The organism is Mycobacterium sp. pR1184 (assembly GCF_041287235.1).
Lineage (GTDB): Bacteria > Actinomycetota > Actinomycetes > Mycobacteriales > Mycobacteriaceae > Mycobacterium.
The window spans coordinates 172,540-287,099 of record NZ_JBGGKR010000006.1 but is presented as its reverse complement, the minus strand read 5'-3'; the positions used below and the strand labels follow the sequence as shown (position 1 = coordinate 287,099).

At 64.8% G+C, this 114,560-nt stretch carries 111 protein-coding genes, 1 tRNA gene and 5 pseudogenes (2 of these 117 only partly in view); 72 read left to right on the top strand and 45 right to left on the bottom strand.

The genetic code is table 11. From position 1 onward, the window contains the following. The 5 genes from ACAG21_RS13390 to ACAG21_RS13370 form a co-directional block, all read left to right on the top strand. Positions 1-667, top strand: the 3' portion of a protein-coding gene (locus ACAG21_RS13390; RefSeq protein WP_370496643.1) for a YggS family pyridoxal phosphate-dependent enzyme. Its footprint begins 119 nt before the window's first position; 667 of the gene's 786 nt are visible here — the last part of the coding sequence; its start codon lies off the left edge, out of view; it ends in the stop codon at positions 665-667. A 67-nt stretch (positions 668-734) separates the two neighbouring features. Continuing rightward, positions 735-1,376, top strand: coding sequence for a cell division protein SepF (locus ACAG21_RS13385; RefSeq protein ID WP_096288561.1), 642 nt, complete (start codon positions 735-737; stop codon positions 1,374-1,376). Between the two features lie 155 nt (positions 1,377-1,531). Then, complete coding sequence (locus ACAG21_RS13380) at positions 1,532-1,822, top strand: YggT family protein (RefSeq protein WP_007170773.1); 291 nt, start codon at positions 1,532-1,534, stop codon at positions 1,820-1,822. A gap of 248 nt (positions 1,823-2,070) precedes the next feature. Continuing rightward, positions 2,071-2,877 (top strand): DivIVA domain-containing protein, encoded by an 807-nt coding sequence (locus ACAG21_RS13375; protein WP_370496559.1) that lies wholly within the window; start codon positions 2,071-2,073, stop codon positions 2,875-2,877. An 83-nt stretch (positions 2,878-2,960) separates the two neighbouring features. After that, on the top strand, positions 2,961-3,263 hold the full coding sequence (locus ACAG21_RS13370; protein ID WP_370496557.1) for a hypothetical protein: 303 nt from the start codon (positions 2,961-2,963) through the stop codon (positions 3,261-3,263). A gap of 2 nt (positions 3,264-3,265) precedes the next feature. Here the strand turns inward: ACAG21_RS13370 and ACAG21_RS13365 are convergent. Then, positions 3,266-3,952, bottom strand: a pseudogene (locus ACAG21_RS13365) (phosphoribosyltransferase); the annotation flags it as partial. An 83-nt stretch (positions 3,953-4,035) separates the two neighbouring features. On the opposite strand from ACAG21_RS13365, the gene ACAG21_RS13360 reads away from it, so the two are divergent. Further along, a complete protein-coding gene (locus ACAG21_RS13360) occupies positions 4,036-5,409 on the top strand; it encodes an FAD-dependent oxidoreductase (protein WP_370496556.1) in 1,374 nt (457 codons plus the stop codon). 205 nt (positions 5,410-5,614) lie between these two features. Here ACAG21_RS13360 and ACAG21_RS13355 read toward each other — a convergent pair whose 3' ends face one another. From ACAG21_RS13355 to ACAG21_RS13335, 5 genes and pseudogenes are all read right to left on the bottom strand, one after another. Continuing rightward, positions 5,615-6,049 carry a type II toxin-antitoxin system VapC family toxin gene (locus ACAG21_RS13355; RefSeq protein WP_012394840.1) on the bottom strand — a complete coding sequence of 145 codons (435 nt, stop codon included), beginning with the start codon at positions 6,047-6,049 and terminating at the stop codon, positions 5,615-5,617. A gap of 3 nt (positions 6,050-6,052) precedes the next feature. Then, positions 6,053-6,507: pseudogene (locus ACAG21_RS13350) on the bottom strand (type II toxin-antitoxin system Phd/YefM family antitoxin). A gap of 486 nt (positions 6,508-6,993) precedes the next feature. Continuing rightward, entirely contained in the window at positions 6,994-7,572 is a 579-nt protein-coding gene (locus ACAG21_RS13345) for a carboxymuconolactone decarboxylase family protein (RefSeq protein ID WP_012394838.1), read from the bottom strand. Next, a complete protein-coding gene (locus tag ACAG21_RS13340) occupies positions 7,535-8,707 on the bottom strand; it encodes a zinc-binding dehydrogenase (protein WP_012394837.1) in 1,173 nt (390 codons plus the stop codon). The genes ACAG21_RS13345 and ACAG21_RS13340 overlap by 38 nt, the downstream gene beginning before the upstream one ends. Next, positions 8,704-9,072: pseudogene (locus ACAG21_RS13335) on the bottom strand (hypothetical protein); the annotation flags it as partial. The gene ACAG21_RS13340 and the pseudogene ACAG21_RS13335, both read right to left, overlap by 4 nt. Positions 9,073-9,347: 275 nt before the next feature. Between ACAG21_RS13335 and ACAG21_RS13330 the strand changes: the two are divergent. From ACAG21_RS13330 to ACAG21_RS13310, 5 genes and pseudogenes are all read left to right on the top strand, one after another. Next, a complete protein-coding gene (locus ACAG21_RS13330) occupies positions 9,348-9,872 on the top strand; it encodes a TetR/AcrR family transcriptional regulator (protein ID WP_008256180.1) in 525 nt (174 codons plus the stop codon). Positions 9,873-9,925: 53 nt separating this feature from the next. Next, on the top strand, positions 9,926-10,363 hold the full coding sequence (locus ACAG21_RS13325) for a PaaI family thioesterase (RefSeq protein WP_041325313.1): 438 nt from the start codon (positions 9,926-9,928) through the stop codon (positions 10,361-10,363). After that, positions 10,363-11,274, top strand: a complete 912-nt coding sequence (locus tag ACAG21_RS13320; RefSeq protein WP_012394833.1) for an alpha/beta fold hydrolase — start codon at positions 10,363-10,365, stop codon at positions 11,272-11,274. The genes ACAG21_RS13325 and ACAG21_RS13320 overlap by 1 nt, the downstream gene beginning before the upstream one ends. A 92-nt stretch (positions 11,275-11,366) precedes the next feature. Then, positions 11,367-11,945, top strand: coding sequence for a TetR/AcrR family transcriptional regulator (locus ACAG21_RS13315; protein ID WP_172827193.1), 579 nt, complete (start codon positions 11,367-11,369; stop codon positions 11,943-11,945). Positions 11,946-12,092: 147 nt separating this feature from the next. Continuing rightward, a pseudogene (locus ACAG21_RS13310) lies at positions 12,093-12,518 on the top strand (IS1380 family transposase); the annotation flags it as partial. Between the two features lie 69 nt (positions 12,519-12,587). Here ACAG21_RS13310 and ACAG21_RS13305 read toward each other — a convergent pair. Next, on the bottom strand, positions 12,588-13,553 hold the full coding sequence (locus ACAG21_RS13305; protein ID WP_046188922.1) for a helix-turn-helix transcriptional regulator: 966 nt from the start codon (positions 13,551-13,553) through the stop codon (positions 12,588-12,590). A gap of 162 nt (positions 13,554-13,715) precedes the next feature. On the opposite strand from ACAG21_RS13305, the gene ACAG21_RS13300 reads away from it, so the two are divergent. The 7 genes from ACAG21_RS13300 to ACAG21_RS13270 all read left to right on the top strand — a co-directional run bounded on the left by ACAG21_RS13300 (position 13,716) and on the right by ACAG21_RS13270 (position 21,515). Further along, positions 13,716-14,036 carry a 2Fe-2S iron-sulfur cluster-binding protein gene (locus tag ACAG21_RS13300; RefSeq protein WP_012394830.1) on the top strand — a complete coding sequence of 107 codons (321 nt, stop codon included), beginning with the start codon at positions 13,716-13,718 and terminating at the stop codon, positions 14,034-14,036. Between the two features lie 71 nt (positions 14,037-14,107). After that, the gene (locus ACAG21_RS13295; RefSeq protein ID WP_046188902.1) at positions 14,108-15,448 is read left to right on the top strand and encodes a cytochrome P450; all 1,341 of its coding nucleotides are present in this window, start codon (positions 14,108-14,110) and stop codon (positions 15,446-15,448) included. After that, a complete protein-coding gene (locus ACAG21_RS13290) occupies positions 15,445-16,647 on the top strand; it encodes an NAD(P)/FAD-dependent oxidoreductase (protein WP_012394828.1) in 1,203 nt (400 codons plus the stop codon). The genes ACAG21_RS13295 and ACAG21_RS13290 overlap by 4 nt, the downstream gene beginning before the upstream one ends. Positions 16,648-16,908: 261 nt before the next feature. After that, on the top strand, positions 16,909-17,319 hold the full coding sequence (locus ACAG21_RS13285) for an SCP2 sterol-binding domain-containing protein (RefSeq protein WP_016889191.1): 411 nt from the start codon (positions 16,909-16,911) through the stop codon (positions 17,317-17,319). A 48-nt stretch (positions 17,320-17,367) separates the two neighbouring features. Then, positions 17,368-18,984, top strand: a complete 1,617-nt coding sequence (locus tag ACAG21_RS13280) for a fatty acid--CoA ligase (protein WP_081283115.1) — start codon at positions 17,368-17,370, stop codon at positions 18,982-18,984. A 46-nt stretch (positions 18,985-19,030) separates the two neighbouring features. Beyond that, positions 19,031-20,137, top strand: a complete 1,107-nt coding sequence (locus ACAG21_RS13275; RefSeq protein WP_012394825.1) for an NDMA-dependent alcohol dehydrogenase — start codon at positions 19,031-19,033, stop codon at positions 20,135-20,137. A 277-nt stretch (positions 20,138-20,414) separates the two neighbouring features. Beyond that, entirely contained in the window at positions 20,415-21,515 is a 1,101-nt protein-coding gene (locus ACAG21_RS13270) for a BtrH N-terminal domain-containing protein (protein ID WP_042789224.1), read from the top strand. A gap of 335 nt (positions 21,516-21,850) precedes the next feature. Here the strand turns inward: ACAG21_RS13270 and ACAG21_RS13265 are convergent, their stop codons facing one another. Further along, positions 21,851-22,135, bottom strand: a complete 285-nt coding sequence (locus ACAG21_RS13265) for a hypothetical protein (RefSeq protein ID WP_012394823.1) — start codon at positions 22,133-22,135, stop codon at positions 21,851-21,853. Here ACAG21_RS13265 and ACAG21_RS13260 point away from each other — a divergent pair. Continuing rightward, positions 22,103-22,480 carry a PaaI family thioesterase gene (locus ACAG21_RS13260; protein WP_016889187.1) on the top strand — a complete coding sequence of 126 codons (378 nt, stop codon included), beginning with the start codon at positions 22,103-22,105 and terminating at the stop codon, positions 22,478-22,480. The genes ACAG21_RS13265 and ACAG21_RS13260 overlap by 33 nt on opposite strands. A 162-nt stretch (positions 22,481-22,642) precedes the next feature. Here the strand turns inward: ACAG21_RS13260 and ACAG21_RS13255 are convergent, their stop codons facing one another. Next, the gene (locus ACAG21_RS13255; RefSeq protein WP_012394821.1) at positions 22,643-23,332 is read right to left on the bottom strand and encodes a TetR/AcrR family transcriptional regulator; all 690 of its coding nucleotides are present in this window, start codon (positions 23,330-23,332) and stop codon (positions 22,643-22,645) included. 73 nt (positions 23,333-23,405) lie between these two features. On the opposite strand from ACAG21_RS13255, the gene ACAG21_RS13250 reads away from it, so the two are divergent. Further along, positions 23,406-24,275: a metal-dependent hydrolase gene (locus ACAG21_RS13250; protein ID WP_012394820.1), complete on the top strand. Its 870-nt coding sequence runs from the start codon at positions 23,406-23,408 to the stop codon at positions 24,273-24,275. Positions 24,276-24,441: 166 nt separating this feature from the next. On the opposite strand, the gene ACAG21_RS13245 is transcribed toward ACAG21_RS13250, so the two are convergent. Then, a complete protein-coding gene (locus ACAG21_RS13245) occupies positions 24,442-25,005 on the bottom strand; it encodes a TetR/AcrR family transcriptional regulator (RefSeq protein WP_041324713.1) in 564 nt (187 codons plus the stop codon). 198 nt (positions 25,006-25,203) lie between these two features. Between ACAG21_RS13245 and ACAG21_RS13240 the strand changes: the two genes are divergently transcribed. The 10 genes from ACAG21_RS13240 to ACAG21_RS13195 all read left to right on the top strand — a co-directional run bounded on the left by ACAG21_RS13240 (position 25,204) and on the right by ACAG21_RS13195 (position 37,666). Continuing rightward, entirely contained in the window at positions 25,204-26,070 is an 867-nt protein-coding gene (locus ACAG21_RS13240; RefSeq protein ID WP_012394818.1) for an SDR family NAD(P)-dependent oxidoreductase, read from the top strand. 1 nt (position 26,071) lies between these two features. Next, a complete protein-coding gene (locus tag ACAG21_RS13235) occupies positions 26,072-26,995 on the top strand; it encodes a ferritin-like domain-containing protein (RefSeq protein ID WP_370496555.1) in 924 nt (307 codons plus the stop codon). After that, positions 26,992-28,491 (top strand): NAD(P)/FAD-dependent oxidoreductase, encoded by a 1,500-nt coding sequence (locus ACAG21_RS13230; RefSeq protein WP_012394816.1) that lies wholly within the window; start codon positions 26,992-26,994, stop codon positions 28,489-28,491. The genes ACAG21_RS13235 and ACAG21_RS13230 overlap by 4 nt, the downstream gene beginning before the upstream one ends. 47 nt (positions 28,492-28,538) lie before the next feature. Next, a complete protein-coding gene (locus ACAG21_RS13225) occupies positions 28,539-30,056 on the top strand; it encodes an NAD(P)/FAD-dependent oxidoreductase (protein WP_012394815.1) in 1,518 nt (505 codons plus the stop codon). Next, positions 30,053-31,018 carry an alpha/beta hydrolase gene (locus ACAG21_RS13220; protein WP_012394814.1) on the top strand — a complete coding sequence of 322 codons (966 nt, stop codon included), beginning with the start codon at positions 30,053-30,055 and terminating at the stop codon, positions 31,016-31,018. The genes ACAG21_RS13225 and ACAG21_RS13220 overlap by 4 nt, the downstream gene beginning before the upstream one ends. A gap of 61 nt (positions 31,019-31,079) precedes the next feature. Further along, the gene (locus ACAG21_RS13215; RefSeq protein WP_370496642.1) at positions 31,080-32,615 is read left to right on the top strand and encodes a flavin-containing monooxygenase; all 1,536 of its coding nucleotides are present in this window, start codon (positions 31,080-31,082) and stop codon (positions 32,613-32,615) included. A 115-nt stretch (positions 32,616-32,730) separates the two neighbouring features. Beyond that, complete coding sequence (locus tag ACAG21_RS13210) at positions 32,731-34,188, top strand: cytochrome P450 (RefSeq protein WP_012394812.1); 1,458 nt, start codon at positions 32,731-32,733, stop codon at positions 34,186-34,188. Then, positions 34,185-34,838: a transglutaminase-like domain-containing protein gene (locus ACAG21_RS13205; RefSeq protein ID WP_012394811.1), complete on the top strand. Its 654-nt coding sequence runs from the start codon at positions 34,185-34,187 to the stop codon at positions 34,836-34,838. Before ACAG21_RS13210 ends, ACAG21_RS13205 begins: the two co-directional genes overlap by 4 nt. Positions 34,839-34,852: 14 nt before the next feature. After that, entirely contained in the window at positions 34,853-36,478 is a 1,626-nt protein-coding gene (locus ACAG21_RS13200; RefSeq protein WP_370496554.1) for a fatty acid--CoA ligase, read from the top strand. A 66-nt stretch (positions 36,479-36,544) separates the two neighbouring features. Continuing rightward, positions 36,545-37,666: an acyl-CoA dehydrogenase family protein gene (locus tag ACAG21_RS13195; RefSeq protein ID WP_016889182.1), complete on the top strand. Its 1,122-nt coding sequence runs from the start codon at positions 36,545-36,547 to the stop codon at positions 37,664-37,666. A 136-nt stretch (positions 37,667-37,802) separates the two neighbouring features. Here ACAG21_RS13195 and ACAG21_RS13190 read toward each other — a convergent pair whose 3' ends face one another. Further along, the gene (locus tag ACAG21_RS13190; protein ID WP_231973737.1) at positions 37,803-38,117 is read right to left on the bottom strand and encodes a transposase; all 315 of its coding nucleotides are present in this window, start codon (positions 38,115-38,117) and stop codon (positions 37,803-37,805) included. A gap of 521 nt (positions 38,118-38,638) precedes the next feature. On the opposite strand from ACAG21_RS13190, the gene ACAG21_RS13185 reads away from it, so the two are divergent. Beyond that, on the top strand, positions 38,639-39,175 hold the full coding sequence (locus tag ACAG21_RS13185) for an HD domain-containing protein (RefSeq protein ID WP_012394808.1): 537 nt from the start codon (positions 38,639-38,641) through the stop codon (positions 39,173-39,175). Between the two features lie 10 nt (positions 39,176-39,185). Here ACAG21_RS13185 and ACAG21_RS13180 read toward each other — a convergent pair whose 3' ends face one another. Both ACAG21_RS13180 and ACAG21_RS13175 read right to left on the bottom strand, forming a co-directional pair. After that, positions 39,186-39,653, bottom strand: a complete 468-nt coding sequence (locus ACAG21_RS13180) for an NUDIX hydrolase (RefSeq protein ID WP_012394807.1) — start codon at positions 39,651-39,653, stop codon at positions 39,186-39,188. Positions 39,654-39,658: 5 nt separating this feature from the next. Continuing rightward, complete coding sequence (locus tag ACAG21_RS13175) at positions 39,659-40,477, bottom strand: hypothetical protein (RefSeq protein WP_012394806.1); 819 nt, start codon at positions 40,475-40,477, stop codon at positions 39,659-39,661. Between the two features lie 239 nt (positions 40,478-40,716). Here ACAG21_RS13175 and ACAG21_RS13170 point away from each other — a divergent pair, with 239 nt between their 5' ends. The 4 genes from ACAG21_RS13170 (at position 40,717) to ACAG21_RS13155 (ending at position 45,919) form a co-directional block, all read left to right on the top strand. Then, positions 40,717-41,061 (top strand): hypothetical protein, encoded by a 345-nt coding sequence (locus ACAG21_RS13170; protein WP_011893911.1) that lies wholly within the window; start codon positions 40,717-40,719, stop codon positions 41,059-41,061. 89 nt (positions 41,062-41,150) lie between these two features. Continuing rightward, a complete protein-coding gene (locus ACAG21_RS13165; RefSeq protein WP_012394805.1) occupies positions 41,151-42,584 on the top strand; it encodes an FtsK/SpoIIIE domain-containing protein in 1,434 nt (477 codons plus the stop codon). Then, on the top strand, positions 42,581-44,086 hold the full coding sequence (locus ACAG21_RS13160; RefSeq protein WP_012394804.1) for a replication initiator: 1,506 nt from the start codon (positions 42,581-42,583) through the stop codon (positions 44,084-44,086). The genes ACAG21_RS13165 and ACAG21_RS13160 overlap by 4 nt, the downstream gene beginning before the upstream one ends. Before the next feature lie 186 nt (positions 44,087-44,272). Then, positions 44,273-45,919: a recombinase family protein gene (locus ACAG21_RS13155; RefSeq protein WP_012394803.1), complete on the top strand. Its 1,647-nt coding sequence runs from the start codon at positions 44,273-44,275 to the stop codon at positions 45,917-45,919. On the opposite strand, the gene ACAG21_RS13150 is transcribed toward ACAG21_RS13155, so the two are convergent. Continuing rightward, positions 45,901-45,986: transfer RNA gene (locus tag ACAG21_RS13150), tRNA-Leu, on the bottom strand. The genes ACAG21_RS13155 and ACAG21_RS13150 overlap by 19 nt on opposite strands. A 388-nt stretch (positions 45,987-46,374) precedes the next feature. On the opposite strand from ACAG21_RS13150, the gene ACAG21_RS13145 reads away from it, so the two are divergent. From ACAG21_RS13145 to ACAG21_RS13135, 3 genes are read left to right on the top strand one after another with little or no spacing between them, the layout of a single operon-like run. After that, positions 46,375-47,721 carry a M20/M25/M40 family metallo-hydrolase gene (locus ACAG21_RS13145; RefSeq protein ID WP_370496551.1) on the top strand — a complete coding sequence of 449 codons (1,347 nt, stop codon included), beginning with the start codon at positions 46,375-46,377 and terminating at the stop codon, positions 47,719-47,721. Between the two features lie 25 nt (positions 47,722-47,746). Then, entirely contained in the window at positions 47,747-48,277 is a 531-nt protein-coding gene (locus ACAG21_RS13140; protein WP_370496550.1) for a YbhB/YbcL family Raf kinase inhibitor-like protein, read from the top strand. A gap of 18 nt (positions 48,278-48,295) precedes the next feature. Then, positions 48,296-48,856 carry a dienelactone hydrolase family protein gene (locus ACAG21_RS13135; protein WP_370496549.1) on the top strand — a complete coding sequence of 187 codons (561 nt, stop codon included), beginning with the start codon at positions 48,296-48,298 and terminating at the stop codon, positions 48,854-48,856. On the opposite strand, the gene ACAG21_RS13130 is transcribed toward ACAG21_RS13135, so the two are convergent. After that, positions 48,850-49,182 (bottom strand): hypothetical protein, encoded by a 333-nt coding sequence (locus tag ACAG21_RS13130; RefSeq protein WP_370496547.1) that lies wholly within the window; start codon positions 49,180-49,182, stop codon positions 48,850-48,852. The genes ACAG21_RS13135 and ACAG21_RS13130 overlap by 7 nt on opposite strands. Before the next feature lie 217 nt (positions 49,183-49,399). Here ACAG21_RS13130 and ACAG21_RS13125 point away from each other — a divergent pair, with 217 nt between their 5' ends. Continuing rightward, the gene (locus tag ACAG21_RS13125; protein WP_370496546.1) at positions 49,400-50,761 is read left to right on the top strand and encodes an HNH endonuclease signature motif containing protein; all 1,362 of its coding nucleotides are present in this window, start codon (positions 49,400-49,402) and stop codon (positions 50,759-50,761) included. On the opposite strand, the gene ACAG21_RS13120 is transcribed toward ACAG21_RS13125, so the two are convergent. From ACAG21_RS13120 to ACAG21_RS13110, 3 genes are read right to left on the bottom strand one after another with little or no spacing between them, the layout of a single operon-like run. Further along, positions 50,758-51,828, bottom strand: a complete 1,071-nt coding sequence (locus ACAG21_RS13120; protein WP_370496641.1) for a quinone-dependent dihydroorotate dehydrogenase — start codon at positions 51,826-51,828, stop codon at positions 50,758-50,760. The two genes, ACAG21_RS13125 and ACAG21_RS13120, sit on opposite strands and share 4 nt — an antisense overlap. A gap of 14 nt (positions 51,829-51,842) precedes the next feature. Beyond that, on the bottom strand, positions 51,843-52,097 hold the full coding sequence (locus tag ACAG21_RS13115) for a DUF5703 family protein (RefSeq protein WP_096288478.1): 255 nt from the start codon (positions 52,095-52,097) through the stop codon (positions 51,843-51,845). Beyond that, positions 52,094-53,143 carry a YncE family protein gene (locus ACAG21_RS13110; RefSeq protein WP_370496545.1) on the bottom strand — a complete coding sequence of 350 codons (1,050 nt, stop codon included), beginning with the start codon at positions 53,141-53,143 and terminating at the stop codon, positions 52,094-52,096. The genes ACAG21_RS13115 and ACAG21_RS13110 overlap by 4 nt, the downstream gene beginning before the upstream one ends. A gap of 110 nt (positions 53,144-53,253) precedes the next feature. On the opposite strand from ACAG21_RS13110, the gene ACAG21_RS13105 reads away from it, so the two are divergent. The 7 genes from ACAG21_RS13105 to ACAG21_RS13075 all read left to right on the top strand — a co-directional run bounded on the left by ACAG21_RS13105 (position 53,254) and on the right by ACAG21_RS13075 (position 58,824). Further along, the gene (locus ACAG21_RS13105; RefSeq protein ID WP_370496544.1) at positions 53,254-53,556 is read left to right on the top strand and encodes a hypothetical protein; all 303 of its coding nucleotides are present in this window, start codon (positions 53,254-53,256) and stop codon (positions 53,554-53,556) included. Between the two features lie 66 nt (positions 53,557-53,622). Continuing rightward, positions 53,623-54,363, top strand: coding sequence for a histidine phosphatase family protein (locus ACAG21_RS13100; RefSeq protein ID WP_370496543.1), 741 nt, complete (start codon positions 53,623-53,625; stop codon positions 54,361-54,363). Positions 54,364-54,426: 63 nt separating this feature from the next. After that, entirely contained in the window at positions 54,427-55,014 is a 588-nt protein-coding gene (locus ACAG21_RS13095; protein WP_342929354.1) for a DUF3090 domain-containing protein, read from the top strand. Then, the gene (locus ACAG21_RS13090) at positions 54,998-55,822 is read left to right on the top strand and encodes an SCO1664 family protein (RefSeq protein WP_370496542.1); all 825 of its coding nucleotides are present in this window, start codon (positions 54,998-55,000) and stop codon (positions 55,820-55,822) included. The genes ACAG21_RS13095 and ACAG21_RS13090 overlap by 17 nt, the downstream gene beginning before the upstream one ends. Positions 55,823-55,887: 65 nt before the next feature. Beyond that, positions 55,888-56,655, top strand: coding sequence for a 3'(2'),5'-bisphosphate nucleotidase CysQ (locus tag ACAG21_RS13085; RefSeq protein ID WP_370496640.1), 768 nt, complete (start codon positions 55,888-55,890; stop codon positions 56,653-56,655). A gap of 23 nt (positions 56,656-56,678) precedes the next feature. Further along, positions 56,679-57,926: a cysteine--1-D-myo-inosityl 2-amino-2-deoxy-alpha-D-glucopyranoside ligase gene (mshC, locus tag ACAG21_RS13080; RefSeq protein WP_370496541.1), complete on the top strand. Its 1,248-nt coding sequence runs from the start codon at positions 56,679-56,681 to the stop codon at positions 57,924-57,926. Positions 57,927-57,942: 16 nt separating this feature from the next. Then, positions 57,943-58,824 carry an SDR family oxidoreductase gene (locus tag ACAG21_RS13075; protein ID WP_370496540.1) on the top strand — a complete coding sequence of 294 codons (882 nt, stop codon included), beginning with the start codon at positions 57,943-57,945 and terminating at the stop codon, positions 58,822-58,824. Positions 58,825-58,828: 4 nt separating this feature from the next. Here the strand turns inward: ACAG21_RS13075 and ACAG21_RS13070 are convergent, their stop codons facing one another. Both ACAG21_RS13070 and ACAG21_RS13065 read right to left on the bottom strand, forming a co-directional pair. Then, complete coding sequence (locus ACAG21_RS13070) at positions 58,829-60,259, bottom strand: amino acid permease (protein ID WP_370496539.1); 1,431 nt, start codon at positions 60,257-60,259, stop codon at positions 58,829-58,831. A 135-nt stretch (positions 60,260-60,394) separates the two neighbouring features. Beyond that, positions 60,395-61,282: a PAC2 family protein gene (locus tag ACAG21_RS13065; RefSeq protein WP_096288465.1), complete on the bottom strand. Its 888-nt coding sequence runs from the start codon at positions 61,280-61,282 to the stop codon at positions 60,395-60,397. A 355-nt stretch (positions 61,283-61,637) separates the two neighbouring features. On the opposite strand from ACAG21_RS13065, the gene metH reads away from it, so the two are divergent. Together metH and ACAG21_RS13055 are read left to right on the top strand one after the other, a co-directional pair. After that, positions 61,638-65,414 (top strand): methionine synthase, encoded by a 3,777-nt coding sequence (metH, locus tag ACAG21_RS13060; RefSeq protein ID WP_370496537.1) that lies wholly within the window; start codon positions 61,638-61,640, stop codon positions 65,412-65,414. Positions 65,415-65,448: 34 nt separating this feature from the next. Next, positions 65,449-65,730 carry a hypothetical protein gene (locus ACAG21_RS13055; RefSeq protein WP_370496536.1) on the top strand — a complete coding sequence of 94 codons (282 nt, stop codon included), beginning with the start codon at positions 65,449-65,451 and terminating at the stop codon, positions 65,728-65,730. A gap of 6 nt (positions 65,731-65,736) precedes the next feature. Here ACAG21_RS13055 and malQ read toward each other — a convergent pair whose 3' ends face one another. From malQ to ACAG21_RS12995, 12 genes are all read right to left on the bottom strand, one after another. Beyond that, positions 65,737-67,701: a 4-alpha-glucanotransferase gene (malQ, locus tag ACAG21_RS13050; RefSeq protein ID WP_370496639.1), complete on the bottom strand. Its 1,965-nt coding sequence runs from the start codon at positions 67,699-67,701 to the stop codon at positions 65,737-65,739. Positions 67,702-67,738: 37 nt separating this feature from the next. Further along, positions 67,739-68,653: a class I SAM-dependent methyltransferase gene (locus ACAG21_RS13045; protein ID WP_370496535.1), complete on the bottom strand. Its 915-nt coding sequence runs from the start codon at positions 68,651-68,653 to the stop codon at positions 67,739-67,741. A 66-nt stretch (positions 68,654-68,719) separates the two neighbouring features. Further along, the gene (locus ACAG21_RS13040) at positions 68,720-69,487 is read right to left on the bottom strand and encodes a mannan-binding family protein (RefSeq protein WP_370496533.1); all 768 of its coding nucleotides are present in this window, start codon (positions 69,485-69,487) and stop codon (positions 68,720-68,722) included. A 16-nt stretch (positions 69,488-69,503) separates the two neighbouring features. Then, the gene (locus ACAG21_RS13035; RefSeq protein WP_370496532.1) at positions 69,504-70,214 is read right to left on the bottom strand and encodes a DUF3329 domain-containing protein; all 711 of its coding nucleotides are present in this window, start codon (positions 70,212-70,214) and stop codon (positions 69,504-69,506) included. A gap of 26 nt (positions 70,215-70,240) precedes the next feature. After that, a complete protein-coding gene (locus ACAG21_RS13030) occupies positions 70,241-71,491 on the bottom strand; it encodes an MCE family protein (protein WP_370496531.1) in 1,251 nt (416 codons plus the stop codon). Further along, complete coding sequence (locus tag ACAG21_RS13025) at positions 71,488-72,696, bottom strand: MCE family protein (RefSeq protein WP_370496530.1); 1,209 nt, start codon at positions 72,694-72,696, stop codon at positions 71,488-71,490. Before ACAG21_RS13025 ends, ACAG21_RS13030 begins: the two co-directional genes overlap by 4 nt. Next, a complete protein-coding gene (locus ACAG21_RS13020) occupies positions 72,693-73,811 on the bottom strand; it encodes an MCE family protein (RefSeq protein WP_370496529.1) in 1,119 nt (372 codons plus the stop codon). The genes ACAG21_RS13025 and ACAG21_RS13020 overlap by 4 nt, the downstream gene beginning before the upstream one ends. Continuing rightward, positions 73,811-74,866, bottom strand: coding sequence for an MlaD family protein (locus tag ACAG21_RS13015; protein ID WP_370496528.1), 1,056 nt, complete (start codon positions 74,864-74,866; stop codon positions 73,811-73,813). The genes ACAG21_RS13020 and ACAG21_RS13015 overlap by 1 nt, the downstream gene beginning before the upstream one ends. Further along, complete coding sequence (locus ACAG21_RS13010) at positions 74,859-75,914, bottom strand: MlaD family protein (protein ID WP_370496527.1); 1,056 nt, start codon at positions 75,912-75,914, stop codon at positions 74,859-74,861. Before ACAG21_RS13010 ends, ACAG21_RS13015 begins: the two co-directional genes overlap by 8 nt. A 7-nt stretch (positions 75,915-75,921) precedes the next feature. Then, positions 75,922-77,400 carry an MCE family protein gene (locus ACAG21_RS13005; protein ID WP_370496637.1) on the bottom strand — a complete coding sequence of 493 codons (1,479 nt, stop codon included), beginning with the start codon at positions 77,398-77,400 and terminating at the stop codon, positions 75,922-75,924. A gap of 112 nt (positions 77,401-77,512) precedes the next feature. Next, positions 77,513-78,376 carry an ABC transporter permease gene (locus tag ACAG21_RS13000; protein WP_370496526.1) on the bottom strand — a complete coding sequence of 288 codons (864 nt, stop codon included), beginning with the start codon at positions 78,374-78,376 and terminating at the stop codon, positions 77,513-77,515. 1 nt (position 78,377) lies between these two features. Then, entirely contained in the window at positions 78,378-79,217 is an 840-nt protein-coding gene (locus ACAG21_RS12995; RefSeq protein ID WP_370496525.1) for an MlaE family ABC transporter permease, read from the bottom strand. A gap of 302 nt (positions 79,218-79,519) precedes the next feature. Here ACAG21_RS12995 and ACAG21_RS12990 point away from each other — a divergent pair, with 302 nt between their 5' ends. From ACAG21_RS12990 to ACAG21_RS12970, 5 genes are all read left to right on the top strand, one after another. After that, positions 79,520-80,122, top strand: coding sequence for a TetR/AcrR family transcriptional regulator (locus ACAG21_RS12990; protein ID WP_370496524.1), 603 nt, complete (start codon positions 79,520-79,522; stop codon positions 80,120-80,122). A gap of 104 nt (positions 80,123-80,226) precedes the next feature. Next, positions 80,227-80,508 (top strand): phosphoribosyl-ATP diphosphatase, encoded by a 282-nt coding sequence (locus tag ACAG21_RS12985; protein ID WP_090603224.1) that lies wholly within the window; start codon positions 80,227-80,229, stop codon positions 80,506-80,508. Positions 80,509-80,510: 2 nt separating this feature from the next. After that, positions 80,511-81,368, top strand: coding sequence for an ATP phosphoribosyltransferase (gene hisG / locus ACAG21_RS12980; RefSeq protein ID WP_370496523.1), 858 nt, complete (start codon positions 80,511-80,513; stop codon positions 81,366-81,368). A gap of 110 nt (positions 81,369-81,478) precedes the next feature. Further along, entirely contained in the window at positions 81,479-81,991 is a 513-nt protein-coding gene (locus tag ACAG21_RS12975) for a DUF4126 domain-containing protein (RefSeq protein WP_370496522.1), read from the top strand. Further along, a complete protein-coding gene (locus tag ACAG21_RS12970) occupies positions 81,988-83,358 on the top strand; it encodes an FAD-containing oxidoreductase (RefSeq protein WP_370496521.1) in 1,371 nt (456 codons plus the stop codon). Before ACAG21_RS12975 ends, ACAG21_RS12970 begins: the two co-directional genes overlap by 4 nt. 10 nt (positions 83,359-83,368) lie before the next feature. Here the strand turns inward: ACAG21_RS12970 and ACAG21_RS12965 are convergent, their stop codons facing one another. Further along, positions 83,369-84,259, bottom strand: coding sequence for a RecB family exonuclease (locus ACAG21_RS12965; RefSeq protein WP_370496520.1), 891 nt, complete (start codon positions 84,257-84,259; stop codon positions 83,369-83,371). Between the two features lie 73 nt (positions 84,260-84,332). On the opposite strand from ACAG21_RS12965, the gene trmI reads away from it, so the two are divergent. Continuing rightward, positions 84,333-85,175, top strand: a complete 843-nt coding sequence (gene trmI, locus ACAG21_RS12960) for a tRNA (adenine(58)-N(1))-methyltransferase TrmI (protein ID WP_370496519.1) — start codon at positions 84,333-84,335, stop codon at positions 85,173-85,175. A gap of 16 nt (positions 85,176-85,191) precedes the next feature. On the opposite strand, the gene ACAG21_RS12955 is transcribed toward trmI, so the two are convergent. The 3 genes from ACAG21_RS12955 to ACAG21_RS12945 are packed head-to-tail and all read right to left on the bottom strand — an operon-like array spanning position 85,192 to position 86,355. Beyond that, positions 85,192-85,500: a DUF503 domain-containing protein gene (locus ACAG21_RS12955; protein WP_370496518.1), complete on the bottom strand. Its 309-nt coding sequence runs from the start codon at positions 85,498-85,500 to the stop codon at positions 85,192-85,194. Next, positions 85,500-86,189, bottom strand: coding sequence for a hypothetical protein (locus ACAG21_RS12950; protein ID WP_370496517.1), 690 nt, complete (start codon positions 86,187-86,189; stop codon positions 85,500-85,502). Before ACAG21_RS12950 ends, ACAG21_RS12955 begins: the two co-directional genes overlap by 1 nt. Before the next feature lie 16 nt (positions 86,190-86,205). Then, positions 86,206-86,355: a hypothetical protein gene (locus tag ACAG21_RS12945; RefSeq protein WP_370496516.1), complete on the bottom strand. Its 150-nt coding sequence runs from the start codon at positions 86,353-86,355 to the stop codon at positions 86,206-86,208. Between the two features lie 156 nt (positions 86,356-86,511). On the opposite strand from ACAG21_RS12945, the gene arc reads away from it, so the two are divergent. Continuing rightward, positions 86,512-88,341, top strand: coding sequence for a proteasome ATPase (gene arc / locus ACAG21_RS12940; protein ID WP_370496515.1), 1,830 nt, complete (start codon positions 86,512-86,514; stop codon positions 88,339-88,341). Positions 88,342-88,361: 20 nt separating this feature from the next. Here arc and ACAG21_RS12935 read toward each other — a convergent pair whose 3' ends face one another. Continuing rightward, positions 88,362-88,997: a hypothetical protein gene (locus tag ACAG21_RS12935; protein ID WP_370496636.1), complete on the bottom strand. Its 636-nt coding sequence runs from the start codon at positions 88,995-88,997 to the stop codon at positions 88,362-88,364. Next, on the bottom strand, positions 88,972-90,153 hold the full coding sequence (locus ACAG21_RS12930; protein WP_370496514.1) for a hypothetical protein: 1,182 nt from the start codon (positions 90,151-90,153) through the stop codon (positions 88,972-88,974). Before ACAG21_RS12930 ends, ACAG21_RS12935 begins: the two co-directional genes overlap by 26 nt. Positions 90,154-90,222: 69 nt before the next feature. On the opposite strand from ACAG21_RS12930, the gene dop reads away from it, so the two are divergent. The 11 genes from dop (at position 90,223) to ACAG21_RS12875 (ending at position 102,009) form a co-directional block, all read left to right on the top strand. After that, the gene (gene dop / locus ACAG21_RS12925) at positions 90,223-91,731 is read left to right on the top strand and encodes a pup deamidase/depupylase (protein WP_342929382.1); all 1,509 of its coding nucleotides are present in this window, start codon (positions 90,223-90,225) and stop codon (positions 91,729-91,731) included. Between the two features lie 102 nt (positions 91,732-91,833). Then, the gene (locus ACAG21_RS12920; RefSeq protein WP_085220395.1) at positions 91,834-92,028 is read left to right on the top strand and encodes a ubiquitin-like protein Pup; all 195 of its coding nucleotides are present in this window, start codon (positions 91,834-91,836) and stop codon (positions 92,026-92,028) included. Next, positions 92,025-92,903 (top strand): proteasome subunit beta, encoded by an 879-nt coding sequence (prcB, locus tag ACAG21_RS12915; RefSeq protein WP_370496513.1) that lies wholly within the window; start codon positions 92,025-92,027, stop codon positions 92,901-92,903. Before ACAG21_RS12920 ends, prcB begins: the two co-directional genes overlap by 4 nt. Further along, entirely contained in the window at positions 92,900-93,655 is a 756-nt protein-coding gene (prcA, locus tag ACAG21_RS12910; RefSeq protein WP_370496512.1) for a proteasome subunit alpha, read from the top strand. Before prcB ends, prcA begins: the two co-directional genes overlap by 4 nt. A gap of 54 nt (positions 93,656-93,709) precedes the next feature. Further along, a complete protein-coding gene (gene pafA / locus ACAG21_RS12905) occupies positions 93,710-95,068 on the top strand; it encodes a Pup--protein ligase (RefSeq protein ID WP_370496511.1) in 1,359 nt (452 codons plus the stop codon). A 63-nt stretch (positions 95,069-95,131) separates the two neighbouring features. Then, positions 95,132-96,118, top strand: a complete 987-nt coding sequence (locus ACAG21_RS12900) for a helix-turn-helix transcriptional regulator (protein WP_370496510.1) — start codon at positions 95,132-95,134, stop codon at positions 96,116-96,118. Continuing rightward, positions 96,115-97,086, top strand: coding sequence for a helix-turn-helix transcriptional regulator (locus ACAG21_RS12895; protein WP_370496508.1), 972 nt, complete (start codon positions 96,115-96,117; stop codon positions 97,084-97,086). Before ACAG21_RS12900 ends, ACAG21_RS12895 begins: the two co-directional genes overlap by 4 nt. A gap of 72 nt (positions 97,087-97,158) precedes the next feature. After that, positions 97,159-97,422, top strand: a complete 264-nt coding sequence (gene tatA / locus ACAG21_RS12890) for a Sec-independent protein translocase subunit TatA (protein WP_370496507.1) — start codon at positions 97,159-97,161, stop codon at positions 97,420-97,422. Between the two features lie 42 nt (positions 97,423-97,464). Then, complete coding sequence (gene tatC, locus ACAG21_RS12885) at positions 97,465-98,433, top strand: twin-arginine translocase subunit TatC (RefSeq protein ID WP_370496506.1); 969 nt, start codon at positions 97,465-97,467, stop codon at positions 98,431-98,433. A 23-nt stretch (positions 98,434-98,456) separates the two neighbouring features. Then, positions 98,457-101,213 carry a DEAD/DEAH box helicase gene (locus tag ACAG21_RS12880; protein WP_370496635.1) on the top strand — a complete coding sequence of 919 codons (2,757 nt, stop codon included), beginning with the start codon at positions 98,457-98,459 and terminating at the stop codon, positions 101,211-101,213. A 55-nt stretch (positions 101,214-101,268) separates the two neighbouring features. After that, positions 101,269-102,009 carry a DUF4333 domain-containing protein gene (locus tag ACAG21_RS12875; RefSeq protein ID WP_370496505.1) on the top strand — a complete coding sequence of 247 codons (741 nt, stop codon included), beginning with the start codon at positions 101,269-101,271 and terminating at the stop codon, positions 102,007-102,009. Position 102,010: 1 nt separating this feature from the next. Here the strand turns inward: ACAG21_RS12875 and ACAG21_RS12870 are convergent, their stop codons facing one another. Then, positions 102,011-102,967, bottom strand: coding sequence for a 5'-3' exonuclease H3TH domain-containing protein (locus ACAG21_RS12870; protein ID WP_370496503.1), 957 nt, complete (start codon positions 102,965-102,967; stop codon positions 102,011-102,013). Between the two features lie 35 nt (positions 102,968-103,002). Between ACAG21_RS12870 and ACAG21_RS12865 the strand changes: the two genes are divergently transcribed. Beyond that, a complete protein-coding gene (locus ACAG21_RS12865) occupies positions 103,003-104,130 on the top strand; it encodes a M24 family metallopeptidase (protein WP_370496502.1) in 1,128 nt (375 codons plus the stop codon). A 6-nt stretch (positions 104,131-104,136) separates the two neighbouring features. Here ACAG21_RS12865 and ACAG21_RS12860 read toward each other — a convergent pair. Then, a pseudogene (locus tag ACAG21_RS12860) lies at positions 104,137-104,320 on the bottom strand (DUF2563 family protein); the annotation flags it as partial. 9 nt (positions 104,321-104,329) lie between these two features. After that, the gene (locus tag ACAG21_RS12855; protein ID WP_370496501.1) at positions 104,330-105,121 is read right to left on the bottom strand and encodes a DUF5631 domain-containing protein; all 792 of its coding nucleotides are present in this window, start codon (positions 105,119-105,121) and stop codon (positions 104,330-104,332) included. A gap of 954 nt (positions 105,122-106,075) precedes the next feature. Between ACAG21_RS12855 and ACAG21_RS12850 the strand changes: the two genes are divergently transcribed. Next, positions 106,076-106,462 (top strand): hypothetical protein, encoded by a 387-nt coding sequence (locus ACAG21_RS12850; protein ID WP_370496500.1) that lies wholly within the window; start codon positions 106,076-106,078, stop codon positions 106,460-106,462. 23 nt (positions 106,463-106,485) lie between these two features. On the opposite strand, the gene ACAG21_RS12845 is transcribed toward ACAG21_RS12850, so the two are convergent. The 3 genes from ACAG21_RS12845 to ACAG21_RS12835 form a co-directional block, all read right to left on the bottom strand. Beyond that, positions 106,486-106,941, bottom strand: a complete 456-nt coding sequence (locus ACAG21_RS12845; protein ID WP_370496499.1) for a hypothetical protein — start codon at positions 106,939-106,941, stop codon at positions 106,486-106,488. 354 nt (positions 106,942-107,295) lie between these two features. Then, positions 107,296-107,718 (bottom strand): hypothetical protein, encoded by a 423-nt coding sequence (locus ACAG21_RS12840; RefSeq protein WP_370496498.1) that lies wholly within the window; start codon positions 107,716-107,718, stop codon positions 107,296-107,298. A 263-nt stretch (positions 107,719-107,981) separates the two neighbouring features. Then, entirely contained in the window at positions 107,982-108,911 is a 930-nt protein-coding gene (locus ACAG21_RS12835) for a hypothetical protein (protein WP_370496496.1), read from the bottom strand. 281 nt (positions 108,912-109,192) lie between these two features. Here ACAG21_RS12835 and ACAG21_RS12830 point away from each other — a divergent pair, with 281 nt between their 5' ends. Then, positions 109,193-111,700: an ADP-ribosyltransferase gene (locus ACAG21_RS12830; protein ID WP_370496495.1), complete on the top strand. Its 2,508-nt coding sequence runs from the start codon at positions 109,193-109,195 to the stop codon at positions 111,698-111,700. Between the two features lie 267 nt (positions 111,701-111,967). On the opposite strand, the gene ACAG21_RS12825 is transcribed toward ACAG21_RS12830, so the two are convergent. Further along, entirely contained in the window at positions 111,968-112,381 is a 414-nt protein-coding gene (locus ACAG21_RS12825) for a F420-dependent biliverdin reductase (RefSeq protein WP_370496494.1), read from the bottom strand. Between the two features lie 35 nt (positions 112,382-112,416). Between ACAG21_RS12825 and ACAG21_RS12820 the strand changes: the two genes are divergently transcribed. The 3 genes in view from ACAG21_RS12820 to cobM are tightly spaced (each overlapping or abutting the next) and all read left to right on the top strand, a layout consistent with a single transcriptional unit that may run on beyond the window. Beyond that, positions 112,417-113,166 carry an SDR family NAD(P)-dependent oxidoreductase gene (locus ACAG21_RS12820; protein ID WP_370496493.1) on the top strand — a complete coding sequence of 250 codons (750 nt, stop codon included), beginning with the start codon at positions 112,417-112,419 and terminating at the stop codon, positions 113,164-113,166. Beyond that, entirely contained in the window at positions 113,163-114,320 is a 1,158-nt protein-coding gene (gene cbiE, locus ACAG21_RS12815) for a precorrin-6y C5,15-methyltransferase (decarboxylating) subunit CbiE (RefSeq protein ID WP_370496634.1), read from the top strand. The genes ACAG21_RS12820 and cbiE overlap by 4 nt, the downstream gene beginning before the upstream one ends. Then, a protein-coding gene (gene cobM / locus ACAG21_RS12810) for a precorrin-4 C(11)-methyltransferase (RefSeq protein WP_370496491.1) crosses the window boundary here: on the top strand, positions 114,317-114,560 show its start. 512 nt of this gene lie beyond the right edge of the window; 244 of the gene's 756 nt are visible here — the first part of the coding sequence; its start codon is at positions 114,317-114,319; the stop codon falls past the right edge of the window. The genes cbiE and cobM overlap by 4 nt, the downstream gene beginning before the upstream one ends.

Genomic DNA, 114,560 nt, shown 5'->3' with positions numbered 1-114,560 from the left:
TGAACTTCTTCCAATTACGAAATTCTTTCCGGCAACCGATGTCGCGATTTTGTCTCGATTGGGTTGTCGATCGGTCGGCGAATCGCGGGAACAAGAAGCGGCCGCAAAGGTGGCGGAACTCACTCGCTTGGCTTGCGCATCTGCGACTCCCGGGCGGTCGGATTCGCGAGAGTTGCACTGGCACATGGTGGGACGGATTCAGCGCAAGAAGGCGCGTGCGCTGTCCCGCTGGGCGCACACCGCTCATTCGGTCGACAGCCCGCAACTGGTAACGGCGCTGGAACGGGCGGTGACGGCAACGTTGGCCGAAGGTGGCCGGCAGCACCCGCTGCGCGTCTACGTTCAGGTCAGTCTGGACGGCGACGTCTCGCGCGGCGGGATCGACATCACGACGCCGGGGCCCCTCGACGAGCTCTGTGCGCAGGTCGAGGAGTCGCAAGGCCTGGAGCTGGTCGGTCTGATGGGCATTCCGCCGCTGGGCGCCGACCCCGAGCCGGCCTTTGAGCGGCTGCAATCCGAACACCGCCGGGTGCTGGAAGCGCACCCGAATGCCGTCGGTTTGTCGGCCGGCATGTCCAGCGATTTCGAAATTGCCGTGAAACACGGTTCGACGTGTGTGCGTGTCGGTACCGCGCTATTGGGCCCACGGCGGCTACCGTCACCGTGAGTAGTCACTGTAGTCACACCTTCATCACAGACAACAGAAATCCCAGGGGCTAGAAGGGGTCGCACGCATGAGCACACTGCACAAGGTCAAGGCCTATTTCGGTATGGCCCCGATGGACGACTACGAAGACGAGTATTACGACGACCGCGCACCGTCGCGCGGATTCCCTCGTGCTCGCTTCGACGAGGATTACGGCCGCGGCTATGACCGCCCCGAATACGACGACCCGCGCGGCGAGCCCGCGGACTACGCGCCGGCCGGCTACCGCGGTGGCTACGCCGACGAGCCGCCGCCGTTCCGCGGTCGTGAGTTCGACCGCCCGGAGATGGGGCGCCCCCGATTGGGATCCTTCCTCCGCGGTGGCGGTACCCGTGGTGCCCTGGCCATGGACCCGCGCCGGATGGCGATGATGTTCGAGGACGGCCACCCGCTGTCGAAGATCACGACGCTGCGGCCCAAGGACTACAGCGAGGCCCGCACCATCGGCGAGCGCTTCCGCGACGGCACCCCGGTGATCATGGACCTGGTGTCGATGGACAACGCGGACGCCAAGCGGCTGGTCGACTTCGCGGCAGGACTGGCATTCGCCCTGCGTGGCTCGTTCGACAAGGTGGCGACCAAGGTGTTCCTGCTGTCGCCCGCCGACGTCGACGTCTCGCCGGAGGAGCGCCGCCGGATCGCCGAAACCGGCTTCTACGCTTACCAATAGCCACATCTGCCCCGCGAGAGCGCCGGGTCGGGTGGTTACCACCCGCCTGCCGATGCCGCGCATCTGAGATGTCCGCTCAGGGGTGAGTCGGTACTCTTGCGATGTCCGCGCTATCGCGCGGCGGTTGACGTCTCATCGGTAAGGTCGGGCTCTCGTTGGTGCTGTTCTTTCAGATCCTTGGGTTTGCTCTGTTCATCTTTTGGCTGCTGCTCATCGCTCGGGTCGTCGTCGAGTTCATCCGCTCGTTCAGCCGTGACTGGCATCCCACCGGCATCACCGTGGTGATCCTGGAGATCATCATGTCGATCACGGATCCGCCGGTGAAACTGCTGCGCCGACTGATCCCTCAGCTCACCATCGGAGCGGTCCGCTTCGACCTGTCCATCATGGTCCTTCTGCTGGTCGCGTTCATCGGCATGCAGCTCGCTTTCGGCGCGGCGGCGTGAGCCGCGTTAGGTGCCGGCGGCTCTGAGCGACGGTTCGGCCACGGATCGGACTCGATTTGATGCGCGCGATTTGCAAATTCTAAGGATTGGGATTTTATGACTCTTAGTGTTTGAAATTGGTTCTTATTTATTGGGCTAATCGGCAACCGCCGGGTCTGGTGTGACAGGATGGGCGGCAGTTGCACAACCGCTGCCACTCCGTTCTACACTTTCGAGAACGTTTGACGGGAACTTGAGGGGACGAAACAATGCCGCTTACACCAGCCGACGTCCACAATGTGGCGTTCAGTAAGCCGCCTATTGGCAAGCGCGGTTACAACGAGGACGAGGTCGACGCGTTCCTCGACCTGGTGGAAAACGAGCTGACGCGGCTCATCGAAGAGAACTCCGACCTGCGCCAGCGGGTCGAGGAGCTGGACCGTGAATTGGCCGCCGGTGGCGGCGCCGCTGCTGCCGCCCCTGCCGCCGCGCCCGCCCCTGTCGCCCCTGTTTTCGAACCCGAGCCCGAGCCGGAACCCGTCAAGGCGGCGCCCGCGCCGGCTGCCCCAACCGGGACCAACGAGGAGCAGGCCCTCAAGGCGGCCCGCGTGCTGAGCCTGGCCCAGGACACCGCGGACCGGCTGACCAGCACCGCGCAGGCCGAGTCGGACAAGCTGCTGTCCGACGCTCGCGCCAACGCCGACCAGATCCTGACCGAGGCGCGGCAGACCGCCGAAACCACCGTCACCGAAGCCCGTCAGCGCGCCGATGCGATGCTGGCCGATGCGCAGACTCGCTCCGAGACGCAGTTGCGTCAGGCCCAGGAGAAGGCCGACGCCCTGCAGGCCGACGCCGAACGCAAGCACTCCGAGATCATGGGCACCATCAACCAGCAGCGGACCGTGCTGGAAGGCCGTCTCGAGCAGCTCCGCACCTTCGAACGCGAGTACCGCACCCGCCTCAAGACCTACCTCGAGTCCCAGCTGGAGGAACTCGGCCAGCGCGGATCGGCGGCTCCCGTCGACTCGAGCGCCGATGCCGGTGGGTTCGACCAATTCAATCGGGGTAATAACTAGCCGGGAGTAGTGCCGGACCTCCTGTTCGGCACACTGATGTGCACTGGACCTGGCAGTTCCGCCCGTCGGCTGGAGGATGACCGATGCTGATCATTGCGCTGGTATTGGCCCTGATCGGGCTTGTCGCGCTGGTGTTCGCAGTCGTGACCAGCAACGAGCTGGTCGCGTGGGTGTGTATCGGCGCCAGCGTCCTGGGTGTCGTGCTGCTGATCGTTGACGCGCTGCGGGAACGGCAGCGCCGTGACACGGGTGACGAAGCCCACGATGAGCAACCGGCGGCGGACGAGACAGTCGACTACCCCGAGGAAGTCCCGGACGAGACCGCCGAGCAGCCGGCCGACGAGACGGTCGCGGCCGAGGCCCGCGGCGAGGACCCGGCCAAGTAGCTTCAGCGCGTCGGCGTACTCAGTAGCTGACGCACCTCATCGTCGCTGACCTGGTGGAAGTCGCCGTAGACCTGTCCTACGGCTTCGAATCCCGGTGGCATCGTTGTGCATACGACGTCGTCGGCCACCTGTGCGAGCTCGCGGCAAACCGACTGCGGCCCGACCGGGACGGCGACGACGATGGACTCCGGCCCGGTGGCCCGGATAGCCCGGACGGCGGCCAGCATGCTGGCGCCGGTGGCGATGCCGTCGTCGACCAGGATCACGGTCTTGCCCCGCGGGTCGGCGACGGGCCGGTCACCCCGATACGCGTGCTCGCGTCGTGACAGCTCGGCCGTCTCGCTCTCGATGACCTCGCGCACCTGCTCGTCGGTGATGTGCAGGCTGGAGACCACGTTGTCGTTCATCACCACGCCGCCGCCGCTGGCCAGCGCGCCCATCGCGAGCTCCGACCAGCGCGGCACCCCGAGCTTGCGAACCAGGAACACATCCAGCTCGGCGTGTAGCGCCGAGGCGATCTCCCAGGCGACCGGAAGGCCGCCGCGCGCCAGGCCGAGCACCAGCACGTCGTCCTTGGCGCGGTAAGACGTTAGCTGTTCGGCCAGCACGCGACCGGCTTCGCGGCGGTCCTTGAAGGACCGCGAGGATCGCGACGGCGTGCGGCGCAGAAAGCCGTTCGGTGGATTCATCAGGTGCACACCACCTTACCCGCGCTTTCCGGCTCAATCGAATAGCTTGTGCATCAAAGGGATTGGGCCCATACACTGCTGTCGTGACGTCACTCGAGGTAGATCTGGCGGTTGTCGGTTTCGGCAAGGGCGGCAAGACGCTCGCGGCCGCGCTGGGTAAGCGTGGCTGGCGGGTGGTGATGATCGAGCAGTCGCCGTTGATGTACGGCGGCACCTGCATCAACATCGGTTGCGTCCCTACCAAATCGATGGTGTTCCGCTCGGAGCATCTCGACGCATCCACCACCCATCCCGATGGCTACCGGGAGGCCGTCGCCGCCACCGCAGGGCTAACCGCGTCGTTGCGTGACATCAACTTCGCGACGCTGGACCGCATCGAGACGGTGACGGTGCTGACCGGGCATGCCCAATTCACCGACCCTCATACGCTGAGTGTCAAAACCATTGACGGACAAGCGGTTACAGTGACCGCGAAGTGGATCGTGGTCGGCACCGGGTCGCGGCCGGTGCAGCCGCCGGTTCCCGGGCTCGCCGACGCGCCCGGTGTGTACACCAGTACCGATCTGCTGGGCACGGCCGAACTGCCCAAGCGGCTGACCGTGCTGGGCGGCGGGTATGTCGGTCTGGAGTTTGCGGCGATGTATGCCGCCTACGGCTCGCAGGTCTCGATCCTCGACCGGGGCCCGCGGGTGCTGAGCCGCGAGGACGCCGACGTTGCCGACTGTGCCCGCGACATCCTCGTCGCCCGCGGCATCGACGTCGTCACGTCGGCATCGGTTATCTCGGTGTCCGGCAACGGTTCCGGCGGCTCGACGGTGTCCTATCGGGTCGACGGCGCCGCCCACGAGGTCGAGACCGATGCGATCCTGGTGGCGCTGGGCCGAGAGCCCGTCACCGACGGACTCGGCCTGGACGCCGCGGGTGTCGACACCACGGCCAGGGGCGCCATCGTCGTCGACGACCACCTGCGCAGCAGCCAGCCGCACATTTTCGCCGTGGGCGACGTCAACGGTGGACCGCAATTCACCTACATCTCGCTCGACGACTACCGCGTCGTGCTGGCCCAGCTGGACGGCGACGGCAAACGCAGCACCGCGACGCGGGCGGCCGTGCCCTACGCGCTGTTCATGACGCCTCCGCTGGCCCGGGTCGGCCTGACCGAGCAGGAGGCCCGGCAGACGCACGACGTCAAAGTCGCCAGCATGCGTGTCGCGGACATGGCGACGATGCCGCGTGCGCGGATCGTCGGCGAGGATGCCGGCATGATGAAGGTCGTCGTCGACTCCGGCAGCGACACGATTCTCGGTGCGGCGCTGTTGTCCTACGACTCGCACGAGGTGATCAACACGGTGGCGCTGGCGATGCGGCACGGCATCACCGCCTCGGAGCTGCGGGATTCGATCTACACCCACCCGTCGATGACCGAGGGCTTCAACAGCCTGCTGGCGGCGCTCTAGCCCATGGCTTGTAGGCACAGGACCCGCTGAAGCCCTCCGGTCTCAGCGCACCGGGGCGGCCAATGACGTTGTGTGATCGCGGCTTCGCCGCTGGAGTGTCCGAGGGGGGACTTGGCCACTTACGACACGGGTTCTGACCTGGCGAATCGGTACCTGATCGTCATCCATGCCGGGGTCGACCCACCTCTGACGTCGAGCGGTCGGATTAGGGGTCGAGTTGGGCGGGGGCGAGTCGGCACCCGGCGGCTTGGGCTCCGGCGTGCAGGCGTCGGTCCCAAACGGCGACGATCAGGCCGGGTTCGCCGACTGCCAACGCGCTGGCCAGATGGACAGCGTCGGCTTCGCGCAAGGCATGGGCGCGGGCGAGGCGGCCGGCGTGCTGTTCAACCGTGGCGGTGAGTTCGATTGGGCGGGTGGCGGCCCAGAAGTCCTCCCAGTCACGCTCGGCGTCGGCGAGCTCGGATTCGGTTAGGTCGTGATTGCGGGCTGCTGCAGCGAGTGCGGCGCGGACTTCGGGGTAGGCCAGGCGGCTGGACAATGCGGCGTCGCAGCCGTCCCACAGCGCGGATGCCAGCGAGCTTCCTGTCTCGGTGGTGAGAAGTTTAACGAAGGCGCTGGCGTCGAAGTAGACGAGCGGCACCGGTCAGCGCCGCTGGTCGCTGACCTGGTCAGACACCGGCCGCCGCGGTCGGGGCCGGGACCGTCCCGCAGCGACGGGCCGCTGCGCGGTGGCCCTGGCAATCACGCCTTCGGCCGTGAGACGCTCCAAGGTGCCTGCGCTGTCCAGCGCAGCGAGTCGCGCGACCGGAATCCCGCGGTCGGTGATGACGACCTCATCACCAGCCCGAACTCGATCGAGCCAATCGCTAAGGTGCGCGCGCAACTCGGTCACGGATACCTCCACACCGTGAACTGTACACTCGCTGAACCGTGATTTGTACATGTCACTTCTGAGTGTGGCAACGACGACCTGAGAGATTGACCCGCGCAAGCCGGAGGCGAGGTGGCAACGGGCCGGTACACCGATTCGTCCGCGGTGCTGGCGACGCCGAGACGGTCGATATTATGGTGGCTGGTGGCCTTCCGTCCAAGCTGCATCCGAAGGTGTTGCGGCGGAAGGTGTTTGCCGTCCCCGGTGGGACTTCGGCGCGGCTGGCGTTCGTGGTCAGCTGTATGAAGACGGCAGCGCCTCGGTGTCGGACGCCGGGTCTAGCTTGCAGCAGCGGGCTCTTGAATTCTCTGCGTGAGGTGCTGTGTGCGGTGACTGCCGACGATCGCCTTCATTGGCGTTCTGTTGCCAGCGACCCGATTGAACGACTCTCCCAGTAGTAACAGTTGGCCTGAGTCGCGAAGAACCTCGACATCCCTTGGATCGTATTCGTATGACGGAGCGTGCTTCAAGCTGGTGTAGGCGTCCCAGAACAGTTGGCTCCACATGTCCAGTTGGTGGCATTACCCCGAGACCGTGGCTAAGAGACCGAAATCACAACTACCCGTTTGAAATTCAATAGCCCACAACTGACTAGGAACATAAGGGGTAACCGAGCTTCAACTTGGGTGCGATTGCTGAACAACCGTTTTTACTCAATCGTCACGTCGAGGGGCTCGCCCATCGGGCGGCCAGGAGTCGGTACCCGACTCAAGCGGAATATTCAAGGATCGAAGCAGGATCGAAAAGAGCCGCCAATTGGCGATCGCTCCGACAAGTTCGACCAAAACCGCGTGATCGCCATTGAATGCCTTGTGGCACGCGGCCCAGTTTTCCTCGGCAATGACCCCGTCACGTACCACATCATCGGTCGCCGCCAGGACCGCACGCTCGGCATGGCCCAGACGATTGGAACTCTGCCAGTCACGCACCGCCAGAAGGTCATCCGAAGCCACACCGAGCAGCGTCGCGATTCGCCAATGCTGTGTCCACTCATATACCGACCCCGTTACCCAGCCGATGCGCATGATGATCAATTCGCGTAGCCGGGCGTCGAGCACACCGTTAAATAGCAGCGCCTCAAGCATTCCGTACAGGGCCACTGCGAGGCTCGGCTGGTGAAGTGCCACGCGAAATACTGACAGTTCTGCCATCTCTGCGGGCAGCCCACACTCGGCAGCCCGCAGCCGGGCCTGCTCAAGGTCGAGCATCGGTACGCGTTCCGTTCTCGTCACGTGTGACCTTCCTCTGTTGAAGCTCCGCATGCTGTGAGGGCGTGGGCACGAAGACGTTGTGCAGGGCCGCACTCGATTTGGCATTTTCATCTGCAAGCGAACTGAGCAGCGGCGCGAGACCAGCGAATCCGGTTGATTCTCTTGTGATCCGGTCGAACGGCCAGCGGCGCGTGGCCAGAATCTCGAGGGCTGCCCGGTAGGCGGGATACTCCACGCCGAGTGCACCGGCGATGTGTAATTCCTTATACACCAGCGTGTCTGGTTCAAAGCCGGGCGCGCCGCCTCCGCCGCGGGTGCCAGCAACCACGACCCTGCCGCCAGGCCTGGCAAGGGCGACGGCGTCGGCGAACGCGGAGGGTGCTTTGGCGGTGACATCGATGACCACGTCGGCAAGCTGTCCGCCTGTCTCACGCTGGAGCGCTGTCACTGCATCGTCCTGCGATACGTCGATGGGCAGGTCGACACCGAATGATCTGGCTATGGCCAGTCGCTGATCGTCGCGTGGACCGATGCCGGTCATCGCGACGAAAGCGGCTCCCGCCTCTTTCGCCGCCACCGCCGCGCAGATCCCGCGGATGCCCGGTCCCAGTATCGCTACGATACCCCCCGCCTTGGTGTCGGGAAGAGTTTTCCCCCATTGGATACCGGCCCCGAGAGGGTTGAACAACGTGGCGAGAACGGGGTCCATGTCTTCGGCAATCGGGAGTAGCATCGCGTCCCACGGAAGCTCCACATGGGTGGCGTATCCGCCCCATAACCCGGCGCCGATCTCCACGTCGACGAACCCGAACATGGTGGCGATGCCGTTCACCGCACATCGCCGGTATTCGCCGCGGCGACACTCCGGGCAGTCTCGGCAGGACCGGAACACCTCGACGGCCACGCGCTGGCCGGCCCGGACGCACCAGCGTTCGCTGGCCGCATTGCCGACATGTTCGACGATGCCGACGATTTCGTGACCTGGAACGAATGAGAAGCCGGCAGGCAGGTGTCCGGTGAATTGTTCGTGATCTGTACCGCATAGACCACATGCTTCAACTCGCAGGATCGCACCGCGGTCACCGACGTCGGGGATGGTCATCTGGCGCCGCTCCAGATTCCGCGGTCCGGTCAACACCATGGCCTCGGCGATCATGGAAGCTCGAATCCCGTGGACGACCCTGTGTTTCGGAGGCAAACCGTTCTGCCAACGTACATCTCGCCCGCCATCGCCTCGGCAATCTGCGGATCGTCGCTGCGTGCGACGACTCTTCGCCCGTCGGACAGGTGCGCGATGGTCGGTGTCCATCGAGGTCGCCCGTCTCGGTCGTATTCGACCGTGTACCCGTCCACTGTCGCGCGACCGGTCGCCTCGTCGACGCCTGCGACGGCCAGCCGCGATGAATCGATCGGAGTTTGTTCGTCTGCCGTGTCGATCAGTCGCCACCCGGTTGGTGGAGGGGTGGCCGACCACACACCGACCGAATGTTTCGTCGAATACCAACCGAGGCCGGTGACGACGTCGTCCCCGCGATGGGTGACTTCGCCTACGCCGACCGCCACCGGAGTACGCGCTTCTACCGACAATCGATCACTCGCTCAGGGCCACGGGCTGTTGTGAGACACGAATGCGATGGTGTCATATCTGCAGTCAAGCCACAATGGTGTGCGCCCGCGGCATACTGGCTGTTGTGTCGACGAAGTTGGTGCGATGGGGTGCCGCCGCGCCGTCAGATCGTGATTCCGCTCGCGACCGATTGCTAGATGCTGCCGAGCGGTGCCTAGAGAGTTGCGGCGTGGTAGGCACGACCATGGAGGACATCGGCAGAACAGCGGGTGTCTCCAGGGCAACGGTGTATCGCTACTTCCCTAATCGGGAGGCGGTGATGTCGGGCGTCATCATTCGCGCCGCCGAGCGCTATCTCGATCGCATCAACCCCCGGATCGCGGAGCACACCGATCTGGGCTCCGCTCTCGTCGATTTCGTGGAATACACAGTTGAGGCCGCGCGCCGCGAAGAGATCATCGGATTGTTGTTCGGCAGCGACGAGGAACTCGCCGGCGTTGGCCTCGCGGCGGGGACCTCGACGTCACTCTTCGAACTCGTCACCGAGTTTCTCCGTCCCATCTTCAGGAGACACTGGAGTTACGTAGAACCGGGCGTCTCCGTCGACGACGCCGCCGAGTGGGTTCTCCGCACGATACTGAGCCTGCTGACTGTTCGAGGACCGCGGGAGCGCAGTCGTGACGGGCTCCGGACATTTCTTTCAAGGTTTCTCCTTCCCGCAATCCTGGCGAGCGACCATTGTCGACCGATGTGACAGACAAGGCGTAATGTCTCAACCACAGCTGAGGTAGGAGGCCGGACATGTCTGTGCAGTTCACCGCGTTCAACCAGCAGGTCGCTGAACAACTGCAGAGCGCAGCAGAAACCACGGGCGGGCTGGCCGGTTACCTCGGCTTCCGGCACACTGAATTCACTGCTGGACGGCTCGTCGCGGAGATGGACGCACGCGACGACCTGAAGACGCCTTTCGGCAACTTGCATGGCGGCTGCTTGTCGGCCATGGTCGACCATTGCCTTGGAGTGGTGTTTTATCCCGTGATTCCGATGGGATCCTGGGTCGCGACGACGGAGTTCAAACTGAATTTGCTTCGTCCAGTCTCCAGCGGAACCTGTGTAGCCACGGCTGAGATCATCTCGCTGGGCAGAACCAGCGGTGTGGCACGTATCGACATCTGCAACGACGGCAGAGCGGTGTGTGCGGCGCAGGGCACCGTCACCGTCGTCGCACCGAAGGCCATCTCTTGATGTCTGCAAACAGAGCACATGATTCGTCCGCTCCTGTCGTCGAGCGCGTGCCCACGGTGGATGGGCTCTCGCTGGCGGTCGACTTCTACCGCTGTGACGGACCGCGGGCGGTCGTGTTGCTCCTTCACGGCGGTGGTCAGAGCCGGCACGCCTGGGATGTCACCGCCCAACGATTGCATCAGCGGGGCTACACCGTTGCCGCCTACGACGCAAGGGGACATGGTGACAGCGACTGGGATCCAGACGGACGCTATGACATCGAACGGCTGGGGTCCGACCTGTTGGCCGTGCGCGCGTACGCCGGCTCCGCCCGCCCAGTTGCCGCGATCGGGGCATCGTTGGGCGGTTTGACCATCCTCGGCACGCACTTGCTCGCCCCATCGGAGCTATGGCAGGCCGTCGTCCTGGTTGACATCACTCCGCGAATGCAGATGCACGGCGCCCGCCGAGTCCTATCGTTCATGTCGGCCCATCCCGAAGGTTTCGACAGCCTAGAGTCGGCCGCTGACGTGATCGCCGCCTACAACCCGCACCGCCCTCGCCCCGAAAACGTCGACGGCCTTCAAAAAGTCCTCCGCCGACGTGGAGACGGTCGCTGGGCCTGGCGATGGGATCCGGCGTTTGCGACGTCGAATTTTCAGTTCCTGCAGAGTGATTCAGACGACGGCGCAGAGGAGTTCGAGATGATGAGCGCATTCCTTGTCGATGGCGCGCGACAGGTGTCCGCGCCGGCGCTGCTGGTCCGCGGCCTGCTGTCGGACATAGTCTCCGAAGAGACAGTGAAGGATTTCCTCACCTTGGTTCCCCACGCGCAAACCGTTGACGTGTCGGGCGCGGGCCACATGGTTGCTGGCGACAACAACGACGCATTCTCGACGGCGGTCGTCGACTTTCTCGACCGTACCGTTTGACGCCAGTCGTCGGGCTGCGCGGGAGATCCCAGTTCGCCACCTATTCTGCTCGTATGCCAACTGATTCGGCGCGGATGTCGTTTCGCCGACATATCCGCGAGCAGGTCTTGAGGGCGACACGGGAACTCACCATTGAGAAGGGCTGGGAACAAGTCCGAGTGAGTGAGGTCGCCGAACTTGTCGGCGTCTCCCGACCGACGCTATACAAGGAGTTCGGCGATAAGCAGGGACTTGGTGACGCGCTCGTGGTGGCCGAGGGTCAGCGCTTCCTGGAGGGTATCCACGCCATCCTCGCCGAACACACCGGCGACGTTCAGGGCGGCATCACCGCAGCGGTGCGGTTCACCCTGCGTGAAGCAGAAGCCAGTCCGCTCCTGAAGTCGGTGCTGACGTCCAGCCACTCAGGGGATGATCGCGCCGGTGCGCCGACGACGGGCGTTCTTCCTCTCCTGCCGACATCGGCGTCCCTGCTCCAGCTCTCCTCCGCGGCTTTGGTCGCGTGGTTTCACGACCACTTCGCCGATCTCGACTCCGAAGACGTCGAGGAGGTCGCAGACGTTCTGGTGCGGCTCACCGTGAGTCACGTCGTCCTTCCCTCCGCGGACATCGCCACCACGGGTGCGCGGATCTCGCGGGTGGCGCTCCGCTACCTCGGCGTTGGCTATAGATAGCTGTGACTTGAGCGGTCTTAGCCTCGATCCACTGACAATGGACTGTTTGTCGGGGTGTCGGGATAAGGAAAGTGCGTTCTGAGCTGGGAAGATTGATATTGTTCAGGCAACAATCGGTCCAGTTCGAGAACGGCACTTCCGGCGCGAGTGTCCCACACGTTCACCCCGCGGTCCGATGTGTTCGATGAGGACATCTGGTGTCGTGCGCGGGCCTGGTGCCGGTGATGGCGCTGGCTGAGCAGGCAGGCCTATCGGAGTTGTTGGCCAACAAGATTCACATCGCAGCTCCCAGGGTCAAGTCGAGGTCGGCCAATCCGGCTCCGAAACTGGCCACCCTGATCGCGAGCATGTACGCGGGCGCGGATTACATCGATGATGTCGACCTGGTCCGCGCTGGCGGCATAAAAACCCTTTTTCCGCCGGGTGTATCCCCCGTCAACGATGGGAACGCTGTTGCGGGAGTTCACTTTCGGTTATGCCCGCCAATTGGATTCGGTGCTGGCCGAGCATCTGGCCGGCTTGTGTGACCGGGTGAATCTGCTGCCCGGCGCGCAGGCTCGGGCCTTCATCGAACACCCGGGGAGAGGCGACGCTGCAGAAAGACGCCGCAAAGGTCGGGATCTCCGGACCCGCCGGGACAGCTCAATGTGGTGAGAGCCGAAACTCGCTCGGAGAGCGGCCGGTCCATCGCTTGAAGGCGTGTGAGAAGTTGGCGAGGTCGCTGTATCCGAGATCCGTGGCGATCTCACTCACCGATAGGGATCGGTCGAGTAGCTGCAGCATCGCGCGCTCGCGCAGGAATGCTTGGCGCAACTCGCGAAAGGTGGTCTCCTCTTCGGAGAGGCGCCGCTTGAGTGTGCTGGTGGACATCGACAGCTCATGTGCGAACCAATGTTTACTTCGGCGTCCGGGCTCCTTCTGCAGCAGCCGTCTCACCTTCTCCGAGAACGACGTGGTTTCGCTCCGCTGGTCGAGAGTTCGCTGCAGATCGACGATGGCGAGTCGGTATGCGACGGGATCGGAGAACCGGCACACCTCGTTGAGCGTGTCCGCGGGAACATGGAGGAAGGACATCGGAGCGTCGAAGAACAGGCGCCCGGCGGTAAGGTCGTCCTCGCGATCTTTCAAGGCGGCGGGCGCTGGCCAACTCAAGTGGAGTGTGAGGGTCGGCGCCGCACGGACGAGCATGTCCAGCAGTCGCAACAACGCCAACCCGGCGTACGTGACGGCGAGGCAGTCCAGGGCACGATCGCTGGTGTGTCCCCAGAGCCCGACGGTGAGGCCTTGGTCATCTGGATGAAACTGTGCTTTGACAGCCGTCGTGATCAACGGCAGATAAGTCAGCAGCTCTACGATCTCGGCCACTGAGCCCGCGCTGACCAGCGGAACACTCAGCGGGCCGAAGGACGTCAACTGTGCCTGTTCGGCTAACGCAAATCCGAGCAGCGTTGCCTGATCGATGTCTAGACCGGGGTACGCCTCACGAAACCACCGTAACGGGGCCTGGATATCACGCTGAATCAGCGTCGCCTCGTCGGTTCCTTCGCGAGCCATGATGTTGCGAAGCCGCGCGACGGCGTCTGGGTCAAACGCCGGGCTCTCGAGCATTTGCACGAATGCGAGTGGGGGCACACCCGCGTCATTGGGGTTCACTGACCATGGCCCCTTTGAGCCGAAATCACAAGTTTCTGACTCCGGCGAACATAGCCGCAGCGCTCATCTGGCGCAAGACTTGTGTCAAGTAACTGAGGACACGCAAGGAGCCTGGCTATGGCAGTTGTCACATTTGTCTCCCACGGCGGCGAGAAGTATGAGGCGCCTCTCGAGGAAGGTCAGTCACTGATGCGGGTCGCGACCAACAATGCGGTGCCCGGCATCGACGGCGACTGCGGAGGCGAAGCCGCGTGCGGCACCTGCCATGTGATCGTCGATCCGCAATGGTCCGATCGGGTCGGCCTCTCCGGGGCCAATGAAGAGGAGATGCTCGCGATGAACCCCGAGCGTCAGCCGACCTCCCGGCTGTCCTGCCAGATGCAGGTCTCTGAGGCGTGGGACGGTTTGATCGTCCATCTGCCCGAGTTCCAACTGTGATGACGAAAGAGAGGTGAGACGTGAGCAATATTCGCGAGGCAGTCACTGCCAAGGCTCAGGCAACAATTCCGATGGACCGAATAATCCAGGGCGCCCACCTCTACGACAGAACGCGGCGCTGGGTCACCGGCACCAACGGTGAAAAAATCTTCATCGAGCGACCGATCCCGCCGGCTGACGAGGTTGAACTGACCGACATCGACCTTAGCAATCCTTTCCTCTATCGTCAGGGTCGCTGGAAGTCCTATTACGAGCGCCTACGCAACGAGGCTCCCGTGCACTATCAGGCCCACAGCGCGTTCGGCCCGTTCTGGTCGGTGACGCGGCATGCCGACATCGTGGCCGTCGACAAGAACCACGAGGTCTTCTCCTCCGAGCCGTTCATCGTCATCGGGAGCCCGCCGCGCTTCCTCGACATTGCGATGTTCATCGCGATGGACCCCCCAAAACACGACCGGCAACGGCAGGCTGTCCAGGGTGTGGTCGCACCGAAGAACCTGCGTGAGATGGAGGGCCTCATCCGCGAGCGGGTGGTAGACGTGCTCGACGCTCTGCCGCTTGGCGAACCGTTCAACTGGGTGCAGCACGTCTCGATCGAGCTAACCGCGCGCATGCTGGCCACGCTGCTGGACTTCCCGTTCGAGCAGCGGCGCAAGCTCGTCCAATGGTCCGATCTCGCCACCTCCATGGAGCAAGCCAACGGTGGGCCCTCGGACAACGACGAGATATTTCGCGGCATGGTCGATATGGCTAGAGGTCTCAGCGCTCACTGGCGGGACAAGGCAGCCCGGACAGCTGCCGGAGAGCTGCCCGGCTTCGATCTGATCACCATGTTGCAGAGCGACGAGAGCACCAAGGACCTGATCGATCGCCCGATGGAGTTCTTGGGCAACTTGGTATTGCTGATCGTGGGTGGCAACGATACGACCCGCAATTCCATGAGCGGTGGTGTTCTGGCGCTGAACGAGTTCCCTGACCAGTTTGAGAAGCTGAAGGCGAACCCCGAGCTGATCCCCAACATGGTCTCGGAGATCATCCGGTGGCAAACCCCGCTCGCGCATATGCGCCGGATCGCCAAGGCCGACACTGTGCTCAACGGGCAGTTCATCCGCAAGGGCGACAAGGTCCTGATGTGGTACGCCTCGGGCAACCGCGACGAGCGCGTGTTCGATCGGCCCGATGACCTGATTATCGATCGGGCCAACGCCCGTAACCACATCTCCTTCGGTTTCGGCGTGCACCGCTGTATGGGTAACCGGCTGGCCGAGATGCAGTTGCGGATCCTGTGGGAGGAGCTGCTTCCGCGGTTCGAGAACATCGAGGTCGTCGGTGAGCCCGAGTACGTGCAGTCCAACTTCGTGAGGGGGATCAGTAAGCTGATGGTCCGCCTCACCCCGAAAGGTGGCGCATGACCGTGCAGCGAGCGGTCATCGCGGGGGCCAGCCACGCGGGCACCCAGCTCGCCGCCAGTCTTCGCCGAGAAGGGTGGGACGGCGAAATCGTCCTCGTCGGCGATGAGTCGGCGTTGCCCTACCAGCGGCCCCCGCTGTCCAAGTCGTACCTGGCCGACAAATGCGAACTGGCCGAACTCGCGATCCGCAACTCGGATTTCTACGCCAAGCAGCGGATCCGACTCCTGGATGCGACGGTGGCGGCGGTCGACCGCTCGGCTGGTCATGTCGTGCTGAGTACCGGCGACGCACTGCCCTACGACAAGCTCGCGCTGTGCACTGGCGCCCGGCCTCGTCGGCTCCCCACCCCGGGAGCGGACCTGGCCGGAGTCTTCTACCTACGCACCGCCGCGGACGGCGAGATGATCCGAGAGGCCGCCGGCCCCGGGCGTCGGGCGGTGATCGTCGGCGGCGGCTACATCGGACTGGAGACAGCCGCCTCGTTGCGTGCACTGGGTCTGGAGGTCACCCTGCTCGAGGCGACCGGGCGCGTCCTTGAACGGGTCACCGCCCCGGAGGTATCGGAGTTCTTCGACCGGATCCACCGGGAGGAGGGCGTCAACATCCGGACGGGCACGCTGGTCGAGGCTCTGTCCGGCGACGGCAGGGTCCGCGAAGTAATCCTGGCCGGTGGCGAATCAATTCCCGCCGACCTCGTCATTGTCGGCATCGGCGTGGAGCCGAACACCGAGCTCGCCGCCACCGCGGGCCTGGTCGTCGACAACGGCGTCGTGATCGACGATCAGGCCCGGACTAGCGACCCCGACATCGTGGCCGCCGGGGACTGCGCCAGCCACGACATGGCCCGTTACGGCCGTCGCATCCGCCTGGAGTCCGTGCCGAGCGCGGCCGAGCAGGCCAAGGTCGCCGCCGCGACCGTCTGTGGGAAGTCCAAGAAGATAGCGGCCCTTCCATGGTTCTGGTCAGATCAATACGACCTCAAGCTCCAGATCGCCGGTCTCAACACCGGGTACGACGAGGTCGTCCTCAGCGGCGACCCGACCCGGGAGCGCGACTTCACCTGCTTCTACCTCCGTGCCGGCGAGCTTCTTGCCGCCGACTGCATCAACCGTCCCCGCGACTTCATGTTCAGCAAGCGGGTCATCACGCAGCAAGTCGCCGTCGAACGGGCCGAACTGGTGCTCGCCGGCTCGGACTGAGGTGCCGGCGGTGCGTAGGCGGTGGGAACGACGACGGCGGATGCGACGCGTGTCTTGGAGAGGTACTTCAGTGACAATTGCCATCCAGCCCCGCTGGCAAAGGAACGCTAGCGGCTGCCCGGCGGTCGCCTTGGCGCAGCGCATCAGGACCTAGTGGGGTTTCCCAACGAGCATGACGATTCTTTCCGGAGGAGCAGCGTCAGAAGTCGGTGCCTGTTCTGTTCTGTTCTGTTCTGACAATGAGGTTAGTTGAGGTTGACGGTGGCGGTATTTAGGGACGAGGACGAGGTCTATGCCTTCCTGGGCGGGATCTTTCGGCGGGGTTTGGAGAAGGAGGGTCTGGCGGACAAGCTCGCGAATTCGGGTGTGGTGTTGCGGGTGCATTACACAGATCCGGATGCGGTTGTGACGGTGGACATGCCGAACAAGGTGGTGGAGACCGGAGCGGCCAGTACCGCGGTGCCCAACGTGGAGTTGTTCATGTCGGCAGACACGGGGAACAAGTTCTGGTTGGGGAAGGTGAACTTGACGATGGCGATGGCCAAGGGAACGGTACGTGCGAAAGGTCCGGTGCCGAAGTTGATCAAGTTGATCCCGCAGGCCAAGAACCTGTTCCCCGAGTACCGGTTGATGCTGGAGAGCCAGAATCGGCAGGACCTCATCGATGCGTGACCCTCGCCTCACCGCGGGCTGTAGGGCGGGTGTGCGATGAGGAGCACGATGCAGGACGTTGCGTTGACTGTGCCCGCGATCGTGGCCCATGCTTCGGCAGTCCATGGCGATCGCGAGGTGCTGACTGCGCGCGGACCCCGGCAGATCTCTGGGGTGTCCTATCGCGAGGTGGGTGAGCGTGCGGCACGGTTGGCAAATGCTTTGCGCCAGATCGGCATCCGTGGAGATGAGCGTGTCGCGACGCTGCAATGGAGCAACCAGGAGCATCTGGACTGTTACGCGGCGGTGCCGTCGATGGGCGCGGTGCTGCATACGTTGAACCTGCGGCTGCCGCCGGAACAGCTGACGTGGATCGCCAATCATGCCGAGGATCGGGTGATCATCGTCGACAGTACGGTGCTTGCCCTTTTGGCGGCGGCGTTGCCGTCGATGACCTCGGTGCGCACGGTGCTAGTGACCGGAACCGGCGATCTTGCCGCGGTCGAGGGGTGCGGAAAGGACGTCCTACGGTACGACGATGTGGTGGCCGCCCAGTCGAGTACGTTCGAGTGGCCCGATGTCGATGAGCGGTCGGCTGCAGCGATGTGCTATACGAGCGGTACCACCGGGCACCCGAAAGGTGTTGTCTACAGCCATCGTTCGACGTGGTTGCACTCTCAGGCGGCGTGCACCTCGAATGCCTTGGGCATCGGTCATGACGACACGGTGTTGGCGATCGTTCCGATGTTCCACGCCAACGCGTGGGGGTTGCCGTATGCGGCGATGATGGCCGGCGCGCAGCTTCTGCTGCCTGACCGTTTCCTGCAGGCGGGGCCTTTGGTGGAGATGATCGAGGCGGTGCGGCCGACGATGGCGGGGGCGGTGCCGACAATCTGGACCGATGTTCTGCATTACTTGCGCGACAATCCTGGCCATGACGTGAGTTCGCTGAAGATGGTGGCCTGCGGTGGTTCGGCGGTTCCGCGGTCGTTGATGACCGCCTATGACGAGCTGGGCATCCGCATTGTGCAGGCTTGGGGGATGACTGAGACTTCCCCGCTGGCCTCGGTCGCTCTGCCGCGGAGTTCTGATACCCCGGAGAGGTCGCTTCACCTGCGCGCAACCCAAGGCCGGGTGGTGGCCGGTGTGCAGGCCCGCATCGTCGATGACAGCGGTGCAGAACAACCGTGGGACGGAAAATCGGTGGGGGAGATTCAAGTCCGCGGCCCGTGGATCACTCAGTCGTATTACGAGAATGACAGTCCGGCGGCGTCGCCGGACGGGTGGTTGCGTACCGGGGACGTCGGGACGATCAGCGCGGACGCGCTCATCGCGCTGACCGACCGCTCCAAGGATGTCATCAAGTCCGGGGGCGAATGGATCTCCTCGGTGGAATTGGAGAACGAGTTGGCCGCTCACCCTGCGGTGCGCACCGCCACGGTGATTGGAGTGCCCGACGACAAGTGGCAGGAACGGCCGCTGGCGGTGGTCGTCCTGGCTGCCGCCCGCACCGCCACCGCGGCGGAGCTGACCGAATTTCTGCGTGCGCGGGTGGCCAAGTGGTGGCTACCGGAACGGTGGGCGTTCGTCACCGACATTCCGCTGACTTCCACTGGCAAGTTCGACAAGAAGAAGCTGCGCCGCCAGTTCGCCGACGGTGACCTCATCATCGAGACGCTGGCGTGAATCATCAATCCACTGCGACCGAAACACTGACGTTAAGGAGACACACATGAAGACACGTGCTGCAGTGCTGTGGGGCCTAGGAGAAAAGTGGGAAGTCGAGGACATCGAGTTGGATCCTCCCGGCCCCGATGAAGTGCTCGTCCAGCTGACCGCGACCGGGTTGTGCCATTCCGACGAACACCTCGTGACCGGCGACCTGCCCATTCCGCTGCCCGTCGTCGGTGGCCACGAGGGTGCCGGCACCGTGGTCGAAGTGGGTGCGGGTGTCGAGAACGTCGCCGAGGGCGATTCGGTGATCCTGACGTTCCTGCCGTCGTGCGGGCACTGTTCCTATTGCGCGCGGGGGATGGGGAACATGTGCGACTTGGGTGCCGCGCTCATGATGGGACCCCAGATCGACGGCACTTACCGTTTCCATGCCAGGGGTGAGGACGTCGGCCAGATGTGCCTGCTGGGCACGTTCTCGGAATACACCGTGGTCCCCAAGGCGTCTCTGGTCAAAATCGACCAGGGGACACCGCTGGACAAGGCGGCGTTGATCGGGTGTGGTGTGACGACCGGGTACGGGTCGGCGGTGCGCACCGGTGAGGTGCGTGCCGGGGATACCGTGGCGGTGATCGGAGCCGGTGGCATCGGCATGAATGCGATTCAGGGTGCCCGCATCGCGGGCGCGTTGAACATCGTGGCTGTCGATCCGGTGGCGTTCAAGCGTGAACAAGCCGGCGGTTTCGGTGCGACGCATGCCGTTGCCACGATCGACGAGGCCTGGTCACTGATCAGTGACATCACCCGCGGCAAACTCGCCGATGTCTGCGTCTTGACCACCGATGTCGCCGAAGGGTCCTACATCGGCGAGGCGCTGTCCTTGGTCGGTAAACGCGGCCGTGTGGTCGTTACCGCGATCGGGCACCCCGAAGACACCTCGATGTCGGGTTCACTGCTGGAATTGACGCTGTATGAAAAGCAGATCCGCGGCGCTCTGTACGGTTCTTCGAACGCCGCCCACGACATCCCGCGGCTCGTCGAGCTCTACAACGCCGGACACCTCAAGCTGGATGAGCTGATCACCCGTGAGTACACCCTCGATCAGATCAACGAAGGCTACGCGGATATGCGATCGGGCCGCAACATCCGAGGACTCATCCGATTCTGATAAAGCAGCCGAAGCGCGGGAGCGCGACCACGGGAGCAAGCGAGCTGAGTACAACGGTTGAGTGCTGCGCGTCTGTGGCTCTTACCGTTGACGTGTTGATGCAGGACTAGCGATCGAAAGTCAATGTGCCCCATCGCCATAGGCTGTCGAGATGCGCTGCTGAGGTTGGCTGCGGTCACGCGTGTTGGTGTTGGCACCTACTGTCAGCCGGGAAGCCGTGATGAAACGTAGCTTTTGACGAGTCTCAACAGTGCTACTGACAAGGAAGGAAGCGGCGATGACGAGGATTCAAGTTCCCTATCCCCATAGGAGGGGAGGGCACTGTGGTTCCGGTGCGCTTCGTGACCTTACTGAATGGGCCCAACTCGGATGGGGGACAGAAGCACTCAGTGAAGGATTGGTCTTCACCCTCGGCGGAGTCTTGGACTTCTCGTACGTCCGCTCTACGCAGTTGTTCCCCCAGGTGTACCTGGTAGGACGAGGAAGCGACCTGGAACAGGATTACCTCTCCCGGGTTGGCGCAAAGTTCGTCGTGCGATCGACCGATGACCCGGACGTGGGATGGGCATTTGTGACCGACGAAATCGACAAAGGTCGACCCGTCATGGTCTGGGCTGACATCGGCGAACTTCCTTACCTGCGCGTCCGATTGCACATGAGCCGTCACGACATTGTCATCACCGGATACGATGACGAACAACGGGTCGCCTATGTGGTCGATAATGACCGCGAGACAACCCAGACGGTGGCCTACGACGACCTACGCCGGGCGCGGTCCTCGGTCGGGTTTCCCACACCTACCCGGCACACCACATATCACGTCGACTGGCCAGAGCGAGTGCCAGACCTTGGGCCGATCGCGGCCGCTGCACTCGCCGCGAGCGCAGCGTTCATGCGCGGCGGTGCCGTAGGTGCGCCGCTACTGCGCATCGAGGCAGCTGAAGTCGAATCTTCCGGTTTGAAGGGTGTGCAGGACTTCGCCGATGACGTAGGGCATTGGCCAACGCTGTTCGATGACGATGCCCTGACCGCGGCATTGTTCGGGCTCGGGGCGTTCATCGAGAAAGCCGGTACCGGCGGCGGGCTCTTTCGTACGCTGCAGGCAGACGGTTGCCAGAACATCGCCGATCTCCTAGATGACGCCGCCACTGCCGAAGCGGCTGCCGCGGCCCGACATGCTTCCAAAGCGTGGTCTACGCTTGCGGCCGCAGCCACGGATGCCGGCACATCGCTACGGAGTCGTAGTCTAGCTGCGGCCAAAGTCGCCGCGACGATCCCGGACGCCGAAACGCGCCTCGTCGAAGCCCTCGAAACGGCCAGTCGATCCGTTGGCACTGTCGATACCGGCATCGAAGCTCATCTGAAAGGCTATCTGTGAGTGGCACTTCAAATCAATCGAGTTTCCTGAAGACTACTGGTTTCTCGATTGGCAGCATGACGATGTTCAGCGCTTCGCCCAGAACGCGGTCGGTGACGTTCGTGACCCTTGTGCAGAAGGCGAGGTTGACCGTCACCGCTGTGGGGGACAGGATTTGGTATGACCCCTATAGCACCGACGACGACCCCGAGCATTATCGGGCGAGCTATGCGGCGACAGCGTCGAGGGCGTATTGCGGGGCAGGACCAAATGGCTGATAGTGACGGAACTGGAAGGTGTACCGCAGCGATGATCTCGGCGGGCTAACGAGTCCTTTACATACTGTCTTCGGGCGATCAGCCCAGCCGACGTCGGCGCAGTTCTTCAGTCGCATGGTGGTCCATGCACTGCGTGGTCCTATTTAGGAGGATTTCGTCATCGACGAGCAAGCGGAAGAAGATTCGGCCATCGCGTGGTGGCATAACTTTCAGAATCGTGTTATCGCCGCCGACGGCGACTACCTCGATGCGCACCATCCGTGGTGCCTTGGTTGCGGCACAGACAATCCGCACGGTCATCGCCTGCGAGCGCGTCGGCGTGGCGACGGGGTGGGCGCCAGGCATATCTTCGACGGCCGACATCGCGGCGCACCCGGGATCGCACATGGCGGCGCAGTCATGACGGTTCTTGACGACACGGTGGGCATGCTGCTCTACGTCGTCGGTGAGATGGCCGTCACCCGTAAGCTCGACACCGAGTTCTTCGCGCCGGTATTGCTGGGGGTTCCCTACGAGGTCAGCGCGGAGCTCGTGTCCAGAACCGGCCGGAAACTCGAAGTGCGGACAGAATTGCGCGAGGAAGCCACCGGCCAGCTGGTCGCGTCCGCGTCCGGGTTATTCGTCGTCGTCACGCTGGATCACTTCACTAGCTCCATACAGAAGGCGTCGTCAATACGCTGCACTGCGCGACCACCCTGGGAAGGATGACTCAACCCGTAAATCTGCTCATTTTTCAACCGGCGCAGGCTGCTCAGGATTGAACCGGGGCCGACAGGGGGTTTGCTAAGCAAACGCGTACTCGACCACATCGTGGTGTACCAGCCTTCGGTAGCGTGACGCCGCAGCGTGTCGGCGAAAATACCGCCGGTCTCATCTGTTGTGGCCCGCCGGGGAGTTGATATCGACCTGGATGTGCGAAGCGGCCGGGTCAGGTTTCTGGCCGAGGGTATACAGGCCAAGACTGCCGAGAAAACCCGCACAATGCTCGATAAGCACTTCGGTCGATAGGTTTAGTTGTCCGTCTATCCAGCGACGGAGAATCTCGAACAGGCCCCCGACACCGTAGGTAGCGGCGAGATCTGCGACCTGAATCACCTCGCTGGGTATATCGAGATGCAGGCGGGCCTCTCTGAGGACGAGCTCCGCAAATTCGGACATCAGTTCGCTTCGCAGCTGCCGAAGCAGGGGTTCAGCGCCCGATTCGACAAACAATATGCGGGCCATGCTGGGATCGTTCTCGATCATCTGAACCAGGGCCTTTATCGGAGCGTAAGCGAGTTCTTGAGGAGCAACGGTGTCATCCGGTATCGCCTTGGTGATCACGGCTTGGAAGGTGGTGGAGATCTTGGTGAACATCGCACGCAGGAGCGCGTCTCTGTCGCGAAACTGCTGGTAGAAGTACCGGCTCGTCACTCCTGACTCCGTACACACAGCGGTCACGGTGCACGCGGCGGCTCCCTGCTTGCCCATGAGCGCGACCGCGGCGTCAATCAGCAGTGCGCGGCGCTGCGCATCGCGTTGAGTTGCGGACAGCCCGCCATAAACACGTGCTGGACTCATGCCCTACATTCTGGCAGTCTCATGTGACAAGGCCTAAAGTCAGATCACGCAACGGAGGAAGGACCCCGTCAAGATGCCGGAAGATCGAGCCTCGACCAAGAGCCGTGTATTGCCAAAACCCCGGCGCGTTCGTTTCCCCATGCCCACCTCCACGAAGCGGCGACACTTCGTGGATGGCGACCTGGTGATGAGCCATTTCATCTCGGTGCTTTCTGCGACCTTCCCGGAAGGGGAAGACTTCTTCATCCGCTCGGTCAAGTATTTCCAGAGTTCCATCGACGATCCCCAATTGCTGACAGCGGTCAAGGGTTTCATCGGGCAAGAGGCCACACACCGACACCAGCATCGGCTCCTCAACGAACGGCTCCAGGCCATGGGTTATCCGACCGCGCGGATCGACCGCCACGTCGCACGCCTGATCAAGCGATTGGAGCGGCGCTTTTCGCCAGAAATGCGGCTGTCGATGACCTCTGCATTGGAGCACTACACCGCGACGCTCGCTGAAATCATTCTCACCAGCGATGACGCGCAGAAGCTCATCGGACAGACAGAGGTTCGACCGATTCTGCTGTGGCATGCGTTCGAGGAGTCGGAGCACAAAGCCGTCGCCTTCGACGCCTATCGGCTGATTGGAGGCACCGAGCGCACCCGCGTACGGGGCATGCGGATCGCCTCTGCAATTCTGTTCGGCGAACTCATTCTGCAGACTGCGCTGTCGATGGCCTCTGACAAGGCCTCGTATAACCCGGTCACGTTGGTGCGTAGCCTACGTCGCTTCAGTCGCACCCCGATGTTCACCGCCGATGCGCTGCAGCGATTCCGTTCGTACAACCGCCCCGGCTTCCACCCTGATGATTGGGACAGCACCGCGGTCCTGGAGCGATGGAGCAAGGAACTGTTCGACCAAGACGGCTCACAGAAGGTCATCGCTCAGCCGGGGTAGCAAAAGTGCGTGAGGAGGGCGACGCAGAAAGACACTGTTTCTGCGTCGTTCCTCCAAACAATCGACAGCGCGCCTGTCGTCACGGATTGGATGCCCGGTGGCGGGTCAAGGCGACAGTCATACAGACAAGTGCAGTCGGCCTCGAAACTCACGGAAAGGTTAAGCCTCAGCCGCTGACGACGTAGCGTTGAGCCAAGGTTTCAGCCAGTCGGCTCGTGTGCGCGACCACTTCCTTTTCGGTCACCGCGAGCAAACCGGAGTGCCAGGCCGTGATGACTTCGACGAACCCCCCCACCGCAACCAAAGTGTCCATACGAAGGGCCGTCTCGTCGGCGTCTTCTCTGAGATGTGGCCGGCTTGCCTCGACGACCAACTGCGTTGCCTCCTGCAGCGCCACAGCGCGGCGATCTTGCAGCGGTGAGCTACCTACATGCTGAGCGAGGAGGATGTGCGCCCGGCCAGGATCGCGTGCGATCCGGTCGACCACGATGGCGATCGCCGCGGTGATGGTTTCGATCGGCGGCCGATCCACACGCTCGTCGAAGAGCGCGGAAACCTCGCCGAGCATGTCATTGCGAACGCCATCCCACGCTGCGACGAGAAGATCCTCGCGCGTCTTGAAGTCCTCGTAGAAGTATCGATCGTTGAGCCCTGTCCGGGCGCACACGCCGCGCATAGTCACTGCGGCCCAACCGCTCTCACTCCAAATCTCGGTCGCAGCCTCGATCAATTGCTGCCGTCGCTCTGCTCGACGCTCAGCACCGGTCCGACCACCCCAGCGCGTGTTTCTCGACCGCACATCAAACATCTTGACAAAACGTCGGGCTCACGACCAAACTGGTGGCATGCGACACCAATGGTGGCTGATGCCCCCAAATCAATGGTCTCCCGCACCGGAAATCAGTGTCGCGATCCGAAAGGCAAGCAGATGAGGTTCTTGCCGTTCGGTAGTTCACCAGGTAGAACCCACCGCGCCCACGCAGTAGTCACAGGCGCAGGGAGCGGTATCGGCCGCGCGTTCGCCGTTGAGCTTGCACGCCGAGGTGGACGTGTTGTGTGTGCGGACAAAGACCCCATCACTGCGAAAGAGTCGGCCGAGTTGGTGAGGCAGGCCGGCGGCGAGGGTTTCGACGTCGTATGCGACGTCACCGACCTTGAGCAGGTCCGTAACCTCGCTGATGCCAGTGAAGACTGGTTTGGCAAGGCGGCGAGCCTGGTGATCAACAACGCCGGAATCGGTGCGGGCGGCAATCGCATCGGCGCTACGTCGGTCGAGGACTGGAACGCTGCGATTTCTGTCAACCTTTGGGGTGTTATCTACGGGTGCGAGACTTTCGTTCCCCGGCTCCGGAGCAACGGCCGTGGCGGAGTGATCAATGTGGCGTCCGCCGCGAGTTTCGGCTCGGCGCCCCGAATGGGGGCATACAACGTGAGTAAGGCCGGAGTGCTCGCTCTGTCCGAGACCTTGGCGGCCGAACTGAGCGGTACTAACGTCAATGTCACAGTGCTTTGCCCCACCTTCGTCAAGACGAACATCGCCAAAAATCCTCAGATTGAGGAGTCGGCGGCGAAACTCGCGACCAACCTGATGAGGTGGACCGGCATTTCGCCGGATCAAGTGGCTCGAACGACCTTGAACGCGCACGATCGCGGACAAATCTATGTAGTGCCCCAACTGGACGCGAAAATTTTGTGGCAACTGAAAAGAGCTTTACCCGGTCAGTTTACGCGGGCGTTGGGGCTGGTGGAGCGCGTGGCCTCATGGAACGATCCAGCCGAACAGAGGGAGCAGTGAAATGGCGTTCGCATATAGCGACATGCTCGAGACGATCAAGAACAAGCAATGGGCTCTCGCCGATATCGATTGGGGCGCCCCTGGTGCGGAGTTGATCACCGACGAACAGCGTCCCAAACTCAAGCAATTCATGTCCGACGTGCTGTGGATTGAGCATGTCGGAGCGCGCGCCTTTGCTGCGATGGCCCCGAAGGCGCCCTTCGAAGCGCTCGGAGACATTTACCGTTACTTTCACGCCGAGGAGCAGCGTCACGCCAACGCCGAACTTGCTCTGATGCGTCGCTGGGGCATGATCGAGGAAGGCGAAAAGCCTGTACCGAATAAGAACATCCGTCTCGTGATCGAGTGGCTAGATCGGTACACTGAGGCTCTTCCTCTGACTGTCATCGGCGCCGCGATTCCCGCACTGGAGACCGCGCTGGACGGGGCCCTGCTGAAATTTCTCCTTGATGAGGTCGACGACCCAATTTGCGGGGAAGTATTCAATAAGGTCAACAGCGACGAATCGCGGCACCTTGCAGTAGGTTTTCAAGTCCTGAATGACCTCGGCGCCAGTCCCATGCGAATCCATGCAATCCAAACGGTCGGCGCTGTGATGGACCCCCGTATTCTCACTGGCGCGTTGCTGTATATACCGCTTCTCACGCGCATGTTGATGAATCTCAACGCGATGGGGCTATCCGAAGAGAAGCTGTACAACGCGGTGACGCGATATGGCAATGTCGGGGACCGCAGTGAGCACACGCGGAGGGTGCCTGGATATCACATCTTGAAGGCCCACATGTCCTCCTCGATCAAGCGGTCCCAACCCCTTCACTTCGTTTCCCAGCGCTTAGGCAATGCGATCGACATCTTCCCCGTGCAAGTACTCGGGCGACCGCCTTCATGGACGGATGAACTGACCTATGAACCGGTCGCTAAATGACGGACACGGTAACGACTTTGATCGTCGGCGCCGGCTTCGCGGGTATCGGTACGGCGATGAGAATGCTTCAAGCGGGCGTTAACGACTTTGTCATCTTGGAGCGATCACATCGCGTCGGGGGCACCTGGCGTGACAACACTTACCCCGGCGCCGCCTGCGACATTCCGTCATTGCTGTACTCCTACTCGTTCGAGCCGAACCCAGGCTGGACTCGCGCATACTCGGGGAGCGCAGAGATCCTCGCCTATATCGACGCGATTGTCGCGAAATACGATCTTGGGAGGTTCATTCATTTCGGTGCGGACGTGAGTGCACTGGAATTCGACGAGGATGCCGGAGAGTGGGTTGTCGACACGACCGGCGGCAGGCGGTATCGGGGCCGTTCAGTCGTGATGGCTAGCGGACCACTTGCTGACGCCAGTTTCCCGGATATTCGTGGCATCGAGTCGTACGAGGGGAAAAAGATTCACAGTGCTCGGTGGGACCACTCCTATGACATGAGCGGTAAGAGGGTGGCGGTTATCGGGACCGGGGCGAGCGCTGTGCAGATCGTTCCCGAATTGGTCCAGTTGGCGGCGTCGGTCAAGGTGTTTCAGAGGACGCCCGGCTGGGTCCTACCGAGGGTGAATTTCCGGCATCCGGCCTGGGCGCGTTCGACTTTCAAGCGCATGCCGGCAACCGAACAGGCCCTACGAGGTGCGTGGTTTTGGGCGCATGAGGTCATGGCCGTGGGCATGGTTTGGGATACCGCTGCCACATCTGTCATCCAAGCGGCCGCGAAGGCGAATCTGCGTCGGCAGGTGAAGGATACCTGGTTGAGACGTCAGCTAACACCGCAGTTCAGACCTGGGTGCAAACGCATGCTTATGACTAACGACTATTACCCTGCTCTCCAGGCCGATAACTGCAAACTCGTCAGCTGGCCGATCGCCACACTGGCTCCGAACGGAATTCGAACCGCCGACGGCATCGAGCATGAGGTGGACTGCATAGTATTCGCGACAGGCTTCGATGTGTGTAAACGCGGTACGCCATTTCCGATCCTGGGGCGCGACGGGCGAAAACTCGAAGACGCGTGGTCTGAGGGGAGATTTGCCTACAAGAGCGTGAGTGTGGCCGGGTATCCGAATTTGTTCTTCACTTTCGGGCCTAATTCCGGTCCTGGCCACAACTCCGCTCTTCTATATATGGAGGCGGCAATCGATTACATCGTAAAAGCGATCGAGCTCTTGCGCGACCAAGGTAACGGAGTCCATACCCTGGATGTGAAAGAGAATAGCCAAAACGCGTACCACTCCAATATTCAGCGGCGGTTACGACGCACGACATGGAACTCGGGTTGCAGCAGCTGGTATTTAACAGAGGATGGCTATAACGGCACGATGTATCCGGGCTTTGCGACTCAGTTCACCAGGGAACTGTCCCGTCTGGATATGCGGGATTACGATATCACTCGGCGTGACGATGCTGACCTGAAGTTGACACAAACACGCTGAACTGCAGCAGCGGATAGGGTAAACATCAAAGCGCACGTGAGGAAGTAATGGGTTCTGAGTCTGGGCAGCACTACGAAATTGTAATAGTCGGAGCCGGGTTTTCTGGGATTGGTACAGCGATCAGCCTGTTGAAGGCCGGATTTGCGGACTTTCTTATAGTCGATGACGCCGATGGCGTCGGCGGTACATGGCACTGGAATACGTATCCGGGAATAGCGGTCGATATTCCGTCCTATAGTTACCAGTTCTCTTATGAGATGCGAACATCCTGGTCACGTACTTACGCTCACGGGGATGAGTTGAAGGCTTATGCAGAGCGGTGTGTAGAAAAATACGGACTCCAAAATTACATCCGGTTCAACACGACTGTGGACGAAGCCTGTTTCGACGAAGGCGCCGCACTATGGCGGCTGAGCTGCTCCTCTGGTCAGAATCTGACCGCGCGTTTTGTGATAAATTGCTCTGGCGTTCTCAGTCGGCCGAAGTGGCCTGATATTCCAGGAGTGCGCGACTTCGCCGGCGTGACGCTGCATACGGCCAGATGGGACCATACGAAAGATCTCACCGGTAAGCGGGTGGCGGTGATCGGGACTGGGGCATCTGCGGTGCAGCTGATTCCCGAAGTCGCGAAGATCGCATCAAGTCTGACGGTCTTCCAGCGAACGCCGATTTACTGCTTGCCGAAGCCGGATTTCTCCATACCGAGCTGGGCCGCGACAGTGATGCGGTTGGTGCCAGGGGCACAACTGATGACGCGCACTGCGAGTCAGGCGTTCGTCGAGTTCACATTTCCCATCGCAGCTCATTTTCACTCGTTGATCCCTGTGTCGGACCTCATGGAAGAGGCGGCGAAACGCTATATGCGTCGGGCGGTCGACGATCCGGTGACTCGAGACCAACTCATTCCTCGCTATTCGTTGGGTTGTAAGCGACCGAGTTTCCACAATTCCTATCTCGCAACGTACAACCGTCGCAATGTTTCGCTCGAGACCAGCGGCATCACCCATGTCGACCATGCCTCGGTTCACACTGAAGATGGCAAGAGTTATCCGATCGATGTCATGGTCTTGGCCACCGGGTTCAAAGTGATGGAGTCGGGCAATATGCCGACTTATGTGCTGAAGGGACGCGGTGGAGTGGAGCAGTCTGCCTGGTGGGATGAGCACCGCCTCCAAGCCTTCGAGGGTGTGAGCGTCCCAGGGTTCCCGAATCACTTCAATATCTTCGGTCCCTATGGTTACAACGGCTCCTCGTACTTCACACTCATCGAGGCGCAAAGTCGGCATATCGTCCGCTGTCTTCGTCGTGCGCGCACGCTGAAGGCTGATTACGTAGAGGTCAGACAGCAGGCGAACGATCGCTACTTCGGTGACATGGTTAGCCGCCGACATCGACAGGTTTTCTGGCAGCCGAGCTGTTCCAATGCCAACAGTTACTATTTCGACAAACACGGCGATGTTCCGTTGCGTCCGTCAACTACCCTGGAGACTTACTGGCGTAGCCGCACCTTCCGGCTCTCCGATTACCGATTTGAACGTCGCGCAGAATCCGTTGGCGCACGGTGACCAACACTGATGCGGCGGACCGGCGCCCCAGTCTTGCAAGTCATTTCGTGGCAATGACTTCGCGAAACACACTGCGTCCGCTGTCGCAACTCATCCCGTCGAGCGCCCACGGCCTCGCGGTGATGGATCGCGTACTCCGGATGGCGCTTGTGGGATCGCGGCCCCGCCGAAGCGTGGCGGTTCGCACAATAGATACCGAGTTCGCCGGGAATCAGATACGCGGGGATTGGATCACTTCTCCTGCAGTCGATCCACACGCGGTTCCGTTGCTCTACATTCATGGCGGCGCCTACTCCATGTGCTCACCGGCTACCCACCGCGGCCTGCTCGGTGAACTTGCCTCCGCGAGCGGTCGGCCCATCTTTGCGGTGAGGTATCGGCTAGCTCCACGCTATCCCTTTCCCGCTGCCGCCGACGATGCACTGAACGCATACCGCTGGCTCGTCACAGGGCAGCCTTCGGCTTCCGGCGAACGCGGTGTTGCGGTGGCCGGGGACTCGGCGGGCGGCCAGCTCACGATGGCCACCGCCCTTGGCGCACGTAGTGACGGACTGCCGCTGCCGGATTCGATGCTTCTCATGTCTCCGGTCCTGGATCTGACATGTGAACTCGCGAGGGCACGCGAACTTCGCCGCCGTGATCCTTTCGCCTCTGCTCGGTCCGCGGCCCGCGCTCTTGACCTGTACGTGGCTGGTGCAGATCACCGCAATGAGCGAATCAGCGTGCTCGACGCAGACCTCAGGTCCATGCCACCGATCCTGATTCAGGTAGGCGGAAGAGAAATGTTGATCGATGACTCGAGGCATCTTGCCGACCGCCTCCGATCGGCCGGATCAAGCGTTGAGATACAGGTGTACCGGGGACAGATCCACGTGTTCCAAGCCATGTTCCGAATCCTGCCCGAGGCTCGTGAGGCGATCCACCGCGCTGGAAACTTCCTGAAAGCTTCGGCCCACCGGTGAAAGTGTTGGGACCGTGGATGCTCCACTGCCACCGCGCCATCAACTGCTTCTTAGCTGTCTCATGACAGGCGGCTTTGCGAGGGATCCTCGAGGACACGATCCGTCGATAGTGATCATCGGGGCCGGCGTCGCGGGTATCGCCATGGCCCATCAGCTGAAGAGGGACGGATTCACCAACTTCACCATGGTGGAAAAAGCTGCAGACATCGGCGGCGTCTGGCGCGACAACACCTATCCAGGAGCGGCTTGCGACGTGCCGTCAGCGTTGTACTCACTCTCGGACACGCCCAACACTCGTTGGTCGAGACGTTATGCAGAACAGCCCGAGATACTCCAATATCTTCGCCGACTCGTCCTGGCCGACGGAATGGACCTGCATTTGCGCACGCGGACCGAAGTCGTCGAGATGACCTTCGATGAACAGGCCGGCCGTTGGCGTTTGGTGACCGGATCCAGCGAGACGATCTGGTGCGATGTCGTGATTTCGGCCGTGGGGCAGCTCTCGCGACCTCATACGCCGAATATTGCCGGCGAAGACACCTTCGAGGGGCCGCGTTTTCATTCGGCGCGTTGGGACCATTCGGTATCGCTGCGCGGCAAGGAAGTAGCCGTCATCGGGACAGGCGCAAGCGCGATACAGTTTGTGCCACGGATCGCACACGAGGCACAGCGCGTAACGCTGTATCAGCGCACGGCGCCTTGGATTTTGCCGAAGTGGGACAGCAGGTACGGACGTCTTCACCAACAGCTGATTAAGGTTCTGCCGCTGTGGCTGCGTCTTGAGCGTTTCGCGGTATGGCTGATTTTTGAAGTGCTCGCAGTGACGTTGGTCGACGCGAAGCCCTTGTCACGCATTCTCGGCGCGGTCGCCCGCTACCACCTCCATCGGCAGGTTGCCGATCCAATGCTGCGCCGGCAACTCACGCCATCAGATGCGCCGGGGTGCAAGCGGGTGTTGTTCTCGAATGATTACTACCCCGCGATTGCCAACGGTGAAGTCTCGTTGGTGACCAACGCGGTTGCGAAGCTTTGCGACAAGGGAGTCGTGACCGACGATGGCGTACTCCATCGCGCGGATGTCGTCATTTACGGAACAGGTTTCCGCGCTACCGACTTCCTCGCCCCGATGCGTGTTCGCGGCTGGGGCGGAGTGACTCTGGACGAGGTGTGGGGGACGCAGGCGCACGCATACCTGGGCATTACAGTCCCGATGTTCCCGAATCTCTTTCTCCTCTATGGCCCGAACACGAATGTCGGTTCCGGGTCGATCATTTACATGATCGAGTCTCAGGTCCGCTATGTCGGTGCCCTCATCAAGATTTTGGCGAGTGACCCAGGGCGTACGGTCGACGTCAGGCCAGACATCGAGCAAAGCTACAACACACGATTGAGCCGGCGGCTGCGAAGGTCGGTGTGGGCGCTTTGCGCGAGCTGGTACACGACCTCGAGTGGCGCGATCCCGACGAACTGGCCTGGGCCTACATTTGCCTACCGGATCCTCACCCGCAAACCACGCAGTCACGATTATCTATTCAGGCACGTTGAACGCCTTCAGTTAGACGGCCCGAGTGAGAACCGCGCGAGGCTGCGCAGATGATCCGGGTCGCAGGCGGTGTCTAACATTTCACTGTTAACTGTTCGAATATTGACATTCAGCACATCTATGTAAACTATTACCAGATACCCGTGCAGCAGAGCGCCCAGGAGGCATCGTGGCTAATCAGCTTCTCGCAATCACGCGTCACCCCAAGGAGCGGTTGACGTCTGTCCTGTTGGCGCCCGCCCCCCGCGTCGTCGATGACAAATGGCGACAGTGGAGTCGGGACTGGAGAGTCCGGGAACTTGCGCCGGCCCCCGCCGGATCTGGGCTGAGAGCCGTCCTAGGGGACGCTGGACTCCCGTTGCTGGGGCACACTGTCGACTACATCCGATTTGGTTCAGAATTCAGTCGGGAGCGTTACGAACGTTTGGGCTCGGTGTCGTGGATGGGCGCATTCGGTACCAAAATGGTGGTCATCGCCGGTCCAGACGCAACGCGTGAGGCGTTCACAAGCGAAGCCAAGGCCTTTTCTCAAGATGGCTGGTCCTTCCTGATCGATGCTTTCTTCCATCGCGGGTTGATGCTCATGAGCTTCGACGAACATTTGATGCACCGGCGCATCATGCAGGAGGCGTTCACGCGTCCTCGCCTGACCGGATATGTCGGGCAGGTGGCCCCGTGCGTTCGCGCAGCCGTGCCCGCGTGGCCGACCGGTCCGTCGGTCCGGATCTACCCGTTGTTGAAGAATCTCACCCTCGATATTGCCACGGATGTCTTCATGGGTGGCCGCGGCAAGGACGAGAGCGCTGCTGTCAACGAGGCGTTCGTGTCCACTGTTCGCGCGGCGAGTTCCTTTGTGCGAGTTCCACTCCCGGGCACCAGGTTCCGCGCCGGCGTGCATGGGCGGCGCGTGTTGGAGGACTACTTCTCCCGACACCTGCCGGCCGCGCGTGCAGGCGAGACCGACGATCTATTCGCCGCCCTCTGCCAGGCGACCACAGAAGACGGTGAACGGTTCTCCGACGAGGATGTGATCAACCACATGATCTTTCTCATGATGGCCGCCCATGACACCTCCACGATCACCACCACTGCTGTCACCTACTTCCTCGCTAAACATCCTGAGTGGCAGGAGAAGGCAGCGGCGGAGGCGCGGTCCTTCGGTCACGATTCGCCAGATATCGACGAACTGGAGCGGATGACGGTCCTCGATCTGATCCTCAAAGAAGCTCTGCGTCTGCTGGCGCCCGTTCCGCTGGTGATGCGCAAGACCGTCCGCGATGTCGCCATCGACGGCTATCACATCCCCCGTGAAACCTTGTGCGCAATCACACCCGCCGTAAATCACTTCGACCGCAGAATATGGAGCGACCCGGACCGTTTCGATCCGTCGCGCTTCGATGAGCCCCGGCGCGAGGACCAACAGCACCGATTCGCCTGGGTGCCGTTCGGCGGGGGGGCGCACAAATGCATTGGGATGCAGTTCGGCACACTCGAGGTGAAGGCAATCCTGCACCAGATGTTGCGTACCTACACTTGGACGGTCCCAAACGACTATCACGTGCGTTGGGACAACACCTCGCTGCCCATTCCCGTGGACGGACTGCCTGTGACGTTGCGGCACCGATGAGCGGTGAGAACTCGCCTTACCTGGAGCCCACGGAGTTCCTCGATTGGCAACATGAATCGGTACGCGACTTCGTTGCATCGGCGACCCGCGGCGCGGTCGACGACACCACGAAGGCCATAGCCATCTTCACTGCGGTCCGCGACTCGATTTGGTATGACCCCTACACCGTGACCGATGACCCGCATGCGTATCGCGCCAGCACCATCGCAACTGCAGACCGCGCTTACTGCGTCCCGAAGGCGGTGCTCTTGACGGCGGCCTGCCGAGCAGCAGGCATCCCAGCGCGGCTGGGGTTCGCCGATGTCCGAAACCACCTTCAGACCGAGACATTGCGTGAGCGGATGGGCGGTACCGACGTCTTCGTCTACCACGGATACAGCCTCATGCATCTCTGCGGTGTCTGGGTCAAGGCAACTCCGGCGTTCAATCGCGAGCTATGCGCACGGTTCGGCGTCCCGCCAATTGATTTCGACGGGCGCACAGACGCCCTGCTGCACGGGTTCGCCGGTGACGGCACACAACACATGGAATATCTGAGGGATCGAGGCGCCTTCGACGATCTACCGCTGGCAGAGATCCTGCAAGCGCTCAGAACCCACTACGGGACGCTCATAGGCGATGCGAGTCGCCATCCAGACCTGTTCGCCTGAAGGGCCGATGCGTAATGCACAGCACGATGCAAGACGTCCAGCTCACAATCTCGGCAATTGTCCGCCATGCCGCCTCCATTCACGGAAACAGCGAGGTGATCACCCCCGACGGAATTGGATACCGAAGTATGTCCTACCGTAGCGTCCTGGGGCGAGCGGGCCGACTTGCCAATGCGTTGCGCGGGCTCGGAATAACGGCAGATCAACGGGTGGCCACTTTTCAGTGCAGTAACCAAGAACATCTCGAGGCCTACTGCGCGGTTCCCTCCATGGGCGCGGTGCTGCACACCCTCAACATTCGTTTGGCTCCAGAGCAACTCGCGTACATCGCCAACCATGCCAGCGATCAGATCATCCTGGTGGATGCGTCGGTTGCGCCATTGTTGGCTAGTGCGCTACCAGCGATGGAGTCGGTGCATACGGTCATCGCCACCGGGGGCGGCGACCTCGCTCCGCTGCAGCGATGCGGGAAGACGGTGTTGCGTTACGAGGAGATCCTGGCGCAGCAACCGGAGACTTTCGATTGGCCCGAGATCGATGAGCGTTCCGCCGCGGCCATGTGCTACACCAGCGGGACTACTGGAAATCCCAAAGGTGTTGTCTACAGCCACCGTTCGACCTACCTACATGCACTGACCGCCTGCACGTCGAACGCCCTGGCAGTGAGCGAGGCCGACCGTATCCTGGCCATTGTCCCGATGTTTCACGCCAATGCGTGGGGACTGATCTACGCGGCGTTGATGTCTGGTGCGGACTTGGTATTACCCGATCGCCATCTGCAAGCCGCGCCGCTGGTGTCGATCATCGAAGAGACTCAGCCGACTATCGCCGGTGCAGTGCCGACGATCTGGAACGATGTCGATCGATACCTGGAATCGAATCCCGCCCGGGACATCTCCTCACTTCGGCTGGTTGCCTGCGGGGGATCGGCAGTCCCCGTCTCGCTGATGCGGGCATTCGAAGACAAGTACAACGTGCCTATCGTGCAGGCATGGGGCATGACCGAAACCTCGCCGCTGGCTACCGTCGCACGCGCAGCGCACGGAGTAGGCGAGACCCGTGCGTGGGAGATGCGCGAAAGCCAGGGTCGGCCGATGTGCGGTGTCGAGATCCGGTTGCGTGACGACCACAAGAAGACAGTGCCGTGGGACGGTCGATCAGCGGGTGAAATACAGGCGCGAGGCCCGTGGATCACCGGCGCCTACTTCGGCGACGATGATCCGGACAAGTTCGACGGAGGGTGGCTGCGCACCGGCGACGTCGGCCGGATCGACCCGGACGGGTATCTCACGCTGACCGATCGTGCGAAGGACGTCATCAAGTCAGGTGGAGAATGGATCTCCTCAGTCGAGCTGGAAAACACGCTGATTGGTCACCCGGCGATCTACGAGGCTGCGGTGGTGGCAGTTCCCGACGACAAATGGCAGGAAAGACCGCTCGCCCTGGTCGTGGTTCACCGTGGAGCCGAGGTCGACATCGACCGACTGCGCGCGTTTCTGTTGGACAAGGTCGCCAAGTGGTGGATCCCGGAGCGGTGGAGCTTCGTGTCTGAGATTCCCCGAACAAGCGTCGGGAAATACGACAAGAAGGCCATACGCGCGCGTCACTCCGCCGGCGAGTATCAGATCGAAACGTCCTAAGAAATCAAACCCATTGATATTGAACAGCCGAGAGGGAATCCTGTGACAGCATCAATTTCTCCCTGGATGAGCGCCGAATTGCTCGAGCTTCGTGACCTTGCCGCGAAGTTCTTCTCGACCGAATTGGCCCCACATGCGCAACGTTTCGCAGACCAGCACCAAGTTGACCGAGAATTGTGGCACAAAGCCGGCGAACTAGGCCTGCTCTGCATGTCCATACCCGAAGAATACGGCGGGGGAGGCGGCACATTCGCGCACGAAGCCGTCGTACTCGAAGAGCAAGCCCGAGTCGGGGACAGCTCATGGGGCGCAGGGCTGCACAGCGGAATCGTCGCGCACTACATCCTCCAGTATGCGGCCGAAGAACTACGGAGGCAGTGGCTGCCCAAGATGGCCTCAGGCGAAATGATCGGTGCTATCGCCATGACGGAGCCAGGGACCGGTTCTGATCTGCAGAGTGTCAAGACCAAAGCAATTCTTGACGGTGACGAGTACGTGATCACCGGCGCAAAGACCTTCATCACCAACGGTCAGCAAGCCGACCTGATCATCGTCGTCGCCAAGACAGATCCAAGTCAGGGCGCCGCCGGCATCTCGCTGATCGTCGCCGAAGCCGATCGACCCGGATTCCGGCGCGGCAAGGTCCTCGACAAAATCGGCCAACGCGGACAAGACACCTCCGAGTTGTTCTTCGACGACGTAAGAGTGCCCCGCTCGCACCTCCTGGGCGAGACCGAGGGTCAGGGTTTCATTCAGCTGATGACGCAGCTACCTCAAGAGCGGCTCATCGTCGCGGTTGGGGCGGTCGCGGCGATGGAACTTGCCGTGGAGCAGACACTCAAATACACCCGTGAGCGGGAAGCGTTCGGACGGCCCGTCTTCGGCTTCCAGAACACGAAATTCATCTTGGCCGAAGCTGCAACCGAAACGCGCATCGCACGAGTATTTTTGGACTACTGCATCGACCTACACCTCGCGGGCCAACTCGACGTCCAGACCGTCGCCATGGCGAAATGGTGGACCACTGAGCGAGCGATGAAGGTGCTCGATGACTGTTTGCAGCTCCACGGCGGATATGGGTACATGACCGAGTACCCCATCTCGAGATTGTGGGTGGACCAGCGCGTGCAGAAAATCTACGCCGGCACAAATGAGGTGATGAAGGAAATCATCTCGCGTTCCCTATGACCCTGAACGATTAGCCACCTGCACATTACTCACCTGGGAGGATTGATGGCATCTACAGAGGTGCCATATCGCCACGAAATGGGTGGACATTGCGGATCGGGTGCCCTTCGGGAGTTGATACCAGATGCTCCTATCTTCAGGCAATGAGTTCTTCAGGCAATGAGTTCGTTGGTTCTTCTGCTGGGTTGGCGGAGGGCGTGGTAGATCTCGCGGGCGATGTACGCTTGATGCAGCGCATGATCTCGTTCTTGGTTTTGCCTTCGGCCAGGCGGTGAACGAAGTAGTCGCGGGTGGGCTGGTGACGGCGCATGCGCACCACCAGGATGACGTGCAGGGCACGGTTGGCGTCGCGATTGCCTCCCCAATTGAGCCGGTGGCGGATCGTTTTGCCGCTGGAGGCTTCCAGTGGGCTGACCCCGCAGAGTTTGGCGAAAGCGGCGTCGCTGCCGATCCGAGCGGGGTTGTCGCCGAGGGCGGTCAGCAGCGTGGCAGCGGTGTCGGGCCCGACGCTGTAGCTCGGGTGCGGCGGTGGCGGTGATGGTGTCGACGTGGCGTTCGAGTCGGGCGGCTGCGGTGTCGAGCTGGTGGCAACGTGCCGCCATCGACTTGATAGCAGTAAAGAAAGTTCTCACATCGCAGGCCAGCGGCGGTCAGGCGGGCGTTGGTCGCGCCTGCTGCCCGCGGCGTCTCGATGCGGCGAGGAGCGAGGACAGTCCTGGCTTGTCGTGGTGCCAGGATGCCGTGGCCGTTGAGATGTACAGCGCTCGTCGTCGTGTGCAAGCTTGTGTGGCGGCGGACGGAGGGCGAAGCGTAGCGAGCGGCGCGGACGGGAGCGCCAGCGGACGGGAGCAGAGGGAGTGTAGCGAAGCCCGCAGGTAGCCGCCGGTTCCTCGCGGGCTATGGCGGCCCGGGCTCCGCTGAGCATCAGTTGCGGGTCTGCGCCATGGCGATGGGACTCGTAGGATGGCGGTTGTGAGCGGGATGCTGGCGCAGCGTGCACGGCGAGAGGCCGAGACGCGACTGGTGGGGCAGCTGCGGCGGTTGGCGCATGTGCGGGGTGTCGCGACGACTGCCGAGCGGCTGAGTCGGCGGTTCGATGCCCAGACAGCGGACTCTTTGGTGGCAGCGGCGTGGCTGCACGATATCGGCTACGCACCGTCGTTGCGCCGGACCGGGTTTCATCCGCTCGATGGCGCAGAGTTTGCCCGGGCGGCGGGTTTTCGGGAGCTGGTCGCCTCCCTGGTGGCGTTCCATACTGGGGCGCACGCGGAAGCTGCCGAGCGCGGCTTGTCAGGTTTAGCGGCGTTCAGCGATCCGCCCAGCGATGTTCTGGATGTGTTGACCTTTTGCGATCTGACGACCGGGCCGGACGGGGCGCCGGTATCACCGCGAGATCGATTGATCGAGGTGTTGGGCCGCTATGGACCCGAGGACCCGGTGCACCGCGCGGTCGACGCGGGGCGCGACGAACTGTTGGCGGCGGTCCGACGGGTACGCGATTGGCTGTAAACCCAGCCGGTTAGCCGAGGTAGGGGCTGTCGCGGTGTTGCAGGTAGTGCTCGATGCGCAGTCGCATCGACGGGTGCATGTCCAGATTGGGGATGTCGTCGGGATCGGTCCAGGCGATGTCGGTGCTTTCGTGATCGATGGCCAGGGTACCGCCGAGAACCTTGGTGGTGAAGGACAGAGAGAACTGTTGGCGGACTTCGCCATCGGTGAACGCGACGACATGCTGCGGGTTGGTGTAGACACCGACAAGGCCGGTGACTTCAATGTCGAGCCCGGTTTCCTCTTTGACTTCCCGGACGGCGGTGTCGGCAATCGTTTCGCCGATGTCGTGTCCGCCGCCGGGTAGCGCCCACAGGGTGTTGTCGCGGCGTTTGATCAGCAGGATACGACCCTGTTCGTCGGTGACGATGGCCGAGGCTGACGGAACGACGCTGTTGGGCAGCGGGGCGTTGGGGTCGTTGTAGTAGTCGGTTCGCATAGGGTTCAGCCTTTCGCGCTGAGCGGTCTGGCGCGATCCCAGACCTGGGTGAAAGCGTCTTCGAGGGTGGCCCAGAGCCGTGGTTCGTGGTGGCGCGACAGCACAAGCACGGGGTTGTTGCGCCCGGGTGAGCCGTAGATGTGGAAGTTGACGATCATGGCGTCGTCGACCCGGAAGATCGACGTGTAGAGCGTGGTGTCGTGGGTGCGGATATCCAGCCCCGGGGTATCGGCATGCGGGGCGAGCAACTCCACGGACGTGCGGCAGCGGGCGATGACGGCCTCGCCGATGCCTTCCTCCTTGCCGCGCAGGATCGTGGTGGCAGTGTCAGGATCCCCGACGAGAAACCGCACCGCCACACCGCGGGCGGCGGCGTCGAGCAGAATGTCGAGGAAGCCGTCGAGGGTGTCAAACAGGAACGTGGCCGCCAGGACGAGGATGTCGATGCCGGTGGTGGCGTCGCCGAAATGCTGCTGCCACGTCGTGATCGGCAGCTGGGTGCGGCTGGCATACAGCGTCGCGGTGAACGGACCACCCAGCGACGTCGTCGCCAGCGCGCTCGCGGTAGGGGCAGGATACTGGTTGGGCCACAGGTTGTGCGGTGTGCAGCCAAGCAGCTTAGCGGCGCGGCGGGCGTTGTCCTCGCGGACGTTGTAGTCGATGTTGGCCAGCCAGCGGCGCACCGTCTTGATATCCACGCCCACCGCAGTGGCGAACCTCTGTGGGGAGAGTCCCTTGGCGTGCAGCCGTTGGGTGAGGCGATCGTTGGGGATCGTGGCGGCCTCGGCGTCGCCGTCCTGATCGCCCGTCGTCTCAGCGCACATCTTTCCGTGTCATCCCTGTCCATCCTCAGCGCGTGGTTCCTAGTTTGCCATGCGACTGCCGCCGCCCCGCGGCGGTGATGCCCGTCCGATGCCCACGGGCATGTCCCTGTCGTGTCCGAAATGTCTGCGGCAGTGTCGGCAATGCCTGCCAACGTCCCTCGCTACGTCCGCGATGTCCACGTGAACTGAGCCCAGCGCCGCAACGGGCGCAAACAGATCACGAAAGGAACAGCGGGACAATGCGTTTAAGAATCGACACATCAGGCACACGGTTCATCGTCACCCGAGCGGCCGAGCCGCGGCTGAACTTCGAGACCGGCAGCCCAAAAGTGGACACCGCCACCGGCGTGCCACTGTATGCCGCGCAGCTGTTGGCGTTGGATGACACCGGTGGTGAAGTGCTCAACGTCACCGTCGCCGGGGATCCGAAAGTGACAGTCACCCAACCTGTTTCAGTCGCGGGTCTGGTTGCTATCCCTTGGGCTCAAGGTGATCGCAGCGGCGTGGCGTTCCGTGCCGACGCCATCACCCCCACCAACCCCGCGGCTGCGCCGAGCGATCAAGCGTCCCGCGCGCAGAAATAACCCCATTTGCTGGGGCGCGGCGCTCGTGGGTGTCGCGCCCCAGCACGTGAGCTGCTATCGACCATTCACTCACCAGAGGGACGCCTGTCATGGCATCAAACTACAAAAACAGCAAGAACTCTCAATCCAACGACGACGACTGGATCACCGACCTCATCCTCTCACTGTTCAAAGCGGCCGGGTATCTGCTGTGGTGGGCGGTCCTGTTCCCGGCCATCAGCATCCCGATCATCGCCAGCGTGGCGATGGCCATTACCCATGGCTCACGCGCGGGTCTGATCATCGGTATTGCTTTCGCTGCCGCGTATGCGGGCTGGGCGTGGCTGGACCCGCGATCGTTTCACGGATGGGTCACCGAGCCGGTGCGGCGGCGCTGGTTGACCTGGTCGCGCTACACCCGCACCTGGCAATCGGTGTGCACCCTGCACGGCCTGACCGCCACACTTGGCGAACGCACCTTGGTGCCGACCTTGCAGTCGGTGCGCATCGGCAAGACGACCGACGTCCTGGCGCTGCGAGTGGTCACCGGCCACTCCCTGGCTGATTGGCACAAGCAATCCGAGGCGCTAGCCGCCGCCTGGCGTGCCGACCGGATCGCCATCCGCGCGACCGCGCCCGGAGAGCTACGCATCACCCTGATGCGCGGCGACGTGCTGGCCGACCCGATTGCCCTGCCCATGCCCACGACGGCGACTGCGGTGGATGTGGGGTCGGTGCGGGTCGGGATCACCGAAACCCGCCACTGGTGGCACCTACCTCTGCTTGGCCACCACCTGCTCGTGGCTGGCGCGACCGGCGCGGGGAAAGGTTCAGTGTTGTGGTCACTGATCGCTGGCCTCGCCCCCGCCGTGAAAACCGGACAAGTGCGGCTCTGCGTCATCGACCCGAAAGGCGGCATGGAACTGGGCGCCGGAGCACCCATGTTCACGGTGTTCACCCACGACGCCACTGGCACCACCCTGTACCTGCTGCGGCAACTAGTGGAGGTGATGCACGCCCGCGCCAATCGGTTACGGGGCAAGACGCGCATGCACACCCCGACTCCGACTGAGCCGTTATTCGTGGTGGTGATCGATGAGATCGCCGCGCTGACTGCGTATGTGACCGACCGCAAGGTGCGCAGCGAAATTGAACAGCTGTTGGGCCTGCTGCTCTCCCAAGGCCGGGCCGTCGGCATTTCGGTGGTGGCAGCGGTGCAAGATCCGGCCAAAGACACCCTGCCGGTGCGGCAGCTGTTTACCGTGCGAATCGGGTTGCGGTTGACCGAAGCCACCCAAACCACCATGGTTTTGGGCCAGGGCGCCCGCGACGCGGGGGCCGACTGCGATCACATCCCCGACACCACTCCCGGTGTGGGCTACATGATGATCGATGGCACGGCCCAACCGGTGCGGGTACGGGCATTTCACGTCGCCGACCACGACATCGCCACTCTGGCAGCACGATTCCGGCCACCTCGTGCCGCGACCCGAACCAACCAGTCCAACAGCGGGCGCACCGACACCGCCCGGGGTCAACGGTGACTACTGCAACGACAGCCCCCACGCTGGTGTTGCCCGGGGTTCCCGGCTCGATCGACACCAATGCGGTGGTGGATCAGATGGTGCGCCGCGCGTCCTCGACGGGGTTCGAATCGTGGTGGCGGCGCGCGGAATCTGTTGGCTTCTGCGCCCACCCCATCCAACTCAGAGGTACCGACGAGATAGGCCGCGATCGGGTGGTGTGGACACGGTGCAACAACCGCCGCGCACAGGTATGCCCATCGTGCTCAGACCTGTACGCCCGCGACACGTGGCAGCTCGTGCACGCTGGCACCGCCGGCGGCCACCACAACATCCCCGCAGCAGTGGCCGATCGTCCGCAGGTGTTCGTCACCCTCACCGCACCTAGCTACGGGCCTGTTCACGCCGCCGCGCGTGCAGGCGACAAGAAGCAGCGTGTGTGTCGCGACCACCACCACACTGGCGGCTACCGCCGATGCCCGCATGGAAAACCACTGTGGTGCAGCACAACCCACGGCGAAGGTGATATCTATGCGGGACAGCCGATCTGCGCGGACTGCTACGACTACACCGGGCATGTCCTGTTCACATGGCACCTGCCCGAACTGTGGCGACGCTTCACCATCACCCTGCGACGCACACTGCGCCGAGAGCTACGTGCTTCGGGCGCCGACCCGGATGCGGTGCAGGTCAGCTTCATCAAAGTCGTCGAACTGCAAGCCCGGCTCATCCCGCACATTCATGCCCTGATCCGCCTCGACCCGCCCGACAGCGATGACTCTGGCGGTCATGACTGGCATGCGCCCCTTGCGGCAACCGAACTGGCCACCATCATCCAACAGGCCGTTCGAACCGTGGCCGTGACGGTCACCGACTCATCCTCAAATACAGCGACACGGGTGATCAGGTTCGGCACACAAGTCGACACCCAACCCATCGACAACCGGCACGCCGGCACGGACGGCTCTGCTGTGCAGGAGGATTCACCACACGGCGGGGTTCTTCCAGGCCGCCGCGTAGCTCGCTACCTCGCGAAATACGTCACCAAATCCTTAGCTGACGTCGGGATCAGCGCGCGACGCATCTCCACCGAGGCCATCGCTGACCTCGATGTCTGCGACCACGTTCGGGCGATCCTGACCGCCATCAGCCAACTCGCCGATAAGGGACTGGCCGGTGTCGGTCGGTGGCTGCACACCCTGGGCTACCGGGGCCACATCACCAGCAAATCCCGCCGCTATTCCACCACGATGACCGCGCTGCGCGAACGTCGCGCGGCCTGGACCCGTGAACAACGTTTAAAAAGCACTGCGCACCAACATGATCTCGGCCTCGACTCCACCGATGGCGATGATCTGGTGGCATGGGAATTCGATCGTGCCGGCCCCACCAGCCTCGGCGACCGGACCCTCATCTACTCCGCGGCCGTCCAACACATCCACACCCGCCGCATCGGACTGATCGAAGTCCGTGGCCAAGCCCGCAATCAACAATGGGATCCGCCAGGGGGAAGCGATGGCTGACAGGTCCCGAGCAGCACGTGCTCGCTCCGGGTGTGACGCTCGTCCCGATGCGCCGACGGTGTCAGAGGGGGGTGTTGAAATTGTTGTGCCCAACCAATATCGACTTCCGTCCGAGGCCAACCGCGCGCTGGTACACGTGATAATGGCTGTGCGGGACCGGATGCTTGGATCAGGGAGGGGAGTGGCGTGAGCCTGAGGTTCGCCTTCTATGGCCGAGTGAGCACGGAGGACGCTCAAGACCCGGAGGCGAGCCGCAGCTGGCAGAAGCGGCGTGCCATGGACCTGATCACTCCGCACGGCGGATTCATCGCCGCCGACTACTTCGATGTGGGACAGAGCCGTTCACTGCCGTGGAAGCGCAGGCCAGAGGCGTCACGTCTGCTTGCTGATGTCGCTTGTCGGGACCGTAGCTTTGATGCCGTAGTGATTGGGGAACCCGCCCGTGCGTTCTACGGGCCGCAGTTCGCGCTCACCTTCCCTGTCCTCACGCACTACGGAGTTGGCCTGTGGGTACCCGAGGTCGGCGGAGCGGTCGATCCCGGCTCCGAGGCACACGACCTGGTGATGACTCTGTTCGGCGGCATGAGCAAGGGAGAGCGCGCTCGAATCCAGATGCGCGTCCGTACGGCGATGTCAGCACTCGCGCACGACACCGCCAGATATCTCGGTGGTCGACCACCCTACGGTTACCGGCTCGTCGATGCCGGCCCGCATCCAAACCCTGCCAAGGCCAATCTTGGGCAGCGGCTTCACCGCCTCGAACCCGACCCCGCGACATCTTCGGTCGTCGAGCGGATCTACCGCATGTACGCCGACGGAGCGGGCCTGCGCTATATCGCGCAACGGCTCACCGACGATGGTGTACCGTCACCGAGCCAGTACGACCCGGCACGGAATCGGCATCGTGACCCACGAGGATGGTCCCATTCGGCGATCCGCGCGATACTCGACAACCCGGCGTACCGCGGTATCCGTGTTTGGGGCAAGCAGGAGAAATACGAGGTTCTGGTCAACCCCGATGATGTCGCTGCGGGGTATGAGACTCGTATGCGGTGGCGTGATGAGGCCGACTGGATCGCACCAGAACGCCGCACGCATGAAGCGCTGATCCGTGACGAACTAGCGCAGGCTGTTCGTCTTCGGATGCAGGCGCGGCGGGGTCCCGGTCTTGTTTGCAGCAGAGAGTCAACAGTGCCATATGCACTGCGTGGGCTGCTGTTCTGTGCCGCATGTGGACGGCGGATGCAGGGCGCTGCCCGCGCCGGGAAGCGAACAACACGCATCCTCTACCGTTGTGAGCTCGGTAAGTCGCGTTCGGTACCCGCGGACCTGAGTGATCACCCGCGCACCGTCTACCTCCGTGAAGATGAGGTGACTGCGCGACTTGACGAATGGATCGCCACCCTGGCCGATCCGGCCGACTTGGCACGCGGGCAAGACGCGGACCCGGTAGCAGGGGCTGGCTACGCGGCCTTGCGGCGCCAGCTCAGCGAGGCGAATGCGAAGGTTGCTGCTCTGGTTACCGCCGTGGAGTCTGGTGTGGCCGTTGAGGATTTGACTGTTGCATTGCGCCGCCGCACCGCCGAGCGCGACGAGCTGAAGGTCCGTCTTGAGCAAGCGGAGCGACCTCGCGTCATGACTGCCGCACAAATCAGCGAGTTGGTTGAGGAATTGGGCGGGCTGTCAGCAGTGCTTGGTGAGGCAACCGGGGCGGAACGCGCTCAGGTATACGCAAGCCTGGGCCTGCGCCTCGACTACGACCCGCATCTTCAGCGAGTCACGGCGACTGCCGACTTAAGTCGTGTCGCCGGACGTGTCCGAGGGGGGACTTGAACCCCCACGCCCATTAGTAGGGCACTAGCACCTCAAGCTAGCGCGTCTGCCATTCCGCCACTCGGACCAGACCAACGAGAGTTGGCAGCTAAGGCTAGCGGATCGGCCCGCACGGGCCCAACTTAGCTCGCCGACGGCGGGCTAGCGGTGGTGGTGACGTACGCGACAGGGCAGACAACCACCTTGGTGGCCCGCTATCGCGCGCCCGGCGACTTGGGCGGGTGCGGGAGCGGCGGTAGTCAACTCGGCCAGCCCCAGAACGCCAACTCCCAGCACGGCAACGGCAGCCACTCCCGCGATTCTCCGCATTTGGCGAAGATACCATACCCCCCTTGGGTACATGAGAGGCTCGCGGGCGTTTCCGGACGGTTCGCGAGTCTTTCCGGACCGTTCGCGGACCGACTGGGTTCCGCTGCGTGCGCCGGGCATCCTCGGCAGTGGTAGGAAAGGTGGTTGTGACAGTTGAGAACGGAGTTCCCAACCATCCGAGCGACGATGTGGTCGAAGTCGTCAGTCGGCTGATCCGATTCGACACCACCAACACTGGTGACCCCGAGACCACGCAGGGCGAGGCCGAATGCGCCCACTGGGTTGCCGAACAGCTCGCGGAGGTCGGCTACCAGCCCCAATACCTGGAATCCGGCGCCCCCGGACGGGGCAATGTTTTCGTCCGTCTGAAGGGCGCCGACAGCTCTCGCGGCGCACTGCTGATCCATGGGCATCTCGACGTCGTGCCGGCCGAACCCGCCGACTGGAGTGTTCATCCGTTTTCCGGCGCGGTCGAGGACGGCTATGTCTGGGGCCGCGGCGCGGTCGACATGAAAGACATGGTCGGCATGATGATCGTCGTCGCCCGCCAGTTGAAGCAGGCCGGCATCGTGCCGCCACGCGATTTGGTGTTCGCGTTCGTGGCCGACGAGGAGCACGGCGGCAAGTACGGGTCACACTGGCTGGTCGACAACCGCCCGGAGCTGTTCGAGGGGGTTACCGAGGCGATCGGCGAGGTGGGCGGGTTCTCGCTGACCGTGCCGCGTCGTGACGGCGGTGAACGCCGGCTGTATCTGATCGAGACGGCCGAGAAGGGCATCCAGTGGATGAAGCTGACCGCCCGGGGCCAGGCCGGGCACGGCTCGATGGCCAACGACCGCAACGCGGTCACGCTGCTTTCCGAGGCCGTCGCGCGGATTGGCCGGCACCAGTTTCCGCTGGTGATGACCGACACCGTGGTCGAGTTCCTGACCGCCATCAGTGACGAGACCGGCCTGATCTTCGACACCGACTCCGGCGATCTGGAAGGCGTCATCGAGAAACTCGGTCCGATGGCTCGCATGCTGAAGGCGATCGTGCGTGACACCGCCAACCCGACGATGCTCAAGGCCGGGTACAAGGCCAACGTGATCCCCGGCAGCGCCGAGGCGGTGATCGACTGCCGCGTGCTGCCCGGCCGGCAGGCCGCGTTCGAGGCCGAGATCGACGAGTTGCTCGGCCCGGACGTCACGCGGGAGTGGATCCGGGACTTGCCGTCATACGAGACCAATTTCGACGGGGATCTGGTCGACGCGATGAACGCGGCCGTGCTGGCGGTCGACCCGGACGGCCGCATCGTGCCCTATATGCTCTCCGGTGGTACCGACGCGAAAGCCTTCGCGCGCATAGGAATTCGTTGCTTCGGCTTCGCGCCGCTGCGGCTGCCGCCGGAATTGGATTTCGCTTCACTGTTCCACGGTGTCGATGAGCGGGTACCCGTCGACGCGCTGCGGTTCGGCACCGACGTGCTGGCCCACTTCCTGACCCACTGTTAGAACGAACCCACACGAGAGGATCGCCATGAGCGTGAAGCCCGACCCGTATGACGCGCTGCCGAAGCTGCCGACATTCACCGTGACCTCGACTTCGATCACCGACGGTCAACCGCTGGCCATGTCGCAGGTCAGCGGCATCATGGGCGCCGGGGGAGAGGACGTGAGCCCGCAGCTGAGCTGGTCGGGATTCCCCGCCCAGACGCGCAGCTTCGCGGTCACCGTCTACGACCCTGACGCGCCGACGCTGTCCGGGTTCTGGCACTGGGCCGTGGCCAATCTGCCGGCCGACGTCACCGAGCTGCCCGAGGACGCCGGCGACGGGCGCGAGCTGCCCGGCGGCGCACAGCAACTGGTCAACGACGCCGGCATGCGGCGCTTCATCGGTGCCGCGCCGCCGCCCGGACACGGTCCGCATCGCTACTACGTCGCGGTGCACGCCGTCGACGTCGACAAGCTCGACCTCTCCGAGGACGCGAGCCCGGCGTTCCTCGGCTTCAACCTGTTCCAGCACGCGATCGCGCGGGCCTACATTCACGGCACCTACGAACAGAAGTAGGTGAAGCCTCGCGCGTGTGTGCTCGTCCTCCCGGGCGGGCGGGTGCGCAGCGACGAGGCGTCGCGGTGGTGGCAGCTGGCCAACGTCCGGATGATGTTGGTCGTTGCCGCCCTGCGGTGGCGGCTGGGCCGCGACGTCGAGGTGCGGCGCGTCCAATACCGGCTGCGCGGCTGGAACAGTCCGCGCTACGACGCGGTCGCCGACGCCACCGCGGTATTGGACGCCGTCCGCCACCGTTTCGATGCGAAAAGCATTGTGCTGGTCGGTCATTCGATGGGTGGTCGAGTCGCGACCCGGCTCGCCGCCGGCGGACAGGTCGGTGCCGTGGTTGCGCTGGCACCGTATTGGCCCCGCGATGACGGCGACCTGATTCCGCCGTCGACCCGGCTGCTGGTGGTGCACGGCACCGCCGACACCCGCACCGACCCCGAAGCGTCGCGGATCCAGACGCTACGAGCCCGTCAGCGCGGACTGGATGCGCAGTGGGTGGGCATCGCCGGTGCGGGCCATTCGATGATGCGGCCGTACCTTGAATGGCAGCGCCGCACAGTCGATTTCGTCGCGGAGTACCTTCAGTAAGTGTTCAGCATCGGACATATTTGCTTGAGCCAGTTGGCAATTGAGCTGCGATTGGCGTCGAGGGCGGAATCGCTCGGTTGAGCGCCTACCGTCGTGACGAAATGCTCGATCGCGTCTTTGACCGCGTCGGGAGGGCTGTAGTTCTCCAGCGTGTCGGCAGCCTTGCGGGCGGTCTCCGGTTTCGACGCGACCATGAGGTTGTCCTTGGCGCTGCCAAGTTCGTAACACGTGGCGGTGTCAGTCGGCTCGCCGTTCGCGGTGCCAGCGGTCCAGCCCGCGATAACCACCGCAGTCGTTGCGACCATCGTCAATCGGTTGACTCGCACCGCAGGCCTCCTCGGGCGGATCGACTGTGGTGCGGCCACCGTACAGCTATTGCCAGGCCCAGACAGCGAATCTCGAAATACTTGCAGCCTGCATCGTGTCGGCAGAAGGCAAAGGTGGCGGTGGGCCGGAGTGCCGTCGTCGGAACCACTTGAGTCACTTTGGTTTCAGTGGTTTCAAGCGAGCTTTCTTGTCGGTGGGCGGTCATACAATTCGAACATGCGTTCGAGTAGCCGCGAGGAGATCCAGCAGGATTTCGATGCGCTGCGCACCGCGGTGTCCCGCGTCGTGGGGCACTCATTCGACGCGCTGACCACGCCCGAGCGGTTGGCATTGTTGGAGCGACTCGAACACGAGACGCGGCGCTTGCGGGTCCCCGGGCATGAACTGATCAACCAGATCGGCGAACAGGCGACAGCCGAAGAATTGGGCGGCAGCCTGGCCGTGGCACTTGCCGATCAGTTGCGCATCACGCGAAGCGAAGCCGGCCGGCGTATCGCCGAGGCGGCCGATCTCGGACCGCGGCGTGCGATCACCGGCGAGCCGTTGCCGCCAGTATTGACCGCGACGGCAACGGCCCAGCGCGGCGGCAAGATTGGGCCTTCTCATGTCGCGGTCATCCGCCAGTTCTTCGACCGGATGCCGCAGTGGGTGGACATCGAGACCAGGGAATGTGCCGAGCGGGATCTGGCCGAACACGCCACCCACTATCGGCCCGACCAGGTGGCCAAGCTCGCCGACCGGCTGGCCACCTACCTCAACCCCGACGGCAACTACTCCGATGACGACCGCGCCCGCCGGCGCGGACTGACCCTGGGCAAGCAGGGCGCCGACGGGATGTGTCGGCTCAGCGGCTGGCTGACTCCCGAGGCCCGCGCCACTATCGAGGCCGTGCTGGCCAAAACCGCCACTCCCGGTATGTGCAATCCCGAGGACGACATGCCCGTCGTCGACGGTCCGCCCGCCGCCGATGTCGCGCGCCGTGATATCCGCACCGCCGCCCAGCGCAATCACGACGGCCTCAACGCCGCACTACGCGCCGTGCTGGCCGGCGGAAAGCTCGGACAGCACAACGGTTTACCGGCCACGATCATCGTGACAGCCGCGCTGAAGGACCTCGACGCCGCGGCCGGCAAGGGATTGACCGGCGGCGGTACGGTGCTTCCGATCAGCGACGTGATCCGGCTGGCCCGCCACGCCCACCACTACCTGGCGGTCTTCGACGACGCCAAACCCGTTGCGCTGTACCACACCAAGCGGCTGGCCTCGGCGGGACAGCGAATAGTCCTCTACGCCAAGGATCGCGGGTGTACCCGCCCGGGCTGTGACGTGCCCGGCTACTGGTGCGAGGTCCATCATGTCGAAGACTGGGCGACAACCCGTCGCACCGACATCGACCAGCTCACCCTGGCCTGCGGCCCCGATCACAAACTCCACGAAAGCGGCTGGAAAACCCGGAAACGCGCCAACGGCGACACGGAATGGATCCCGCCGCCGCATCTCGACCGAGATCGGCCCCGTGTCAACACCTTTCATCACCCGGAGAATCTGCTAGCCGACGAAGGAGACGGCGCCGCCTAGGTCGGCGGGCCGATCGCCGACCCCACCGCATCGCTCAGCGAGGCGAACCCGCCGTCGTGCAGCCGTCTCGCGATGCCGTCGTGAATGTGCTTGGGCCACAGGCCACCTCCGTAGACGAAGCCGGTATAGCCCTGCAGCAGCGACGCCCCCGCGATGATCCGCTCCCACGCATCGTCTGCTGTCTCGATGCCCCCGACGCTGATCAGCACCAGCCGATCGCCGACCCGCCGATACAGCCGGCGCAGCACCTCGACCGCGCGGTGTGCCACCGGCGGCCCGGAGACGCCGCCCGGTCCCAACGATTCGACGCCCGGGGTGCGCAGACCCTCGCGCGACACCGTGGTGTTGGTCGCGACGATGCCGGCCAGTCCCAGCTCGACGGCCAGGTCCGCGATGTCGTCGACGTCGGAATCGCTGACGTCCGGGGCGATCTTGACCAGCACCGGCACCGACGTCTCGGCGAGTACCGCGGCCAGGATGGGCCGCAACGATTCGACCGCCTGCAGATCGCGCAGCCCCGGCGTGTTCGGCGAGCTGACGTTGACCACCAGATACGACGCCAGCGGGCCGACCAGCCGCGCGCTGGCCCGGTAGTCGTCGACGGCCTCGGCGGCCGGCGTGGCCTTGGTCTTGCCGATGTTCACCCCGATCGGCACGTCCGGCTGATGGCGGGCCAGCCGGGTGGCCAGCTCGCCGGCACCGTGATTGTTGAACCCCATCCGGTTCAGCAGCGCCCGATCAGCTGGCAACCGGAACAGGCGCGGTGCCGGGTTGCCGGGCTGCGGGTGCGCGGTCACGGTGCCGACCTCGGCATACCCGAAACCCAAGGCGCCCCAGGTGCGCAGCCCCATGCCGTCCTTGTCGAAGCCGGCCGCCAGCCCCAGCGGCGCGGGGAAGCGCACACCGAACACCGTGCTGGCCAACACCGGATCCGTCGGTCCCAACAGCCGGTGCAGCAGCCGGCGCGGCAGCCCTACGGCGGTCGCGGCGCGCAGCGCGGCGAAGACCAGCGTGTGAATCCGCTCGGGCGGGATCAAGAAGAAAACGCGGCGCAGCAGACCGTACAGACCGTTATCCACCGTCACAGTTCCGGCTGATCGGGCCGTCGGTCACTGACACGTGTTTTCTTGCGGCGCAACAACACCCGTCTGCTGCCGTCGTTGTACAGCCGCACCCGGGTGAGCTCCCAGCCACGGTATTCGGCCTCGATGGACAGCCGGATCGAGGCGCTGAGCCTGGTCACCTCGGGGGGCAGGCGCAGCGGCACCCATTCGTAGTCGTCGGACATGTCCGAGACCCAGCCCGCCGGTAGGCGACTCCACCGCGGCGCCGTCAACGCGTGCCCGCCGCGCGCTCGATGACCTGGACCCCCGCACCGGACCCCGACACCACGTACAAGGTGTCCGATGCCTCGTCAAAGGCCAACGAGTTGGGTTGCTGCACAGTTGGGTAACGCACCTTTTCTACGGGAATTCCGGTTGCCAAATCGTAACCAATAACCATATTCGATGCGGTTTGTGACACCCAGGCCAAATCCCGAGAGCCGGCCAGTCCGTACGGAGCCTGCCGCACCGGGTAGGCCTGCCGCAGGATCAGGGGGTCGACGCCGTACACCAGCAGTTCGTCGCCGCGGGTGTCGGCTACCAGGACCCGACCCGCCGGATCGGCGACCATCGTGGTCGCGCCCGCGCCGGCCCGCAGTGACTGTGCGACACGGCCGTCGGCACCGATCGTCGTCACCGAGGTCTGTCCACGATCCAGAACCACCGTCGTATTTCCCTGTGTCACAAGCCCGTCAACGCGGGCGAAAATCTTCGTCCGGTTCTGCACCGTCGCGCTGCCCCCGCTGTCAGCGCCCACGGTGTACACCGCACCGTCGGCGCTGCCCAGCATCAACGTGCCATCGGCTCGGCGCGCGATCGCGGTGAAGTCCACACCCGCTGAATCGGCGACATTGACCTGCGTGGCGTGGCCGCCGACCAGGTCCAGCACGACGTAGCCGCCCCGGGCGGCGAGGTAGGCGGTGCCGTGGCCGTCGCTGGTCAGCGCGGTCGCGGGGCCCGGCAGCCCGATCACCCGCGGCGCGACCTGCCCTGGGCCGAACACCGCGACCCCGGCGGGCGCTCCCGCATCGGCGCCGGGAGTCAGCACCGCCAGCTGCCGGGTACCGTCGTCGAAGACGGTCGCCGCGACGTGGGCGGCCAGTGGCCGCACCGTGCCGGCCGGAATCTGCGACACCGGCGGTGACTGGGCGGGACGCGCGGATTCGATGGTCGGCGGGCCGCTGTCGAGCGGATTCGACGAACAGCCAGCGACCAATGCCAGCAAAGTGATCAGGCCAACAAAAGATCGTTGAGCTGTGGGCTTACGACGTGTTAGCAACAACCAACCTTGAATCGGTGGACATGGAATACAAATTCTAAGGAACGGTTCCGCATCCAATAGGGCGATGTTGCCGACATGCGCCCGTACTGGAGAGGTATGGTCGAATCATGACCGTCATCGCTGACCGGCATACCGCAGACAAAGAGTTTGCTGTCGAAGACATTTCGACAGGCATCTTCGCGAGCGGATACGGACAAGTTGGTGACGGACGCAGTTTTTCGTTCCACATCGAGCATCGCTCGCTCGTCGTCGAAATTTACCGGCCGTGCCTCGCCGGGCCGGTTCCGCAGGCCGAGGACGTGGTCGCGACGGCCGTGCGCGGTCTGGTCGACATCGACGTCACCGACGAGCGCAGTTTGACCGCGGCGGTGCGCGACTCGGTCGCCGCCGCGGTCCCCGTGTCTCGCTAGTCACTGCCGAGCTCGGCGATTGGCAGCGGGTACGGTCGTCGTCGTGACACAAACGATGGCCGCGACGTGACGGTGATCCTGTTGCGCCACGGCCGTTCGACCTCGAACACCGCGGGCGTCCTGGCCGGCCGTTCCGAGGGCGTCGACCTCGACGACAAGGGCCGCGAGCAGTCGGTGGGCCTGATCGACCGGATCGGCGACCTGCCGATCCGCGCGGTGATCACCTCGCCGCTGCTGCGCTGCCGGAACACGGTCGCACCGCTGGCCGAGGCGCTGTGCCTGGAGCCGTTCGTCGAGGACCGGCTGGCCGAGGTGGACTACGGCGAGTGGACCGGCCGCAAGATCGGCGAGCTGGGCAAGGAGCCGCTGTGGCGGGTCGTGCAGGCGCACCCCAGTGCGGCGGTGTTTCCCGGCGGCGAGGGCTTGGCCCAAGTGCAGACGCGCGCGGTCGCCGCGGTGCGGGAACACGACCGGCGGCTGAGCGAGGAGCACGGCGGTGACGCGCTGTGGGTGGCTTGCACTCACGGTGATGTCATCAAGTCGTTGATCGCCGACGCGTACGGCATGCATCTGGACGGCTTCCAGCGCGTCACCGCGGATCCGGCATCGGTGAGCGTCATCCGTTACACCCCGCTGCGGCCGTTCGTGTTACACGTCAACCACACCGGTGGACGGCTGGCCGCGGCGCTGCGGGCTGGTCCGCCACCCAAGACGGGCGACGAGGGCGACAAATCAGAAGAGCCGCAACAACAACCGGCCGACGCGGAGCCGTCGAGCGACGCGGTCGTCGGGGGATCCACTGACTAAGTCGGTTGCTGCAACCGAATCGAATCGCCTTGCGACGGCAACAGCCGGTATTTTGGAGGTGCCATGGCTCGCGCAATCCATGTATTCCGCACTCCCGACCGCTTCGTGGCCGGGACCGTCGGTCAGCCCGGAAATCGGACCTTCTACATCCAGGCGGTGGGCGATTCCCGGGTGGTATCGGTCGTCCTGGAGAAGCAACAGGTCGCGGTGCTCGCCGAACGCATCGGCGCGCTGCTGCTCGAGGTGAATCGCCGGTTCGGGACGCCGGTCCCGCCGGAGCCGTCCGAGGTCGACGACCTCAACCCGCTCATCACGCCCGTCGACGCCGAGTTCCGGGTCGGGACCATGGGCCTGGGTTGGGACTCGGAGGCGCAGACCGTCGTGGTCGAACTGCTGGCCGTCACCGATGCCGAGTTCGACGCCTCGGTGGTGCTCGATGACACCGACGAAGGCCCGGACGCGGTGCGCGTGTTCTTGACCCCCGAATCGGCGCGGCAGTTCGCCACCCGCTCCAATCGCGTGATCTCGGCGGGACGACCGCCCTGCCCCCTGTGCGACGAACCGTTGGACCCTGAGGGCCACATTTGCGCGCGCGCCAACGGCTACAAGCGCGGTGCGCTGCTCGGGTCGAACGATGACCCCCCTGAATAACAAGAATGACGATCGAGAGGTCTTGCGGGACGGCGAGCTGACGGTTCTCGGACGGATCCGCTCGGCCAGCAACGCCACCTTTCTGTGCGAGGCCACGTTGGGCGAGTCCAGCGTGCACTGCGTCTACAAGCCCATCTCCGGCGAGCAGCCGCTGTGGGACTTCCCGGACGGGACGCTGGCCGGCCGCGAGCTTGCCGCGTATCAGGTGTCGGCACAGCTGGGCTGGAACCTGGTGCCCTACACCATCATTCGTCACGGCCCGGCGGGACCGGGCATGCTGCAGCTGTGGGTCAAGCAGCCGGGCGACGAGGTGGACAGCGATCCCCGTCCGGGGCCGGATCTGGTGGACCTGTTTCCCGCCGGCCGGCAGCAGCCGGGTTATCTGCCGGTGCTGCGTGCTCAGGATTACCGCGGCGACGAGGTCATCCTGATGCACGCCGACGACATTCGGCTGTGGCGGATGGCGGTGTTCGACGTGCTGATCAACAACGCCGATCGCAAGGGCGGCCACGTCCTGCGCGACCTCGAGGGCCACATCTACGGCGTCGACCATGGAGTGTCCCTGCACGTCGAGAACAAGTTGCGCACAGTGCTGTGGGGCTGGGCCGGCAAGCCGATCGACGATCAGACGTGCCAGGCCGTCGCCGGCCTGTGTGACGCGCTGGGCGGTGAATTCGGCGACGCGCTGGCCGGGCAGATCACCCGAACCGAGATCGCGGCGCTGGGCATGCGGGCGCACGCGCTGCTGGACAACCCGGTAATGCCCGTCCCCAACCGGCATCGCCCCATTCCCTGGCCCGCCTTTTAGGGTCCGGCATCGCCGTCGGCGATACTGAGACGGTGAGTCCGGCCTCCCACGACCAATCGGCGGAGATGACGGACGCCGAATTGGCCGCCGATCTCGCCGCCGACGCGGGGGAGTTGCTGCTGAAAGTCCGCGAGGAGGTCGGCTTCGGTCATCCGTGGATGCTCGGCGACGCCGGTGACAGCCTGGCCAACGAGCTGATCCTGCGGCGGCTGCGGGCCGAGCGTCCCAACGATGCCGTGCTCAGCGAGGAAGCCTACGACGATCTGAAGCGGCTCAAGCACGACCGGGTGTGGATCATCGATCCGGTCGACGGTACCCGCGAGTTCTCCACCCCGGGGCGTGACGACTGGGCGGTACATATCGCGCTGTGGCAGCGTCCCGTCGATGGCCGGCGCGAAATCACCGATGCGGCAGTCTCTTTGCCCGCGCGCGACAACGTCGTGTATCGCAGCGACACGGTGGACGGCAGCCAGGCGCGGGCCGGGATTCCGCACACGCTGCGCATCGCCGTCAGCGCGACCCGGCCACCGGCCGTGCTGCACCGCATCCGGCAGTCGCTGGCGATCCAGCCCGTGGGGATCGGTTCGGCGGGCGCCAAGGCGATGGCCATCATCGACGGCGACGTCGACGCCTACCTGCACGCCGGCGGTCAATGGGAGTGGGATTCGGCGGCGCCGGCCGGGGTTGTGATGGCGGCGGGTATGCACGCGTCGCGGCTGGACGGCTCGCCGATGCGCTACAACCAGGAAGACCCGTACCTGCCCGACTTCGTGATGTGTCGCGCGGAGGTGGCACCGATCCTGCTCGGCGCCATCCGCGACGCGTGGCGCTGACCGCCGGGCCTAAAGTCGACAGCATGCAGTCGTGGTCTCCCGCACAGGTTCCGGTGCTGCCCGGACGCGGCCCGGAGCTACGGCTTTACGACACCGCCGATCGCCAGGTCCGCCCGGTGGCGGCCGGGTCTGGCCCCGGTTCGGCCGCCACCATGTACGTCTGCGGGATCACCCCGTACGACGCCACGCACCTGGGCCACGCGGCCACCTATCTCGCTTTCGACCTGATTCACCGGCTGTGGCGCGATCTCGGGCACGACGTGCACTACGTGCAGAACGTCACCGACGTCGACGACCCGCTGTTCGAGCGGGCCGCGCGCGACGGCATCGACTGGCGTGAGCTCGGCGATCGCGAGGTGGCGCTGTTCCGCGAGGACATGGCCGCGCTGCGGGTGTTGCCGCCGCGCGAATATGTCGGCGCGACCGAAGCCATTCCCGAAGTGGTGGAGCTCGTCGAAAAGATGCTGGCGTCGGGGGCGGCCTACGTCGTCGACGGCGAATATCCGGACGTCTACTACCGCGCGGACGCCACGCCGCAGTTCGGCTACGAGTCGGGCTATGACCGCGACACCATGCTGCGGCTGTTCGCCGAGCGCGGCGGCGACCCGGACCGCGCCGGCAAGACCGACCAACTCGACGCGCTGCTGTGGCGGGCCGAGCGGCCCGGGGAGCCCAGCTGGGCTGCCCCGTTCGGCGCCGGGCGCCCCGGTTGGCACGTCGAGTGCGCAGCGATCGCACTCAGCCGCATCGGCAGTGGCCTCGACATTCAGGGCGGCGGCCGCGACCTGATCTTCCCGCACCACGAATTCACCGCCGCGCACGCCGAATGTGTAAGGAGCGAAAGGCGATTCGCCCGGCACTATGTGCATGCGGGGATGATCGGCTGGGACGGGCACAAGATGTCGAAGAGCCGCGGCAACCTGGTGCTGGTGTCGGTGCTGCGCGCGCAAGGCGCCTCGCCGGCTGCCATTCGGCTCGGTCTGCTGGCCGGGCACTACCGCGCGGACCGCTCCTGGAGCCAGCAGCTGCTCGACGAGTCCGCCGCGCGACTGCAGCGCTGGAGCACCGCGACGACGCTGCCGGCCGGCCCGGATGCCACCGACGTCATCGCCCGGGTGCGCAAGTACCTGGCCGACGACCTCGATACCCCGAAAGCGATTGCGGCACTTGATGGTTGGGCCACCGACGCGCTCGAGTACGGCGGACACGACGAGGCTGCGCCAAAGTTGGTGGCCACCGCGATCGACGCGCTGCTCGGCGTGGAACTGTGAAAGGTAGTTGACGGCCATGACATCGCTGCAGGGCAAAGTCGTTCTCATCACCGGAGGTGCCCGGGGAATCGGCGCCGAGGTCGCCCGCCGGCTGCGTGACAACGGCGCCAAACTCGTCCTGACCGATCTCGACAATGCCGCGCTGGACACCATCGCCGCCGAACTCGGTGGTGACGAGCACGTGCTGACGGCGGTCGCCGACGTGCGCGACCTGCCCGCCATGCAGGCCGTCGTCGAGGCCGCCGTACAGCGCTTCGGTGGGCTCGACGTCGCGGTGGCCAACGCCGGCATCGCGAGCTACGGCTCGGTGCTGCAAGTCGACCCGGAGGCATTCAAACGGGTGCTCGACGTCAACCTGCTCGGCGTCTTCCACACCGCGCGCGCCGCGCTGCCCGCGCTGATCGAGCGGCGTGGATACCTGCTGATCGTGTCGTCGCTGGCGGCGTTCGCGGCGGCCCCGGGCATGGCGTCCTACGACATGTCGAAGGCCGGCACCGAGCACTTCGCCAACGCGCTGCGACTCGAGGTGGGTTATCGCGGCGTCGGCATCGGGGTGGCGCACATGTCGTGGATCGACACGGCGCTGGTCCGCGACACCAAGGCCGACCTGCCCGCGTTCACCACCTTGCTCAAGAAACTGCCCTGGCCGTTGAACAAGACCACCGACGTGGACAGCTGCGCGACCGCATTCGTCAAAGGCATCGAGGGGCGCAAGGACCGGATCTACTGCCCGGGCTGGGTGGTCGCGTTCCGCTGGCTCAAGCCGGTGCTGTCCACTCGCGTCGGCGAACTGCCGATTCGCCGAACCACCGCGGAACTGATGCCCCAGATGGACGCCGAGGTTGCCGCCCTTGGCCGTTCCACCAGCGCCTACAACGAGGAGTTGGGTCAGGCCTAGCCGCTCACCAGTGCGTTTCCGACGCCGCGACCCGCTTGCGCACCACGAACCAACCCACGACCAGCGCCGGACCGATCACCAGCAACGAGCCGACGGTAAAGATGCCGACCGGTTTATCGAAGGCCATCAGCACCACGACGCAGACCAAGAACACCAAGGTGAGGTAGCCGCTGTAGGGGGTGAACGGCATCCGGAACCGCGGCCGCTCCAAGAGTCCAGCCTGGGCCTTCTGGTAGAACCGCAGCTGGCACAACACGATCATGGCCCAGGACGCGACGATGCCGAGCGAGGCGCTGTGCAGCACGATCTCGAAGGCTTTGCCGGGATTGAAGGCGTTGAGCGCGACGCCGAAAAGACAGATGACGGCGGTCATCGCGATTCCGCCGAACGGCACGCCGCGTTTGGTCATCCGTTTCGCGAACTGGGGGCCGCTGCCGCTCATCGCGAGCGAGTGCATGACGCGCCCGGTCGAATACAGTCCCGCGTTCAGGCTGGACAGCGCCGCGGTGAGGACCACGATGTTCATCAAATCGCCGGCCCCGTGGAAGCCGATGCTGGAGAAGAACGTGACGAACGGGCTCTCACCGGCCTTGAATGCGGTGTAGGGCAACATCACCCCCAGCAGGGCGACCGAACCGACGTAAAACACTGCGACTCGGGCGATCACCGAGTTGATCGCCCGCGGCATGATCTTCTCGGGCTCGGCGGTCTCGCCGGCGGCGATACCGACCAATTCGACTGCCGCATAAGCGAATACCACCCCTGAGGTGGTCACCAGCAGTGCTATCGCACCGGTCGGGAAAAGGCCGCCGTGGTCGGACCAGTTGCCGGTTCCGGTGTCGTGCCCCTGGATTTGAAATCGCCCGGCCAGGAACACCAGAGCGATGATCAGGAACGCGACGAGCGCGAACACCTTGATCAGAGCGGCCCAGAATTCGAGCTCACCGAACCACTCGACGGAGATCAGGTTCATCGACAACACCACCACGAGGGCTGCCAGGGCCAGAACCCATTGGGGGACAACCGCGAACGTCGTCCAGTGGCGCAGGTAGGTGGCGATCGCGGTGGTGTCGACGATCGAGGTCATCGCCCAGTTCAGGAAGTACATCCAGCCCACGACGTAGGCGGCCTTCTCGCCGAAGAACTCGCGCGCGTAGGACACGAACGAACCCGACGACGGACGGTGCAGCACCAGCTCGCCCAATGCGCGCAGTATCAGGAAGACGAAGACGCCGCACACCCCGTACACGATGAACAGCCCGGGCCCGGCGTTGGCCAGACGGCCGCCGGCGCCCAGGAAGAGGCCGGTTCCGATCGCGCCGCCGATCGCGATCATCTGCAGCTGGCGGGGTTTGAGTCCTTTGTGGTAGCCGGCTTCCTCGTTGAGAGTCGCGGGCGGGACATCGGGTTGCGGCGTATCAGGCAGGGCGGTCATCGAGGTCCAATCGTCGTCGTTCGCCCAACCTGCGGGGATGGCCCCGAACTGCAAGACCGGGGGCTGTCAATCCGGTTGGTTTGCCAGCGATTTTTTCGCAGTCGGCCGCCGACGGCAACAGGACAAGCCCGTCAATTACTTACCGAATCCCGGGCGGCGGCGGCGCAGGTAGCGCTCGAACTCGGCGGCAAGCGCGTCGCCGTCGATCTTGCCCAGGGCCTCGTTCACATCGACCTCGGCGTCGCCGCGTTGCTCGAGCGACAGGACGTATTCGGCCAAGTCCTCGTCCTCGGTGGCCATCTCGGTGACCGCCAGTTCCCACTCCTCGGCCTGGGCGGGCAGGTCGGCCAGCGGAACCTCGATATCGAGCACGTCTTCGACGCGGCGCAGCAGCGCCACCGTCGCCTTCGGGTTCGGCGGGTGCGACACGTAGTGCGGCACCGCGGCCCAAAACGTCACGGCCGGGATCCCGGCGGCCACGCAGGCGTCCTGGAAGACCCCGGCGATGCCGGTCGGCCCTTCGTAGCGGGTCTCCTGCAGGCCGAAGCGTTCCGCCGACTCGGGGGAGTAGGCCGCGCCCGAAACCGGGACGGGCCGCGTGTGGGGAGTGTCGGCCAGCAGCGCACCGAGGATCACCACCGTGTCGACATTGAGCTTGTCGGCGATGGCCACCAGCTCGGCACAGAACGTGCGCCAGCGCATGTTGGGCTCCACGCCGTGCATCAACACGATGTCGCGGTCGCTGCCGGGTGGCCGGCAGTGGGTGATCCGCATCGCCGGCCACACCAGTTCGCGGGTCACCCCGTCGACCTGACGGATGACCGGGCGGTTGACCTGGTAGTCGTAGTACGCCTCGTCGTCGATCTCCACGATCGGGTGGGCTTCCCAGATCGCGTCGAGGTGTTCCAGCGCATCGCTGGCCGCGTCACCGGCGTCATTCCAGCCCTCGAACGCCGCCACAACAATGGTGTTGTGGAGGTCGGGGAGCGCTGATGCTTCCGGGCCACGATCCGGCGGAGTCACAGAATCAGCCTAAGGCCTGCCCGCCCCGCGTCGATTCCCAGCCGCGCGGCCGGCCGGCGCACCTCGCTATTTGCATAGGCCGACTATCCTCGTGACGTGGTTGCTACCAGCGCACACGACGACGTCACGGGCCTGCTCGACGTGGTCGACACGAAATACGCTCGTCAGCAAACTGGTTAACATTGGTAATTACTACACTGCCGACACGATCCGCGAGCACCGAGTGGGTCTGATCGAGCTGGGCGTCCAGACGTCGGGGGAGGACGTAGACTTTTCTGGTCGAGAGGCGTTGCAACGGTTCGCCGGTTCCCGCCGGTAGCCGCCACGCTCGGCAGAGTCAAGGACGCCTTCCGCTATGGAAGGAACGTACGTGAGCGCCTCCGAATCGAGCACGGCGACGAAGACCTTCGCGCCGAACATCCGCCCCGACTGCACCGATGAACTGACGGCGGCGCTGCGCCAGCGGATCCTGGTGATCGACGGCGCGATGGGCACGGCGATCCAGCGCGACCGCCCGGACGAGGCCGGCTACCGCGGCGACCGCTTCACCGAGTGGCCGACCGCCCTTCAGGGCAACAACGACCTGCTCACCCTGACGCAGCCACAGATCATCGAGGGGATCCACCGCGAGTACCTCGAGGCGGGCGCCGACATCCTCGAGACCAACACCTTCAACGCGAACGCGATCTCGCTCTCCGACTACGACATGGCCGACCTGGCCTACGAGCTGAACTACGCCGGCGCCGCCCTGGCCCGTAAGGCCGCCGACGAGTACAGCACCCCGGACAAGCCGCGTTACGTCGCCGGCGCCATCGGGCCGACGACCCGGACCGCGTCGATCTCGCCGGACGTCAACGACCCCGGGGCGCGCAACGTCTCCTACGACCAGCTGGTCGCCGCCTACCTCGAATCCGCCAACGGCCTGGTCGACGGTGGTGCCGACCTCCTGATCATCGAGACGATCTTCGACTCGCTGAACGCCAAGGCGGCGGTGTTCGCCGTCGAGACGCTGTTCGAGGAGCGCGGACGCCGCTGGCCGCTGATCATCTCGGGCACGATCACCGACGCTTCGGGGCGCACGCTGTCCGGCCAGGTCACCGAGGCGTTCTGGAACGCGATCAGGCACGCCAAACCGCTCGCGGTGGGCCTCAACTGCGCCCTGGGCGCACCGGAGATGAGGCCCTACATCGCCGAGGTGTCGCGGATCGCGGACACCTTCGTGTCCTGCTATCCGAATGCCGGTCTGCCCAACGCCTTTGGCGAGTACGACGAGTCCCCGGAGCGTCAGGCCTCCTACATCGCCGATTTCGCCGAGGCCGGCCTGGTCAACCTGGTCGGTGGCTGCTGCGGAACGGCGCCGCCGCACATCGCCGAAATCGCCAAGGTCGTCGAGGGCAAAGCACCGCGCGAACTGCCGGAGATCCCGGTGGCCACCCGGCTCTCGGGGCTGGAGCCGCTCAACATCACCGACGATTCCCTGTTCGTGAACATCGGTGAGCGCACCAACATCACCGGGTCGGCGCGATTCCGCAACCTGATCAAGGCGCAGGATTACGACACCGCGCTGTCGGTCGCCCTGCAGCAGGTCGAGGTCGGCGCGCAGGTCATCGACATCAACATGGACGAGGGCATGATCGACGGCGTCGCCGCGATGGACCGGTTCACCAAGTTGATCGCGGCCGAGCCGGACATCAGCCGCGTCCCGGTGATGATCGACTCCTCCAAGTGGGAGGTCATCGAGGCGGGCCTGAAGAACGTGCAGGGCAAGCCGATCGTCAACTCGATCTCGATGAAGGAGGGCGAGGAGAAGTTCATCCGCGAAGCACGGCTGTGCCGCAAGTACGGCGCCGCCGTCGTGGTGATGGCCTTCGACGAGCAGGGGCAGGCCGACAACCTGGAGCGCCGCAAGGCGATCTGCGGGCGGGCCTACCGGATCCTGACCGAGGAGGTCGGCTTCCCGCCCGAGGACATCATCTTCGACCCGAACTGCTTCGCGCTGGCCACCGGTATCGAGGAGCACGCCACCTACGGCATCGACTTCATCGAGGCCTGCGCCTGGATCAAGGAGAACCTGCCCGGGGTGCACATCTCCGGTGGGATCTCGAACGTGTCGTTCTCGTTCCGGGGCAACAACCCCGTCCGCGAGGCCATCCACGCGGTGTTCCTGTTCCACGCCATCAAGGCCGGCCTGGACATGGGCATCGTCAATGCCGGTGCGCTGGTGCCCTACGACTCGATCGACCCCGAGCTGCGCGAGCGCATCGAGGACGTCGTGCTGAACCGTCGCGAGGACGCGGCCGAGCGGCTGCTCGAGATCGCCGAGCGGTTCAACAGCACGGAGAAGGCCGACGAGGCGGCGGTCGCCGAGTGGCGCAACTTGCCGGTGCGCGAGCGGATCACCCACGCGCTGGTCAAGGGAATCGACGCCCACGTCGACGAGGACACCGAGGAATTGCGGGCCGAGATCGCCGCCGCGGGTGGGCGCCCGATCGAGGTGATCGAGGGCCCGCTGATGGACGGCATGAACGTCGTCGGTGACCTGTTCGGCTCGGGCAAGATGTTCCTGCCCCAGGTGGTGAAATCGGCCCGGGTGATGAAGAAGGCCGTGGCGTACCTGCTGCCGTTCATCGAGGAGGAGAAGGTCACCTCCGGCGCGGCCGCCGGTAAGGACACCAACGGCACGATCATCATGGCGACCGTGAAGGGCGACGTCCACGACATCGGCAAGAACATCGTCGGAGTTGTCCTGCAGTGCAACAACTTCGAAGTGATCGACCTCGGTGTGATGGTGCCCGCCGAGAAGATCCTGGCCGCGGCGAAGGAGCACGAGGCCGACATCATCGGGTTGTCCGGGCTGATCACTCCGTCGCTGGACGAGATGGTCAACTTCGCCGTCGAGATGGAACGCGAAGGACTGGAAATTCCGCTGTTGATCGGTGGAGCGACCACATCGCGCGCCCACACCGCGGTGAAGGTGTCGCCGCGTCGCAGTGGTCCGGTGGTCTGGGTCAAGGACGCGTCGCGCTCGGTGCCGGTCGCCGCGGCGTTGCTCGACGACAAGCAGCGTCCGGCCCTGCTGGAGGCCACCGAAAAGGACTACGCAGCACTTCGCGAGCGGCACTCCCAAAAGAACGAGCGGCCGATGCTGACGTTGGCGAAGGCCCGCGCGAACCGGACGCCGATCGAGTGGGACGGCTACACGCCGCCGGTGCCCGCCCAGGGCCTCGGCGTGCGGGACTTCCACGACTACGACCTCGCCGAGTTGCGCGAATACATCGACTGGCAGCCGTTTTTCAACGCCTGGGAGATGAAGGGCCGATTCCCCGACATCCTCAACAACCCGACCTCGGGCGAGGCCGCCCGCAAGCTGTACGACGAAGCCCAGGAGATGCTGGACACCCTAATCAAGGAGAAGTGGCTGACGGCCAACGGCGTGATCGGGTTCTTCCCAGCCAACGCGGTCGGTGACGACATCGAGGTCTACACCGACGAGACCCGTACCGAGGTGCTGACCACATTGCACAACCTGCGCCAGCAGGGCGAGCACCGCGACGGCATCCCGAACCGCTCGCTGGGTGACTACATCGCGCCCAAGGAGACCGGTCTTGCCGACTACATCGGTGCCTTTGCCGTCACCGCGGGGCTCGGCAGCCAGGACAAGATCGCGGAGTTCAAGGCGGCCAACGACGACTACAGCGCGATCCTGCTGGAGTCACTGGCCGATCGGCTGGCCGAGGCGTTCGCTGAACGGATGCACCAGCGGGTCCGCAAGGAGTTCTGGGGATTCCAGCCCGACGAGCAGTTGGACAACGAGGCGCTCATCGGCGAGAAGTACGTGGGAATCCGTCCGGCCCCGGGCTACCCGGCTTGCCCGGAGCACACCGAAAAGGTGACGCTCTTCACATTGATGGACGTCACGCAGCGGTCCGGCATCGAGCTGACCGAGTCGATGGCGATGTGGCCGGGTGCCGCCGTCAGCGGCTGGTATTTCTCGCACCCGCAGTCGCAGTACTTCGTGATCGGCCGGATGGCCCAGGACCAGGTCGCCGACTATGCCAAGCGCAAGGGCTGGACCCTGGCCGAAGCCGAGCGCTGGCTCGGGCCCAACCTCGGCTACAACCCGGAGGACTGAGCCTTAAACTCACTAGGCATCTGGGAGGGATGTCATGCTTGAGCGAGAGCGCAATCGCATTGCGTATTTGGCCATTGAGGCCGTCGGCGTTACGGCGCTGCATGTCCGGCGCATCGTCGGGGCGCTACACACCGCGGTCGGCCGGGCCCGGCGCGAAGTCGGTGATTTGGTGTGGGATTACCACGAATTGGCGGGAAGCGTGCGCTGGTCCGCCCACCGCAGCAGGACGGCCGCGGACGACCACGACCAGAGCGTGCACGACGAGCACATCGCCGAGGTGATTTCGATCGACCTGCGCCGCCGGCAGGCCAACTGACGAAGGTCAGCTTTCGGCGGCAGCCTGGAAGACGGTGGCGGTCTCGGCCACTCGCGGATCGACGCGCAGCTGCTCGAGCGTCTGCGGCAGCGGCAACCGCCAATTCGGGTATTCGTCGATGGTGCCGGGCAAGTTGGGCTGCCGCGGTTCGGCGACGATGTCGTAGGGCGAGATCAGCTTCAATCGGCTCGGGGTGGCCGCCAAGAAGCGGTGCATCGCCGAGATGATCGCGGCTTCGTCCGGATCGGCCGGCAATAGCCCGTGGGAACGCAACAATTCCAGCCACTCGGCTTTTTCCTTGTCGGCCGAGGCTTGTTCGGCCGGTACGTCGTCGAGCAGACCGAGTTCGGCGCGCACGCGCACATGTTCACCTCGCAAAAAGCCTGCCGCGGTGGGCAAGTCGTGCGTGGAAAGGCTGGCGGCCACCCGCGTCGGCCATTCCGATGCGGCAAGTAGCGGTTGTCCGGACTTTGATTCGTCGCGGGTGAACCAGGACACGGCAGAACCCAGCATGCCGTTTTCGCCGAGTGCCGCAGTGACTTCGGGTTCCACGGTGCCCAGATCCTCGCCGACCACGGTCGCGCCCGCCCGGTGCGCCTCGAGGGCAAGGACCGCGAGCATGACGTCGGCATCGTAATGCACGTAGGTGCCTCGGTCGGGGGTGTCGCCGGGAGGAATCCACCACAGCCGCCACAAGCCGGCGACATGATCGATCCGTAAGCCGTCGGCGTGAACGACGATCGCGCGCAACATGTCTCGCAGCGCGGTGTATCCGGTGGCGGCGAGCCGGTCCGGACGCCAGGGCGGTAGTCCCCAATCCTGGCCGCGCGGGGTGAAGTTGTCCGGCGGTGCGCCGACGTGCACCCCGGCTGCCAGCATGTCGGCCAGCGCCCACGCGTCGGCCCCGTCCGAATCGACCCCTACCGGCAGGTCGTGCAGTACGCCGAGTGCCATACCGGCATTGCGCGCGGTTTCGCGCACCGCGCGGAGTTGCTCCGCGCAACGTTGCTGGACCCACGCGTGGAACGCGATTCGGTGCGCCAGCTCGCTGCGGGCCGCAATCACGGCCGGTCCGTTGACATCTCGTAGTGGCCGAGGCCACTGCGGCCAGCGACCACCGTGGCGTTCGGCCAGTGCGCAGTAGGTGGCCCAGTCACGCAGCCCGGCGGACGCCCCCGGTTCGTCCAGGGGACTGGGCCGGCCGTCGGCCCGCCACAACAATTCCAGCGCCGAGCGCTTGGCCGCCCACACGAGATCATGATCGATGCGCTCGGTATCGGGCGCGACGCGCAGCGCATCCACCTCCGCACGCGTCGCAGGGTCGGCCCGACGGTAAGCATCGAGGTCCTCGATGTGCAGCGCCAGCGGATTGGCGAATCGTCTGCTGGACGGCGTGTAGGGCGAGGGCTGCACCGGGTGCGTCGGCCCGGGCGCATTCAGCGGGTTGAGTAAGACCGCGCCCGCGCCGTGTTCGGCCGCGGTCCACTCGATGAAATCACGCAGGTCCGCCAGATCGCCGATGCCCCACGATCGTCCGGAACGCAGCCCGTAGAGCTGCAGCATCCATCCCCAGGTAGCCGGTGTCTGCGGCACCTGCGGCGGGGCTGCCACCAGGGTGACTTCCTGGCCGTCACGGGTGTGCAGCCGATACCACCCCGGTGACAGATCGGCCGGCAATTCCTCGCGCAGGGTGGTCTCGGCCCCATCCTCGCCGACCAATCCCACCGCACCGGGGAAGGGCCGGCGACGACCGTCGACGCGTACCGCGATCGTGGGCGCCAGGGCTGCGTCCCGCTCGGCCAGCTTGTCCAACTCGCTGCGGCGGCCGGATTGGGTCGCGGCATCCACCTCGAGCAGGGATAGCACTTTGACCACGACGTCGGCGTCGACCTCTACCGGCTCGCGCCGTTCATTGCGGTAAAAGGTCGCCACCCCATGGGCTTTGGCGAGTCGGCGTAGATCGTCGGGCAGCGAGGACACCACCGGGGTGTACCCGCGTCAGCCCCGCTTACACGGGCGGTGTCTCAGCCAGTACCGCCGACAGGTAACCGGAGGATCCGCCGAACGAGGCCAGCTCGTCTTGCGGAAGCTGGAAACCCTGGGCGGCGAAGGCCTGCTCGGTCGTGGTGATGTCGACCCGCCAACCGCGCTCGCTGAGGTACTCGCCGGCGACGTTGCGGTCACCGGTGTAGAACAACTCGGCCAGATTGATCTTCGAGCCGATGCGCCGCGACCTCTCGGTGAGCTGGTCCGCCCAATCCGCGGGAATGTTGCGGAAATCGAGGTGCTCACAGGCGATTCGGCTGCCCGGCGCCGACAGTGCGCCGACGTTGTCGAACAAGCGGTCCTGTGCCTCCGGCGGCAGATAGACGAGCAGGCCTTCGGCGCTCCACGCGGTCGGCTTGGAGGTATCGAGCCCGGCGCCGACGAGTGCGGCGGGCCAGTCCTCGCGCAAGTCGATCGCCACGGTGCGACGTTGCGCGGGCGGCTCAGCACCCAGCTCGGCCAGCGTGCGGGTCTTGAAATCGATCACCCCGGGCTGGTCGATTTCGTAGACCACCGTGTCGGCCGGCCACGGCAGCCGGTAGGCCCGGGTGTCCAGACCGGACGCCAGAATCACCGCCTGCCGCACGCCGGCATCGGTGGCTTGCCGAAAGAAGTCGTCGAAGAACCGGGTGCGCACGGTGATCTGCTCGATCACGGCCTTTCTATTCATCACCGGATCGTTGGTGTCGCCGAGCTTTCCGTCGATCAGCTTGATGAAGGTGTCGCTGCCCACCGCGCGCACCAGGGGATCGGCCCAGGGGTCGTCGAGCGGCGCATCCGGCCCCTGCGACGCCATCGCGCGCTGCGTCGCGACTGCCGTCGCGGTCGCGCCGACGCTGGATGCCAGATCCCAGGTGTCATTCTCGGTGCGCGCCATGGGCATTCCCTTCCCGGCGTTAGTTAGGTGACTTAACCACTGCCACTGTACGCGGCGAGGCCGCGACTAGATACGCAGGACCGGGCCCAGCGCCGCCAGGGGAATGTGGGCCTGGACGGTGCCGCCGTCCATGTACCACTGCGGCAGACCCGGCGAGAAGTTGATCGGCTCGTCGTGGCCGACGGGATAGTCCGGCATGTAGAGGATCAACTCGTCGGGAGTCAGTGCCCACGCTTTGTAGGCCCCGGAGTAGACCTTGTCGGGAGTCCAGCGATCGACGATGAAGGGGTAGGTCCCGGGGTCATGCGGGGGCGGTGCTTGATTGAGCGCGGTCTCGATGAAGGGCTGTGCCAGCGGTGGGATCGCGGTCAGCGGATTCGACGTCGTCAGATCCGACAGCTGTAGCCGCCGGCCGCTGGCCATGTCGAACGTGAAGGTGCGGTAGGCATTGTTCGGCTTGGGCCCGTCGGCGTGGTAGTCCTCGTGGAACACCGCGCTCAGCAGATTCCCGTGCCGCAAGATTTCGTAGTTCTCCTCGCCGTAGCTGTCGGCGGCCATGTGCGCGTTGGCATTGCGCCAGTTGCTGACCAGGGTGCGCAAGTAGTCGCGCACCACACCACTGGTGGCGGGATTGTCGATCAGCTCGCCGGGCAGCGCGACCTTGATGTCACGGACGGCGTTGCGTTCCGAGGTCACCGTGGTGTGGCAGTACTGGCCGTCCCAGTCGCCGCCGAGCTCACCGCAGAACGACGGGGCCGAGGCCCGCGCGATGGCCGCATCGGGAACCGCCGTCGCGGTGAGCAACAGAAGTATGGCGCTCAGTCTCTTGCGCATGGCCTGGCTCATCGGCTCAGAGGAGCTGGACTTTGCTGGCCCGCCAGCGGCCGTCCACCTTCTCCATCGTCATCTTGATCCGGCTGCGGTCGATGCGCGGATCGGGCGACTGCGAATTGGCCACGGTCTGGTCGATAAAGACAAGCACCACAACCTTATTCGTGGATGCGGACTGAATCGCCGAATCCACCACCACGCCGTGGGCGCTTGCCTTATTGTCGATCAGCAGCTGCCGAAGTTGCACGCTGGATTGGGTGTACATGTCTTTGAACTCGCCGGTCGCGCCGTCGAGCACCTGCCGGAAGTTCTCGTCGACCTTGTTGGAGTCGATGCTCGTGAGCACTTGCGCGTAGGCGATCGCGGCCTGTTGAGCCTGCTGGCCCGCCTGCGTCACCTGATGCTCGTGCCACAGCTGCCAGCCCAGCAGGCCGTTAACCGCAAGCGAGGCAACGAGTAACAGGGGCAGCGCGCCGCGGCGCAGGTAGCGCCCCCAGGGCCGACTGCGCAGCGGCGTCTTGTCGGCCTTGTCCTTGTCGGCCTGACGCCCGAACGGAATGTCCTCGTCGCTTTCGTCGGCCGCTTCGGCATCCTTGACGTCCTCGTCGGCTTCGCCGCCCGCGACGTCGTCGTCTTTGACGTCGGTGCCCTCGACGTCTTCGGGTTCTGAGCTTGGCGCTTCGGGCATTTCGGCCTCGGCAACTTTCTCGGATGTGGCGGTCACAGTCAACTCCTCCGTCAGAGTTTAGGTCGGTCCTAGTGGGGCGGTTCGATCGGCAGCGGGGGTCCGCCGTATGGCGTGGGAATCGTGAAGCGGCCCTTAGGTGTTGGGTCGGTTCTGCGGCCCAGGTCGGCTCCCGGCGGCGGACCGGCGGTGTCGTCGCCGCCCGGGCGCGGCGCGTTCTTGGCCCCGCGGATCGACACGGCGGGGTCGGTGTCGCGGCAATAGGTGTACATGAACGGCTCGTAGTAGTCCGCGGCCGATGGCGGGTGCGCGGGCGTCCCGTAGTCGCACACGTAGCGGGGGTAGAGATCGGCGATTGCCCAGACTCCTTGGTCGTGGAAGGCGCTCGTCACCGCGTCCAGCACCGAGCCGCGGTAGTCGGGGAACAGTGCGTTGAGCGCCGGCACCCGCTGGTAGAGCAATTGCGACATGGTGGCCATGGAGCCCAGCAGCTGCACCATCGTCTCGGAATTGTCGGAGAACAAATTGTCGACCGCCGACAGCGTCTGCGGTGTCTGTGCGGTCAGCCTCCGGTAGCCGGCTTGCATGCGCGCAACCCCGGACAACGTGCGGTTGAGTTCGGTTGCGGTGGCGGCTAATCCGGCGTTCTTATCACTGGCCAGGGTGAGCACCACCCGGCTGGTCTTGATGATGCTGGTCGTTTGGGGCAGCACCGAATCGAGCGTCGACAACAAGAACGTGCCGCCGTCGACGATGGCCGCCAGCTTCGCCGGGCCCTGGCCGCTCAGGCTCAGTTCCTTCTTGATCAGCTCGACCTTGCGGGGGTCGACCTGGGCCAGCATCCCGTCGGCGTCGCCGAGCAACTGCGCCAGGCTGACCGGAACACTGGTGTGGGCCAGCGCGATCAGGCTGCCGTCGTGCAAATACGGTCCGGCATCGGATTCGGCTTGGAAGTCGATGTACTGCTCGCCGGCCGGGGAGAGCGCCGACACGCGCGCGACGCTGCTGGCCGGAATCCGCACCTTCGACGAGATGCTGGCGATCGCGTTGACTCCACTGTCGGTGATCTGCAACGACTCGACGCGACCAATCCGCACACCGCGCAACGCCACATCCTGATTGGGCAGCAGGCCACCGGATTCGGGTAGCTGCACGGTGACTCGGTAGGACGACGCCAACGGTGTTACCCGCAATGCCCCGATCAGCAGGTAAGCGGTTCCGACCACCAGGGTGAGCACCAGTCCGGCCACCGACGGCCAGACCTGCTGGCGGTGAGCGGTCCGCACCACCCGGACCACGACGTTGGCGGCTGCGGCGATCATGGCGGCGGTCCCGGCGCCGGCGATAAAGGACCGGGGGCGAGATCGATTTGGCCCGGGATATTCGGGTCGGGCATGACGGGAACCTGTGGCGAGTTCGGTCCCCGCCCGACCACGCGTTCTTGCAGTCGCCACAGGGTGTATTTCAGGGTGCCGACGAGAAGGTTCATGTTGTAGTGGTGCGGTCCGTGCAGCCCGATGTCGCCGGGATACCCGATGTCGGGCAGCGATCCGAGGATCAGCTTGTCGACGCCCACGTGCACCGAAATCGCGCTTCCCGACGTCGATTTGACCAAGGGCGGAATCAGCCGGTTGATCGCGTAAAAGCTGGTGTCCGGGCTTACCGCAACGTCGTTGGCGGCTCCGGCGATCGTGTTGAGGTCGCGGATCATGCTGCGGCCGCTGGTGTCGGTTCCCCCGATCGACGGGAACCTGGCCAGCAACCGGGAGGTGTTGCCCACCTGCACGGCGAGATCCGACAGCTGGGTGGTGTTGTCGGCCAGGGCCGAGGTGGCGGGCCGGGCCGCAGTCATCAGGTCGGTGATGGTGGCGTCCTTGGCATCGAGTTCGTCTGCCAGACGGGACAATTCGGTCAACGCACCCGAAATCTGGTCGGACCTGGCGTCGAGCGTTGCGACCAGCTGGTTGGACTTGCGGATCAGCTCACCGAACGCCTGGCCCTGATCACCGGTGGCCTTGCCGAAACCGTTGATGATATTGGTGAAATTGCGCACCGCTCCGCCGTTGACGAGGATCGCCGCCGAACTCAGCACCGATTCAACGGTCGCCGCCGCGGCCGTCGAATCCAGGCCGATAGTGTCGCCGTCGTGCAGCATCGGATCGTCGTCGGGATCGTCGGCAGGAGGCTTGAGCGCGACGAACACGTCGCCCAGCGGTGTGGCGGTGCGCAATTCGGCGGTGCTGCCGCGTGGCAGCCGCACCCCGTTTCTGATCCGCAGCGTGGTGACCGCGGTGTAGTCACGTGCGACCATCGCTTCGACCTGCCCGACGTCGGCGCCGGCCAGCTTCACCTTGGCGTTCATCGGAAGGTTGAGCGCATTGGAGAACACCGCGGTCAAGGTGTATCCGCCCGAACCCAGCCCCGGAGCCGGAAGGGGCAGGCTGGCAAGACCATTCGTGCCGCATCCGGAGGCGATCAGCACCGTGGCCGCCATGGCCAGCGCGACGCGGACGCGGGCGGTGATCATTTCTGCCCCATCGCGGCCATGCCGTCCAGCACGTAGGTCAACCCGAAATCCGGCCCGAAGTCCTGGATTGTTCCGGTGCTGCACCCGAGTTGCCGAAGGCCCATCAAGTTGCAGATCTCTTTGGTGTATTGGCTGTCGAAGACCAATCGGTCGGTGAGGAAACGGGCGCGCACGGCACCGTTGGCGCGGTCGATCATGTTGTAGGCGTTGTCGGCCAGCATCGGTGCCACATCGAGGAGCTCGGCGAGGTCGCGCCGCTGATTGGTCACCATGGTCAGCATCTTGTTGCCGTGGAGCAGAGAATTCTTGATGGTGTCCCGGTTGGTGTCGAGCAGCTCGCCGGCCCGTTGCACAAGTTGGTCGAATCTGCGTCCGGTGCTGCCGCCGCCGATATCCTCGTCGGCCATGATCTGGCTGACTTGGTGGATGGTGGAGGCGAATTCGCGCAGCTTGCCGTCATTGGCGGCGACCGCGTCGAACAACGCGCTGATGTTCTTGACGATCGTGGTGATCTGCTCGCGGGTGGCCGCCCCGCCGTCGCTGGACAGGCGCAGCGCCCGGGACAACTCGTCGAGCGCCGATTTGATCTGCCCGCCGTTGCCGTCGACAACCTTCGTGCCGTTGTTGAGCACGTCGGCGACGGGGCCACCGCCGTGGCCGTCGCCCTCGAGCGACTTGGTGACCTTGTCGAGAACGCCGAGCACACGGCTGAATTCGACGGGCGTCTTGGTCCGGGTCAGGCCGATGGTGTCGTGGTTCTCCAGCACTGGACCGCCACGATAGGGCGGCGTCAGCTCGATCTGCCGGTCGGTGAGGATCGAGGTGGACACCGTGACGGCTTGGGCGGTAGCGGGTACCTTGACGTGGCGATCGACGGTGAATTCGACTTCGACGTAGCCGCCCTTGGCGTTGATCTTGGTGATCTTGCCCACCGGCATTCCCAGTACCGCGACCACGTTGCCCTCGTAAAGGCCTGAGGCACTGTCGAATTGGGCCGTTACTGTGATGGTGTCCTGATCCGGGGCCAGGTACCACCACGAGACCCCGACGGCCGCGGCCGCCACCACCAGGGCGGCGAGGATCGCCACTGCCTTGGACCGGATCTTCGAGGCCATCACTTGCAGTCCTTGAAGTATTGGATCATCCCGAACTGCTTGGCGCGGCCGCTGATGGCGCACATCCACGAGTCGACGAGCGGGACGTTGTTGGCGTTGAAATTCAGCGCATTGCCCTCGCCGGTGAGGTTTGCCGCTTCCCGGAAGAAGATTGGGCTGATTTGCAGCAGGTTGCTCAGCAGGTCGTCGTGTTGCGCCATCATGGCGGTGAAGTCGCGCATGTCGGCGATCAGCGAGTCAAGACCTGACCGGTCGTTGACCACGATCTGGCTCATGGTGTTGACGAGGTTGGTCAGCGATTGCATCATCGCGTGGAAAACGGCTCGCCGCGCGACGAATTGGCCCAGCAGATCCTGTCCCTGGTTGATCAGATTGCCGAGGCCGGCCTGCTGGCGCCGCAATGTGTTGGTCACCCGTTCGGTGCTGCCCAGCAGCTGACCCAGTTGGTCGCGTCGCACCGCGATGATCGACGACAGCGAGTGAATGTTCGTCATCGCCTGGGGCACCACCGCGGGCAGGCCCTCGAGTTGTTTGCCCAGCACCGCAAGCGATTGCGCGAACCGGTCGGAGTCGACCTGCTCGAACGTCGTCGTGGCATCCTGCAACGCGGATTGCAGATCGTAGGGAACCTCGGTGTGCGCCAGGTCAAAGGTGCCGTGGGGTAACGCGGCCGAGCCGTTGGGCCGCACCGAGAGATAACGCGAGCCCAGGATCGTGGTGACCTTGATCGTGGCTCGAGAATCCTTGCCCAGCACGATATTGTCGCGGATCTTCAGCCCCGCCTCGACGTGATCGCCGTCGAGTTTCATGCTGGTCACTTCGCCGACCGGGATGCCCGCGACCACGATCGGGTTGCCGGCCCGCAGCGAGGCGGCCTGCAGAAACTCGGCGGTGTAGTGCCGGTAGCCGGCACCGAGCGCGTGCACCGCCAGCATGCCCCCGATCACGACCGCGACCACCGTGACGGCGATAAACCCCATCCAGGTGGTGTTGTAGCTTTCCAGCGGACGCTTCCTGATCCTCGAAAGTCGAAGCCAGACGGACGAATCAGCCACCGGCGGTGCTCCTGCATCTCGGCGTGTGCCACGTCTTGTTACCCGGGGTGGCCGCGGCGACGATGATCGGCACGACGTCGTTCAGGCCGGGGAAGAAGCCCATGAAGTTGACGTCGCACACATATGCGTTGCCGTAAGCGCCCTGGTTGCCGACTCGGACAAGCCCTTTGAGTAGCAGCGGGATGTTGTCGCCGAAAAAGGCCACCTGCGGCTCGACATCCATCAGGTGCCTGGACACACCGGGTTTGCGGTCGATGAATTCACGCAGCGCCGGGTAGACGTCGTTGGCCGACGTCGACAACCGGCCCATCACCCGCGACAGTGAACCCAGCGAAGCCACCAGCTCGGGACGTCGGCGGTCGAGTTGGTCGACCACGTCACGGGTTTGGGTGATGACCCCGTCGAAATTGTCGTTCTGCCGCGCCAGGTTGCCGACCACCTTGTTGAGATTGGTGATCACGTCGCCAAGGGCTTGGTCTCGTCCGGCGAATGTCTGTGTGAGCGTCGATGTCTGGCTGATCAGCGTGGTCAGTGACGAGGTGTCGCCCTGCAGCGAGGCGATGATTCCCTTGGTGAGGTTGTCGGCGTCCTGTGGGTTCAGCAGGCTGAACAGCGGCTCGTAGCCGTTGAGCAGCGCGGTGACGTCAAACGATGGTTCGGTGCGTTCCAACGGCAGCACACTGCCCGGCGGGAGCAGGCTTCGACTGCCCTCCGGTCCTAACGACAGCCCGAGATAACGCTGCCCGACGATGTTTTGGTACGTCACCGACGCGACGGTGTTGCCGTACAGGTGTTGAGCGGTTTGCACCACGAAAGCCACCCTCGCGAGTTTCCCGTCGAGTTCCACGCTTTCCACCCGGCCCACCCGCACCCCGGCCATCCGGACGTCGTCGCCTTCGCGAAGCCCGTAGACATCGGTGAACAGCGCCGCATACTTGGCCGTGTCGCCGGCAACGTCACGTCGCAGGCTCACGTAAACCAGCCAGGTCAGCGTCAGCGCGACGACCATGAACAAGGTGAGACCGATCAGCGGCGCACGAAATCTCATTCGCATCTCACTTGGGTTGTCCGACTGCGAGTTTTGGGGCATGACTCAAAGAGACCGTGGATCCGCGGGCCACCGGTCCCAGCAATAGCTCGGTGGCCGGGGTGGCAGTCTGGCCGGTGATCACGCTGAGCATGTTGCGCTCGTATTGGCTGCCGACGGGTCCGACGTTGCCGCCGAAGGCCGATTGCGGTATCCACGGTGCCTTCGGCGCCACCGGCGCGACCCACGGTGCGTTCGGCGAAGGAGTTGCGGGAGCACCGGGTACCGGGTTATCGGGATTGGCGCTGCCCGGCACCGGCGGCGACGGTGTAATCCCCGGGGCCAGTGGGGGATTGGGGTCGATTAGGTCGGGATTGGGGTTGATCAACGGTGGTCCGACGGCGACGAGGTTTCCGTTCGGGCCGATGACGGTTCCCGGTGGCGGCGCCAGATCCTTGGGTGGCTGATAGTTCTGCGGCAGCAACACTTCCGGCAGGTCGGGCCGCACCGGGATCAGCGGTGCGGTAAAGCAGCTGGGCCCCTTCAGGTCTCCGTAATGTGGACAGTCCGCACGGGTGTAGGTGGAGCTCGGGGTAAAGGTCAGCATCGCGCGCATATTGCCGACGTCTTGGCCCGGCACCCAGACTTCCTCCATGAACCTGTTGGCCAGGTTGTCCAACTTGGTGACCGCGGGCACGAAATTGTTCGACTTCATCGCCAACACACCCAGCACCGGGGTGAAGTCGCTGGTGATGTGAATGAGTTGGTCGATGTGATGATCGAATGACTGATGCACCGTCGCGACGGTGTCCTCGGCGCCGGAGAGCAGCGAGGTCAACTGTCCCCGCGTCTCGGCGAAGGTTTGCATCGGTTCGACGGCCTGGTGCAGGGCGTCGAGCAGATCGGGTGCGGTGGCCTGCAGCCCACGGGCCGCATCGACGAGCGCGGACACGGTCGACGGCCCAGTGTCGGTGCTGACGATCGAATTTAATTGGTCGAGAAGGCGATTCAGCTGTGCTCCGGCGTTCAGCAACGGAACGCGACGGTGGTCGGTGGCCGCACCCAGTGCGGCCAGGATCCCGATGGATCTGTCGTCGCGGCCACGGCCGGCGGCTGCCAGCAGGTCGCGCAACTTGCTGACGGTGGTCTGAAACAGCACGGTCGGAAGCCGGGTGTCTTCGGGGATGTGCGCGCCGGGGCGGATCGCCCCGCCCGGGCCCTGCTGTCCCGCGGGGCCTACCAACTGCACCGACGACACCGCGAAGACGTTGCTGGGCACCACGCGAGCGGTGACCCCGGCCGGAATCGACTTGGCGTACTCGGTTTTGAGATCGATGTGGACGTAATTGGGCTTCCCGTTGGACGCGGGGACCACGTCATCGACCGTCCCGACGAGCACGCCGTGATACTTGACGTCGGACTTCTGCGGCAGCCCGTCGCCGACGTTGAGCAGATCGGCGACCACCCGGACGTAGTCGTTGAGCCGGCCGGTGGACTTGAGCAGCATCGCGACGGTAAGCAGCGCCGCAACCACTGCCACCGCGGTGCCGGTGAGAAGCAACTGCCGGTCCGAGGGCCCGCGGCCGTCCAACTCAAAGGAATTCGGCTTACCCACCTGCCTAACCACCGAACCTTGCGCCGGCGTCTACCCCCCACAACGCCATGGTGAGCAGCATGTTCACCATGATCACGACGGTGATGCTGGCCCTCATGCCATGCCCGGCGGCCACCCCGACGCCCTCCGGGCCACCGGTCGCGTAATAGCCGTAGTAGCACTGAATAGTGGACGCGATCCACACGAAGATCACGGCCTTGATCAACGAGTAGACGATGTCCTGGCCGGCCAGCATCAGCGTGAAGTAATGCAGGTAGGAGCCCGTGGAGCCACCGCTGCTGATGCCGACCACGAGCTGGGTGGTCAGATAGCCGATCGCCAGGCACGCCACGTACAGCGGGACGATGGCCGCGACCGAGGCGATCAGCCGCGTCGTCACCAGATACGGAATCGGCCGGATCGCAATGGATTCCAGCGCATCGATCTCCTCGGCGATCCGCATCGACCCCAACTGGGCGGTAAAACGGCAACCGCCCTGCATGGCGAACGCCAGCGATGCCATCAGCGGTGCCAGCTCGCGGGTGTTGACCAACGACGAGACGAAACCGGTGGCCGGCCCGAGGCCCAGCAGGTCCAGGAAGTTGTACCCCTCGATGCCGACCAGTGCGCCCACGGTCATGCCGAGAACCACGGCCACACCAGCGGTTCCGCCACCCACCACGATCGAGCCGTTGCCCCAGGTGATGTTCGACAGCAGCCGCAGGAACTCGCCGCGGTACTGGCGCAACGCGAGAGGCACCGCGACCAGAGCCCGGACGAAAAAGACCAGCAAATGGCCCAGCCGGATGATCGGCACGGTGCCCCGGTGGTACAGCCGCAGAACCGGGACGGTGATGGGCGCGAACGGCAGGTACGGGGCGGCCGCCATGTCAGAGCCCCGTCCTGGGCACCAGCATGATGTAGAGCTGGCTGATCGCGACATTGACGATCATCAGCAGCAGGATCGCTTCGACGACAGCGGCATTGACCGAGTTCGCGACGCCCGTTGGGCCACCGACTGTGGACAGGCCTTTCTGCGCGGACACGACGGCGACGATCGCGCCGAAAATAACGGCTTTCACCAACGCCAGAATCATGTCGTCGGTGGTCGCAAAGGATGCGAAGGTCGACACGAAACTCCCGGGCGCGCCGTTCTGGAAATACACGTTGAACATGTAGCTCGCGAAGAATCCGACAAAGCACACGACACCGGTGAGCGCGACGCCGATCATGATCGCCGCGGCAAAGCGCGGTACCACCAGACGGCGGATCACCGATACGCCCATCACCTCCATCGCGTCGGTTTCCTCGCGCATGGTTCGTGACCCCAGATCGGCGGTGATCGCCGAGCCGACGGCCGACGCCATCAACACGGCGGCGACCAACGACGCGCCCTGCCGGATGACGGCCAGACCGCTGGCCGCGCCGGCCAGCGAGGTGGCGCCCACCTGCCCGGCGAGCAGGGCGAATTGAATGGACAGGGTGACGCTGATCGGCAGTGACACCAGAATGGTCGGCAGTACCGCGGTGCCCGCCATGAACGCGCCCTGTCGGACGAATTCCTGCCACTGAAATCGACCAGTCGCCAGGTCGAAAAAGAAGTACTGAATCGTGCGCACGCCGAGGACGAACTGCTCGCCCACCGTCGTCAGCGACGCGATCGGATGACGTTTGACGTAGCCGACAGACCAGTTCTGAATCGCGACGACGCCGTCTTCCTGGGTCGTCATCCGCGCGTCACCGGTAGTCCGTCTAGCAAACCAAATCTACCGGTCATTGCGCACCAGCTGCCGCCTCCATTGGCGTTCCCCCCACCAATAAGTGCTCGAGTGCAGAACAGTAGGGGCCGGGTGCCGTGCAGCGCATCTGCATAAAGGTAATGTCACGAGGCTCTGTGAACTGCGGTTCTCGGTGTGTGCTGAGTCACACTAGCCTAGTTGATAGCGACTTTCAATAGTGTAGAGTCACTCACCTGCGATCGTCACTGAACGGCACCGACGCGCTGGAATGTCAGCTCGACGAAGGTTATGGCATGCCCACAGCAAACACCGGCTCGTTACGGGACCGGCGCCGCGCGCAATTGCTCACGCAGATCCAGCACACCGCATTCGAGCTTTTCGCCAAGCACGGATTCGATGCCGTCACCACCGAGGAGATCGCCTCGGCCGCCGGAATTTCTATCAGTACCTATTTCCGGCACGCACCCACAAAAGAGGGCCTTTTGGTCGATCCTGTTCGGGAGGCGATCGGCGAAATCGTTCGTTCGTACAGCGCGAGGCCGCCCGGCGAGTCGGCCGTCGAGGCGTTGATTCAGGTATTCGTCATTCGTGCCCGCAACGCGGATGAACTCGACAATTTGGATACCTGGCGCCATGCGATCGCCACCGCGCCACACTTGCTGAGTAAAACGGCGCTGGTCAGCGAGACCGATCACGAGAAGTTCCTGGAGCAGGTGGCTTTGCGCCTGGACGTCGATCCGACGGACGACGTCCGACCCGCTCTGCTGGTTCACACGAGTTTGGCCACAGTCAAATTCGTCCTCGACCGCTGGCTGAACCCGGACACCGCCCCGAGCGGACTGTTCAATGTTCAATTGGAATACGCGCTGCGCACCACGCTCGCCGGGTTCGCCTGACGGGCTCTGCTCCCCGAAACAACCTGTGGGGCTTGGGGATCGCCGGTAGGCGCCGTCAGGCGTCGTCAGCGGCGCGAAACCAAGGTGACTTTGCTCGCTGCCTCGTGAAACAATCGCTGGCCGTGAAGACATTCGAGGATCTGTTCGCCGAACTCGGCGACCGTGCCCGCACCCGACCGGCCGGCAGTGCCACGGTCGCCGCGCTCGACGGCGGGATTCATGGGCTGGGCAAGAAGATCCTGGAAGAGGCGGGCGAGGTGTGGCTGGCCGCCGAGCACGAATCCAACGACGCATTGGCCGAGGAGATCAGTCAGTTGCTGTACTGGGCTCAGGTGCTGATGATCGCGCGCGGACTGTCCCTCGACGACGTCTATCGGAAGCTATGAACATGCTGCGAGTCGCCGTGCCGAACAAGGGCACGCTCAGTGAGCCGGCCAGTGAGATCCTCTCGGAGGCCGGCTACCGGCGGCGCACCGATTCCAAAGACCTCACCGTCATCGACCGCGCCAACCAGGTCGAGTTCTTCTTTCTGCGGCCCAAAGACATTGCCATCTACGTCGGTTCGGGACAGCTCGACTTCGGCATCACCGGGCGCGACCTGGTGCTCGACTCGGACGCGCCGGTGACCGAATGCCTGGCACTGGGTTTCGGTTCGTCCAGCTTCCGCTATGCGGGTCCGGCCGGTTTCGACTGGACGACGGCCGACCTGGCCGGCAAGCGAATCGCCACCGCCTACCCGAATCTGGTCCGAAAAGATTTGGCGGACAAGGGAATTGAAGCGACCGTCATCAGGCTTGACGGTGCCGTGGAGATTTCGGTGCAGCTCGGCGTGGCCGACGCGATCGCAGACGTGGTCGGGTCCGGCCGCACCCTGAGCCTGCACGATCTCGTGGCCTTCGGTGAGCCGCTGTGTGATTCGGAGGCGGTGCTGATCGAGCGCGCCGCCGGGGACCGCGACGGTGCACAGCGGGCGGCACGCGATCAGCTGGTCGCCCGGATTCAGGGTGTGGTGTTCGGGCAGCAGTATTTGATGCTCGACTACGACTGCCCGCGGTCGGTGCTGGATCAGGCCACGTCAATCACTCCGGGCCTGGAGTCGCCGACCATCGCCCCGCTCGCCGACCCGGACTGGGTCGCGATCCGCGCGCTGGTGCCGCGTCGGGGCGTCAACGAGATCATGGACGAGCTCGCGTCCATCGGCGCCAAAGCGATCCTGGCGTCCGATATCAGGTTCTGCCGATTCTGATCTCACCAGCCCGGCCCAGGCTGTGTTAGCGTCCGGCTAGGGGAGGGGGCCCTTACGGCCGCCGCCCGCTCTTATGATTGCCGCGCTGTTCATCCCCCAGGAGGGTTGCCGTGACGCATGTCCTTGTTCTGTTGCTGGCTTTGCTGATTGGCGTTGTCGCGGGGCTGCGCTCCCTGACGGCGCCCGCGGTGGTCGCGTGGGCCGCCTACCTCGGCTGGATCGACTTGCACGGCACCTGGGCATCGTGGCTGGGCAACATCATCACCGTCGTCATCTTCAGCCTTCTGGCCGTCGGCGAATTGGTGAACGACAAGCTGCCCAAGACGCCGCCGCGGACGGCGCCGCCGGTCTTCGCGGCCCGGCTCCTGATGGGCGGGCTCGCGGGCGCGGCGCTGGGCGCCTGGCCGCACTGGACGTTCACCGCGCTGGGGGCCGGCATCATCGGCGCGGTGCTGGGCACCCTCGGTGGCTATCAGGCACGCAAGCGGCTGGTGGCGGTCAGCGGCGGGCGGGACCTGCCGATCGCGCTGCTCGAGGATGCGGTCGCGATCCTGGGCGGGTTCGCCGTCGCGGCACTGACCGGTCACGTGCTGGCCGAATACCTCGTCTCGGCCGTTAAGTGAGCGAGCATTTCGATGCGATCATCGTCGGCGCCGGCCAAGCCGGACCCCCGCTTGCGGGTCGGCTGACCGCCGCGGGGCAGCGCGTCGCGATCGTCGAGCGCAAGCTGGTCGGCGGCACCTGCGTCAACAACGGATGCATCCCGACCAAGACGCTGGTCGCCAGCGCACACGCCGCCCAACTCGCCCGTCGCAGCAGCGAATACGGTGTGGCGACCGGGTGGATCAGCGTGGACATGGGGAAAGTCAAGGACCGCAAAGACGGCATCGTGCTCGCCGACCGCAAGGGTGTCGAGGACTGGCTCGAGGGCATGGACGGCTGCACCGTCGTTCGCGGCCACGCCCGCTTCACCGACCCGCACACCGTGCGCGTCGACGACCGGGAGCTGCACGCCGACCGGATCTTCCTCAACGTCGGTGGCCGCGCCGTCGTGCCCGACATCCCGGGCCTGGCCGATGTCGACTACCTCACCAACGTGTCCATTCTCGAACTCGACACGCTGCCAACGCATCTCGTCATCGTCGGCGGCAGTTACATCGCTCTGGAGTTCGCCCAGATGTACCGGCGCTTCGGCGCGGCGGTCACCGTGGTGGAGCGGGGCCCGCGGTTGGCCCCCCGCGAAGACGAGGATGTCTCGGCCACCATCAAGGAAATCCTGGAAGCCGAAGGCATCGAGATCATCGTGGATGCCGACGATGTGCGGATCGCCAAAAGCGACAACGGATTCGAACTCACCCCCCGCGCCGGGGCCGACCCCATCGCGGGAAGTCACCTGTTGATGGCGGTGGGGCGCCGGCCCAACACCGACGATCTGGGACTGCAGGCCGCCGGTGTGCGGACCGACGCGCGCGGCTACATCGTCGTCGACGACGCGCTCAAGACCAACGTCGATCACATCTGGGCGATGGGCGACTGCAACGGCAAGGGCGCATTCACCCACACCTCGTACAACGACTACGAGATCGTGGCCGCCAACCTGCTCGACGACGATCCACGCCGGGTCAGCGACCGCATCACCACCTACGCGCTCTACATCGATCCACCGCTGGGCCGCGCCGGAATGACCGTCGGCGAGGTCCGCGCGTCGGGCCGCAAGGCGCTGATCGGCAAGCGGCCGATGACCAAAGTTGGCCGAGCAGTGGAAAAGGGTGAGACGCAAGGCTTTATGCAGGTGGTCGTCGACGCGGAAACCGACCAGATCCTCGGCGCGGCCATCCTCGGGGTCGGCGGTGACGAGGCGATCCATGCCATTCTGGATGTCATGTCGGCCAAAGTGCCCTACACCACGTTGTCGCGCACGATGCACATTCATCCCACCGTCAGCGAGCTCATTCCCACCATGCTGCAGGAGATGTCGCCGCTCGACTAGCCGGTGGCGATCATGCCGCCGGCTCGCTCGAACACGAAATGGCTTGCGCTCGAACATCATCCGGCCAGCCGGGGTAGGGCGGTGGGGTGCCGCCGAAAACCGGACAGAACTCCTGGTGCGGACACCAGTCGCACAATCGCGACTTGCTGGGGCGGAAATCGCCTGTCGCACCGGCAGATTGGATGGCACGCCAAATCGCCATCAAGGTCTTCTCGAAGCGCTCCAGCTCGTCGAGCTCGGGCGAGTAGTCCAGCACCTGGCCGTCGGCGAGGTAGATCAGGCGCAGCCGGGTCGGCGGCACCCCGCGGGTGCGCAGCAGCGCAACCGCATAGAACTTCATCTGAAACATCGCCTTGAACTCGGCCAGTGCCCGCGCCTCCGGCGGCGCCTTGCCCGTCTTGTAGTCGACCACCCGCAGCTCGCCGGTCGCGGCGACGTCGATCCGGTCGATGAAGCCGCGCAGCAGCGTGCCGTCGGCGAGTTCGACCTCCACCCGCTGCTCGCAGCACTGCGGGTCGAATCGAGTCGGGTCTTCCAGCCGGTAATAGCCGGACAGCAGCGCGCGAGCTTCGTCGAGTACCTGGGCGCGCTGCCCGGTGTCCAGTTCGCCGAACCGGCCGGGTTCGGCGGCGATCACCTGCTCCCATGCGGGCTCGAGCAGCGAGATCGCGGTCTGGGGATCGCGCGAGGCCGCGGGCAGACCGTAAAGCTGCTCGAGCGCGGCGTGCACGACCGACCCGCGGATCTGCGCCGTCGACGGCGGCTCCGGCAGTCGGTCGATCGCACGGAACCGGTACAGCAGCGGGCACTGCTTGAAGTCGGCCGCTCGCGACGGCGAGAGTGCCGGACGCGACGCCGCTCTGGAAGCCGCCCGCGCCTGCTCTTCTGGCTGGTCGGTCATATTCGCAGCCTAGGACGCCGTACCGACAACCCCGAGCATCGGCAACGGCGAGTCGGCTGGCACGCTGAACGGCGTGTCCAACACCGGTCCATTCGTCGTCGGCGAGCGCGTTCAGCTCACCGACGCCAAGGGCCGTCACTACACGGTGGAGCTGACCGAGGGTGCGGAGTTCCACACTCACCGCGGTGCGATCCCGCACGACACGATCATCGGGCTGGAACAGGGCAGCGTGGTCAAGTCCAGCAACGGCAACCCGTACCTGGTGCTGCGTCCGTTACTGGTCGACTACATCATGTCGATGCCGCGCGGGCCGCAGGTCATCTATCCCAAGGACGCCGCGCAGATCGTGCACGAGGGCGACATCTTTCCGGGCGCCCGCGTGCTGGAGGCCGGAGCCGGCTCCGGCGCGCTGACCTGTTCGCTGTTGCGCGCGGTGGGTCCCGAGGGGCGGGTGGTGTCCTACGAAGTGCGTGCGGATCACGCCGAACATGCGCGGCGCAACGTGGACGTCTTCTTCGGCGGGGCGCCGGCCAACTGGGAGCTGATCATCGGCGACGTCGTCGACTCCGGGTTGCCCGACGGCTCCTTCGACCGGGCCGTGCTGGACATGCTGTCGCCGTGGGAGGTGCTGGACGCGGTATCGCGGCTCGTCGTCGCCGGCGGGGTGCTGCTGGTCTACGTGGCCACGGTCACTCAGCTGTCGAAGGTGGTGGAGGCGCTGCGGGCCCAGCAGTGCTGGACCGAACCGCGCGCCTGGGAGACGATGCAGCGCGGTTGGCATGTCGTCGGCCTGGCGGTCCGGCCGCAGCACACCATGCGCGGCCACACCGCGTTCCTGGTGGCGTCGCGACGGCTCGCGCCGGGCACGGTGGCTCCGATGCCGTTGGGCCGCAAGCGGGCGGGCCGGGACGGCTAGGCCCAGCTAGTCCTGGCTAGTCCTGGTCCTCGCTGCGCACCAGCGAGCGCCGCACCGACAGCAGTTCGAACTCGGGATGGGCGGCGACCAGACGCTCGGCCGCGTCCAGGACGTCGACGGCATGCGCCCGGTCACCGGACACCAGGGCCACCCCGATACCCGCTCGCCGATGCAGCTCCTGCGAACCGGTCTCGGCGGCCGACACGCTGAACTTGCGGCGCAACTCGGCGACGACGGGACGGATCATCGAACGCTTCTCCTTGAGCGATCGCACCCCAAGCTCCGGGCCCAGCAGCACGTCGAATTCGAGCCAGGCGATCCACATCAGCCGGGCGCCGGTTGTGCGGGCGCGGACTCGGCAGGCGGCGCGGGCGTCGCCGGCGCAGCGGGCGCAGGCGGCGCCGCTGACGGCGGCGCAGGCGAGGGAGAAGGCGGTTGGACCGGTTCCGGCGGCGGGGGCAGCGGAATCGTCGGGCTGGGTGGCGGGGGCGGCGGGGCCGGCGAGTTGCCCAGCGCCAACAGCATTTCCGCTGTCTTGCGCGAAAGCTGCCAGCCGCCCGCCAGCGGAGCGAACTCCATCGGGAAGGTGAACGCGCCGTTGGGCCCCTTGGCGGTGTTGACGCTGACCGTGGCCATCACGTTGGCCGGATTCTTGTCCGACCACGCGATGTTGTTCGCCACGAACGTCATCGGCAGGTAGCCGTTGTCGCGCAGCGCGTTGACGAACTTGTCCAGCGTGGCCGCGCTTTCCGGCGTCGCGCCTTCGACGAGGTTCACCTTGTTCATCCCCGGGACGTTCGGATCGACAAGCCGGTTCAGCACTTCGACCAGAGCTTCGGGCACCGGCAGCGGCGCGGTCGGCGGAGTCGCGACGATCAGCGGGCTCGACGTCGGCACCGGCACCGCCAGACTTGTCGACGGCAGCACCTTGGGTTCGCTGTGCGAGCATGCAGCGACCCCGAAGACCGCCACGGCGGTGGCGGCGCTCAGCGCTACGGACAGGTGTCGGTGCATCCGTTGACCGGCCGGGCTATTCGGCGCCGTCTGATTCGAGGCCTGATTCGTGCAGGGCGGTGGTTGCCGCGATCTGGCCAACTGGTGCAATGGAAGTCACAGTTGGAAACATTGCGTTGATGACCGCGACCACGGCAAGGCCTGTGGTGAGGGGTTTTGCGGTCACGGGGTGTCCTTTCGGTGGTCCCAAATCGACGCCGAGGTTACCAGCGGGAGTAAAGACGCGACTTTTGATGGCTTTTGAGTTCACGCATGAACGGCCAATCGCCGGTAGCGTTGTAAGGATCCACCGCATCAATTCGGGGCGGGAAAGGAGCGCAACATGGGTGAGTCAGAGCGTTCTGAAGCATTCGGGATCAATCATGAAACCGGCATGTCCAGCAGCGATGCTGCCGAGCTGGAACAGCTGCGCCGCGAAGCCGCGGTGCTGCGCGAGCAACTCGAGCAAGCCGCCGAATCGCCGGCCGGCACACGCTCGGCGCGCGATGTCCATCAACTCGAAGCGCGGATCGACTCGCTTGCGGCCCGCAATTCCAAATTAATGGAAACTCTTAAAGAGGCCCGGCAGCAGCTGCTGGCGCTGCGGGAAGAAGTCGACCGGCTCGGGCAGCCGCCGAGTGGTTACGGCGTTCTGCTTTCGTCGCACGAGGACGAAACCGTCGACGTGTTCACCTCGGGTCGCAAGATGCGACTGACCTGCTCGCCCAACATCGACGTGCCGTCGTTGCGCAAGGGACAGACGGTCCGGCTCAACGAAGCCCTGACCGTCGTCGAGGCAGGGACGTACGAATCCGTGGGCGAGATCTCGACTTTGCGCGAGGTGCTCAACGACGGACACCGCGCTTTGGTCGTGGGCCACGCCGACGAGGAACGGATCGTCTGGCTGGCCGAGCCACTGGTGGCCGAGGACCTGCCCGACGGGGTTCCCGACGCACTCAACGACGACACCAGGCCGCGCAAGTTGCGGCCTGGCGATTCTCTACTGGTCGACACCAAAGCCGGCTACGCGTTCGAGCGCATTCCCAAGGCCGAGGTCGAGGACCTGGTGCTCGAAGAGGTGCCCGACGTCAGCTACTCCGACATCGGCGGTCTGACCCGGCAGATCGAGCAGATCCGCGACGCGGTGGAGCTGCCGTTCCTGCACAAGGAGCTCTACCGGGAGTACGCGCTGCGTCCGCCCAAGGGTGTGCTGCTCTACGGTCCGCCCGGTTGCGGTAAGACGCTGATCGCCAAGGCAGTCGCCAACTCGCTGGCCAAGAAGATGGCCGAGGTGCGCGGCGACGACGCCCGCGAGGCGAAGTCGTACTTCCTCAACATCAAGGGTCCCGAGCTGCTGAACAAGTTCGTCGGCGAGACCGAGCGACACATCCGGCTGATCTTCCAGCGGGCCCGCGAGAAGGCGTCCGAGGGTACGCCGGTGATCGTGTTCTTCGACGAGATGGACTCGATCTTCCGCACTCGCGGGACCGGTGTGTCGTCGGATGTCGAGACCACGGTGGTCCCGCAGCTGCTGAGCGAGATCGACGGTGTCGAGGGTCTGGAGAACGTCATCGTGATCGGCGCCTCCAACCGCGAGGACATGATCGACCCCGCGATCCTGCGGCCCGGACGTCTCGACGTGAAGATCAAGATCGAGCGGCCCGATGCCGAAGCGGCACAAGACATTTTCTCGAAGTATCTGGTCGAGACGCTGCCGGTGCACGCCGACGATCTCGCCGAGTTCGACGGCGACCGGTCGGCCTGCGTCCACGCGATGATCGAGAAGGTCGTCGAGCGGATGTACGCCGAGATCGACGACAACCGGTTCCTGGAAGTCACCTATGCCAACGGTGACAAGGAAGTCATGTACTTCAAGGACTTCAACTCCGGGGCCATGATTCAGAACGTCGTCGACCGCGCGAAGAAGAACGCGATCAAGTCGGTGCTGGAGACCGGTCAGCCCGGTCTGCGGATCCAGCACCTGCTCGACTCGATCGTCGACGAGTTCGCCGAGAACGAGGACCTGCCCAACACCACCAACCCCGATGACTGGGCGCGGATCTCGGGCAAGAAGGGCGAGCGGATCGTCTACATCCGCACCCTGGTCACCGGCAAGTCGTCGAGCGCGTCGCGCGCCATCGATACCGAATCGAACCTCGGCCAGTACCTCTAGGGATTCAATCCCTAAGCGGCTCAGTCGAATTCGAACGAGTAGGTGTTCGTCAGATCGTCCTGCGTCACGCGCGCGGGGCGATCTGTCGTGTCGACCCGCAACGTCTCGGTGAGCACTCGCGGCTGATAGCTCCACCCCTGCGGCAGTGTCAGCCGCTCGGCCAGTCCGGCCAGGTCGGCCCGTGACAGGTTGGGGTCGGCGACCTGGCTCCAGGTCTGCATGACCCAGCGCTTGCCGTCGGGATCGATCAGCTCGTAAATCTCTTCGCCGGCGTTGAAGACGAAGACCGTATTGCGGGTCACTTCGTTGACGGTGTAGGGCGCGGGGTTCATCGACGACAGCGCCACGGTGGCCTGCTTGATCATCTCGATGCCGCCGAACGTCATCCGCTCTTGCGGGCCGTCGGCCTGCTTTTCGATCGCGTTCATCAGCCAGTAGCGCGGGCCGTTGAGCAAGGCCGCGGCGGCGCCGTGTTCGGCCGCGATGGCCGCCGCGTCGAGCTTGGACCACAACTCGGCCGGACAGTCGTTGAGCGGAAAGCTGTTGTAGACGGTGGCTTGCGGGCCGGATTCGCCCACCTCGACGAGAAGTACTTCGCCATAACGCTTTCCGGACAGGTCGGTCACTTGCTTACTCGCTTTCTGTCGTGGTGTCAGATTCGTCGGCGACGTTGCCCAGGTAGCGGTTGCGCGCCGCCAGGGCGGTGTGCAGGTCGTCGACCAGTGGGTCCAGAAACATCGCCCGGTACTCGGCATCGTCGACCGCGCGGGCGGCGATGTACATGAACGTCAGCGCGCCGAGGAACAGGCACATGTGGATCAGCGAGTCCGGAGCAGGGAACGTGAACCCGAACACCGTCGAGGTGGTCGCGGTGTTGTGCGCCCACTCCTTGAGCAGCGGCGGCGTCAGGATGATCAGCCCGAGGATGAGGTACATCGTGGCGCCGACGGCGGCCACGACCAGGATCTCGATCAGCTGCGAGGTCGCCAGTAGGAACACCACATTCAGGCGTTCGGCGCGCTTGAGCGGTGAGCCGGCCGAGGGCTCACGCATCGTGGCGAAAGGCGTGCCGGCGAGGTAGTCGCTGCCTTCGGGCAGTGATGCCGTCGACTTCAGCAGCGGCCGCACCCGTTCCACGGTCTTGGAGACGACGAATGTCCCCGCGATGCCGAGCAGAAAGAAGATGGCCAGCGAGAGCCGCTCGCCGTTGATGTTCGCGGCCATCAACCAGACGTAGGTGTTGAAGAACACCAACGCGGTCAGCAGCACGATCGGCAGCGCCCGCACGGCCAGCGTGCCGACCGTCGAGAGGTGCTCGACCGTCATGCGGACCGCCCACGCCAGCACCGACCCCACGCCGGAGCCGGTCAGCAGCAGCACTGCGGCCAAGATGACGGCGTCCCGGGTCAGCTGAACGGGGCCGGACTCGATGACCCCGCATCCCACCGCGACGGCCAGCGCCGCGGTCGCGACGCTCGCGCGGGTGCCCCAGCTCGACAGCCGGGACACCAGCCAGCCCAGCAGGGCGCCCAGCGGCAAAGCGGCCGCGAGCAGCGCCAGAATCACCCACTGGTGGGTGGTCGGCGTGCCGTTGATGGAGACTTCGTTGCCGTCGCTGACGAAATAGACGCCCAGCAGGCACGCTTCGACCGCCGCCCAGGCGGCCAGCATCGGGGCGCACCGCGGCCAGAGCCGGCGCCAGCGGCCCCGCGTCGTCAGCACCGACGGCAAACCGCGCTGCAGGAACCACTTTTCAGCCGCAGCCGTCGCTGCCTTCTGGCTGTCCCGCGTGCGGCGCGCAGTTACGTCCACACCGGCACACCCTAGTGGCGCAGCAACCCGCGTGCGGGTCGTTCTCGTCGGCACGCCTACCCTTAACGCATGCAACGGATTATCGGGACGGAGGTCGAGTACGGCATTTCGTCGCCGACCGACCCGACCGCCAACCCGATCCTCACTTCGACTCAGGCGGTGTTGGCCTACGCGGCCGCCGCCGGCATTCAGCGCGCCAAGCGCACCCGGTGGGACTACGAGGTGGAGTCGCCGCTGCGCGACGCCCGCGGTTTCGACCTGAGCCGCTCGGCCGGCCCGCCACCGGTGGTCGACGCCGACGAGGTCGGCGCGGCCAACATGATCCTGACCAACGGCGCGCGGCTCTACGTCGACCACGCGCACCCCGAGTACTCCGCGCCGGAGTGCACCGACCCGCTGGACGCGGTGATCTGGGACAAGGCCGGTGAGCGGGTGATGGAGGCCGCCGCGCGCCACGTCGCCAGCGTGCCCGGAGCCGCCAAGCTGCAGCTCTACAAGAACAACGTCGACGGCAAGGGCGCCTCCTACGGGTCGCACGAGAACTACCTGATGAGCCGGCAGACGCCGTTTTCGGCCATCATCGCCGGCCTGACGCCGTTTTTGGTGTCCCGGCAGGTGGTCACCGGCTCCGGGCGGGTCGGCATCGGCCCGTCGGGGGACGAGCCCGGCTTTCAGCTGTCCCAGCGCTCCGACTACATCGAGGTCGAGGTCGGGCTGGAGACCACGCTGAAGCGCGGCATCATCAACACCCGCGACGAGCCGCACGCCGACGCCGACCGGTATCGCCGGCTGCATGTGATCATCGGCGACGCCAACCTCGCCGAGACGTCGACCTACCTCAAGCTGGGCACCACGGCGCTGGCCCTGGATTTGATCGAAGAGGGCCCGATGCACGGCATCGACCTGAGCGATCTGGCGCTGGCCCGGCCGGTGCACGCGGTGCACGCGATCAGCCGCGACCCGTCGCTGCGCGTGGCGGTGGCCATGGCCGACGGCCGGGAGCTGACCGCGCTTGCGCTGCAACGGATCTACCTCGATCGGGTGGCCAAACTGGTCGACGGTCGCGACCCCGACCCGCGGGCAGCGCACGTTGTCGAGACCTGGGCGCACGTGCTGGACTTGCTCGAGCGCGACCCGATGGAGTGCGCGGAGCTGCTGGATTGGCCGGCCAAGCTGCGATTGCTCGAGGGGTTCCGGCAACGCGAGAACCTGAGCTGGTCGGCGCCGCGGCTGCACCTGGTGGACCTGCAATATTCCGACGTCCGGCTGGACAAGGGCCTGTACAACCGGCTGGTCGCGCGCGGCTCGATGAAGCGTCTGGTCAGCGAACACCAGGTGCTCGAGGCGGTGGACAACCCGCCGACCGATACCCGTGCGTACTTCCGCGGTGAATGCCTGCGCCGATTCGGCGCCGACATCGCCGCGGCCAGTTGGGACTCGGTGATTTTCGATCTCGGTGGCGATTCGCTGGTGCGCATCCCGACGCTGGAGCCGCTACGGGGCAGCAAAGCGCACGTCGGAGCCCTGCTGGACTCCGTGGACAGTGCCGTCGAACTGGTGGAACAACTGACGAGCTGAGGTCTGTTAACCAAAGAACGTCGGCTTTGACCGGTAGGGTAGAGATACCAGCGGGCGGCTTAAGCGGCCAGTGAGCAAGCCCAGACATAGCAGGAGGCGGCGATGGCGCAGGAGCAAACCAAACGTGGCGGTGGCGGCGGCGACGAAGATGACGTCGTTGGCACCACGGCTGCGGGCCAAGAGCGTCGCGAGAAACTGACCGAGGAAACCGACGATCTGCTCGACGAGATTGACGACGTCCTGGAGGAAAACGCCGAGGACTTCGTCCGCGCGTATGTCCAAAAGGGCGGACAGTGACCTGGCCTTTCCCCGATCGCCTGTCCACTAACTCGGCACTACCCGGATTTTCTGCTGTAAATACCTCGTCCTTCGCGGACCTGTTGCGCCGTCAGGCGCCGGAGTTGCTCCCGGCCGTCTTGGGCGGTGGCTCCGGCCGATCCGGTGGTGACGCCGGGCTGCCGCACGGCACCACGATCGTCGCCCTGAAATACCCCGGCGGCGTCCTGATCGCCGGTGACCGGCGCTCTACCCAGGGCAACATGATCGCGGGCCGGGACGTCAAGAAGGTCTACATCACCGACGACTACACCGCGACCGGCATCGCCGGCACCGCCGCGATCGCCGTCGAATTCGCTCGCCTGTACGCGGTGGAGCTGGAGCACTACGAGAAGCTGGAAGGCGTCCCGCTGACGTTCGCCGGCAAGGTCAACCGGCTCGCGATCATGGTGCGCGGCAACCTGGCCGCCGCGATGCAGGGGCTGGTCGCGCTGCCGCTGCTGGCGGGATACGACATCCACGCGCCCGACCCGGAAAGTGCCGGGCGCATAGTCTCGTTCGACGCCGCGGGCGGCTGGAACATCGAGGAAGAGGGCTACCAGTCGGTGGGGTCGGGGTCGATCTTCGCCAAGTCGTCGATCAAGAAGCTGTACGCCCAAGTCACCGACGCCGACTCGGCGCTGCGGGTAGCCGTGGAGTCGCTCTACGACGCCGCCGATGACGATTCCGCCACCGGCGGACCGGATCTGGTGCGCGGGATCTTCCCGACGGCGGTCACCATCGGCGCCGACGGAGCGGTCGACGTGCCCGAGAGCCGGATCGCCGAATTGGCCCGCGAGGTGATCGAAAGTCGCTCGCGTGCAGACACTTTCGGCCCGGATGGCGGTGAGAAGTGAGCTTCCCGTATTTCATCTCGCCTGAGCAGGCGATGCGTGAGCGCAGCGAGCTCGCGCGCAAGGGCATCGCTCGGGGCCGCAGCGTGGTTGCGCTGGCCTACGCCGGCGGTGTGCTGTTCGTCGCCGAGAACCCGTCGCGGTCCCTGCAGAAGATCAGCGAGCTCTACGACCGCGTGGGTTTTGCGGCCGCGGGCAAGTTCAACGAGTTCGACAACCTGCGGCGCGGCGGCATCCAGTTCGCCGACACCCGCGGCTACGCCTACGACCGCCGCGACGTCACCGGACGGCAGCTGGCCAACGTCTACGCGCAGACCCTCGGCACCATCTTCACCGAGCAGGCCAAGCCGTATGAGGTCGAGTTGTGCGTCGCCGAGGTTGCCCACTACGGCGAGACCAAAGCGCCTGAGATGTACCGGATCACCTACGACGGGTCCATCGCCGACGAGCCACACTTCGTGGTGATGGGCGGCACCACCGAGCCGATCACCACCGCGCTCAAGGAGTCGTACGCCGAAAACGCCGACCTGCGCGCTGCTTTGGGGATCGCCGTCGACGCGCTGCGAGCCGGGAGCAGCAACGGCAGTGACGAACACAGTCTGGACGTGGCCAACCTCGAGGTCGCCATCCTGGACGCGAACCGGCCGCGGCGCGCGTTCCGGCGTATCGGCGGGTCCACCCTGGAGAACTTGCTGCAGGAGTCGAAGGGCGCGAAATCCGAGGGCGATTCCCCGGATTCAGACGGCGAATCTTAGCCCCTTGGCGCGGCTGCTGACCGTCGCGCTCAGACAACCAGTACCCTCGATGATGTGCAGCGACGAATCATGGGCATCGAGACCGAGTTCGGTGTCACCTGCACGTTCCACGGCCATCGCCGCCTGTCCCCGGACGAGGTAGCCCGCTACCTTTTCCGCCGGGTGGTGTCATGGGGTCGCAGCTCCAACGTGTTCTTGCGTAACGGCGCCCGGTTGTATCTCGATGTGGGCAGCCACCCCGAGTACGCCACCGCCGAGTGCGACAGCCTGGTGCAGCTGGTCACCCACGACCGGGCCGGGGAATGGGTGCTGGAAGACCTACTCGTAGACGCCGAGCAGCGGCTTGCCGACGAAGGCATCGGCGGCGACATTTACCTGTTCAAGAACAACACCGACTCCGCGGGCAACTCCTACGGGTGCCACGAGAATTACCTGATCGTGCGGGCCGGTGAGTTCTCCCGGATCTCCGACGTGCTGCTGCCCTTCCTGGTCACCCGCCAGCTGATCTGCGGGGCCGGCAAGGTGCTGCAGACCCCCAAGGCCGCGACGTTCTGCCTGTCGCAGCGCGCCGAGCACATCTGGGAAGGCGTTTCGTCGGCCACCACCCGCAGCCGCCCGATCATCAACACCCGTGATGAGCCGCACGCCGACGCCGAGAAGTACCGGCGGCTGCACGTCATCGTCGGCGACTCCAATATGTGCGAGACCACCACCATGCTCAAGGTGGGCACCGCCGCGCTGGTGCTCGAGATGATCGAATCCGGTGTGCCGTTTCGCGACTTCTCGCTGGACAATCCGATCCGCGCCATCCGCGAGGTCAGCCACGACATCACCGGCCGCCGTCCGGTGCGGCTGGCCGGCGGGCGTCAGGCCAGCGCGCTGGACATCCAGCGGGAGTACTACACCCGCGCCGTCGAGCACCTGCAGACCCGGGAGCCCAACGCGCAGATCGAGCAGGTCGTCGACCTGTGGGGCCGCCAGCTCGACGCCGTCGAGAGCCAGGACTTCGCCAAGGTCGACACCGAGATCGACTGGGTGATCAAACGCAAGCTGTTCCAGCGCTACCAGGACCGCTACAACATGGAGCTGGCCGACCCCAAGATCGCCCAGCTGGACCTGGCCTACCACGACATCAAGCGTGGTCGCGGTGTGTTCGATCTGCTGCAGCGTAAGGGCCTCGCGGCGCGCGTCACCACCGACGAGGACATCGCCGAGGCGGTCGACAACCCGCCCCAGACCACCCGGGCGCGGCTGCGCGGCGAATTCATCAGCGCCGCACAGGCGGCCGGTCGCGACTTCACCGTCGACTGGGTGCACCTCAAGCTCAACGACCAGGCCCAGCGCACCGTGCTGTGCAAGGACCCGTTCCGGGCCGTCGACGAGCGGGTGAAGCGGCTCATCGCCAGCATGTGACCCCCTCGGGGTCCACCGCGAGTCGGTGCGCGCGGCCGGTGCGAGCCATCTAACCTGGAGCAAATGGCGACCTCGAAAGTCGAACGGCTGGTAAATCTCGTCATCGCCCTGCTGTCCACTCGCGGCTACATCACCGCGGAAAAGATCCGGTCCAGCGTGGCCGGCTATTCGGAAAGCCCCAGCCTCGAGGCGTTTTCCCGGATGTTCGAGCGCGACAAGAACGAATTGCGCGACCTCGGCATCCCGCTCGAGGTCGGCCGGGTGTCGGCGCTGGACCCCAGCGAGGGGTACCGCATCAACCGCGACGCCTACGCGCTGCCGCCGGTCGAACTGACCGCCGACGAGGCGGCCGCGGTCGCCGTCGCCACCCAGCTCTGGGAGTCACCCGAACTGATCACCGCGACGCAGGGCGCACTGCTCAAGCTGCGCGCCGCCGGTGTCGACGTCGACCCCGAGGCGCCGGTGGCCATCGCCTCCCCGGAGGGTGTGCCGGGTCTGCGTGGGTCCGAGGATGTGCTCGGAATCCTGTTGTCCGCCATCGATTCCCGGCAGGCCGTGCGGTTTCCGCACCGCCCGTCGCGCGCCGAGCCCTACACGATGCGCACCGTCGAGCCGTGGGGGGTGGTCACCGAGAAGGGCCGCTGGTATCTCGTCGGTCACGACCGTGACCGCGACGCGACCCGCACCTTCCGGCTGTCGCGCATCGGCGTCGACGTCGAACCGATCGGCCCGGCCGGCGCCGTCACCGTCCCCGACGGCGTCGACCTGCGCAAGATCGTCGCGCAGACCGTCGCCGAAACACCCACCGGCACGCAGGCCCTGGTCTGGGTCGCCGACGGGCGGGCCACGGCGTTGCGTCGCGCGGGAACGTCTACGGGTGCGCGGCAGCTGGGCGGGCGCGACGGCGAGGTGATCGAGCTGGAGATCCACTCCGGCGACCGGCTGGCCCGCGAAATCGCCGGATACGGGGTCGACGCCGTGGTGCTGGAGCCGCAAACACTGCGCGACGACGTGCTGGCCCGGCTGCGCGCCCAGGCGGAAGCCTCATGACTCCCGTGTCGACCCGCCTGGTCCGGCTGCTCAACATGGTGCCGTATTTCCAGGCCAACCCGCGGATCACCCGCGCCGAGGCCGCCGCCAAGCTGGGGGTGTCGGCCAAGCAGCTGGAGGAGGACCTCAACCAGCTGTGGATGTGCGGGCTGCCCGGCTACTTCCCGGGTGATCTCATCGACTTCGAGTTCTCCGGCGACACCATCGAGGTGACGTTCTCGGCGGGCATCGACCGCCCGCTCAAGCTCACCTCGCCGGAGGCCACCGGTCTGCTGGTCGCGCTGCGTGCGCTGGCCGACATTCCGGGCGTGGTCGATCCGGAGGCGGCCCGCAGCGCGATCGCCAAGATCGCCGCCGCGGCCGGCGCCGTCGGACAGGACGCGACGGGTACAGCCACGGCGATCGACGAGCCGGCACCCATCGAGAACCGGGCCGCGGCCGTTGTCCGCACCGCCGTGCAGTACAAACACGCGCTGGCCATCGACTACTACTCGGCCTCGCACGACACCCTGACCAGCCGGATCGTCGACCCCATCCGGGTGCTGCTGATCGGCGGACACAGCTATCTGGAGGCGTGGTCGCGCGAAGCCGACGGCGTGCGGTTGTTCCGCTTCGACCGGATCGTTGAGGCGACCGAGCTGGGGGAACCGGCTGCCCCGCCGCAGCCGGCGCTGCAGGCCCCGCCGGACACGTCGCTGTTCGACGGGGATCCCTCGCTGCCGTCGGCCAAGCTGCGGGTGTCTCCGGCCGCGTCGTGGATGTTCGAGTACTACCCGATGCGCGACGTGCGCGAGCTGCCGGACGGGTCGTGCGAGGCGGTCATGACGTATGCCTCCGAGGACTGGATGACACGCCTGGTGCTGGGCTTCGGGCCGGACGTGCGAGTTGTTGAACCGCAGTCGCTTGCCCAGCGTGTACGAGATGCCGCGGCGGCGGCCTTGGAGTCCTACCAGGCGGTGACGTCCTGACCGCACGGCGCGGGCACACCGGCAGTTGGCCGTGCTGCGGTAGCATCGGGTGGACGTCTGGAGGTAATCAAAGTGGGCAGTCTTAGTCCGTGGCACTGGGCGATCCTCGCGGTCGTCGTCATCCTGCTGTTCGGTGCCAAGAAGCTCCCGGACGCAGCGCGTTCGCTGGGCAAGTCGATGCGCATCTTCAAGTCCGAAATGCGGGAAATGCAGACGGAGAGCAAGTCCGACGCGCCTTCCATCGAAACCCCTGCGGCGGCTCCGCAGCCCGTGCAGTCGCAGCGGGTCGACCCGTCGGCCTCCGAGCAGGGCCACACCGAAGCGCGCCCCGCTTAGGGGGCATCGGCCGCGGTGCCCGAGCGCCACTGACCGAGCGTCGTGAAAGCATTCAAGACTTCAGCGCGCACTGCTGCGTTTCTGAAGCACCTCAATCCGCGCAACAGGCGCAGTCGGACCAATCCCGACGCGACCATGTCGCTGGTCGACCACCTGACCGAGCTGCGCACCCGGCTGCTGATCTCGCTGGCCGCGATCCTGGTCACGACGATTTTCGGCTTCATCTGGTACGGGCATTCGGTGTTCGGGCTGGAAAGCCTGGGCGAGTGGCTGCGTCATCCGTACTGCTCGCTGCCGCAGTCGGCGCGCGCGGACATCAGCGCCGACGGGCAGTGCCGGTTGTTGGCGACGGCGCCGTTCGACCAATTCATGCTGCGGCTCAAGGTCGGGATGACGGCCGGGATCGTGCTGGCCTGCCCGGTGTGGTTCTACGAGCTGTGGGCGTTCATCACGCCCGGGCTGTATCAGAAGGAACGCCGCTTCGCGATCGGGTTCGTGATCCCCGCCGCACTGCTTTTCGTCGGCGGCGCGATCCTGGCCTACTTCGTGCTGTCCCAGGCGCTGGGCTTCCTGCTGACCGTCGGCAGCGACGTGCAGGTGACCGCGCTGTCCGGCGATCGCTATTTCGGCTTCCTGATCAACCTGCTGCTCGTGTTCGGATTCAGCTTCGAATTCCCGCTGCTGATCGTCATGCTCAACATGGTCGGTGTGCTGCCCTACGAGAAGCTCAAGGCCTGGCGGCGCGGCCTGATCTTCGCGATGTTCGTGTTCGCGGCGGTGTTCACCCCCGGTTCCGACCCGTTTTCGATGACCGCACTGGGCGTCGCGCTGTCCGTGCTTCAGGAGCTGGCCATTCAGATCTCCCGCGTCCATGACAAGCGAAAAGCCAAGCGCGAAGCCCAAACCGCGATCCCCGACGACCAAGCGTCGGTCATCGAGCCGGCCGGACCCATCTCCGAGCCGCAGCCCGAACCGTCGTTGCACGCCGGGCAACACGACGACGTCACGTGATGTCGGCGGCACCTGACGGCGGCGTGACCGAACTGACCGAGCTGCCACGGTTCACCGCGGAATTGCCGTTTGCGCTCGACGATTTCCAGGCCCGGGCCTGTGCGGCGCTCGAACGCGGGCACGGCGTATTGGTCTGTGCGCCAACGGGTGCCGGCAAGACGGTGGTCGGCGAGTTCGCGGTTCACTTGGCGCTGGCGGCCGGCAACAAGTGCTTCTACACCACTCCGATCAAGGCGTTGAGCAACCAGAAGCACACCGACCTGACGGCACGCTATGGACGCGACCGGATCGGGCTGTTGACCGGCGACGTGTCGCTGAACGCCGACGCGCCCGTGGTGGTGATGACCACCGAAGTGCTGCGCAACATGCTGTACGCGGATTCGGCTGCGCTGCAAGGTCTTTCCCATGTGGTGATGGACGAGGTGCATTTCCTTGCCGACCGGATGCGGGGTCCGGTGTGGGAAGAGGTGATCCTGCATCTGCCCGACGAAGTGCGGCTGGTCAGCCTGTCGGCGACGGTGAGTAACGCCGAGGAGTTCGGCGGCTGGATCCAGACCGTGCGCGGCGACACCACGGTCGTCGTCGACGAGCACCGGCCGGTGCCGCTGTGGCAACACGTATTGGTCGGCAGGCGCCTGCTGGACCTGTTCGATTACGAGAACGAGAAACCGGCCGCCGATCGTCAGCCGCGGGTGAATCCTGAACTGCTGCGCCACATTGCGCACCGCCGCGAGGCCGACCGGATGGGTGATTGGCGTGGTCCTCGCCGTCAGTCGGGAAGAGGCCGCCCCGAGCGCCCACGGTTTTACCGGCCACCCGCGCGACCGGACGTGATCGCGACGCTGGACTCCGAGGGGCTGCTGCCGGCCATCACGTTCGTGTTCTCGCGCGCGGGCTGCGATGCCGCGGTGCAGCAGTGCCTGCGCTCGCCGCTGCGGCTCACCACCGAGGAGGAACGCGCCCAGATCGCCGAGGTCATCGAGCACCGCTGCGGCGACCTCGCCGAAGCCGACCTCGCGGTGCTGGGCTACTACGAGTGGCGGGAGGGGTTGCTGCGCGGTTTGGCGGCCCACCACGCCGGCATGTTGCCGGCCTTCCGGCACACCGTCGAGGAGCTGTTCACGGCCGGACTGGTCAAGGCGGTGTTCGCCACCGAAACCCTGGCGCTGGGCATCAACATGCCCGCCCGCACGGTGGTCCTCGAGCGGCTGGTGAAGTTCAACGGCGAGGCGCACGTGCCGCTGACCCCGGGGGAGTACACGCAGCTGACCGGGCGGGCCGGCCGGCGCGGGATCGACGTCGAGGGGCACGCCGTGGTGCTTTGGCATCCCGCCGAGGAGACCTCCGAGCCGTCGGCGGTCGCCGGGCTGGCGTCCACCCGGACGTTCCCGCTGAAAAGCTCGTTCGCGCCGTCGTACAACATGACGATCAACCTGGTCCAGCACATGGGGCCGGAGCAGGCGCACCAACTGCTGGAGCAGTCGTTCGCGCAGTACCAGGCCGACCGGTCTGTCGTCGGGTTGGTGAAAGGCATCGACCGCGGCAAGCGGATGCAAGACGAGATCGCCGCCGAACTGGGTGGGGCCGACGCGCCGATCCTGGAATACGCCCGGATGCGCGCACGGATCACCGAGATGGAACGCGCGCAGTCCCGGGCGTCGCGGCTGCACCGGCGCCAGGCAGCCAATGAGGCGCTGACCGGATTGCGCCGCGGCGACATCATCACGATCACCAACGGCCGGCACAGCGGCCTGGCGGTGGTGCTGGAATCGGCGCGCGACGGGGACGACCCGCGGCCGCTGGTTCTCACCGAACACCGTTGGGCGGGCCGGATTTCGTCGGCCGACTACTCGGGTGCCTCGGCGCCGCTGGGGTCGATGTCGTTGCCCAAGCGCGTCGAACATCGTCAGCCGAGGGTGCGCCGCGATCTGGCTTCGGCGCTGCGATCTGCCGCCGCTGGGCTCGATGTTGCGTCGCGTCGCCGCGCCGCGAATCCCGACGGCGGCTTTCACGACCCGGAGCTGGCGTCGTTGCGGGAGGAGCTGCGCCGCCACCCGGCGCATAACAGCCCGGGCGTGGAGGCGCAGGTTCGTGAGGCCGAGCGCTATCTGCGCATCGAACGCGACAACGCGCAGCTGGAAAAGAAGGTCGCCGCCGCCACCAACTCGCTGGCGCGCACGTTCGACCGGATCGTCGGGCTGCTCACCGAGCGCCAGTTCATCCGGGGCACCGCGGGTGATCCGCGCGTCACCGACGACGGTCGGCTGTTGGCCCGGATCTACAGCGAGAGCGACCTGCTGGTCGCCGAATGCCTGCGCACCGGCGCGTGGGCGGAGCTGAAGCCCGCCGAGTTGGCCGCCGTCGTCTCGTCGGTGGTCTACGAGACCCGCGGCGGTGACGGCCCCAGCGCTCCGTTTGCCGCCGAGGCGCCCACGCCGCGGTTGCGGCAGGCGTTGCTGCAGACCGCGAAGTTGTCATTCGCGCTGCGCGCCGACGAGCAAACACATCGCATCGCACCGAGCCGAGAACCCGACGACGGTTTCGTCACCGTCGTCTACCGCTGGGCCCGGACCGGCGATCTGGCCGCCTCGCTGGCCGCGGCCGACGCGATCGGCAGCGGTTCGCCGTTGTTGGCAGGCGATTTCGTACGGTGGTGTCGCCAGGTGCTCGACCTGTTGGACCAGGTGCGCAATGCCGCGCCGGATGCCGAACTGCGAGCGACGGCGAAGCGCGCTATCAACGATGTTCGGCGCGGCGTCGTCGCAGTTGACGCCGGGTAGGCTGGCTCCGAGCTACCGTTACAGGGCCAGGACACGAGGTGATTGAGGAGAAATGATGAGCGGACCGCACGGATCGGACCCGGGCCAGCAGTGGCAGCCGCCCGGCGAGGGTGGCGATCGCTCCCAGGAACCGACTCAGGTGGGTCAGGTGGGCTCGCCCTGGCAACAGCAGCAACCGCCGGCCCAGGAAGGGACCTGGCAGGCCCCGGCGTATACGCCGCCCGCCGAGTACCCCCAGTACCAGCAGCCCTACCCCCAGCAACCGCAGCCGGGGTACGGGCAGCCCGAGCAGCAGTACGGTCAGCCCGGCCAGTACGGCCAGCCGGGTCAATATGGTCAGTACGGCCAGCCTGGTCAGTACGGTCAGCAGCCTGGTCAGTACGGCCAATACGGTCAGCCGGGCCAGTACGGTCAGCCCGGCCAGTACCCGCAGCAGTACCCGGGTCAGCCGGAGAAGAAGCGCTCGATGGCGCTGATCGGCGGCATCGCCGGTGCGGTCGCCTTCCTGCTGATCGCGGTTGTGCTGGTGCTCGGATTCTGGGAGCCCGGCTTCTTCGTCACCACCAAGCTGGACATCAACAAAGCGCAGGCCGGTGTGCAGCAGGTCCTGACCGACGAAACCAACGGCTACGGCGCCAAGAACGTCAAGGACGTCAAGTGCAACAACGGCGCGGATCCCACCGTGACGAAGGGCGCCACCTTTGACTGCGCCGTCAGCATCGATGGGGCTCAGAAGCGCGTGACGGTGACGTTCCAGGACGACAAGGGCACCTACGAGGTCGGCCGGCCGCAGTAACTCACTGCGGCAACGAATCGAGCGCTTTCTGCAGTCGGGCGACCGAGGACCCCACGCCGAATTCCGTCGCCAGCGCTGCCGTGCGCTGCGGGTCGGCGGCGGCCAGCGGTAGTTCGTCGCTGGGCGTCGACAAGGAGATCGGTGCGTCGGTGGCCACCCGCACCACCTGGCCGGCGGCCTCGATGTAGTCGGTCGCGCCCAGCAGTTTCGCCCGTAAGCCCTTGGCGAGCTTGGATTTTGGGTCGTGCGCCGCGGCCAGGATCTGATCCAGCGAGCCGTGCTGGGCCAGCAGGGTGGCGGCCGTCTTCTCGCCGATGCCCGGCACACCCGGCAGGCCGTCGGACGGGTCGCCGCGCAGCAGCGCGAGTTCGGCGTAGGCCGGCCCGGCGCGGTCGATCGGCACTGAGTAGTTTTCGGCCACCTCGGTGGGCCCGAACAGGGTGGCTTTGGCCAGGCCGCGGCCCAGGTAGAGCACCCGAACCGGGACCGGGTCGTCGGCCACCACCTGCAGCAGGTCGCGGTCACCGCTGACCACGACGACCGGGTCGTCGCGTTCCTGGGCTGCCAGCGTGCCGAGGACGTCGTCGGCCTCGAAGCCTTCCGAACCGGCGGTCGGAATCCCGAACGCGTCCAGCAGCTGCAAGATCATGTCGACCTGCGGTGTCAGCTCGTCAGGCACCTCCTCGAGGTCGGGCGTGCCTTCGGGTTCCGGCTCGGCCACCCGATGCGCCTTGTACGACGGAATCAGGTCGACCCGAAACTGCGGGCGCCAGTCCAGGTCGAGGCAGACCGCCAGCCTTTTCGGTCGCTGCGCGGTGATGACGACGGCCATCGAGTCGATGAATCCCCGGACGGCGTTGACCGGCCGGCCGTCGGGGGCGGTGATCGACGACGGCACCCCGAAATACGAGCGGAACCACATGCTGGCGCCGTCGAGGAGACACAGAGGTGCGGGCATGCGGCTATCCTGCCAGCGCGGTTAGCCTGGCTGCCATGGACTCTCACCGATTCGACGCCGAGGTCTATGCCCGTCGCCTGACAGCGGCCGCCGCGGCGACCGCCCAGGCCGGCCTCGACGGCCTGGTGATCACCCCGGGTTACGACCTGCGCTATCTCAGCGGCTCGCGCGCGCAGACGTTCGAGCGGCTGACCGCGCTGGTGGTGCCGGCCTCCGGTGATCCGACCGTCGTGGTGCCCCGGCTGGAGCTGGCTTCGCTCAAGGGATCGGCCCTGACGGAACTGGGCGTGGCGGTGCGCGATTGGGTCGACGGTGACGATCCGTATCAGTTGATACTTGGGGCACTGGGTGGTGGCCCTGCCGCTATCGCCGTCACCGACTCGATGCCGGCGTTGCATTTGTTGCCGCTGGCGGGGGTGCTCGGCGTGTTACCGGTGTTGGCGACCGACATCCTGCGCTCGCTGCGGATGGTCAAGGAGGAGTGCGAGATCGACGCGCTGCGCAAGGCCGGGTCGGCCATCGACCGGGTGCACGCCCGGGTGCCGGAGTTTTTGATCCCGGGCCGCACCGAAGCCGATGTGGCTGCCGACATTGCCGAAGCCATTGTCGCCGAGGGGCATTCGGATGTGTCGTTCATCATCGTCGGCTCCGGACCGCATGGGGCCGACCCGCACCACAGTTATTCGGATCGCGAACTGCAGGCCGGTGACATTGTCGTCGTCGACATCGGCGGAGCCTACGAGCCCGGGTACCATTCCGACTCGACGCGTACCTATAGCCTCGGTGAGCCTGATGCTGTTGTCGCGCAGCAGTATTCGCTGCTGCAGCGGGCGCAGCAAGCGGCGCTCGAGGCGGTTCGTCCGGGAGTGACCGCCGAGCAGGTCGATGCCGCGGCCCGCGATGTGTTGACCTCAGCTGGGCTGGGGGAGTTCTTCGTGCACCGGACCGGGCACGGCATTGGGCTCTCGGTGCACGAAGAGCCCTACATCGTCAAGGGCAATGATTTGCCATTGACTGCGGGATTGGCCTTTTCGATCGAGCCGGGTATTTACTTCCCGGGTAGCTGGGGTGCGCGCATCGAAGACATCGTCATCGTGACCGAGGACGGCGCGCTGCCCGTGAACAACCGCCCGCACGAGCTGGTCGTGGTGCCGGTTAGCTAGGGAGCCGCCGTACACGGCTCGCACTTCGTTGTGGTCTTCCATCTCGGTGAAGCCGGCGGCTGGAAAGCCGCCGAACAATCCCGACATGACCGGTCCGCGCGACAAGCGATCGGCCCGCGTCTTGCGCGTGGCCTCCCGCGCGGTGGGTCTGGCTTGCGCCCGAGTGCAGTAATGCCATGTCGACGAACATCGCTGCCCCTTACTGGCTCATCGAGGAGCTGCAGGCCTGGAACCAGGCAAGGTGATAGTTAGCGGCCGACTTGTCGCCGGCCACAAGGGCTTCGATCGCGGCCAGCAGCTGCCAGTTGCCGACGTCGTGGAAGTCGACGTTGTCGGGGTAGCTGTCCAGAACGCGGGTGCTGACCTGGCGCAGATGCGTCTGAAGAAGTTCGACCTCTTTGTCCAGCACTCCGGTGCCGCTGGTGGCGGCCTTGGCCAGGGTGTGGGCTAATCGCGGCAAGCCGTCACGCCACTGCGTTGCTTGATTCAATTCCCAACCGAGTTCATCGATGTCGGGCAGGCGCCGCGGTCGCGGCGACGTGGGTATCGGCTCGTCCTCCTCGGGTACGTGGTGGATCGGGGTGTAACCGGCGGCCAGAGTAACTTCACCGAGCAGAGTTTCGATATCCCCGCGGCGGCGTTCGGGGGAGAGCAGCGTGATCGCAGCCGGGAGCTCGATGCCCGGAGGGATCCAGCCGCTGGCGAGATCGGTTGTGAGAACGGTAGTTTCGTCGTCTCGGTCGCCGGCTGCCCAAGCCAGTCGAGGCTGCTGACGGGCGACTGCGGCGACGAGTCGTTCCAGTCGTGCCCGCTCGGCAGCGTTGGCCGAGGCAGCTCCCGCGACAGCTCCGGTAGCCGTCGCCGCGACGGCCTCGGTGCCCAAACTCGACGGTGACGACGGCGGGGGCGGGGTCGGCGCCTGACGCACGACCGTGGGGCCGGCCGGGCTTGCCTGTCCTGCAGAGGGGTGTACCGGCGCGGAGCTTGCCATCGCCGAGGGTGGTGCGCTCGCCGGGACGACGGGAGCGGAGGCCGCAGGGGCCGCCGGGCGTATGTCGGATGCGTAAGCGGGCAGCGGACCCGAGGGTGCGGGTGCGGCCGGGGCAGCTGGTGCGGATGGTCCCGTAACGACCTGCGGTGCCGGGGTCGCGTCCGGGGCTGCTGCGTGGGCGACCGGCGACGCCTCATATGCCGGTGCGTTGACTGGGACGCTGCCCATGCCGGATGTCGGTGTGGTCGGCGGAGCTTGTGGCTCTGGGGTCTGAGGCGGTGGCATTGCGCCAGCAGTCGCCGAAATCGGCGTTCCCGCTTGCATTCCCTTGTCGAAGCTATGCATTAAGTCGGCCGGCGTGACCGGTTGGACCGGGCTCGCGGGCGCGGTTGGTGCGGCACCTGCAGCACCCGTCAGGGGGGATACCGAAGTGGAGGGCAGGCCGGAACTAGGTGCGCTTACAGACGGTGCTCCGGGTATGGAGGAGCTACCGCCGTGTGCCGAAGTGGGTGTGGATGGCATCGGGCCCGCTCGCGGTGGCGCCGCGACTGGAGGCGCTTGCGGCGCTGGAAGTTTAGCGTTACTCGCAAGTTTCATCGGTGACGGCGGTCCAGCGGATGGCGCGGCAGGGGGTGGGTTTCCGGTCTGAAAAACTGCATTCTGAGTTAGGGGAATTGGCGACTCGGGGGTAGTGGGAGCTTGCTGAGGCGGGAGTTTGGCGCTATTCGCCAAATCCATCGGTGTGTTATGTCCGCTCAACGCCTTGCGTACCTGGTCTTCGAGATCCTCGTCCTCGTGGGAATGCTTGAACATTTGGCCGACATCGATGCCGTGGGCCTGTGCGAATTGGCGGGCTGACAGTCCGGTGCCCTCTGCATCAAGAATCCGCTGCATTGCGTCAAATACGTTGCCGGAGTACTTCGCTGCTGTGATGGCGGCCAGCGCCCGGTACTGATGTATCGCGGCGATGATCTGCGGGACCTTAGCTTCGACGGGCAGTTTGGACTGCTTGATCTCCTCGATCCGTTGATTGCCTTCTTTCGCAAGATTGGCCAGATCGTGCTGGAGACTCACCATACTGTCGTAGGCAGAGTTGTACGCTCCCTCTTTGATGCCGTTCTTTTCGGAAACTTGCCGTGCTTGTTGTTCACCCTGCCGGAAGGACTCGCGCAGATCATCAGCGGTAATGCCGCGCTGGTCCGCAAGTGGCCCAGTTTGGGCGCTGCGAAGCAGGTCGCCATAATTTGTGAAACCAGCCTTGATGTTTCCGCGGTTATTCCTGCCATGCAAAAGTACCATCAAATCCGGGTCGTCGACCCATTGGTCACCGACTATGGCTAACGACCATTCTCCGGGGGGCAACATTATTTGCAGAGCCTTTCTACCGTCAAGGTAGCTTCGTCGGCAGCGTGCACCGTCGGCTGCTCCATCTCTGAATCGGGAGTGCTGTTGATGTATTCAACGGTTAGCTCCGGAAAAGATCTGCGAGTTTCCAGATAGTCGTTGCCAGCTCGCTCGGTGTTGCTGGCTGCGTGACCAGTGCGCTCCGAAGATGATCGCTTCCAGCCAGAAGCGCTTAACGACCAGTTAGTGCATAGACTTGCTGAGCTATTGGGTCGGGTGCCCATATCAAGACCTGCGCTGGCCTTGATAGTGTCGTGGACTTTTTGGTATTGGGCGCACACGTTCGTCTTGGCATCGGTGATCTGTTGGGCGCTGTATGTGGGGGCGTTGGGCGCTTTGGCTCGGACCGGCCGAAACCAACCGACGATCGCGACGACAAGCGCCACCAGCACGGCGACGGTCAGTGCCGTGGGCACCAGCCATTTCCGTTGCCGTGCGGGCGTTACCACATGCAACGAGCCAGGTGGGCCAGGTGGCGCACTGGGCGGCGGGTTCATATCCGACACTGCCGACACTGCCCAATCGTATCGCCGACCTGAGCCTGCGCTAGTCACCGTCGTTGGCGCACGGAATTCTTTATCGCGATTCCGGCACACCATCATTGACTTCATGAGGCTCGACGGTAGAGCAGTATATGTGCTTTTCGAATGTGAGAACAGCAGGAAAATTTCGACACTAGTTAATCGGTCTTACCGAAATATAACCTGCGCATTTGTCGGATATCAAGCTGCTGACTTTTCTGGATGGGCATGTCGGGAGTGAATCACCAGTCATCTACAGAGTCCCGCGATTGTTGTGTGCGCTTCAGTTCCGGCGCGGATTAAAGGCTCCGTCTCGGAATCAGGCGCGTCCGCGAGGTAGTCGATTGCGAGCTGTTGATAGACGCTGGCGAGCTTGCGGATCGCCGCGGCGAGATCAGACGGTGTAGCGGGTTGCTCGGCAAGCTTTGTTGAGAGATAACGACTGCCTGCATCGAAAACTTGCCTCGAGCTCGTTGCCACCGTGAGCTGCCCTGTCGGGTCACTGCCTCCACTTCTGGCCCCTGCCAAATCGCCGGCTTTACGCACGTGCTCGTACGCCGTACAGATCGCTGCCTTCGCGTCGGCAATCTGCTCGCTGGAGTACGTCGGTAGAGGCGGTGGCTTTCCGGGCGTGGGTCGAAACCATCCGACGATCGCGACGACGAGCGTCACGAGCATTAGGACCGTCAAGAACGCAAACATCGGCCACTGTCGCGTGCGCGGGGGCGGCATTGTGGGAGGCCACGGATATTGGGCAGGCGGAATTGGGGGCGGGGGCAGGTCCGACACGGTCTTGATCGTATCGCCGACTACGAATTCCGCTAGTCAGTGGTACGCGTTGACGCGATAGCCAGTTCGGTGTTCGAAATTCGTTCTCGCGCAGATGGTCTGGTCGGGTCAGCCGCGACCCGCTGCCGATGGCCTTGCGATGACCGCTACCGGTTCGCATCCTTGTCGTCGTCGTCGCGCTTTTGATCCGGCAAGACGATGCGTCGACTCGCAACTGGTTTGCCTTCAACACGTTTGACGACTTCAGGAACCGGCGGTGGTGTCGTGATACGACCCTGGACCGGAGCGCCGTTCTTGACCGATGGCGCCACAATGCGTTTGGTGTCGGGCTTCTCGTCCTTGCCGCCGCTACCGGCTCCGTGCATGGCACCCGGCGGCATCATGGGCATCGCGCCCATCCCACCCCGCGACGCGCTAGTCGGTGCCGACGCACTCGCCGGCGGGATTGAGCTGGCACGCGCTGACGCGGGCTCAGTGCCGGCAGATGGTGCAGGCAGTGGATTGAGGCTTCCTGTCGGTGTGGTGGCGCCGCCGAGTCCGCCGCCGCCCACGCCGCCACCGCCCGCGCCTGCACCGGCGCCGCTGGTGGATCCCGTCAGTTCACCCGGGATGGCCGCCGCTTCTCCCGCGCCGTGCTGCATCGCGCCCATGCCGGCTTGCATCATCTGCTGTCCGATTTGAGCGGCCTGCTGTGGAAGCTGGCTTAACGGTTGTAGCAAACCTTGCATGGCCCCGGAGATACCGCCGGCGACGCCGGAAATCATCTGCGGGATCTGCTGCGCCATCTCCGCCGGACTACCGGCGCCGCCTAACTTCCCGGCCGACTCAGCTTCGTTCGCAGGGAATTTGGCCATAGCGTCGGCGGTTTTGGCCTCGCGCTCGGCGTGTCCGGTTTGAGCATCGCCCATATCCCTGGGATCGCCGCCGTTTGCGGAAAGGCCAAGGGCCCTTAGCAACTGGCTCAAGGGAACGGTTCCCGTCGCAAGTTGATCAGGTGAGATGCCTGGTGGCGGCGGACCGCCACTCAACTTGGCGAGGTGTTCGAGAATTATCCGAATTTCATCGTCACCGCTCATGACGTCCTCCCGAGCGGAATGGTGGGGAGCAGGGAAGTGTCGACGACCATGTCACCCTCTCCCCGGCTACCACGATTTAAGCGTGCCCCCATGCCTCAATGGCGAGGCTAATGGCGGTGTGAATGCTGGTCAATTCACTACGCCCTGTGGCGCCTCTAAACACCCGGACCCAGCCGCGGCGAAACATCCCGACGCCCTACTAAGAAGCTGTCGAGGCTAGCTTGGGCAACGCTATCCGAGGTGAATAGCGTCGACGGCCCGCTCGGGCAAAAATCTCGCGTGTGGCGCCGATTGTTGTCGACCCAGACGCGTTGTCCGCTGCGGGCAGCGCCGTGGTTGCGGCGGGCGACGGCCTATACGTGGCGATGACAGTGTTGACGGCGGGATTCGGCGCCAACACGGGTCTGGATGTTGCCGGTGAGGTGTTCGGGCTGTCGTATCAAGCGACGGCGGAGTCGTTGTTAAAGGCCGCGGCGGCGGCGATCAATGCCTGTCGGCGCAATGGCGTCATGATCCAAGTCGACGCATCGAACTGGTCGCAGGCTGAAGCGGCCTCGCGCCTGGGAGGCGGTGCGAGCGTGCTGCACGCACCAGCGGAGCCGGTACGCATTGGCGCGCCCGGGCCGCCGGGAACATTGGGCCCAGGGGAGCCCCCTCCGCTGTTGTGGGCGGTCGTGCAGTCATTCGTCGACGATGTCTGGCCGAACGGTGACGTGGCAGCGATACGTTCCGCGGCCGGGTGCTGGCGCACATTTAGCTCAGCGGTCAGCGGTATGCAGGATGCGCTGGATGGATCGAAGACGCTGGTCGGGACACAGCAGATCCCCGAGGGCGAAAAGATCAATCAAGTCCTATCGCGCATCGGCGTCGCAATGGCCAAGTTGGGGGCTCAATGCTGGCATATGGCGACCGTCCTCGACGATTTCGCCGGGCAAGTTGCCAAAGCTCAGAACGACATCCGAAATCTGTTGCGCCGCTTGGAGTCGCTGACGGATGTCTGGCATGACGTCGTCTCGATACTCGATGGCGATGCGTTCGAAGAAATCAAGGAAATCGCTTGTGACATCAACGTCGTATTGCATGACTTGGGCCGAGAAGCAAGGGCTTTCGAGCAGGGTATAAGACTGCTGATGCAGGTTGCCGACGGCTTGATCGTCGACATGGAGAAGTCCATGCGCGGTCAGTTCACCCATTTCCTCGGCGACGCCGTCGGAAACCAGGTCGCTACTGTTTTCGACACTTTCGTCAACGCAAATGAGGGAGTTGTCAAAGCAGCCGCCCAAACGGCCCTGGGCCTGGGCGATTTAGCGGCGCCATGGTTGCTCCTGGATCCCCAGGGAGCGGAGACGACCTGGAAGGGCATGGTGCAGGGACAGTTCAAGGCAAGCCTTCTCAAGGAAATTCTGCATCCACGGGAAGGCGGGCCGGCCAACCTGCAGATGTGGAAATCGCTTCTGCACCTTGATGATTGGAGCACAGCTCGGCCGGGCTTGGGATTCGGCGAGAACGTTTTCGATGGGGCGACTCTAATCCTGCCCGGATTAGGCGGAGCCGGCGCGGGGGCGAAAGCAGGATCTGCGGCTGCACGTGGTGCCGAGGAGACCGCAGAAGGCGCAGGCGCAGCGGGGCGTGCCGGAGAATTCGCGGTTAGCGGTGGCGCGTTGGGCGACGTCGGCAAGGCCGGCGCCAACCTGACGAAAGACCTCGACAACCTCAAACTCGATCTGCCCAAGACAGATCTTCCGGCCGGCGGTCGTCCCGTCAGCCCGCCACCGCTCGAAGCTCCAAAGGGGCCGCCGCCGCGTCCTGTGGAGTCCGCGCCACCAGCTACGCCGGCACCTCATTCGCCAACAGCTCCGGGCGGTTCGGCCCCGGGCCGCCCAGAGGGGCCGGTCGGTCCGCACGAATCGGTTTCTACGCCCGGCGAGGTGCCGCATGAGCCAGCGTCTGCGCCCACGGGAGGCCCGCGAGAGCCCGCACCGGTGTCGGCCGCACCCACCGAGCACGTGCCGTCGGCCAAAGTGCAACCGGTTGACCCAACTCAGGCACCGTTGTCGGCCGTGGCGCCGGCAGAGCGCGCGCCGGTCGCTGCCGGGCAATCGGCATCGGCACCCTTGCACGCGCCAGCACCTGTGCAAGCTCCCGGGTTCGGGCCCTCGGTCGGCCATCCAACTGAGGCGCCCGGTCCAGCTGTCCCTGGACCGTCCGGTTTTGAAGGAGGCAAACTTCCGAACGGACAACCATTCGAGTCGGGTCCTCACGGACCGGGAGGTGGGGCCGCAGACGACGGCGGGCTGGCCGACAGCAGTGCTGGTCCGGACGCGCATGTGCCCTTGAGCTCGGATAATCTGGCCGCACTTGCCGATTACACTGGATGTGGCTACCAGGACCTAAATCACGGGTTGAGGAACTTCTCAGTGGATGAATCTCAGATTGCTCGTGTTGAAGCAATAAATGCTGCGTTGGAGAAGCTTCCGGCGTACCAGGGCCCTGTGATTCGGGGGTCAGACATCCCAGTAGAGATGCTCGAGCAATATAAACCCGGCGAGGTCATTGTGGAACGCGCGTTTTTGAGCACTACGATGAATCCGGCAGTGGCCCAATTGCCCACATTCGCTGGTAACGTAGAGTTTCAGATTCTGTCGAAATCGGGGCGAGATATTTCCTCTTATTCAATGTTCCCAGAAGAACAAGAGGTCCTCTTCCCGCCAGGCACACAGTTTTACGTAGTGGACAAAGTGTTCGATCCAGCGACCGGTCGGACTTTCATTGATATGATCGAATATTAATCCGGTGTGATCATTCGCGGCGCGGAGATGGGAGTTGTCACTTGAGTAAGAAAATTGGCGGAAGAATTTTTACCACACCCGAAGAACTGGGCCGCACGCCGCCGTCAGAAGCTGAGTTAAAGCGCGCCCGGGAGATCTTCGCTGAATTCCGACGGCAAAGGGATGCCATCCCGCCGGAAGATCGGGTAACTGAGTTGTCCCCTAAGTTCTGGGACGACACTTCGGGCACTGAGTTCGAACGCCCGCGTGAGGATTAACGGCGAAAAACTACTCGCCGCCGCGGTCCAGCAGATCTGACGACCCGAGCACGCGCTCGATCTGAACTTCGATGACCACGCGCCGCGGGTTCGGGCGCGGCGTGCGGTAGCGCTGCGCATACCGCAGCTCCGCGTCGCGCACGGCATCGGCGTCGTTGTTGACTTTGGACCGGCCTTCAAGCGAAATCCAGCGAGCACCGTCGACCTGGCTGAGCACGGCTATCCCGGCACGGTCGGCATTGACGGCCTTCTGCGTGCCCCCGCTGGTGATCACCCGCGCGATGTGAGTCACCGGGTCGAAGGTGAATCCGACGGCCACCACATGCGGCGAATTATCGGCGCGCAGCGTGGTCAGCATCGCCAGATGGCGCTCGGACAGAAACGCCAAAGCATCGTTGGTCAGCCGCGTCGTGGTGTTCGCCATCACCGCTCACGCTAGCGCAGGTGATAATCGCAGCCGTGGACGACACGGGCGCAGGTCCAGTTCTAATTCTCGGCGGCCGCAGCGAGATCGGTATCGAACTCGCCTGCCGCCTTGCGAAGGGGTCAACGGTGGTGCTGGCCGCGCGCCGAGCCGATCAGCTCGACGAGCAGGTCGCCGCCGTCAGGACTGCCGGCGCGCAAGCGGTCCACACCAGGGAGTTCGACGCCGACGATCTTTCCTCACACGCCCCGTTGATCGCTGCGGTCGTCGCCGAGCACGGCCCCATTGCCACCGCGGTGCTGGCCTTCGGGATCCTGGGTGATCAGACCCGCGCCGAGGCCGACGCCGCACACGCGGTGGCCGTCGTGCACACCGACTACGTCGCCCAGGTCAGCATGCTCACCCATCTGGCCAACGCCATGCGCACCGCGGGCCGCGGCTCGCTGGTGGTGTTCTCCTCGATCGCCGGCGCGCGGGTGCGTCGGGCCAACTACGTCTACGGTTCGGCGAAGGCCGGCCTGGACGGCTTCGCCAGCGGCTTGGCTGACGCGCTGCACGGCAGTGGGGTGCACCTGCTCATCTCGCGCCCGGGCTTCGTGATCGGGCGTATGACGGAGGGCATGACCCCGGCGCCGTTGTCCAGCACCCCGCAGCAGGTGGCCGCCGCGACGGCCCAAGCCCTCGACAAGGGCCGGCGCACGGTGTGGATCCCGTGGGCGCTGGGACCCGCGGCGGTCGTGATGCGGATGCTGCCGCAATTCATCTGGCGCAGGATGCCGCGATGATCGTCGTGGTCGGCATCGGTGCCGACGGCATGGCCGGCCTATCCGCAGAATTGAGACACGAATTGCAAACGGCCACAGTCGTTTACGGCGCCGAACGGCAGCTGAATTTGCTCGACGACACGGTGCGCGCCGAACGCAGAACGTGGCCGTCGCCGATGTTGCCCGCCCTGCAAGCACTTCGGCCCGACGACGACATCCACATCGTCGCCAGCGGCGACCCGCTGATGCACGGCATCGGCGGCACCCTGATCCGCCTGCACGGCACCGAGAACGTCCGCGTATTACCGCACGTCTCGTCGGTGACGCTGGCATGCGCCCGAATGGGCTGGAACGCCCACGACACCGAGGTGATCAGCCTGGTCACCGCGCCGCCGAGCACCGCGGTACGCCGCGGCGGCCAAGCGATCGTGCTGTCGCAAAGCGGATCCACGCCGAAAGCCTTGAGCGAATTACTCATCGCGCATGGCCGCGGCGATTCCGAGTTCAGCGTGCTCGAACAACTGGGCGGCCCGGCCGAACGCCGCCGTGACGGCATCGCCCGCGACTGGGCCGACGACGACATCGACGACCTCAACGTGATTGCCGTCCGCTATCTGCCCGACGAACGCAGCACGCCATTGCCCGACGAAGCGTTCACCCACGACGGGCAGATCAGCAAACAGGGCGTACGCGCGGTCACCCTCGCGGCTCTGCAACCACGTCCCGGCGAGCGGCTGTGGGACGTCGGCTCGGGTTCGGGCAGCATCGCGGTCGAATGGTGTCGCAGTTGGCCGGGCTGCACCGCAGTGGCGTTCGAACACGACGAGCGGCGTCGCAAGAATATCGAGTTCAATGCCGCCGCCTTCGGCGTCACCATCGAGGTGCGCGGCGAAGCGCCCGGCCAGTTCGACGGCGCCGCAAGGCCTGACGCGATCTTCATCGGTGGCGGCCTGACTCATCAAGGCCTCCTCGATGCTTGCCTTGAGCGACTTGCAAAAGGAGGGCGCCTGGTCGCCAACGTCGTGACCGCTGAATCGGAAGCTGAACTGCTGCAGGCATATTCACGACTCGGCGGCGATCTGCGACGCTTTCAGCTCTACCACGGTGAACCGCTGGGCGACTTCACCGGCTGGCGCCCGCAATACCCGGTCACCCAGTGGGCGGTGACGAAGTGACCGTTTACTTCATCGGCGCCGGCCCCGGGGCTGCCGACCTGATCACCGTTCGCGGCCAACGACTGCTGCAACGATGCCAAACATGCCTCTACGCGGGTTCGATCATGCCGGACGACCTGCTGGCCCTGTGCCCACCCGGGGCGAAAATCGTTGACACCGGACCGTTGACGCTCGAGCAAATCGTCGCTGAACTCGCCGATGCGAACGACAAAGGCCACGACGTCGCCCGACTACACTCCG

Excerpts from the sequence above, each read along its gene's own strand:
- ACAG21_RS13225 (WP_012394815.1), top strand. The coding sequence starts at position 28,539 with ATGGGTTCTGAGTCTGGGCAGCACTACGAAATTGTAATAGTCGGAGCC.
- ACAG21_RS13000 (WP_370496526.1), bottom strand. The coding sequence starts at position 78,376 with ATGGCGGCCGCCCCGTACCTGCCGTTCGCGCCCATCACCGTCCCGGTT.
- cbiE (WP_370496634.1), top strand. The coding sequence starts at position 113,163 with ATGATCGTCGTGGTCGGCATCGGTGCCGACGGCATGGCCGGCCTATCC.
- ACAG21_RS13375 (WP_370496559.1), top strand. The coding sequence starts at position 2,071 with ATGCCGCTTACACCAGCCGACGTCCACAATGTGGCGTTCAGTAAGCCG.
- ACAG21_RS13095 (WP_342929354.1), top strand. The coding sequence starts at position 54,427 with ATGGCTCGCGCAATCCATGTATTCCGCACTCCCGACCGCTTCGTGGCC.
- ACAG21_RS13300 (WP_012394830.1), top strand. The coding sequence starts at position 13,716 with ATGGCAGTTGTCACATTTGTCTCCCACGGCGGCGAGAAGTATGAGGCG.
- ACAG21_RS13200 (WP_370496554.1), top strand. The coding sequence starts at position 34,853 with ATGCACAGCACGATGCAAGACGTCCAGCTCACAATCTCGGCAATTGTC.
- ACAG21_RS13045 (WP_370496535.1), bottom strand. The coding sequence starts at position 68,653 with ATGGCGCGCACCGAGAATGACACCTGGGATCTGGCATCCAGCGTCGGC.
- ACAG21_RS12865 (WP_370496502.1), top strand. The coding sequence starts at position 103,003 with ATGGACTCTCACCGATTCGACGCCGAGGTCTATGCCCGTCGCCTGACA.
- ACAG21_RS12900 (WP_370496510.1), top strand. The coding sequence starts at position 95,132 with ATGGCGACCTCGAAAGTCGAACGGCTGGTAAATCTCGTCATCGCCCTG.
- ACAG21_RS13280 (WP_081283115.1), top strand. The coding sequence starts at position 17,368 with ATGCAGGACGTTGCGTTGACTGTGCCCGCGATCGTGGCCCATGCTTCG.
- ACAG21_RS13385 (WP_096288561.1), top strand. The coding sequence starts at position 735 with ATGAGCACACTGCACAAGGTCAAGGCCTATTTCGGTATGGCCCCGATG.
- metH (WP_370496537.1), top strand. The coding sequence starts at position 61,638 with ATGGAAGGAACGTACGTGAGCGCCTCCGAATCGAGCACGGCGACGAAG.
- ACAG21_RS12825 (WP_370496494.1), bottom strand. The coding sequence starts at position 112,381 with ATGGCGAACACCACGACGCGGCTGACCAACGATGCTTTGGCGTTTCTG.
- ACAG21_RS13370 (WP_370496557.1), top strand. The coding sequence starts at position 2,961 with ATGCTGATCATTGCGCTGGTATTGGCCCTGATCGGGCTTGTCGCGCTG.
- ACAG21_RS13005 (WP_370496637.1), bottom strand. The coding sequence starts at position 77,400 with ATGCTGCTCAAGTCCACCGGCCGGCTCAACGACTACGTCCGGGTGGTC.
- ACAG21_RS13295 (WP_046188902.1), top strand. The coding sequence starts at position 14,108 with ATGGACCGAATAATCCAGGGCGCCCACCTCTACGACAGAACGCGGCGC.
- ACAG21_RS12855 (WP_370496501.1), bottom strand. The coding sequence starts at position 105,121 with ATGGCAAGCTCCGCGCCGGTACACCCCTCTGCAGGACAGGCAAGCCCG.
- ACAG21_RS12965 (WP_370496520.1), bottom strand. The coding sequence starts at position 84,259 with ATGACCGACCAGCCAGAAGAGCAGGCGCGGGCGGCTTCCAGAGCGGCG.
- ACAG21_RS13140 (WP_370496550.1), top strand. The coding sequence starts at position 47,747 with ATGAGCGTGAAGCCCGACCCGTATGACGCGCTGCCGAAGCTGCCGACA.
- ACAG21_RS12955 (WP_370496518.1), bottom strand. The coding sequence starts at position 85,500 with ATGTGGATCGCCTGGCTCGAATTCGACGTGCTGCTGGGCCCGGAGCTT.
- ACAG21_RS13170 (WP_011893911.1), top strand. The coding sequence starts at position 40,717 with ATGCGTTTAAGAATCGACACATCAGGCACACGGTTCATCGTCACCCGA.
- ACAG21_RS12995 (WP_370496525.1), bottom strand. The coding sequence starts at position 79,217 with ATGACGACCCAGGAAGACGGCGTCGTCGCGATTCAGAACTGGTCTGTC.
- mshC (WP_370496541.1), top strand. The coding sequence starts at position 56,679 with ATGCAGTCGTGGTCTCCCGCACAGGTTCCGGTGCTGCCCGGACGCGGC.
- ACAG21_RS13175 (WP_012394806.1), bottom strand. The coding sequence starts at position 40,477 with ATGTGCGCTGAGACGACGGGCGATCAGGACGGCGACGCCGAGGCCGCC.
- ACAG21_RS13205 (WP_012394811.1), top strand. The coding sequence starts at position 34,185 with ATGAGCGGTGAGAACTCGCCTTACCTGGAGCCCACGGAGTTCCTCGAT.
- ACAG21_RS13010 (WP_370496527.1), bottom strand. The coding sequence starts at position 75,914 with ATGAGATTTCGTGCGCCGCTGATCGGTCTCACCTTGTTCATGGTCGTC.
- ACAG21_RS13025 (WP_370496530.1), bottom strand. The coding sequence starts at position 72,696 with ATGATCACCGCCCGCGTCCGCGTCGCGCTGGCCATGGCGGCCACGGTG.
- ACAG21_RS13055 (WP_370496536.1), top strand. The coding sequence starts at position 65,449 with ATGCTTGAGCGAGAGCGCAATCGCATTGCGTATTTGGCCATTGAGGCC.
- ACAG21_RS13075 (WP_370496540.1), top strand. The coding sequence starts at position 57,943 with ATGACATCGCTGCAGGGCAAAGTCGTTCTCATCACCGGAGGTGCCCGG.
- arc (WP_370496515.1), top strand. The coding sequence starts at position 86,512 with ATGGGTGAGTCAGAGCGTTCTGAAGCATTCGGGATCAATCATGAAACC.
- ACAG21_RS13275 (WP_012394825.1), top strand. The coding sequence starts at position 19,031 with ATGAAGACACGTGCTGCAGTGCTGTGGGGCCTAGGAGAAAAGTGGGAA.
- ACAG21_RS13165 (WP_012394805.1), top strand. The coding sequence starts at position 41,151 with ATGGCATCAAACTACAAAAACAGCAAGAACTCTCAATCCAACGACGAC.
- ACAG21_RS13070 (WP_370496539.1), bottom strand. The coding sequence starts at position 60,259 with ATGACCGCCCTGCCTGATACGCCGCAACCCGATGTCCCGCCCGCGACT.
- ACAG21_RS13195 (WP_016889182.1), top strand. The coding sequence starts at position 36,545 with ATGAGCGCCGAATTGCTCGAGCTTCGTGACCTTGCCGCGAAGTTCTTC.
- hisG (WP_370496523.1), top strand. The coding sequence starts at position 80,511 with ATGCTGCGAGTCGCCGTGCCGAACAAGGGCACGCTCAGTGAGCCGGCC.
- ACAG21_RS13215 (WP_370496642.1), top strand. The coding sequence starts at position 31,080 with ATGACAGGCGGCTTTGCGAGGGATCCTCGAGGACACGATCCGTCGATA.
- dop (WP_342929382.1), top strand. The coding sequence starts at position 90,223 with ATGCAACGGATTATCGGGACGGAGGTCGAGTACGGCATTTCGTCGCCG.
- ACAG21_RS13255 (WP_012394821.1), bottom strand. The coding sequence starts at position 23,332 with ATGAGTCCAGCACGTGTTTATGGCGGGCTGTCCGCAACTCAACGCGAT.
- ACAG21_RS13030 (WP_370496531.1), bottom strand. The coding sequence starts at position 71,491 with ATGATCGCCGCAGCCGCCAACGTCGTGGTCCGGGTGGTGCGGACCGCT.
- ACAG21_RS13270 (WP_042789224.1), top strand. The coding sequence starts at position 20,415 with ATGACGAGGATTCAAGTTCCCTATCCCCATAGGAGGGGAGGGCACTGT.
- ACAG21_RS13340 (WP_012394837.1), bottom strand. The coding sequence starts at position 8,707 with ATGATCGCCGAGGCCATGGTGTTGACCGGACCGCGGAATCTGGAGCGG.
- ACAG21_RS12920 (WP_085220395.1), top strand. The coding sequence starts at position 91,834 with ATGGCGCAGGAGCAAACCAAACGTGGCGGTGGCGGCGGCGACGAAGAT.
- ACAG21_RS13290 (WP_012394828.1), top strand. The coding sequence starts at position 15,445 with ATGACCGTGCAGCGAGCGGTCATCGCGGGGGCCAGCCACGCGGGCACC.
- ACAG21_RS12990 (WP_370496524.1), top strand. The coding sequence starts at position 79,520 with ATGCCCACAGCAAACACCGGCTCGTTACGGGACCGGCGCCGCGCGCAA.
- ACAG21_RS12950 (WP_370496517.1), bottom strand. The coding sequence starts at position 86,189 with ATGCACCGACACCTGTCCGTAGCGCTGAGCGCCGCCACCGCCGTGGCG.
- ACAG21_RS13235 (WP_370496555.1), top strand. The coding sequence starts at position 26,072 with ATGGCGTTCGCATATAGCGACATGCTCGAGACGATCAAGAACAAGCAA.
- ACAG21_RS13230 (WP_012394816.1), top strand. The coding sequence starts at position 26,992 with ATGACGGACACGGTAACGACTTTGATCGTCGGCGCCGGCTTCGCGGGT.
- ACAG21_RS12875 (WP_370496505.1), top strand. The coding sequence starts at position 101,269 with ATGAGCGGACCGCACGGATCGGACCCGGGCCAGCAGTGGCAGCCGCCC.
- ACAG21_RS13240 (WP_012394818.1), top strand. The coding sequence starts at position 25,204 with ATGAGGTTCTTGCCGTTCGGTAGTTCACCAGGTAGAACCCACCGCGCC.
- ACAG21_RS13180 (WP_012394807.1), bottom strand. The coding sequence starts at position 39,653 with ATGCGAACCGACTACTACAACGACCCCAACGCCCCGCTGCCCAACAGC.
- ACAG21_RS13105 (WP_370496544.1), top strand. The coding sequence starts at position 53,254 with ATGACCGTCATCGCTGACCGGCATACCGCAGACAAAGAGTTTGCTGTC.
- ACAG21_RS13020 (WP_370496529.1), bottom strand. The coding sequence starts at position 73,811 with ATGGCCTCGAAGATCCGGTCCAAGGCAGTGGCGATCCTCGCCGCCCTG.
- ACAG21_RS12850 (WP_370496500.1), top strand. The coding sequence starts at position 106,076 with ATGTATCGCGGCGATGATCTGCGGGACCTTAGCTTCGACGGGCAGTTT.
- ACAG21_RS13320 (WP_012394833.1), top strand. The coding sequence starts at position 10,363 with ATGTCTGCAAACAGAGCACATGATTCGTCCGCTCCTGTCGTCGAGCGC.
- ACAG21_RS13125 (WP_370496546.1), top strand. The coding sequence starts at position 49,400 with ATGCGTTCGAGTAGCCGCGAGGAGATCCAGCAGGATTTCGATGCGCTG.
- ACAG21_RS13085 (WP_370496640.1), top strand. The coding sequence starts at position 55,888 with ATGACGGACGCCGAATTGGCCGCCGATCTCGCCGCCGACGCGGGGGAG.
- ACAG21_RS12835 (WP_370496496.1), bottom strand. The coding sequence starts at position 108,911 with ATGAGCGGTGACGATGAAATTCGGATAATTCTCGAACACCTCGCCAAG.
- ACAG21_RS13040 (WP_370496533.1), bottom strand. The coding sequence starts at position 69,487 with ATGCGCAAGAGACTGAGCGCCATACTTCTGTTGCTCACCGCGACGGCG.
- ACAG21_RS13250 (WP_012394820.1), top strand. The coding sequence starts at position 23,406 with ATGCCGGAAGATCGAGCCTCGACCAAGAGCCGTGTATTGCCAAAACCC.
- ACAG21_RS12895 (WP_370496508.1), top strand. The coding sequence starts at position 96,115 with ATGACTCCCGTGTCGACCCGCCTGGTCCGGCTGCTCAACATGGTGCCG.
- ACAG21_RS13265 (WP_012394823.1), bottom strand. The coding sequence starts at position 22,135 with ATGTCGGCCGTCGAAGATATGCCTGGCGCCCACCCCGTCGCCACGCCG.
- ACAG21_RS12870 (WP_370496503.1), bottom strand. The coding sequence starts at position 102,967 with ATGCCCGCACCTCTGTGTCTCCTCGACGGCGCCAGCATGTGGTTCCGC.
- ACAG21_RS13090 (WP_370496542.1), top strand. The coding sequence starts at position 54,998 with ATGACCCCCCTGAATAACAAGAATGACGATCGAGAGGTCTTGCGGGAC.
- ACAG21_RS13305 (WP_046188922.1), bottom strand. The coding sequence starts at position 13,553 with ATGCTCGAGAGCCCGGCGTTTGACCCAGACGCCGTCGCGCGGCTTCGC.